Annotated in this window: 105 protein-coding genes and 6 tRNA genes (2 of these 111 only partly in view); 60 read left to right on the plus strand and 51 right to left on the minus strand. The window is 38.6% G+C overall.

Annotated elements, in window-relative coordinates; genetic code table 11:
• The 4 genes from H7R46_RS03100 to H7R46_RS03115 all read left to right on the plus strand — a co-directional run.
• Positions 1–883, plus strand: partial view of a glucose/quinate/shikimate family membrane-bound PQQ-dependent dehydrogenase gene (locus H7R46_RS03100; RefSeq protein ID WP_005064285.1) — the end only. Its footprint begins 1,523 nt before the window's first position; the window shows 883 of its 2,406 coding nt (coding positions 1,524–2,406); its start codon lies beyond the left edge, outside the window; the stop codon is at positions 881–883.
• Positions 884–1,048: 165 nt separating this feature from the next.
• Positions 1,049–2,692 carry a nitrite/sulfite reductase gene (locus tag H7R46_RS03105; protein WP_005064287.1) on the plus strand — a complete coding sequence of 548 codons (1,644 nt, stop codon included), beginning with the start codon at positions 1,049–1,051 and terminating at the stop codon, positions 2,690–2,692.
• On the plus strand, positions 2,685–3,170 hold the full coding sequence (locus H7R46_RS03110; protein ID WP_005064288.1) for a DUF934 domain-containing protein: 486 nt from the start codon (positions 2,685–2,687) through the stop codon (positions 3,168–3,170). The genes H7R46_RS03105 and H7R46_RS03110 overlap by 8 nt, the downstream gene beginning before the upstream one ends.
• A gap of 81 nt (positions 3,171–3,251) precedes the next feature.
• Positions 3,252–3,605 (plus strand): DMT family transporter, encoded by a 354-nt coding sequence (locus H7R46_RS03115; RefSeq protein WP_002116446.1) that lies wholly within the window; start codon positions 3,252–3,254, stop codon positions 3,603–3,605.
• Between the two features lie 51 nt (positions 3,606–3,656).
• Here H7R46_RS03115 and H7R46_RS03120 read toward each other — a convergent pair whose 3' ends face one another.
• The 3 genes from H7R46_RS03120 to H7R46_RS03130 form a co-directional block, all read right to left on the minus strand.
• A complete protein-coding gene (locus H7R46_RS03120) occupies positions 3,657–4,100 on the minus strand; it encodes a VOC family protein (protein ID WP_005064290.1) in 444 nt (147 codons plus the stop codon).
• A 129-nt stretch (positions 4,101–4,229) separates the two neighbouring features.
• The gene (locus H7R46_RS03125) at positions 4,230–5,405 is read right to left on the minus strand and encodes a thiolase family protein (RefSeq protein WP_005064291.1); all 1,176 of its coding nucleotides are present in this window, start codon (positions 5,403–5,405) and stop codon (positions 4,230–4,232) included.
• 108 nt (positions 5,406–5,513) lie between these two features.
• Positions 5,514–6,029, minus strand: a complete 516-nt coding sequence (locus tag H7R46_RS03130; protein WP_005064293.1) for a GspH/FimT family pseudopilin — start codon at positions 6,027–6,029, stop codon at positions 5,514–5,516.
• Between the two features lie 379 nt (positions 6,030–6,408).
• Between H7R46_RS03130 and omp38 the strand changes: the two genes are divergently transcribed.
• Positions 6,409–7,449 (plus strand): outer membrane protein Omp38, encoded by a 1,041-nt coding sequence (gene omp38 / locus H7R46_RS03135; protein ID WP_002116311.1) that lies wholly within the window; start codon positions 6,409–6,411, stop codon positions 7,447–7,449.
• A 124-nt stretch (positions 7,450–7,573) separates the two neighbouring features.
• Here the strand turns inward: omp38 and H7R46_RS03140 are convergent, their stop codons facing one another.
• From H7R46_RS03140 to H7R46_RS03160, 5 genes are all read right to left on the minus strand, one after another.
• A complete protein-coding gene (locus H7R46_RS03140; RefSeq protein WP_002116121.1) occupies positions 7,574–7,732 on the minus strand; it encodes a hypothetical protein in 159 nt (52 codons plus the stop codon).
• A 3-nt stretch (positions 7,733–7,735) separates the two neighbouring features.
• Positions 7,736–8,941 (minus strand): RtcB family protein, encoded by a 1,206-nt coding sequence (locus H7R46_RS03145; RefSeq protein ID WP_005064298.1) that lies wholly within the window; start codon positions 8,939–8,941, stop codon positions 7,736–7,738.
• 266 nt (positions 8,942–9,207) lie between these two features.
• Entirely contained in the window at positions 9,208–10,668 is a 1,461-nt protein-coding gene (locus H7R46_RS03150; RefSeq protein WP_002116519.1) for an amino acid permease, read from the minus strand.
• Positions 10,669–10,689: 21 nt separating this feature from the next.
• Positions 10,690–11,703, minus strand: coding sequence for a methyltransferase (locus H7R46_RS03155; RefSeq protein WP_002116028.1), 1,014 nt, complete (start codon positions 11,701–11,703; stop codon positions 10,690–10,692).
• A gap of 64 nt (positions 11,704–11,767) precedes the next feature.
• On the minus strand, positions 11,768–13,126 hold the full coding sequence (locus H7R46_RS03160) for a uracil-xanthine permease family protein (protein ID WP_002116159.1): 1,359 nt from the start codon (positions 13,124–13,126) through the stop codon (positions 11,768–11,770).
• 178 nt (positions 13,127–13,304) lie between these two features.
• On the opposite strand from H7R46_RS03160, the gene typA reads away from it, so the two are divergent.
• The 3 genes from typA (at position 13,305) to H7R46_RS03175 (ending at position 16,307) form a co-directional block, all read left to right on the plus strand.
• Positions 13,305–15,140: a translational GTPase TypA gene (gene typA / locus H7R46_RS03165; protein ID WP_002116501.1), complete on the plus strand. Its 1,836-nt coding sequence runs from the start codon at positions 13,305–13,307 to the stop codon at positions 15,138–15,140.
• Between the two features lie 255 nt (positions 15,141–15,395).
• Complete coding sequence (gene mscL, locus H7R46_RS03170; RefSeq protein WP_002116334.1) at positions 15,396–15,827, plus strand: large conductance mechanosensitive channel protein MscL; 432 nt, start codon at positions 15,396–15,398, stop codon at positions 15,825–15,827.
• 135 nt (positions 15,828–15,962) lie between these two features.
• Entirely contained in the window at positions 15,963–16,307 is a 345-nt protein-coding gene (locus tag H7R46_RS03175; RefSeq protein WP_002116214.1) for a gamma-glutamylcyclotransferase family protein, read from the plus strand.
• Between the two features lie 14 nt (positions 16,308–16,321).
• On the opposite strand, the gene H7R46_RS03180 is transcribed toward H7R46_RS03175, so the two are convergent.
• Both H7R46_RS03180 and mutM read right to left on the minus strand, forming a co-directional pair.
• On the minus strand, positions 16,322–16,612 hold the full coding sequence (locus tag H7R46_RS03180) for a peptidylprolyl isomerase (RefSeq protein ID WP_002051379.1): 291 nt from the start codon (positions 16,610–16,612) through the stop codon (positions 16,322–16,324).
• Positions 16,613–16,631: 19 nt separating this feature from the next.
• On the minus strand, positions 16,632–17,456 hold the full coding sequence (mutM, locus tag H7R46_RS03185; protein ID WP_005064304.1) for a bifunctional DNA-formamidopyrimidine glycosylase/DNA-(apurinic or apyrimidinic site) lyase: 825 nt from the start codon (positions 17,454–17,456) through the stop codon (positions 16,632–16,634).
• Between the two features lie 75 nt (positions 17,457–17,531).
• Between mutM and H7R46_RS03190 the strand changes: the two genes are divergently transcribed.
• From H7R46_RS03190 to H7R46_RS03205, 4 genes are all read left to right on the plus strand, one after another.
• Positions 17,532–18,098 carry a DNA-3-methyladenine glycosylase gene (locus H7R46_RS03190; protein ID WP_005064306.1) on the plus strand — a complete coding sequence of 189 codons (567 nt, stop codon included), beginning with the start codon at positions 17,532–17,534 and terminating at the stop codon, positions 18,096–18,098.
• Positions 18,099–18,232: 134 nt separating this feature from the next.
• Entirely contained in the window at positions 18,233–20,362 is a 2,130-nt protein-coding gene (locus H7R46_RS03195; protein ID WP_005064307.1) for a TonB-dependent receptor family protein, read from the plus strand.
• A gap of 9 nt (positions 20,363–20,371) precedes the next feature.
• Positions 20,372–21,481, plus strand: a complete 1,110-nt coding sequence (locus tag H7R46_RS03200; RefSeq protein WP_005064310.1) for an NADH:flavin oxidoreductase/NADH oxidase — start codon at positions 20,372–20,374, stop codon at positions 21,479–21,481.
• 56 nt (positions 21,482–21,537) lie between these two features.
• The gene (locus H7R46_RS03205; protein ID WP_005064312.1) at positions 21,538–22,461 is read left to right on the plus strand and encodes an AEC family transporter; all 924 of its coding nucleotides are present in this window, start codon (positions 21,538–21,540) and stop codon (positions 22,459–22,461) included.
• A 31-nt stretch (positions 22,462–22,492) separates the two neighbouring features.
• Here H7R46_RS03205 and H7R46_RS03210 read toward each other — a convergent pair whose 3' ends face one another.
• The 4 genes from H7R46_RS03210 to H7R46_RS03225 form a co-directional block, all read right to left on the minus strand.
• Positions 22,493–23,317 carry a tetratricopeptide repeat protein gene (locus H7R46_RS03210; protein ID WP_005064315.1) on the minus strand — a complete coding sequence of 275 codons (825 nt, stop codon included), beginning with the start codon at positions 23,315–23,317 and terminating at the stop codon, positions 22,493–22,495.
• A 184-nt stretch (positions 23,318–23,501) separates the two neighbouring features.
• Positions 23,502–24,212, minus strand: coding sequence for a DsbC family protein (locus H7R46_RS03215; RefSeq protein WP_005064316.1), 711 nt, complete (start codon positions 24,210–24,212; stop codon positions 23,502–23,504).
• 146 nt (positions 24,213–24,358) lie between these two features.
• On the minus strand, positions 24,359–25,081 hold the full coding sequence (locus tag H7R46_RS03220; RefSeq protein ID WP_005064318.1) for a YgfZ/GcvT domain-containing protein: 723 nt from the start codon (positions 25,079–25,081) through the stop codon (positions 24,359–24,361).
• Between the two features lie 59 nt (positions 25,082–25,140).
• Positions 25,141–25,257: a hypothetical protein gene (locus tag H7R46_RS03225; protein WP_002116161.1), complete on the minus strand. Its 117-nt coding sequence runs from the start codon at positions 25,255–25,257 to the stop codon at positions 25,141–25,143.
• A 38-nt stretch (positions 25,258–25,295) separates the two neighbouring features.
• On the opposite strand from H7R46_RS03225, the gene H7R46_RS03230 reads away from it, so the two are divergent.
• Positions 25,296–25,748 carry an SRPBCC family protein gene (locus H7R46_RS03230; RefSeq protein ID WP_080630964.1) on the plus strand — a complete coding sequence of 151 codons (453 nt, stop codon included), beginning with the start codon at positions 25,296–25,298 and terminating at the stop codon, positions 25,746–25,748.
• Between the two features lie 45 nt (positions 25,749–25,793).
• Here the strand turns inward: H7R46_RS03230 and H7R46_RS03235 are convergent, their stop codons facing one another.
• From H7R46_RS03235 to rutD, 8 genes are all read right to left on the minus strand, one after another.
• A complete protein-coding gene (locus H7R46_RS03235; protein ID WP_005064323.1) occupies positions 25,794–26,666 on the minus strand; it encodes an NAD(P)-dependent oxidoreductase in 873 nt (290 codons plus the stop codon).
• 15 nt (positions 26,667–26,681) lie between these two features.
• Positions 26,682–28,034, minus strand: a complete 1,353-nt coding sequence (rutG, locus tag H7R46_RS03240; RefSeq protein ID WP_005064328.1) for a pyrimidine utilization transport protein G — start codon at positions 28,032–28,034, stop codon at positions 26,682–26,684.
• A gap of 31 nt (positions 28,035–28,065) precedes the next feature.
• Positions 28,066–28,656, minus strand: coding sequence for an NADH-dependent FMN reductase RutF (gene rutF, locus H7R46_RS03245; protein ID WP_080630966.1), 591 nt, complete (start codon positions 28,654–28,656; stop codon positions 28,066–28,068).
• Positions 28,657–28,722: 66 nt separating this feature from the next.
• Positions 28,723–29,106: a pyrimidine utilization protein C gene (rutC, locus tag H7R46_RS03250; RefSeq protein WP_005064333.1), complete on the minus strand. Its 384-nt coding sequence runs from the start codon at positions 29,104–29,106 to the stop codon at positions 28,723–28,725.
• 45 nt (positions 29,107–29,151) lie between these two features.
• The gene (rutB, locus tag H7R46_RS03255) at positions 29,152–29,904 is read right to left on the minus strand and encodes a pyrimidine utilization protein B (protein WP_005064334.1); all 753 of its coding nucleotides are present in this window, start codon (positions 29,902–29,904) and stop codon (positions 29,152–29,154) included.
• Positions 29,901–31,019 carry a pyrimidine utilization protein A gene (rutA, locus tag H7R46_RS03260; protein ID WP_005064337.1) on the minus strand — a complete coding sequence of 373 codons (1,119 nt, stop codon included), beginning with the start codon at positions 31,017–31,019 and terminating at the stop codon, positions 29,901–29,903. The genes rutB and rutA overlap by 4 nt, the downstream gene beginning before the upstream one ends.
• A 359-nt stretch (positions 31,020–31,378) precedes the next feature.
• On the minus strand, positions 31,379–31,966 hold the full coding sequence (locus tag H7R46_RS03265; protein WP_005064340.1) for a malonic semialdehyde reductase: 588 nt from the start codon (positions 31,964–31,966) through the stop codon (positions 31,379–31,381).
• Positions 31,963–32,769, minus strand: a complete 807-nt coding sequence (gene rutD / locus H7R46_RS03270; RefSeq protein ID WP_005064342.1) for a pyrimidine utilization protein D — start codon at positions 32,767–32,769, stop codon at positions 31,963–31,965. The genes H7R46_RS03265 and rutD overlap by 4 nt, the downstream gene beginning before the upstream one ends.
• Positions 32,770–32,943: 174 nt before the next feature.
• On the opposite strand from rutD, the gene H7R46_RS03275 reads away from it, so the two are divergent.
• The 3 genes from H7R46_RS03275 to H7R46_RS03285 all read left to right on the plus strand — a co-directional run bounded on the left by H7R46_RS03275 (position 32,944) and on the right by H7R46_RS03285 (position 34,288).
• The gene (locus tag H7R46_RS03275; RefSeq protein ID WP_005064344.1) at positions 32,944–33,300 is read left to right on the plus strand and encodes a DUF488 domain-containing protein; all 357 of its coding nucleotides are present in this window, start codon (positions 32,944–32,946) and stop codon (positions 33,298–33,300) included.
• Positions 33,301–33,390: 90 nt separating this feature from the next.
• Positions 33,391–33,735: a zinc ribbon domain-containing protein YjdM gene (locus H7R46_RS03280; protein WP_002116259.1), complete on the plus strand. Its 345-nt coding sequence runs from the start codon at positions 33,391–33,393 to the stop codon at positions 33,733–33,735.
• Between the two features lie 211 nt (positions 33,736–33,946).
• Positions 33,947–34,288, plus strand: coding sequence for a YegP family protein (locus H7R46_RS03285; protein WP_005064346.1), 342 nt, complete (start codon positions 33,947–33,949; stop codon positions 34,286–34,288).
• Between the two features lie 54 nt (positions 34,289–34,342).
• Here H7R46_RS03285 and H7R46_RS03290 read toward each other — a convergent pair whose 3' ends face one another.
• The 4 genes from H7R46_RS03290 to H7R46_RS03305 all read right to left on the minus strand — a co-directional run bounded on the left by H7R46_RS03290 (position 34,343) and on the right by H7R46_RS03305 (position 41,047).
• Entirely contained in the window at positions 34,343–36,058 is a 1,716-nt protein-coding gene (locus H7R46_RS03290; RefSeq protein ID WP_005064348.1) for a proline--tRNA ligase, read from the minus strand.
• 58 nt (positions 36,059–36,116) lie between these two features.
• A complete protein-coding gene (locus H7R46_RS03295) occupies positions 36,117–39,215 on the minus strand; it encodes an efflux RND transporter permease subunit (protein WP_005064350.1) in 3,099 nt (1,032 codons plus the stop codon).
• Positions 39,216–39,230: 15 nt separating this feature from the next.
• The gene (locus H7R46_RS03300) at positions 39,231–40,340 is read right to left on the minus strand and encodes an efflux RND transporter periplasmic adaptor subunit (RefSeq protein ID WP_080630975.1); all 1,110 of its coding nucleotides are present in this window, start codon (positions 40,338–40,340) and stop codon (positions 39,231–39,233) included.
• 68 nt (positions 40,341–40,408) lie between these two features.
• Positions 40,409–41,047, minus strand: a complete 639-nt coding sequence (locus H7R46_RS03305; RefSeq protein WP_005064355.1) for a hypothetical protein — start codon at positions 41,045–41,047, stop codon at positions 40,409–40,411.
• 284 nt (positions 41,048–41,331) lie between these two features.
• Here H7R46_RS03305 and pilG point away from each other — a divergent pair, with 284 nt between their 5' ends.
• The 7 genes from pilG to H7R46_RS03340 all read left to right on the plus strand — a co-directional run bounded on the left by pilG (position 41,332) and on the right by H7R46_RS03340 (position 51,123).
• The gene (gene pilG, locus H7R46_RS03310; protein ID WP_000389061.1) at positions 41,332–41,715 is read left to right on the plus strand and encodes a twitching motility response regulator PilG; all 384 of its coding nucleotides are present in this window, start codon (positions 41,332–41,334) and stop codon (positions 41,713–41,715) included.
• A gap of 22 nt (positions 41,716–41,737) precedes the next feature.
• Complete coding sequence (locus H7R46_RS03315) at positions 41,738–42,100, plus strand: response regulator (protein ID WP_002116220.1); 363 nt, start codon at positions 41,738–41,740, stop codon at positions 42,098–42,100.
• A gap of 60 nt (positions 42,101–42,160) precedes the next feature.
• Positions 42,161–42,697 carry a chemotaxis protein CheW gene (locus H7R46_RS03320; RefSeq protein WP_002116439.1) on the plus strand — a complete coding sequence of 179 codons (537 nt, stop codon included), beginning with the start codon at positions 42,161–42,163 and terminating at the stop codon, positions 42,695–42,697.
• A gap of 42 nt (positions 42,698–42,739) precedes the next feature.
• Complete coding sequence (locus H7R46_RS03325) at positions 42,740–44,818, plus strand: methyl-accepting chemotaxis protein (RefSeq protein ID WP_005064361.1); 2,079 nt, start codon at positions 42,740–42,742, stop codon at positions 44,816–44,818.
• Positions 44,819–44,965: 147 nt separating this feature from the next.
• On the plus strand, positions 44,966–49,471 hold the full coding sequence (locus H7R46_RS03330) for a hybrid sensor histidine kinase/response regulator (protein ID WP_005064363.1): 4,506 nt from the start codon (positions 44,966–44,968) through the stop codon (positions 49,469–49,471).
• Positions 49,471–49,938 carry a hypothetical protein gene (locus H7R46_RS03335; RefSeq protein ID WP_005064367.1) on the plus strand — a complete coding sequence of 156 codons (468 nt, stop codon included), beginning with the start codon at positions 49,471–49,473 and terminating at the stop codon, positions 49,936–49,938. Before H7R46_RS03330 ends, H7R46_RS03335 begins: the two co-directional genes overlap by 1 nt.
• Positions 49,939–50,241: 303 nt before the next feature.
• Entirely contained in the window at positions 50,242–51,123 is an 882-nt protein-coding gene (locus H7R46_RS03340) for an alpha/beta fold hydrolase (protein ID WP_005064370.1), read from the plus strand.
• 135 nt (positions 51,124–51,258) lie between these two features.
• Here the strand turns inward: H7R46_RS03340 and dapE are convergent, their stop codons facing one another.
• From dapE to H7R46_RS03355, 3 genes are all read right to left on the minus strand, one after another.
• Positions 51,259–52,395 (minus strand): succinyl-diaminopimelate desuccinylase, encoded by a 1,137-nt coding sequence (dapE, locus tag H7R46_RS03345; RefSeq protein ID WP_005064372.1) that lies wholly within the window; start codon positions 52,393–52,395, stop codon positions 51,259–51,261.
• Positions 52,396–52,521: 126 nt separating this feature from the next.
• Entirely contained in the window at positions 52,522–52,665 is a 144-nt protein-coding gene (locus H7R46_RS03350) for an entericidin A/B family lipoprotein (protein ID WP_014207555.1), read from the minus strand.
• A gap of 123 nt (positions 52,666–52,788) precedes the next feature.
• Positions 52,789–53,670 carry a DUF1853 family protein gene (locus H7R46_RS03355; protein WP_005064374.1) on the minus strand — a complete coding sequence of 294 codons (882 nt, stop codon included), beginning with the start codon at positions 53,668–53,670 and terminating at the stop codon, positions 52,789–52,791.
• Positions 53,671–53,773: 103 nt separating this feature from the next.
• On the opposite strand from H7R46_RS03355, the gene H7R46_RS03360 reads away from it, so the two are divergent.
• From H7R46_RS03360 to H7R46_RS03395, 8 genes are all read left to right on the plus strand, one after another.
• A complete protein-coding gene (locus H7R46_RS03360) occupies positions 53,774–54,142 on the plus strand; it encodes a YbaN family protein (protein ID WP_005064376.1) in 369 nt (122 codons plus the stop codon).
• A 151-nt stretch (positions 54,143–54,293) separates the two neighbouring features.
• Positions 54,294–54,797, plus strand: a complete 504-nt coding sequence (gene elsL, locus H7R46_RS03365; RefSeq protein WP_005064378.1) for a cell wall-recycling L,D-carboxypeptidase ElsL — start codon at positions 54,294–54,296, stop codon at positions 54,795–54,797.
• A 206-nt stretch (positions 54,798–55,003) separates the two neighbouring features.
• Positions 55,004–55,079: transfer RNA gene (locus tag H7R46_RS03370), tRNA-Val, on the plus strand.
• A 24-nt stretch (positions 55,080–55,103) separates the two neighbouring features.
• Positions 55,104–55,180, plus strand: a tRNA-Asp gene (locus H7R46_RS03375).
• Between the two features lie 47 nt (positions 55,181–55,227).
• Positions 55,228–55,304: transfer RNA gene (locus tag H7R46_RS03380), tRNA-Asp, on the plus strand.
• 89 nt (positions 55,305–55,393) lie between these two features.
• Positions 55,394–55,469 (plus strand) — tRNA-Val (locus H7R46_RS03385).
• Between the two features lie 36 nt (positions 55,470–55,505).
• A tRNA-Asp gene (locus tag H7R46_RS03390) sits at positions 55,506–55,582 on the plus strand.
• 66 nt (positions 55,583–55,648) lie between these two features.
• A tRNA-Val gene (locus H7R46_RS03395) sits at positions 55,649–55,724 on the plus strand.
• Between the two features lie 379 nt (positions 55,725–56,103).
• Here H7R46_RS03395 and H7R46_RS03400 read toward each other — a convergent pair.
• The 4 genes from H7R46_RS03400 to yccS all read right to left on the minus strand — a co-directional run bounded on the left by H7R46_RS03400 (position 56,104) and on the right by yccS (position 62,598).
• Complete coding sequence (locus H7R46_RS03400; RefSeq protein WP_005064380.1) at positions 56,104–56,889, minus strand: YdcF family protein; 786 nt, start codon at positions 56,887–56,889, stop codon at positions 56,104–56,106.
• A 114-nt stretch (positions 56,890–57,003) separates the two neighbouring features.
• The gene (locus tag H7R46_RS03405; RefSeq protein ID WP_005064382.1) at positions 57,004–59,592 is read right to left on the minus strand and encodes a PepSY domain-containing protein; all 2,589 of its coding nucleotides are present in this window, start codon (positions 59,590–59,592) and stop codon (positions 57,004–57,006) included.
• 155 nt (positions 59,593–59,747) lie between these two features.
• Positions 59,748–60,323 (minus strand): SdpI family protein, encoded by a 576-nt coding sequence (locus H7R46_RS03410; protein ID WP_002116136.1) that lies wholly within the window; start codon positions 60,321–60,323, stop codon positions 59,748–59,750.
• A gap of 100 nt (positions 60,324–60,423) precedes the next feature.
• On the minus strand, positions 60,424–62,598 hold the full coding sequence (gene yccS, locus H7R46_RS03415; RefSeq protein ID WP_025469744.1) for a YccS family putative transporter: 2,175 nt from the start codon (positions 62,596–62,598) through the stop codon (positions 60,424–60,426).
• A gap of 127 nt (positions 62,599–62,725) precedes the next feature.
• Here yccS and H7R46_RS03420 point away from each other — a divergent pair, with 127 nt between their 5' ends.
• A complete protein-coding gene (locus H7R46_RS03420; protein WP_005064388.1) occupies positions 62,726–63,940 on the plus strand; it encodes a multidrug effflux MFS transporter in 1,215 nt (404 codons plus the stop codon).
• Between the two features lie 25 nt (positions 63,941–63,965).
• Here the strand turns inward: H7R46_RS03420 and H7R46_RS03425 are convergent, their stop codons facing one another.
• The gene (locus H7R46_RS03425; protein WP_005064390.1) at positions 63,966–64,673 is read right to left on the minus strand and encodes a nitroreductase; all 708 of its coding nucleotides are present in this window, start codon (positions 64,671–64,673) and stop codon (positions 63,966–63,968) included.
• A gap of 510 nt (positions 64,674–65,183) precedes the next feature.
• On the opposite strand from H7R46_RS03425, the gene H7R46_RS03430 reads away from it, so the two are divergent.
• The 7 genes from H7R46_RS03430 to H7R46_RS03460 all read left to right on the plus strand — a co-directional run bounded on the left by H7R46_RS03430 (position 65,184) and on the right by H7R46_RS03460 (position 73,621).
• Entirely contained in the window at positions 65,184–65,387 is a 204-nt protein-coding gene (locus tag H7R46_RS03430; protein WP_005064392.1) for a hypothetical protein, read from the plus strand.
• A 183-nt stretch (positions 65,388–65,570) separates the two neighbouring features.
• Positions 65,571–65,711, plus strand: coding sequence for a hypothetical protein (locus H7R46_RS03435; protein ID WP_017385934.1), 141 nt, complete (start codon positions 65,571–65,573; stop codon positions 65,709–65,711).
• A gap of 99 nt (positions 65,712–65,810) precedes the next feature.
• Complete coding sequence (locus H7R46_RS03440; protein WP_005064394.1) at positions 65,811–67,286, plus strand: alanine/glycine:cation symporter family protein; 1,476 nt, start codon at positions 65,811–65,813, stop codon at positions 67,284–67,286.
• A gap of 171 nt (positions 67,287–67,457) precedes the next feature.
• A complete protein-coding gene (locus H7R46_RS03445; RefSeq protein ID WP_025469745.1) occupies positions 67,458–68,432 on the plus strand; it encodes a patatin-like phospholipase family protein in 975 nt (324 codons plus the stop codon).
• A 204-nt stretch (positions 68,433–68,636) separates the two neighbouring features.
• Positions 68,637–69,872, plus strand: a complete 1,236-nt coding sequence (locus H7R46_RS03450) for a threonine ammonia-lyase (RefSeq protein WP_005064397.1) — start codon at positions 68,637–68,639, stop codon at positions 69,870–69,872.
• 238 nt (positions 69,873–70,110) lie between these two features.
• Positions 70,111–71,304, plus strand: a complete 1,194-nt coding sequence (sbmA, locus tag H7R46_RS03455) for a peptide antibiotic transporter SbmA (protein WP_017482132.1) — start codon at positions 70,111–70,113, stop codon at positions 71,302–71,304.
• 268 nt (positions 71,305–71,572) lie between these two features.
• Positions 71,573–73,621, plus strand: coding sequence for a M13 family metallopeptidase (locus H7R46_RS03460; RefSeq protein WP_005064401.1), 2,049 nt, complete (start codon positions 71,573–71,575; stop codon positions 73,619–73,621).
• A gap of 41 nt (positions 73,622–73,662) precedes the next feature.
• Here H7R46_RS03460 and H7R46_RS03465 read toward each other — a convergent pair whose 3' ends face one another.
• On the minus strand, positions 73,663–74,412 hold the full coding sequence (locus H7R46_RS03465; RefSeq protein ID WP_005064402.1) for a DUF4850 domain-containing protein: 750 nt from the start codon (positions 74,410–74,412) through the stop codon (positions 73,663–73,665).
• Positions 74,413–74,536: 124 nt separating this feature from the next.
• On the opposite strand from H7R46_RS03465, the gene H7R46_RS03470 reads away from it, so the two are divergent.
• The gene (locus H7R46_RS03470; protein ID WP_005064403.1) at positions 74,537–75,604 is read left to right on the plus strand and encodes a DUF1176 domain-containing protein; all 1,068 of its coding nucleotides are present in this window, start codon (positions 74,537–74,539) and stop codon (positions 75,602–75,604) included.
• Between the two features lie 83 nt (positions 75,605–75,687).
• A complete protein-coding gene (locus H7R46_RS03475; RefSeq protein WP_005064404.1) occupies positions 75,688–76,206 on the plus strand; it encodes a hypothetical protein in 519 nt (172 codons plus the stop codon).
• Between the two features lie 78 nt (positions 76,207–76,284).
• Here the strand turns inward: H7R46_RS03475 and H7R46_RS03480 are convergent, their stop codons facing one another.
• The 4 genes from H7R46_RS03480 to gatC all read right to left on the minus strand — a co-directional run bounded on the left by H7R46_RS03480 (position 76,285) and on the right by gatC (position 80,348).
• Positions 76,285–76,863: a DJ-1/PfpI family protein gene (locus tag H7R46_RS03480; RefSeq protein ID WP_005064406.1), complete on the minus strand. Its 579-nt coding sequence runs from the start codon at positions 76,861–76,863 to the stop codon at positions 76,285–76,287.
• Positions 76,864–77,032: 169 nt separating this feature from the next.
• Positions 77,033–78,502 (minus strand): Asp-tRNA(Asn)/Glu-tRNA(Gln) amidotransferase subunit GatB, encoded by a 1,470-nt coding sequence (gene gatB / locus H7R46_RS03485; protein WP_005064408.1) that lies wholly within the window; start codon positions 78,500–78,502, stop codon positions 77,033–77,035.
• A complete protein-coding gene (gene gatA, locus H7R46_RS03490) occupies positions 78,502–79,980 on the minus strand; it encodes an Asp-tRNA(Asn)/Glu-tRNA(Gln) amidotransferase subunit GatA (RefSeq protein ID WP_005064409.1) in 1,479 nt (492 codons plus the stop codon). The genes gatB and gatA overlap by 1 nt, the downstream gene beginning before the upstream one ends.
• A gap of 53 nt (positions 79,981–80,033) precedes the next feature.
• Positions 80,034–80,348: an Asp-tRNA(Asn)/Glu-tRNA(Gln) amidotransferase subunit GatC gene (gatC, locus tag H7R46_RS03495; RefSeq protein WP_000107699.1), complete on the minus strand. Its 315-nt coding sequence runs from the start codon at positions 80,346–80,348 to the stop codon at positions 80,034–80,036.
• 133 nt (positions 80,349–80,481) lie between these two features.
• Between gatC and H7R46_RS03500 the strand changes: the two genes are divergently transcribed.
• From H7R46_RS03500 to H7R46_RS03525, 6 genes are all read left to right on the plus strand, one after another.
• On the plus strand, positions 80,482–81,522 hold the full coding sequence (locus H7R46_RS03500) for a rod shape-determining protein (RefSeq protein ID WP_000601379.1): 1,041 nt from the start codon (positions 80,482–80,484) through the stop codon (positions 81,520–81,522).
• 16 nt (positions 81,523–81,538) lie between these two features.
• Positions 81,539–82,396 (plus strand): rod shape-determining protein MreC, encoded by an 858-nt coding sequence (mreC, locus tag H7R46_RS03505; RefSeq protein WP_002116449.1) that lies wholly within the window; start codon positions 81,539–81,541, stop codon positions 82,394–82,396.
• Entirely contained in the window at positions 82,383–82,874 is a 492-nt protein-coding gene (mreD, locus tag H7R46_RS03510) for a rod shape-determining protein MreD (RefSeq protein ID WP_002116279.1), read from the plus strand. Before mreC ends, mreD begins: the two co-directional genes overlap by 14 nt.
• Complete coding sequence (locus tag H7R46_RS03515) at positions 82,862–83,422, plus strand: Maf-like protein (protein WP_005064410.1); 561 nt, start codon at positions 82,862–82,864, stop codon at positions 83,420–83,422. Before mreD ends, H7R46_RS03515 begins: the two co-directional genes overlap by 13 nt.
• Before the next feature lie 113 nt (positions 83,423–83,535).
• Positions 83,536–84,990, plus strand: a complete 1,455-nt coding sequence (rng, locus tag H7R46_RS03520; protein WP_005064412.1) for a ribonuclease G — start codon at positions 83,536–83,538, stop codon at positions 84,988–84,990.
• 139 nt (positions 84,991–85,129) lie between these two features.
• Complete coding sequence (locus tag H7R46_RS03525) at positions 85,130–85,303, plus strand: PA1571 family protein (protein ID WP_002116397.1); 174 nt, start codon at positions 85,130–85,132, stop codon at positions 85,301–85,303.
• A gap of 27 nt (positions 85,304–85,330) precedes the next feature.
• Here the strand turns inward: H7R46_RS03525 and H7R46_RS03530 are convergent, their stop codons facing one another.
• Positions 85,331–86,716 carry a WS/DGAT/MGAT family O-acyltransferase gene (locus H7R46_RS03530; protein ID WP_005064414.1) on the minus strand — a complete coding sequence of 462 codons (1,386 nt, stop codon included), beginning with the start codon at positions 86,714–86,716 and terminating at the stop codon, positions 85,331–85,333.
• A gap of 171 nt (positions 86,717–86,887) precedes the next feature.
• Positions 86,888–87,622: a phosphoadenylyl-sulfate reductase gene (locus H7R46_RS03535; RefSeq protein WP_005064416.1), complete on the minus strand. Its 735-nt coding sequence runs from the start codon at positions 87,620–87,622 to the stop codon at positions 86,888–86,890.
• A 184-nt stretch (positions 87,623–87,806) separates the two neighbouring features.
• Here H7R46_RS03535 and thrH point away from each other — a divergent pair, with 184 nt between their 5' ends.
• Positions 87,807–88,424 (plus strand): bifunctional phosphoserine phosphatase/homoserine phosphotransferase ThrH, encoded by a 618-nt coding sequence (gene thrH / locus H7R46_RS03540; RefSeq protein WP_005064417.1) that lies wholly within the window; start codon positions 87,807–87,809, stop codon positions 88,422–88,424.
• Positions 88,425–88,482: 58 nt separating this feature from the next.
• Here thrH and H7R46_RS03545 read toward each other — a convergent pair whose 3' ends face one another.
• A complete protein-coding gene (locus H7R46_RS03545) occupies positions 88,483–89,994 on the minus strand; it encodes an OmpP1/FadL family transporter (protein ID WP_086260923.1) in 1,512 nt (503 codons plus the stop codon).
• A gap of 598 nt (positions 89,995–90,592) precedes the next feature.
• A complete protein-coding gene (locus H7R46_RS03550) occupies positions 90,593–91,291 on the minus strand; it encodes an NAD(P)H-dependent oxidoreductase (RefSeq protein WP_005064422.1) in 699 nt (232 codons plus the stop codon).
• Between the two features lie 160 nt (positions 91,292–91,451).
• On the opposite strand from H7R46_RS03550, the gene H7R46_RS03555 reads away from it, so the two are divergent.
• The gene (locus tag H7R46_RS03555; RefSeq protein ID WP_005064423.1) at positions 91,452–92,477 is read left to right on the plus strand and encodes an AraC family transcriptional regulator; all 1,026 of its coding nucleotides are present in this window, start codon (positions 91,452–91,454) and stop codon (positions 92,475–92,477) included.
• A 57-nt stretch (positions 92,478–92,534) separates the two neighbouring features.
• Here H7R46_RS03555 and H7R46_RS03560 read toward each other — a convergent pair whose 3' ends face one another.
• Positions 92,535–93,518, minus strand: a complete 984-nt coding sequence (locus H7R46_RS03560; protein WP_005064425.1) for a fatty acid desaturase family protein — start codon at positions 93,516–93,518, stop codon at positions 92,535–92,537.
• Between the two features lie 105 nt (positions 93,519–93,623).
• Positions 93,624–94,424, minus strand: a complete 801-nt coding sequence (locus H7R46_RS03565) for a PaaX family transcriptional regulator C-terminal domain-containing protein (RefSeq protein ID WP_005064428.1) — start codon at positions 94,422–94,424, stop codon at positions 93,624–93,626.
• Between the two features lie 353 nt (positions 94,425–94,777).
• On the opposite strand from H7R46_RS03565, the gene H7R46_RS03570 reads away from it, so the two are divergent.
• The 5 genes from H7R46_RS03570 to H7R46_RS03590 all read left to right on the plus strand — a co-directional run bounded on the left by H7R46_RS03570 (position 94,778) and on the right by H7R46_RS03590 (position 100,468).
• Entirely contained in the window at positions 94,778–95,596 is an 819-nt protein-coding gene (locus H7R46_RS03570) for an undecaprenyl-diphosphate phosphatase (protein WP_032012712.1), read from the plus strand.
• 158 nt (positions 95,597–95,754) lie between these two features.
• The gene (locus tag H7R46_RS03575) at positions 95,755–96,651 is read left to right on the plus strand and encodes an AraC family transcriptional regulator (protein ID WP_005064434.1); all 897 of its coding nucleotides are present in this window, start codon (positions 95,755–95,757) and stop codon (positions 96,649–96,651) included.
• Positions 96,652–96,683: 32 nt separating this feature from the next.
• Positions 96,684–97,694, plus strand: coding sequence for an NAD(P)H-quinone oxidoreductase (locus H7R46_RS03580; protein ID WP_078210291.1), 1,011 nt, complete (start codon positions 96,684–96,686; stop codon positions 97,692–97,694).
• Positions 97,695–97,899: 205 nt separating this feature from the next.
• A complete protein-coding gene (gene hchA / locus H7R46_RS03585) occupies positions 97,900–98,775 on the plus strand; it encodes a glyoxalase III HchA (RefSeq protein ID WP_005064435.1) in 876 nt (291 codons plus the stop codon).
• Between the two features lie 484 nt (positions 98,776–99,259).
• Complete coding sequence (locus H7R46_RS03590) at positions 99,260–100,468, plus strand: IS256-like element ISAba26 family transposase (protein WP_000343018.1); 1,209 nt, start codon at positions 99,260–99,262, stop codon at positions 100,466–100,468.
• Positions 100,469–100,492: 24 nt separating this feature from the next.
• Here the strand turns inward: H7R46_RS03590 and H7R46_RS03595 are convergent, their stop codons facing one another.
• The 4 genes from H7R46_RS03595 to H7R46_RS03610 form a co-directional block, all read right to left on the minus strand.
• On the minus strand, positions 100,493–102,514 hold the full coding sequence (locus H7R46_RS03595) for a S8 family peptidase (protein ID WP_227591714.1): 2,022 nt from the start codon (positions 102,512–102,514) through the stop codon (positions 100,493–100,495).
• Between the two features lie 2 nt (positions 102,515–102,516).
• Positions 102,517–103,617, minus strand: coding sequence for an AAA family ATPase (locus H7R46_RS03600; RefSeq protein ID WP_182924241.1), 1,101 nt, complete (start codon positions 103,615–103,617; stop codon positions 102,517–102,519).
• 103 nt (positions 103,618–103,720) lie between these two features.
• Positions 103,721–104,014, minus strand: coding sequence for a hypothetical protein (locus H7R46_RS03605; protein ID WP_000476192.1), 294 nt, complete (start codon positions 104,012–104,014; stop codon positions 103,721–103,723).
• 8 nt (positions 104,015–104,022) lie between these two features.
• Positions 104,023–104,211 (minus strand): helix-turn-helix transcriptional regulator, encoded by a 189-nt coding sequence (locus tag H7R46_RS03610; protein WP_001017974.1) that lies wholly within the window; start codon positions 104,209–104,211, stop codon positions 104,023–104,025.
• A 775-nt stretch (positions 104,212–104,986) separates the two neighbouring features.
• Between H7R46_RS03610 and H7R46_RS03615 the strand changes: the two genes are divergently transcribed.
• The 6 genes from H7R46_RS03615 (at position 104,987) to H7R46_RS03640 (ending at position 113,693) form a co-directional block, all read left to right on the plus strand.
• Positions 104,987–105,289 (plus strand): hypothetical protein, encoded by a 303-nt coding sequence (locus H7R46_RS03615; RefSeq protein WP_001019822.1) that lies wholly within the window; start codon positions 104,987–104,989, stop codon positions 105,287–105,289.
• An 11-nt stretch (positions 105,290–105,300) separates the two neighbouring features.
• Entirely contained in the window at positions 105,301–105,753 is a 453-nt protein-coding gene (locus H7R46_RS03620; protein ID WP_005064446.1) for a hypothetical protein, read from the plus strand.
• 141 nt (positions 105,754–105,894) lie between these two features.
• Positions 105,895–107,877 carry a hypothetical protein gene (locus tag H7R46_RS03625; protein ID WP_086260922.1) on the plus strand — a complete coding sequence of 661 codons (1,983 nt, stop codon included), beginning with the start codon at positions 105,895–105,897 and terminating at the stop codon, positions 107,875–107,877.
• Between the two features lie 7 nt (positions 107,878–107,884).
• Complete coding sequence (locus H7R46_RS03630; protein ID WP_017393852.1) at positions 107,885–110,515, plus strand: hypothetical protein; 2,631 nt, start codon at positions 107,885–107,887, stop codon at positions 110,513–110,515.
• Positions 110,512–113,037: a hypothetical protein gene (locus H7R46_RS03635; protein ID WP_005064454.1), complete on the plus strand. Its 2,526-nt coding sequence runs from the start codon at positions 110,512–110,514 to the stop codon at positions 113,035–113,037. Before H7R46_RS03630 ends, H7R46_RS03635 begins: the two co-directional genes overlap by 4 nt.
• Positions 113,038–113,093: 56 nt before the next feature.
• The gene (locus tag H7R46_RS03640) at positions 113,094–113,693 is read left to right on the plus strand and encodes a hypothetical protein (protein WP_000661776.1); all 600 of its coding nucleotides are present in this window, start codon (positions 113,094–113,096) and stop codon (positions 113,691–113,693) included.
• A 203-nt stretch (positions 113,694–113,896) separates the two neighbouring features.
• Here the strand turns inward: H7R46_RS03640 and H7R46_RS03645 are convergent, their stop codons facing one another.
• The gene (locus tag H7R46_RS03645; protein ID WP_004739791.1) at positions 113,897–114,271 is read right to left on the minus strand and encodes a hypothetical protein; all 375 of its coding nucleotides are present in this window, start codon (positions 114,269–114,271) and stop codon (positions 113,897–113,899) included.
• Positions 114,268–115,343: the 3' portion of a replicative DNA helicase gene (gene dnaB / locus H7R46_RS03650; RefSeq protein WP_004739789.1), read on the minus strand. The gene runs 292 nt beyond the window's last position; the window shows 1,076 of its 1,368 coding nt (coding positions 293–1,368); the start codon falls outside the window, past its right edge; its stop codon occupies positions 114,268–114,270. Before dnaB ends, H7R46_RS03645 begins: the two co-directional genes overlap by 4 nt.

Genomic DNA, 115,343 nt, shown 5'->3' on the forward strand with positions numbered 1-115,343 from the left:
CCGTAATGGTCAACCGATTGTTCCTGTAACTGAGAAACCGGTTCCACAAACAGTTAAACGTGGACCACAAACTAAAGGTGAGTTCTATTCAAAAACTCAGCCATTCTCTGACTTGAACTTGGCGCCACAAGATAAATTGACTGATAAAGACATGTGGGGTGCCACTATGCTTGATCAGCTCATGTGTCGTGTATCTTTCAAACGTCTAAATTACGATGGTATTTATACGCCACCATCTGAAAACGGTACTTTAGTTTTCCCTGGTAACTTAGGTGTGTTTGAATGGGGTGGTATGTCAGTTAACCCTGATCGTCAGGTTGCTGTAATGAACCCGATTGGTCTGCCATTCGTCAGTCGTTTAATTCCTGCTGATCCAAACCGTGCACAAACTGCAAAAGGTGCGGGAACTGAGCAGGGTGTACAACCGATGTACGGCGTACCGTATGGTGTTGAAATTAGCGCATTCTTATCTCCGCTTGGTTTACCTTGTAAACAACCGGCTTGGGGCTATGTAGCTGGCGTTGATTTGAAAACTCATGAAGTGGTATGGAAAAAACGTATTGGTACAATTCGTGACAGCTTGCCGAACTTGTTCCAGTTACCAGCTGTGAAAATTGGTGTGCCTGGTTTAGGTGGTTCAATTTCTACTGCCGGTAATGTCATGTTTGTTGGTGCAACTCAAGATAACTACTTACGTGCGTTTAACGTTACTAACGGTAAGAAACTTTGGGAAGCGCGTTTACCAGCAGGTGGACAAGCAACACCAATGACTTATGAAATCAATGGTAAGCAATATGTTGTAATCATGGCTGGTGGTCATGGTTCATTTGGTACGAAAATGGGCGACTATTTAGTGGCTTATGCCTTACCAGATAACAAATAAAAAGCTTTTATAGAAAGGGCCTGGATTTATCCGGGCTTTTTTATGTCGATTTATATTAAAGCTTATCAATAAAACCGTTATTAAATATGCAAAAAAAGCATTTTATTGATGAATAAAAGCTCGCTATGCTATCCGCCTTAATAATGAATCTACTAGCCATACGCCATGTATTTATATACCGATTTCGACCAGCAGCTGGTTAATGAACGAGTTGCTCAGTTCCGTGATCAAACAGAACGCTATTTAGCTGGCAAACTTTCTGAAGACGAATATCGTCCATTACGTTTGCAAAATGGTTTATATGTGCAACGTTATGCGCCTATGCTGCGTATAGCTGTGCCGTATGGCTTAATGAATTCTAAACAATTACGTAAAGTTGCTGAAGTTTCAACTGCTTATGACCGTGGTTATGCACATGTATCTACACGTCAGAACATCCAGTTAAACTGGCCTGCACTTGAAGATGTGCCAGACATTTTGGCTGAACTTGCAACTGTACAAATGCATGCCATTCAAACCAGTGGTAACTGTATTCGTAACACGACAACTGACCAATATGCAGGTGTGGTTGCTGGTGAAATTGCAGACCCACGTCCAACATGTGAGTTGATTCGTCAGTGGAGTACATTCCACCCAGAATTTGCATTCTTGCCACGTAAGTTCAAAATTGCTGTTTCTGCACTTGAAGAAAAAGATCGTGCGGCAACTGCATTCCACGATATTGGTGTTTATATCGTGCGTAATGAAGCAGGCGAGATCGGCTATAAAATTATGGCTGGTGGTGGTTTAGGCCGTACCCCAATCATCGGTAGTGTGATTCGTGAGTTTTTACCACGTGAAGATTTAATTGCTTATTTAGAAGCGGTTTTACGTGTTTATAACTTGCATGGTCGTCGTGATAACAAATATAAAGCGCGTATCAAAATTCTAGTTAAGGCATTAACTCCTGAAGTGTTTGCACAAAAAGTTGAAGCTGAATTTGAACATACACGTGAAGCATTAAAGATTCAGCCAGAAATCTTGAAAAAACTGGATGAAGAGTTCACTCCATTTGCTTACCAAGATTTGGCAGATGAAGACTTCACAGCTTTATTTGCTGAACATCCAAAATTCAAACAGTGGTTCAACATCAACACGCATGCGCATAAAGTGAAGGGCTATCGTATTGTTACGATTTCTCTAAAACGCGCAGGTATTGCGCCAGGTGATATGACCACCGAAGAAATGAATTTTATTGCAGACCTTGCTGATAAATATACTTTCGGCGAACTTCGCACGACTCATGAGCAAAACATTGCTTTGGCAGATGTGCCTCAAAAAGATTTGTTTGATGTATGGCAAGCGCTTGAACAACAAAATATGGCGCGTGCACATATCGGCTTTATTACCGATATCATTAGTTGCCCAGGCGGTGATTTCTGTTCACTTGCAAATGCGAAATCAATTCCAATTGCTGAAGCAATTACACGTCGTTTTGATGACTTAGACAAAGTTTATGATCTTGGTCATTTGGATCTAAATATTTCTGGTTGTATGAATGCTTGTGGTCACCACCACGTAGGTAACATCGGTATTTTAGGCGTAGATAAGAAAGGCGCTGAGTTCTATCAAATTACATTAGGTGGTAATTCAGACCATGATGCATCAATCGGTGATATTTTAGGCCCATCATTTGCAGCAGATGCAGTGCCAGATGTCATTGAAGAAGTATTGAATACTTATCTTGATTTGCGTACTGAAGGTGAGCGTTTTGTTGATACATATCGCCGTGTAGGAATTCAACCATTTAAGGAGCGTGCATATGCTTAATACAGCTCTACCAGTGCTTTATAAAGATGGCACGATTGCAGATAATACTTATCAAATCATTGCTGAAGATGGTGTTATTCCCCAAGGTGATGTTGTGGTCACAACAGCTCAACTCGATCAATTAGCTAACGTTCAAGGCAAAAAAGCTTTGTATGTGACTGTAAATGATTCACCTGAAGAGCACACATTTCCAGTAAGTGAACTTGATGCAATCTTCATTGAATTTGCAGGTTTTGGTGATGGTCGTGGTTATTCATTTGCTGCACTATTGCGTCGTCAAGGTTTCCAAGGCGAATTGCGTGCAACTGGTGATGTGTTTAAGGATGTTCTAAATTACTTAAAACGTTCAGGTTTTGATAGTTTTGTGATTAAAGAAGGTAAAGATGTGCAAGAAGCGGCAGCTGGTTTGCAAGACTTTACCAACCCATATCAAGCTTCAACAGCCGTACCTCAAGCAAGTTATCAAACTGGCGCTTAAATAGTTTTTAAATATAAAGGCTGAACTCAGGTTCAGCTTTTTTTATGAATAATTTTTAAATGACTCAACTGAAGAACAACAATGTTAGGTTTAATTTCAAAAATAAATCCTGGTGCTTGGTGGCTACTTTTTGCTATTGCGACAGATGTACTCTCAACATTTTATTCTGCTAAGGGGAATGGCTTAGTCAATAAAACAGCTCAGGGTATTGCTCTGGTTTTATATATTATTTCTTTTGCATGCGCTGCTATTGCTTTGAAATATATGCAAGCTGGAATCTTATATGTGCTTTGGTCTGGGATAGGTGTATTAGCAACAGCTTTTTTGGCAAAGATTTTTCTTGGTCAGAATATTGATGTGGCAGGATGGGTGGGAATTGGTTTTATTACTGTAGGTTTAATGATTATTGCACAATATTCCAATATCGATGTTTAAAGTCCTTATAGAAATAGTAAGTATCTCTATAAGGGCTAAATATTGAAAATATTAGGTATCAAGCTGGCAGTTAACCATCCACTTTATACCGAACTGATCGGTAAATGCGCCGTACAATGCACCCCAGAATGTTTTTTCTAAAGGCATTTCAATTTGACCATTAACAGATAACGCATCAAAAAGTTGTTTTGCTTTTTCTTGCTCATCTTTTTCAAGGTTGATCGAGATGTAGTGATTATTTCCTTGGGTAAAAACGCTGTTAGGGGCACAAAACTGATCATTTGTATCTGAGGCCATAAGCACAGTGTACTCATTAATCGGTAAAGAAACATGTAGAACCAGATTTTTGTCGGCTTCCGATAACGTCACACCTTCAGGCGCTGGCATATCATCATAACGGCTTAACATACCGAATTCACCACCAAATACTGATTTATAAAAGTTAAAGGCTTGTTCTGCTTGACCTTGGAAATTGAGATAGTGATTGAGTTGCATTGTTATTGTCCATTGTTGTTTTCGTTTAAAGGAATAAGTTAAAACTTAAAAGTGATTTTGTGGGTCATTTTTTGTAGTTTTTTCATAAAAAATCCCACCGAAGTGGGATTTTAAAATAATGAATTTGGATTAAATGAGTTCAATTGCAACTGCTGTTGCCTCACCACCACCAATACAGAGTGCAGCAATACCTTTTTTACCGCCAGTACGTTTCAGTGCATGAATAAGTGTAAGAATAATACGAGAGCCCGTAGAACCTACAGGGTGACCTAGTGCACAAGCACCACCATTGATATTTACTTTCTCTGCATCAAGTTTGAAATCATCAATTGGGCACATGGTAACCATAGCAAACGCTTCGTTAATTTCCCACAGGTCAACATCTTGCGCATTCCATCCCGCTTTTTTAAGCACTTTTTCGATAGCACCAACTGGAGCGATCGTAAATTCTGAAGGATGCTGAGAGTTTGACGCTGTTGCGATAATTTTTGCAAGCGGTTGCAAACCGCGCTGTGCTGCAACTTCACTTGAAGTTAATACTAATGCAGATGCACCATCCGAAATAGAACTTGCATTTGCGGCGGTAATCGTACCGTCTTTTGCAAAAGCTGGTTTGAGTGAAGGAATCTTGTCAATCTTGGCATTTAAAGGTTGTTCATCCTGATCAACAACGTCATCACCTTTACGACTAGGTACAGTAACTGGAACGATTTCGTCTTTGAAATAACCTTCAGTAATTGCTGTTTGAGCACGTTTTAAAGAGCGAATCGCAAAGTCATCCATTTGTTCACGTGTATAGCCACGAGTATTGGCCATATCTTGAGCAAATGAACCCATTAAACGCCCAGTTTCAGCATCTTCAAGCCCATCAAAGAACATATGATCTTTAATTTCGCCATGGCCCATGCGATAGCCAGCTCGTGCTTTTGGTAAAACATAAGGTGCATTTGTCATAGACTCCATACCGCCAGCAACAACAACTTCAGCACTACCTGCTTTAATCATATCAGCGGCTTGCATAACAGCTTTCATGCCAGAACCACAAAGCTTGTTAATCGTTACTGCACCTGTAGAGTCTGGTAAGCCAGCTTTACGCATCGCTTGACGTGCTGGACCTTGCTTTAGGCCAGCAGGCAGTACACAACCCATAATGACTTCTTCGACATCAGTAGGCTGTAAACCTGCTCGTGCGATTGCTTCTTTAATCGTTACAGCACCTAATTCAGGCGCTGTAAGTCCTGATAGTGATCCTTGAAAACCACCCATGGCAGTACGAGCACCATTTACAATTACGATGTCAGTCATTGTTGTAATCTCCGATTGTTCTTAATCTCAAAATAAGAAATGTTTAAAACCTAGGCAGTATATTGCAAAAATCAAAGAGAGATATCTTCTGCATTAGACTGTAGAGTTCTAACAATTTTTAAGGTCTTCTAAACGGGTGTGTCCCATTTTGCTGAGAATTAATTTAAAGTTTTTAAGCTGGTTATAAGAACAGTAAGTAAAAGTGCCGTTAGATTCGCGTGGGAGTCCTGTGTCGCCCTGAAATACAATACTATTTAGTTTTTTTCCAAACTTTTGAAATTTTAAAGAACCGTAGCGATGAGCAAATTCAACATTGGTTAATACTTCTTCATTATTTTCTCTTTGTAGATTCTGATTCGTGTCTACAAAGCTTATAAGACTTGTATCCCAGTTATTATTACATGTAGACAAATCAACACTTGGGCAAAGTACGACACTCTTATGTCGTAGAATTGCGTCGTATTTGGCTTTTTGTATATGAATTGTGAGTAGTCGAGACGAATTTTTTAATTCTACAGAAGCCATAAATTGATGATATAAAGGAAGCGCTATAGTGGCCATAATCATAAGAATTGCGAGCGTTATAGCGAGTTCCAACAACGTGAAACCGGGAGATTTAAACATTAAAATTCCTTAATATATAAAGAGGTATTTTGATTTTATGCTTTCTATCAATGATTTATAATGATTTTTATAGTGAGGAAACACAAAATTAAATAAAGGTTATCAGGATGCTAGAATACTGGTAAAATCACCGTAAGCGAAAGAAAGAAGTTGTTCATATTTGCTAGTTGAGTGAAAAATTACCGAATTACAACGGAAATTGTAAGTAATTTTGTCAATAATTTACTTGATTAAAATTATCAAGCACTTGGAAAGTCTATCAAGTGTTTGTATGATTCAAATGTGAATAGCTTAAAAATAATACTGGGGTGAAAATATCTCAGGGGCCAATAAATTTAGGCTGAGCTTGAACAACAATTGTTATCTCTGGAGGATATCCATGAAATTGAGTCGTATTGCACTTGCTATGCTTGTCGCTGCTCCATTAGCTGCTGCTAATGCTGGCGTAACTGTTACTCCATTATTGCTTGGTTACACTTTCCAAGACAGCCAACACAACAATGGTGGTGACAAAGGCGAGTTAACTAACGGACCTGAATTACAAGACGATTTATTCGTTGGTGCAGCTCTTGGTATTGAGTTAACACCATGGTTAGGTTTCGAAGCTGAATATAACCAAGTTAAAGGTGATGTAGATCCTAACTACGGTGAATACAAACAAAAACAAATCAATGGTAATTTCTATGTTACTTCTGATTTAATCACAAAAAACTATGACAGCAAAATTAAGCCATATGTATTGTTAGGTGCTGGTCACTACAAATATGAGTTTGATGATGCTCGTTTAGCATATCATGATGGCGAAGAAGGTACTTTAGGTAACGCAGGTGTAGGTGCTTTCTACCGCTTGAACGATGCTTTATCTCTTCGTACAGAAGCTCGTGGTACTTATAACTTTGACGAAAAATTCTGGAACTATACAGCTCTTGCTGGTTTGAACGTAGTTCTTGGTGGTCACTTGAAGCCTGCTGCTCCTGTAGTGGAAGTTGCTCCAGTTGAACCAACTCCAGTTGCTCCACAACCACAAGAGTTAACTGAAGATCTTAACATGGAACTTCGCGTGTTCTTTGATACTAACAAATCAAATATCAAAGACCAATACAAACCAGAAATCGCTAAAGTTGCTGAGAAGTTAACTGAATACCCTAACGCTACTGCACGTATCGAAGGTCACACAGATAACACTGGTCCACGTAAATTGAACGAACGTTTATCTTTAGCTCGTGCTAACTCTGTTAAATCAGCTCTTGTAAACGAATACAACGTTGATGCATCTCGTTTGTCTACTCAAGGCTTCGCTTGGGATCAACCGATTGCTGACAACAAAACTAAAGAAGGTCGTGCTATGAACCGTCGTGTATTCGCGACAATCACTGGTAGCCGTACTGTAGTTGTTCAACCTGGTCAACAAGCTCAATAATTTGAGTTTTTGAACAGTAAAAAAGCGACTCGTTAGAGTCGCTTTTTTTATTGCGATTTTTAAAATATTTAGTCATTTCTATGTCTCCTTAATAATAATTACTTTCGATCTTGGTTTAAATTATTTACCAAACACCTTTCTTCAATTGCTGTTTAGCGTCTTGTCTATCTCTACGATGTTGAGCACGAGGTTTCTCTGTTTCATGTATTCCACCTTTGTGAAGTAAAGGGGAAAGAGCCACTTGATTACGGACTTTGATTTTTGACATTTCTTTAATTTTCATGTTTTAACCTTTAATACATAAAACTTGTTTAAGTGTGTGAACGACTTCAATGAGGTCTGACTGATTCGCCATGACTTCATCAATGTCTTTATAGGCGCTTGGAATTTCATCGACAACGCCACTGTCTTTACGGCATTCAATACCTTGGGTTTGTTCAATAAGATCTTGCTGATTAAAAAGAACTTTTGCTTTACTTCTGCTCATCTTGCGACCAGCGCCATGAGAACAAGAACAAAATGATTCAGGATTTGCTTTGCCTTTAACGATATAAGATCGTGCTCCCATTGAACCTGGAATAATACCTAACTCATCTAAGCCTGCTCTAATTGCACCTTTTCGGGTAATCAATAGATTTTCGCCAAAATGTGTTTCACGGCTTACATAATTATGATGACAATTAATCGCTTCTTTTGTCATTTGAAAAGAAGGGAGAGGAGGGCGGATCGCTTCTAAAATTAATCGCATCATCTCTTTGCGGTTTTCAAAAGCATATTCTTGTGCCCACTCTACAGCTTCTACATAATCATCAAAACTTTTTGAGCCTTCAGCAAAATAACTTAAGTCTTTATCAGGAACATGGCCAAAGCGATGCTGAGCTTCTTTTTTGGCTAACTCAATAAAGTAAGTACCAATAACATTACCAAGCCCTCTGCTACCTGAATGTAGCATTACCCATACGTCTTGATTCTCATCAATACATAACTCTATAAAGTGATTACCACCACCCAAAGTCCCAAGTTGCTTTTGCCATGTTGCATCAAATTGTCGAAGCATTCGGACAAGACCAGGATGCTTTTTGATAATTGGTTCTAAGCATTTTTCAAGTGGAATAATGCTAGAAGCTTTCGCTTTGACTTGTTTATGCAAAGCAAAGCCAACAGGGACTTTACGTTCAATTGCATCACGCAAACGACTTAAGTTATCAGGTAATTGTGAAGCCTTTAAACTCAAGCGAATTGCATTCATCCCACATCCAATGTCAACTCCTACAGCAGCAGGAATAATGGCGTGTTTGGTTGGAATAACACTACCTACAGTAGCGCCTTTACCCACATGCACATCAGGCATAACTGCAATGTGAGAATAGATGAATTGCAGCTGAGCCATTTTTTTGAGTTGTTCTATACTTTCACTATCTATATCTTGAGTGAAAATTTTAACAGGGACACCATAGAGTGCCTCCTTGTTTAATATTTTTTGTATGCCCATAATTTTTCTCTTATTTTTCCGTCCGAATAGGCATAAAAAAACCTAGCGAATGCTAGGTTCTAAGTTTAAGCATTCGGACAAGTGGTGTGAATTTGTACACTTGTCCGTGAGCTGACATCGTGCCAAATTATTTAATCTGTTTTACCTTGTACTAATGGCATGATGTCCTCCTTATTTAAAAGTGCCGTTGAAAATCTGAACGGCATTTTACGCTTTTTAAATCAAAGATCAAGCTTTTGATCTTTGATTTACTTTAATGACCAGTTTTAATCTTGCTCAGGTTTGACGTTCATTTGATCGTAAGAGATCAATTTGGTTTTATTTTTCCACTTATAACCTAACCAAATGATCAAGAACAGTGGCAAGCTAATATAGGTTGAAAGTAAGCCTAACCAATCAATTTTTCCACCTAAAATGGCTTGGTAGTTCTGCCCTAAGATAATGATTGAGCAGAGAATAAATGCAAACCAGGGTGCAAATGGGAAAAATTTGGCACGATATGCTAAATCTTCTAATTTATAGCCTTGAGCAATATATCCTTTACGGAAACGATAATGTGAAATCGCAATTCCTAACCAAACAATAAAACCGCACATACCCGACATATTGAGTAGCCAGTTAAATACTTGCTTTTCTCCAATAAATGTTGTGAGGAAGCAAAAAGCGGCAATAAATGTGGTGGCATAGAGCGCATTCATCGGAACGCCACGACCATCGAGTTTTCCAAACCACTTTGGTGCACGGCCTTCTTGAGCCATTTTAAACAACATACGAGTTGAGGAATACATGCCTGAATTACCTGCTGATAAAATAGCAGTAAGAATGACAGCATTCATTAAACTCGCAGCAAAAGCAAAACCTACTCTTTCATAAAGCAATGTAAATGGAGAAAGCGCGATATCTTCAGTGGCTGCTGCTTGCAATAAATTCGGGTCATCATAGGCAATCAGGGTGCCGATAATGAAAATACATAGGATATAGAATAATAAGATTCGCCAGAAAATCTGTTTGATTGCAAGTGGAATTGTCTTCTTTGGATCTTTTGATTCGCCAGCAGCAACCCCAACCATTTCAGTTCCTTGGAAAGAGAATCCGGCAATCATTGCTACACCAATCATGGCTTGTAAACCGCCTACAAAAGGTGCCTCTTTGTAAGTCCAGTTCCCGAATGTTGCAACACCTGGAGTTAGCATAATCTTGATGATCATGGCTAAGCCAATAATAATAAATGCAACAATTGCAATCACTTTTACCATTGAGAACCAGAATTCGCTTTCGCCAAATCCCTTTACTGTCATCGCGTTAATCATAAAAATAACGGCAAGGAATAAAGCACTCCAATAGAACCCCGGAATATCAGGGAACCAGAACTTCATAATAAACTGGACTGCAACAAGTTCAAATGCAACCGTAATTGCCCAGTTATACCAATAGTTCCAGCCTAGAGCGAAACCAAAGCCTTCTTCGACATAACGACTGCCGTAAGTAAAAAAGGCACCGGATGTTGGTGTGTGAGTTGCAAGCTCACCTAAGCTGGTCATTAAGAAGTAAATCATAATGCCAATGAGTGAATAGGCGAGTAGCGCTCCACCAGGGCCAGCGTTTGCAATGGTTGATCCAGAAGCAAGGAAGAGGCCTGTACCAATGGAACCACCAATGGCGATCATATTCAGATGACGAGCCCCAAGCTTACGCTGGAGTTTTTCAGGAGCATGTGTTTCGCTCATGGAGATTCCTTACATAGTTTGTTATGCACAGGCATATAACACCTTAAAGCCTTGATGATCAGTTTTAATCTGGCACTGACCAAAGTGCTTCTCAATTAAGATCGGATAGTTTAAAAAACGGTTTGCTACAATCCATAGCTCACCTGATGCCTTTAAATGTTTTTTAGCGTTCTGGCAGAGTCCTTCACTTGCATCATAGTTGGTATGAATACCCTGATGAAAAGGGGGATTACTGACAATGGCATCGAGTTCTGTTGGAGCGTCTGCAATTCCTGTAACAGGCTGCAATCTCAACTGGTCTGAACCTATTCCATTTCGACTAAAAGTCATTTCCGTTGACCGTAAAGCGAAAGCATCAATATCTAGGGCATGAATAATATTACTTGAATTTATTTTTGCCAAATAGCAACTGATAATTCCAGCACCACACCCGAAGTCGGCAATTCTACCTGATTTCACCTGATTAAGATAAGGGAGTAAAACAGCAGTTCCGACATCTAGATGATTTTGACTAAATACACCGGGAAGGGCACAAATCGTAAGCTCTTGTTCATTAACATGAACAGTGTAAGTTTTAAGCCAACTTTCGAGAGGTTTAAGCTGTTCTGTTTTTTCAATCTTTAAGTGCCATAGCTGACAGTGGCGTGCACTATCGAGTTTAAGTACTTTGCCGAAGCTTTGTAGTTGTTTGGCAGCGCGTTCAACACCACCTTTTTTTTCACCTACTAAAAAAACAGACTGAGCAGTTTTAAGATTGCTCATTACGACATGCAGTATGTAATTTAACAGTTCTTTAGATTTGGGAACAAAAATGACGGCTTGATCGAATTCTTGTAATGGAAACTCAACTGAGAAATGTGCATTTGTTCCACTATTTATAAAGCTCTGGTAGTCAGCATGGTTCCATGTCCAGACTGACGCATCAATATCAGCTGGTAGTTGACTAACTAAGGCATCATTCGGTGCATTAATGAACAAGATTCTACCTTTTAAATAGTCTTGCTGTCTTAATATCACTTCACTTCTAGGATCCATGTACATCTCTCATGAAGAATAATGCCCAGTGGAAACTGGGCAATAATCAAAATTAAAAAAATAGTTATTTATGTGTTTCAGGAAGTACAACATTTAAAATTAATGCTGCTATACCACCCGTCGCTACGCCAGAGCTAAAAATATTTTTAAATAATTCTGGTAGGTGTTCCAAAATTTGAGGAACTTGAGCAACACCCAAACCTAATGCAAGTGAAATTGCGATAATTAAAAGTGCTCTGCGATCTAAATGAATAGATGAGAGAATGTTAATGCCTGATGCAGCAACCGCACCAAACATCACCATAACTGCTCCACCTAAGACCGCCTGTGGTACGGCTTGTATTACACCAGCTACTGCTGGAAATAAACCTAATAAAATAAGTAAAGCAGCAATCCAGATACCCACATAACGACTAGCTACACCAGTGAGTTGAATTACACCATTATTTTGAGCAAAAACAGAACTAGGGAAAGTATTAAATAAGCCTGCGAGTAAAGAGTTTGCACCATTCACTAAAACACCGCCTTTAATGCGTTTCATCCATTCCGGACCATTAACGGGTTGGTTTGAAAGTTTACTAGTTGCAGTCACGTCACCAATCGCTTCTAAAGAGGTCACTAAATAAATAAAAGCCATTGGAATGAATAAGCCCCAAGAAAAGCTTAAACCAAAGTGCATTGGTGTTGGAATCTGTACAAGAGGCGCATCTTTAATACCTGAGAAATCTAGGTAACCCATAAATCCTGCAAGAATGTAACCAATTACTAAAGCAATTAAGATTGCTGAACTTTTAATCCAAACCACCCGAATGCGGTTTAGCACAATAATAATAGCAAGTACGGTACATGACATAATAAGGTTGTCTGCACTTGCAAAAGTATGGTCTTGCATGGCTTGGTAGCCACCACCCATACTAATCAAGCCTTCCTTAATAAGCGTTAAGCCAATTAATAGAACAACAATACCAGTCACCAAGGGAGTAATTAATCTTTTTACCCATGGAAGAATTTGCGAAACACCCATTTCAATAAAGGAACCAGCAATGACTACACCAAAAATTGCAGCCATAACTTGGTTTACAGGAGTTCCTGCGGCAACCATTGCACTACCAATACCAATAATTGGTCCAATAAAGTTAAAGCTTGTGCCTTGTACAATCAGAAGACCTGCACCAAACGGGCCGACTTTTTTACATTGAAGAAATGTAGCAATACCCGAAATCACCAAAGACATAGATAAAATCATGTTAGTTTCGGTGCGTGATACGCCTAAAGCTAAACAAATTAAAAGCCCTGGTGTAACAATTGGTACAATAATCGCAAGCAAATGCTGGAAAGCTGCTAAAAAAGCGATCAAAGGTTTTGGTCGATCATCTAAGCCATAAACAAGGTCAAGATGGTCTTGAGAGTGTTGATTGGACATGGGTGTAGGTACGCCGCAATTTCGCAAATTGGCGCTATTCTAATCGAGATACCTATCTTTACAAAACGAAATACAGGCTATTGGAAAATTTTTTTGTCAATGTCAATAAACTGTCACTACTCAAGAGTAGTGTTTTTCTGTATAATTTGCCCTCAAATTTCAGGCGTTTCGAATTTTCATGTCAGATATCAAAAATCTCCGTAATATCGCAATTATTGCGCACGTCGACCACGGGAAAACCACACTTGTCGATAAACTACTTCAGCAATCTGGTGCTCTCGGTGAACGAGCAGGCGAGATTGAGCGTGTCATGGACTCAAATGCGCTTGAAAGTGAACGTGGTATTACCATTCTTGCAAAGAACACTTCTATTACTTGGTTAGATAAACGTACTGATACAACTTACCGTATCAACATCGTGGATACCCCGGGACACGCCGACTTCGGTGGTGAAGTAGAACGTGTTATGTCGATGGTTGACTGCGTATTACTTTTAGTTGACTCTCAAGAAGGCCCAATGCCACAAACTCGCTTTGTGACACAAAAAGCCTTTGCTCGTGGTTTAAAACCAATTGTTATTATTAACAAAGTTGACAAACCAAGTGCACGTCCAGATTGGGTTATTGATCAAGTATTTGATTTATTTGATAACCTTGGTGCAACTGATGAGCAATTAGATTTCCCAATCGTTTATGCATCAGGTTTACGTGGTGTAGCGGGTCCTGCTCCAGAAGAACTTGCAGAAGACATGACTCCGTTGTTTGAAACGATTGTAGATATCGTTGAACCACCAGCAGTTGACGTTGATGGTCCATTCCAAATGCAGATTTCATCACTTGACTATAACAGCTTCGTAGGTGTTATCGGTGTTGGTCGTATTCAACGTGGTTCAGTAAAATTAAATACTCCTGTTACTGTAATTGACAAAGAAGGCAATACACGTAACGGTCGTATCTTAAAAATCATGGGTTACCATGGTTTAGAGCGTATTGATGTTGAGTCAGCATCTGCTGGTGATATCGTATGTATTACTGGTATCGACGCACTTAACATTTCTGACACGATTTGTGATCCGAAAAATGTTGAAGCATTACCAGCCTTATCTGTAGATGAACCTACAGTATCTATGACTTTCCAAGTAAACAACTCTCCGTTTGCTGGTAAAGAAGGTAAGTTCGTAACTTCACGTAATATCCGTGAACGTCTTGATCGCGAATTAATTCATAACGTAGCTTTACGTGTTGAAGACACTGACAGTCCAGACCGTTTCAAAGTATCTGGCCGTGGTGAACTTCATCTTTCAGTTTTAATTGAAAACATGCGTCGTGAAGGTTTCGAAATGGGCGTATCTCGTCCACAAGTAATCATCAAAGAAATTGATGGTGAAAGACAAGAGCCTTATGAAAACGTAACTTTTGACGTTGAAGAACAGCATCAAGGTGCTGTAATGGAACAAATGGGTCACCGTAAAGGCGAGATGACCAATATGGAAGTTGACGGTAAAGGCCGTATCCGTATTGAAGCAACTGTACCTTCACGTGGTTTGATCGGTTTCCGTTCTGAATTCTTGACCATGACTTCTGGTACAGGGATCATGACTTCAAGCTTCTCGCATTATGGTCCTGTTAAACAAGGTACTGTTGCGAAACGTCAAAACGGTGTATTGATCTCTATGGTTCAAGGTACTTGCTTGGGCTATGCATTGTTCAGTTTACAAGACCGTGGTCGTTTATTCGCTAAACCACAGTTAGAAGTTTACGAAGGTATGATCGTGGGTATTAACTCTCGTTCAGACGATATGGTTGTAAACCCGACTAAAGCGAAACAATTAACTAACGTTCGTGCATCTGGTACAGATGATGCTTTAACTTTAGTACCTGCAATTGAATATACGCTTGAACAAGCGCTTGAATTCATTGAAGACGACGAATTAGTTGAAGTAACACCTAAATCAATCCGTATCCGTAAGCGTTATTTAACTGAAAATGAACGTAAACGTAATCGTGATAAATAATTTTTCTTAATTGAAAAAGAAGAAACCGCTAAATTAATTTAGCGGTTTTTTTAATCGTTATATTTGAAGTTAAAGTAAGCTTAAAATCATATTTTTCTTGTAAACGAATATGTTGTTAAAGTGTGAAATAGCTTTCTTTTTTTGATAAAAATATTAAATTATCAATATCATGGCGAGAACTATCTAATTCGATAAGATGCCAATGAAAAAGAAAAATATGACGTGTTTCTGCCCCCGACATCTGGAGATGTTTAGATGAGTATTATTCAAGAATTTAAAGAATTTGCCGTTAAAGGCAATATGATGGATTTAGCCATTGGTGTGATTATTGGTGGTGCTTTTGGCAAAATCGTGGACTCTTTAGTGAAAGATATTATCATGCCACTTATCACTGTAATTACTGGTGGTGGTGTTGATTTTTCACAAAAATTCATTGTATTAGGTGCAAACCCTAATAACTTGCAATCTTTAGATGCTTTGCAAAAAGCAGGTATTAATGTTTTAACTTATGGTAATTTCCTCACCATTTTAATTAACTTTATTATTCTGGCGTGGGTTGTGTTCTTAATGGTGAAATTATTAAATAAACTTCGCCGTAATAAAGAAGAGCCAGAGGCTCCAGCTGCAACTCCAGAAGACATTCAATTGTTGCGTGAAATTCGTGATGAGTTAAAAAAGCAAGCTTAATAAGATTTGAAATAAAAAACGGTGCCTTGAGTACCGTTTTTTATTACTTAGTATTTTATGTTGTACTAAAACTATTGGTAACATTGCCAGTAGAGAGAATTTCAACTCAGCATATTGTAAAAGGTATATAAATTAATGAATCAGCTTTTTGTGTATGGCACTTTATGTCCGAATAAAGCAAATGCTCATATTCTTGAACAAATTGGCGGTAGTTGGACCAAAGCCAGTGTAAGAGGTGTGATTCATATTTTAGATTGGGGGCCAGACAAAGGGTTAAAAGCGCTTGAGTTAGATTCGGAAGCAGATTGGGTAGAGGGCTATTTGTTTAGCACAGAAAAACTTGCTGAAAACTTGCAGATGCTTGATGACTTTGAGGGTTTTCAATACCAACGTGTCATCGCAAATATAAAATTAGAATCAGGCGATTATGTTAAAGCCTGGACATATCAGCTGAATGCACAGGCTTCTGAAAAACGATAGTTAAAATTATGGAATCAACGTAAGCTGCCCATTCTAAATTTAACTTCTAAAAGATGATAGCCAAACTGGCTTTTAATAGGGCCTTGCAACACGCGTTCAGCAGCCGTAAAAACAACTTTGTCGATGACGGGTACTAATTGACCTTTTTTGACTTCACCAAGTTCACCGCCACGTTTTGCTGAATTACAGGTAGAGTATTGCTTGGCAAGTTTGGCAAAGTCAGCGCCACTTTGTAGCTTCTTTTTTAGCTGCTCAGCTAAGTCTTTATCTTTGACTAAAATATGTCGGACAATTGCTGTTTGCATGTTGTCTTCCTCCAAAAAATTAAGGCTTTCTCAGCTTTTTAAGCGGTTGGCACTCTGGGCAAAATACGCTGGCACGCTGACCAAGTTTTAAGTTTTCTAATGTGGTTTCACAGTTAACACACATTTCTCCAGCACGGCCATAAGCGAGTAATGTTTGTTGGAAATAACCATTTTCACCCATGGCATTGCTGTAGTCTCGTAATGTAGAGCCACCTAGATCAATGGCCGACTTTAAAATGCGCTTAATCTCGACAACAAGTTTCTCAATTTGTTGCATGCTTAAGTCACCAACGGGCTGTGCTGGGTGAATACCAACATTAAATAAGCTTTCAGTTGCATAGATATTGCCTACACCAACAACTACATGATTATCCATGAGTGCAATTTTTATGCCGACAGACTTATTTTTGAGTTTTGAAGCTAAATATTCCGCATGAAAGTCGGGACTTAAAGGTTCAGGCCCTAAAGTATCTATGAGTTTGCCTTGAGTCTCGTGGTTAAGCCAAAGAATACAACCAAAACGGCGAGGGTCATGGTAACGTAATTGCTGATCTTCAAATTGAATAATCAGATGATCATGCTTTCTCAGTTCATCATTTGGCTCGGTCAGACGAAAGCTTCCTGACATACCTAAATGCCAAAGCATTTGATCTTGTTCAAACTCTGCCAAAATATATTTTGAACGTCGATTTAACCCGATGAGACGTTGTCCGACAAGTTTCTGAACATCATCTGGTATAGGCCAGCGTAAGCTAGGATTACGTACTTCAACACTAAGAACTTTTTGATTCAATAAGGGAAATAAACTGGTTTTGGTGGTTTCGACTTCGGGTAACTCAGGCATGCCAACTCGCAGAATTAACAGATATACTGGATTAATCAAGTATAACGTGTGGTATGTAATATTTCAGAGAATACTATGTCAGATATTTTACCATTAAGCTGGTTTCAACGAGAAACCTCAGAAGTGGCTTATGATTTAATCGGCTGCGTATTGTGTAAGCGACAACCTGATGGCCAAGTGATCCGCTGTACAATTAGTGAAACTGAAGCTTATTTGGGCGTTCGTGATAAAGCTTGCCATAGTTACAATGACAAACGCACCGCTCGAACAGAGGTAATGTATTGCCCTGGTGGCACAATTTATGTCTATTTAATTTATGGCATGTATGAAATGCTCAATCTTATTACTCAGACAGAAGGTGTGCCTGAAGGAGTAATGATTCGTTCTGCATTTTTAAATGGTGCTTCAACCAAAAAAGACTATAAGCTTTTAGCTGGGCCCGGCAAATTGACACGCTATTTAGGGATTGATCGGACTTTAAAGGGACAAATCTTGGGAGAGGAATCTGGACTATGGGTTGAAGCGGCATCAACGCAACCAGAAGTAGTTCTAACGCCACGGATTGGAATTGATTATGCCGAAGAAGCAAAACATTGGCCTGAACGATATTGCTGGAAAGATCATCCATCTTTGAGTCGATAATTTTAATCTGGAAATCAATTTTTAGATATTGATGAGGAGTGTTCCAGATTTACAACAATGCAGACCGAATTCAATATCCAGACAAGACACTGCTTTTTGTTATCATAACTACAATATAAATAAAGGAAATAAGCATGTCCTTATTACGCTTAGACCGACTTCATTACTGTATTTTGATGAGTATGGGCTGTATTTCTAGCCCACTTGTTTGGGCAGAAGATTTAACACAAGACGTAACTGTATTGCCAACATTACATGTGGAAGCAACCCGTACCGATACAACCTATTTGCAGACACCGGCTTCGGTTTTTCGGATAGATGCACCTCAAGTTGATACTTCTTCACAAGTAAATTTAACCGAAGTTGTGAAAGGTGTACCGAGTTTACAGATTCGTAATCGTGAAAATTATGCTCAAGATTTACAGCTCTCTATGCGTGGTTTTGGTGCACGTTCTACTTTTGGTGTCCGTGGTATTCGCCTTTATGTCGACGGTATTCCTGCAACAATGCCGGATGGACAAGGCCAAACGTCTAATATCGATTTAAGTAGTCTGGACCATGTCGAAGTTCTAACAGGACCTTTTTCTTCACTTTATGGAAACTCATCGGGTGGGACAATTTTAACTTCTACTAAAGAAGGGCAAGGCAAAGATTCAATTGAGCTGAGCTATTCGGGAGGCAGTCACGATAAAAGCCGAGCAGGGCTCGTGCTACAAGGTGGAGCAAAGGGTGCGAATGAACCAAGTTATGTTATTAGTTCATCATACTTCGATACTGATGGTTACCGAGAACATAGCGGTGCAGAAAAAGTACTAAATAATGCAAAGCTCAGTTGGAATCTTGATGATGGTAGTAAAATCAACTGGGTAACCAACTATGTAAAAATTCATGCAGACGATCCGCAGGGACTAACGCATGATCAGTGGAATGCTAACCCAAAGCAGCAGGTTCCATTTTTAAAGCAATTTAATGTCCGTAAAGATATTGAACAAACTCAAACGGGTGTGACGTGGACTAAACCGATTAATGATAAAAATGAACTCTATGCCATGGCATATTTAGGTAATCGCCAAGTTACTCAATATCAATCTATTCCTAAATCCACACAAGATGCCAGCATCAATCATGCAGGCGGGGTGATTGATTTTGAGCGTGATTATTATGGCGCTGATTTCCGTTGGACGGGCAAAGAGTTACTTCCAAATACCACTGTAAGTGTTGGTGTTGCATTAGATGCAATGGATGAAGATCGTAAAGGTTTTGAAAACTTTAATTTGGTAAATGGTCAACCTTCTTATGGTGTCAAAGGTAATTTGCGCCGTGATGAAGATAATACTTTGTGGAATATCGATCCCTATTTACAAGCATCATGGCAGTTTTTACCAACGTGGCGTTTAGATACGGGCGTACGCTATAGCAATGTCCATTACAAATCTAAAGATAACTATTTAAGTAATGGCGACGATAGTGGTAAGACTGATTACAGTAAAGTTTTGCCTTCGGCTGCTTTAAGCTGGCAAATTTTACCTGAACTCATGGGCTATGTGAGTTATGCCAAAGGATTTGAAACGCCAACTTTTACTGAAATGGCATATCGTCCAGATGGAGAAAGTGGTTTTAATTTTGATTTAACCGCATCCACAAGCGATACCTATGAAACAGGCTTAAAATCACAAAACCAATTTGGTGACTTTACTTTGGCAGTTTTTCAAACTAAAACCAAAGATGACATCGTTTCTGCCGGCAATTCAAATGGCCGATCAACGTTTCGTAATGCAGATAAAACCTTACGTGAAGGGGTAGAGTTTGCATGGAATAAAAAGTTGTGGCGAGATTTAACTGCGACTGCAAGTTATACATATTTAGATGCAACTTTTGATGCTGATATTCCAGCATTGGGAAGTATTGCTCAAATTCCATCGGGTAATGCCATTCCTGGAATTGCTGAAAACCAAGCTTATGCCTCTTTAGCTTGGCAGCCATCGCACGGTCTATATGGCGGTGTAGATGTACAGTATATGGATAAAATATACGTGAATGATACCAACAGTGACGCAGCGCCAAGCTACAGTGTAACCTCAGCTAATGTGGGTTATGCATGGGTAATGGGCGACTGGAAAGTGAATAGCTTTGCCCGTGTTGATAACCTATTTGATAAAAACTATGCAGGTTCAGTGATCGTAAATGATGGTAATGGACGTTACTTTGAACCAGCGGATGGACGTAACTGGAGTGCAGGTTTACGTGTAATTAAGCAATTCTAGGAATTAAAAATGGCAAAATTATTTGAAACGGTTAACTTTGGTTCACTACAACTGGTCAATAGAATTGTAATTGCTCCGATGTGCCAATATTCGGCAACAGATGACGGTGAAATTACCTATTGGCATGAACAGCAATGGGCTAATTATGCATTATCTGGCGCTGGGCTTTGTATTGTAGAGGCGACTGCTGTACAACCTGAAGGTCGGATTAGCTATGCTGACCTTGGGCTCTGGAATGATCAGCAACGTGACCAAATCAAAGCGTTGTTAGCTAAGGTTCATACACTTTCACCGATGCCATTTGGAATTCAGTTAGCACATGCAGGACGTAAAGCATCTACTGAAAAGCCATGGTTGGGTAAAGGCCAAATTGCAAAAGATCAGCCTCATGGTTGGCAAACGGTTGCACCAAGTGAAAGTACTTTTTCTGTTCATGATGCAGCACCTCATGCTTTGACGATTGCTGAGATTAAACAAGTTCAACAAGACTTTGCAGCAGCGGCAAAACGTGCTGTAGAAGCTGGATTTGAGTTGATTGAAGTTCATGCTGCACATGGTTATTTACTACATCAATTTTTATCGCCAATTGCCAATCAGCGTACTGACGAATATGGTGGTTCTTTAGAAAACCGTATGCGTATGACCCTTGAAGTTCTTCAGGCAATTAAACTCGCTGTACCAGAAGGTTATCCTGTTGGTGTTAGACTTTCTGCAACCGATTGGTTGGAGAGCATTGAGCATTGGGATGTTGAATCTACGGTTGGTTTATCAAAAGCTTTAGAGCAATTGGGCGCAGCCTACGTGCATGTGTCTAGTGGCGGTTTGCACGAGCATCAATCTATTACGATTGGGGCAGGTTACCAAGTCCCATTTGCTGAACAAGTCAAAAAGCATGTGTCTATTCCAGTCATTGCTGTAGGGTTAATTACTGAGCCAGAACATGCCGAACAAATTTTGGAAAACCAGCAAGCTGATGCTATTGGTCTTGCCCGTGCAATGTTATATGACCCAAGATGGCCTTGGCATGCAGCAGCGGCTTTAGGGGCAGAAGTTAAAATTGCGCCTCAGTATTTACGTTGCCAACCACATGGATTAAAGCAGCTTTTTAACTCTTTTTAATTGTATTGGGCAAAGTCATCTTTGCCCATTTTTCTTTCGCTAAGTGAGGATGGTCAGTGGTTTTTCAGGTTATTTTACCTATCTTGATATTGCTATTGATGGGCTATGTTTGTGTCCTCATCAAATTGGTAACACCTGAACAGATCAGGGCTCTTAGCGCATTCGTAATTAAAATTTCCTTACCAGCTTTTTTAATTCACTCATTGGCAAATAAAAATTTACAAGACATTTGGCACCCAGCTTATTTTCTTGCTTATGGCGGTGGGTCCTTAATTTTATTTTTCTTGGCTTTCATTCTCTATCGAAAATATTTTAAAAATAGCTTAACCCATAGCGCCGTCACATCGATGGGTGCATCTATGTCCAATACTGGATTTATGGGAACAGCTATTCTAACCATGTTGATAGGTAATCACGCTGCGATCTATATTTCTTTAACACTCATTATTGAAAATTTATTGATTGTGGCGCTGATGCTGATTTTGGCCGAAGCTGGTTTACATCAACAGCAAAATCTTTTACCACTTTTAAAACAGACATTTTTAAACTTACTCAAGAATCCTGTCATTATCGCTATTTTGGTTGGGATGGGATGCATTCTTTTAGATGTTAATCTTCCTGCAACGCTTGATCAGTCTTTAGAGTTACTTGGGCGTACAGCTTCGCCTTTGGCCTTGTTTGCAATTGGCGGAAGTTTAGTAGGTATTGGAATAACAACGGTAAATATAGAAAGTGTTTTGTTGGCGACCTTTAAAGTTGTGCTAATGCCATCTGTTATTTTTGCACTTTTTTTAATAACCCCAAATGTAAGCCATGAAATGCTTTACGCAGGAACATTAATCGCTGCTTTACCAATGCCGATTGCTTTCGGAATTTTTGGACAAGCCTATGGCTTAAATGAAAAGGCGTTAACACCGCTTATGATTAGTACAATTGTCGGTTTTATTGGGGTGAGCTGGCTTATTGCTCTGTGGTGGTAAAAGAAAAGCCCCATAAGGGGCTCATCATCCATTATTTTTTGGGTGCTGGCTGTGCAGGAGCATTTGCAGCCTGTTTGCTCTTTTCTGCAATAATCTTATCAACCGAGGCTAAAGACTCTTTAGCGTTAGGCACATTTTGATTGGCGAGTTCAGTAAAGATCTTTTTAGCCTGCGGTAGATTTTGCGGAATGATATTGCCATTCGCCATCATTGTTGCTAAAGCCATAGAAGCAGGGGCATAGCCTTTTTGAGCAATTGATTGTAAAGCTTCGATACCTTGGCGTTTCATTAAAGGATTTTTATTTTCAACGCCTTGGCTAATGTCGTAGAGTGCTTTGACCTGAATAGCAGGATAGTTACCTTTTCGAATTAAAGGCGCCAATTTTTGAAGGGCAATTTGATGTGACTGTGGTTTTTTTTGAGCAAATAAAATCGTTGCAATTTTCACAGTTGCATCATCAGAACCTTGAGCTGATGCCTTTTGAATATATTGACTGAATTTATTGCTATCTTTGGCAACGCCCAATTCACCAGTCTCATAAATTTGTGCAAGGGTGTAACTTGCTTGGGCGTAACCTTTATTTGAAGCATCCTCATAATATTTTAGAGCTTTAGAAGAGTCTTTTGCTGTACCTTGGCCCATTTGAGTCATATAGCCTAAGTTATAAATAGCTTGGGCGTTACCTGATTGGGCAAGGCGTTGCATTTCTTGAAATGCGGCAGAGTAATTTTTTGCTGCGTAGAGTTGCTCAGCTTGTTTAAAAACATCGGTTTTAGCAGCAGTCGCTGTGTTATCAGCTGCAAAAATTGATGCACTTGAAAGGGTGATTAGGCTTGCGATTAGTAATTTCTTCATTTCTTTTTAACCTTTTACTTCGTAGCTACATCAATCCATTGATGCATGAAAGAGTTTCAATTTCTCATCATAAATATTGATTGCTGAAAGTAAACAGCCGATTTGTATATAAAGCACTGCACTTTGGGCAAATTGTGGAGAAAAAATACCCACTCACATTCATATAATGGAGTGGGTAATATTATTATTTTGCTGACTGAAGTAATGCTTCGATTTGCTTGGCATCAGTTGGTACGCCAGAGAGTCTTTGGCCATCTTGCAAGAACAGGGTAGGTGTTCCATCAATATTTAATTTTTGACCTAAAGCGATATTTTTCTGAATTGGGCTTGAGCAACTTTTGCTATTAGTCGGCAATTTGCGATTAAGCATATAGTTTGTCCAAGCTTCTGCCGGATTTTTTGAACACCAGATTTGATTTGAAACTTTTTCAGCATTTGGATGCAAACTAGTAAGAGGATAAAGGAACACATATACGGTTACGTTATCAACCCCAACCATATTTTGTTCTAGGCGCTGGCAATATGGGCAATCTGGGTCACTAAAGACATAGAGCGTACGTTCGCCTGTACCTTTTACATATTTAATCGCCTGATTTAATGGCAAACTTTTAACGTCAATCTTGCCCAATTCGGCAATACGTTCTTCAGTCATGTTTTTTTGTTGTTTGATGTCGACTAAATTACCAACAAAAAAGTACTTCGCATCTTGATTAGTATAAACAATGCGGCCGCTTGTATAGACTTCATAAATACCTTGCACAGGCGATTGATAAACACCTTTTATAGGCAAATCCGGATAATTCGTCTTAAGATTTTGTTCAAGTGTTTTAACATCAGCATGAGCAGAACCGAAAATAGCCAGACTCAACATGAGTGTAGCAAGTTTAGTTTTCATCTTTTTTCTCTTTAATTTCAACAGGGCTAATGATGGCATATAAAGCTTAAAAAATTGACGTTCTAATCTAATGAAATCATTAGTGTTTTGTATCTATAAAAAAGCCCACTAACTTAGCAGTGGGCAGTTTGGACTAATAAAAATTATTATTGTGGTCTTGCAACGTCGCCACTTAAAGCTTCTGGTAACTCAAGAACTTGAAGCCCCAACTCTTGTAGAGCAGCAGGTTTCGCAACAACTAAAGCAAGATAGCCTTCATCATTTGCAATACTATTAACGACTTCAATATCGTTATTTAATTGAGTTGCTGAAGCAGGCGCTTCACCTGTACCCTGAACCAGATGTAACCAGTGTTTTGGTTTTGCTTTAAACCAAAGACGCGCCACAATTTCCTGACCTAGGTAACAACCTTTATCGTAATTGACGCCTTCACGTTGATGTAAACGCAATTCTTGGGGCTGGAATTCATGTTCAGTAGCCTGTGTAATCCAAGCTTGACCAGTCATAATGGCTTGTTTTTGCCATTCGGAAATATCAGTTTCAGCAGTAGTGAATTCAGTTTGGTGATCCACAACTTTTGGGAACACAGTGTCTTGTTCACTTAAAGTCATTTTTGAAAAGGCACCATACTTTTTAATATGCTTGGCAAACTCTTCGGCTTGATCTTGGGTAACTACAATTTCAAAACTTTCAGGATTAATCTTCTTTAGCCATAAGCCAAAGTGAATACGACCTTTAAGATCACAAATGGCTGTATAGCGAGTTGTATTTTCAGCTAAACGTTCAGTATCTACAGTAACTTGGCCTTGTAAAAACTTTTGTGCATCTACACCGTTTAAAGCATATGAGGAGAAAGCGAGCAGACTCATGATTAATCTCAAATTCAATATGTTTCTTTATGATTGCTGACTATTTTGCTCCATTTTTACTAAAAAATCAGCCATAGTTTTCGTAATTTGAGTTTGTCCTGAAGTTGGCTTTTTTGTTTAAAAAAACACCAAAAATATACGTTCGGATAAATCGGAAGGTTTAAGCTAATAGCCATAATTTCAATAATTTTAAGGAAATTAAAATAAGGAGAATATGATGGCAACAGGAACAGTGAAATTTCATCGCGTGTTTAAAGCTCCAGCCGAGCGAGTTTACCGTGCATTTTTAGATCCAGATGCTTTAGTCAAGTGGTTACCGCCCCACGGCTTTACTGCTAAGGTTCATAGTTTTGATGCAAATGTTGGTGGCTCATACAAAATGAGTTTTACCAATTTTTCAACAGGTTCAACACATGCTTTTGGCGGAACATATGTGGAATTAGTTCCAAATGAACTAATTCGATATAACGATCAATTCGATGACCCCAATTTACCTGGGACTATGCAGGTTACTATTACATTAAAAAGCGTATTGGTAGATACAGAAGTGCATATTACGCAAGAAGGCATACCGGAAGTGATTCCTGTAGAGGCATGCTACTTAGGTTGGCAAGAATCCCTATCTTTACTTACTTTATTGATTGAAGCTGAAATTCCAGATCAATAAAGTCACTCTACTTTCTTATAAAAGAGTAGGTCGTATGACCTACTCTTAACATAGCTCTAATTGGTTTTGTTGTTCCAATAGCTTAACTATGGCTGAAAAATCGACTTGTTGTGCATCGGGTTTGGAAACCTGATTAAACTGTTGCTGAATAAGACTAAAAGCTGGGAGTTCCAAATTATTTTGAGTAACGAGATTTAGTGCAATTCCAATATCCTTTTGTAATAAATCTAATGCAAAAGTTTTTTCAAATTTACGGCTTAAAACACGTTGCATCATGATGTGTTCTGAAATATTACTTTTGCCACTAGAGTGGTTAATACAGTTCATTGCGGAGTGTAAATTTACACCTTGAGATTTAAGGATACTTAATCCCTCTGCCAACGCCCAAAGATGTGTCGCCATTAATGTGTTATTGATGGCTTTTACTGCAAAGGCAGCGCCACTTTCGCCGACATATTCAACTAAATTAGCAAATGCTTGAATGATTGGTTTTGCTCTTTTAAAAGCAGACTCGACACCTCCGACCATTACCGTGAGAGTTCCTCGTTCAGCTCCAATCGTTTGTCCTGAAACTGGTGCATCCAAATAATCAACTCCATTTAATTTGAGCTGTTGGCTGAGTTTTCTTGCTGTCTCTGGCACACCGCTAGTGCAATCTACCCAAATACAGCCTTGTTTTAGTTGAGAGTCCGCAATTAAATTTTCTACATCTTGGCTAGTCGGTAGGCATGAAAAGATAATATCTGCTTGTAGAGCTTGTGTCAGGTCTACAGCCTGCGTACCAAAGGTTTGTTCATGTTGCTTTGCTTTAGCAAAAGTACGATTCCAAACATAGACTTGGCTGCATACTTGGGTTAAATGGGAAGCCATGTGCCATCCCATTGCACCTAAACCGATAAATGAAACACTTTGAATCAAGGAGTTTCTCCAGAACTAGAGATGTGGGACAGAATTAAGCGGTTCTACTGATTTTTCAATAGATTGATTTTCGGATTTTTCCGTTCTGTTGAGTAATAGGTTAAGAACAATTGCTGCAAGTGTCGCAGTTCCAATACCTCCTAAGTCAAATGGCCCAATATGTAGACTTAAATTGCCAGCACCCATAATGAGACTGACTGCTGCAATAATTAAAGTACTATTTTTAGTGAAATCAACTTTGTTATCGATCCAAATTTTTGCTCCAGCAACAGTAATTAAGCCAAAGACAACAATGGACGCACCGCCTAATAAAGCAACAGGAATGGTACTAATAATTGCTCCAAATTTAGGGGATAGACCGAGTAGGATTGCAAATAGTCCCGCAACCACAAAAATAGTCGTTGAATAGACTTTAGTTACAGCCATTACCCCAATATTTTCAGCATAAGTCGTCATGCCTGTACCACCAACAGAAGCTGATAAACTTGTACAGATGCCATCTGCAAAAAAAGCACGACCCATATATGGCGATAAATTACGTTCTGTCATGGCAGAAACCGCTTTAAAATGTCCCAAGTTTTCAGCGACTAAAATAAGCGCAACAGGTGCAATCAATAAAATAGCTTTGGCATTAAAAACAGGTGAGTGAAAAGTGGGTAGGCCAAACCATGCAGCTTGACTGATTGTATTAAAATCGATGGGTTTGCCTAACCCTAAGATATTAGTGAGTAGAAAATAAATAAAATAAGCACTGATGAGCCCGATGAGTAATAGAAGGCGGCGAATCATACCTCTTGTAAAAACAGCAACGGCACTAATGCATAAAATGGTAATGACTGCCATCCACGTGTCAAAGCTATTTGTCGAAACGCTTTTGATTGTTACAGGTGCAAGGTTTAAACCAATAATCATGACAATTGCACCAGTGACCACGGGTGGCATGAGTTTTTCAATCCATGCAGTTCCAGTTTTCATGACAATTAAACCGATGCATGCATAAATCAAACCGCAAATGATTGTACCGCCCAGCGCCACAGCTAAATTTGGATTTGATCCAACCCCTGCATAGCCTGTCGCTGCTGCGACTGCACCAATAAAGGCGAAGCTTGATCCGAGATAGCTAGGCATACGCCCACCTGTAATTAAAAAGAACAAGATAGTGCCAATACCAGTAATAAAAATGGTAAGGTTCGGATCAAAGCCCATGAGTAACGGGGCTAAAACAGTTGCTCCGAACATCGCAAAAGCATGTTGTAACCCCAAAACAATACTTTTACCGGGAGGAAGATATTCATCAATTTGTACGGGAGTTTCTAAATTACCGGTGTGCGGCTTAAATTTAGGAAACCAAGATTCTTGTGTTCGCATAACAGATCCTCTTTTTCATTTTTTATCTGCATTAGCATGCTGTTTGTAATTCGCAATAATTGCGGTTGAAGTACATAAGTGCATTAAGCCCACTTTGGTGTTTCATTGCTTTGACCGAACAAAACAAGACATCATGACTACCGATACTCATGCTTTGTACAATTTCACAATCAAATGACACCAAGGCCTCATTCAAAATCGGAGAACCAGTGAGTAGCTTGCTCCATTCCCCATGGGCAAAGCGTTCTGGCATTGGTGTTTTTCCGCCGAATATTGTAGATAGCGTACTTTGATGGGCAGCTAAAGTATTGACACAAAGCACCTCGTTTTGTTTAAAAGTATTAAAAACTGATGCTGAGCGATTGAGACAAACCAATAGTGTCGGTGGTGTATCGGTTACGCTACATACAGCGGAGGCTGTAAAGCCAGCCTGTCCCGCAGGTCCATCTGTCGTGATGACATTCACTGCTGCTCCAAGATTTGCCATGCCTTGTCTAAAAGTATGCTGATCTACTTCTAAGTGTGTTGAGCATGTTTGACCCTGCTGAATAGCAGATGGAGTTAAAACCTGTTTCTCTTCTCTTTTTTGCATGATTGCTCTCCAACCCCAATGCATGATCATTACAATGAATCGAGGCTAAAACATCACATCAGTTATGATGCTGAAGGTTTTTATCAGTGACATCGTTTATCCCACATGGGCAATCGATGCAATTTCAATTAAGGCATCGGGTTTCACCAAGCCGCACTGGATACAAAAGCGAGCAGGTTTGTCACCCGGAAAATATTCTGCATATACCGTATTCACTGCGCTATAGTCCGCCCAATTTTTAATGAAAATGGAATTGAACGTTACGTCATCCATGGTGCCACCCGCAGTTTCAATCACTTTTTTGATTGTTTCTAAAATATGGCGAGTTTGTCCGGCAGCATCACCAATACAAACCACATTATTATTTTCATCAAAAGCCAATGTGCCTGAGACATACACAATATTGTCTGCTTTGGTTGCAGGAACATAGGGTGCAAGTGGTGCCGATGTTCCTTCAGGAATAACAACTTGTTTAGACATAAGATGCTCCAAATCAAAAAATTTAGATAAAATTAAATGTATGAATTAGGCAGATTGCTGTAGCAATGTTGATGCCGAACTAAAGGTTTCAATAAAACTATTGGTGTCAGATACCCAGCCAAAAAAAGTTTTAATGTTATATAGGGCTGCGTCATGAGCCTCTTGAGGTCCGGCTTGATAGCAAGCATCTTTAAGTGCAACACCGAAATATTCCAAAAAGAAACCATCACGTAAGGTCGACTCGACACAGACATTGGTGGCAATGCCTACAAAGACCAAATTACGAATGCCACGAGCACGTAAAATGCTGTCGAGCGCTGTGTTAAAGAAACCGCTATAACGTGGCTTTTCAATAATGATGTCTTGTGGAAGAGGTTGTAACTCATCAATTAAAGCAAAGTCCCAACCGCCTTTAGATAAAAGTTGGCCTTGTAATTCGGGGTGTTTACGCATGGTTTTTAAAGCATTGGATTTATGAAAATTTGGTGAGCCTAAACCACCAGCTTCGACGTAGTTTTTATCCCAACCATTTTGGAAATAGATGACCTGAATCCCTGCAATATGTGCAGCATTGATCGCCTTTTTAATATTTTCGACTACGGGTTTAGTCTTTGAGACATCAAAACCTGCTAAATCTAAATACCCACCTAAAGAGGTGTAGGCATTTTGCATATCAATCACAATAAGCGCAGTTTGTTCTGCTGCTAATTGAATATGTTCAGGTTCGGCTTTCAACACTTTGCCTGTACCAATCTGTGCCGTGAATTCTGCACATACAATATTAGACATTTCATTCATGCGCTTTTCTCCAAAACAGTTGGTTCGGCTTGCTCTGCCAGTTCGGTAACGACGCTTTCACGACATTTCATGAGCGGTTGAATGCGTTGACCAAAATCTTCTACACCTTGTAAAAAGTCATCAAAGGTCAACAAAATTCCCTCTGTCCCTTTAATCTCGGAAATTTGATCGAGCATTTTTGCGACATTTTTAAAAGAGCCAACAATGGTGCCCATATTGATATTGACGGGAGAAACGCTAGAGGCCATGTGGCGAATATTGGTGTCAGTGCCAGACACTTTATCTTTTGCACCTTGGTCTTGTAGCCAACGAATAGCTTCCATGTCCGCACCGTCGTTATAGTGTTGCCACTTCTGCATTGCAGCTTCATCTGTTTCGGCAGCAATTACCATAAACAACACATAGGTCTGTACATTGCGTCCAGTTTTATCGGTTTGAGCTTTTAAGCGATCATTAATTTCGGCATAGGCTGTCGGTGTGTTTAAACCTTTTCCGAAAACAAAGTTGTAGTCAGCATATTTTGCGGAAAAAGCTAAACCAGCATCAGACTGTCCTGCACAGATAATTTTCATATCAGCTTGAGGCTGTGGTTTGACCTGACAATCATTCATCTGGAAGAACTCGCCTTTTAGGTCTGACTTCCCAGTTGCCCAAAGTTCACGCAAAACTTCGACATATTCAGATAAGTAATCATAGCGTTTAGCAAAATATTCATCGCCGGGCCACATACCCATTTGGGAATATTCAGGCATTTGCCATCCGGTCACGACGTTTAGTCCAAAGCGACCGTTGGAAATCGAATCTATGGTCGATGCCATACGTGCCACAATTGCAGGAGGCATGACTAGTGTTGCCGCGGTTGCATAAATTTGGATTTTACTGGTGACAGCAGCGAGACCTGCCATGAGGGTAAATGTTTCAAGGTTATAGTCCCAAAACTCAGTTTTTCCGCCAAAACCACGCAACTTAATCATGGAAAGGGCAAAGTCAAAACCGTAGTGTTCAGCACGTTGTACAATTTGTTTGTTTAACTCAAAGGTAGGTTTATATTGCGGTGCATTTTCTGAAAGCAGCCAGCCATTATTTCCAATTGGACAAAAAACGCCGATCTTCATCTTGATTCCCCATCGTGAGTTTAGGAAGTCGAACTGAAAGCTATAAACGATATAATTTTCAGTATTTGTTTGTATATTTAATAAAGCATAGTGCGTGCCAACTTTAATATTTAAATATTTATCAATATCTTGTATTTATTGTTTGGTATAATTTTTATCAAATGGTAAAAAATAATGCGATTGTGCACTAAGGTGGAACTAACTTGCTTCATTGTGCATCATTTGATCAATTTTACTTTTAGAGTGTGTATGACATCCAATGTTTTAAAACAGCAGAACAAAAAAAGGCGACATTGAAGTCGCCGTGTAGGACTAAGGTATTTCTCTTTTGAGATTGAAGAGGGTGTTATGTACTTAACTCATTCTACCCGACAAGCCTCTTCAAAATTTAAACGGGGAAGGCGAGTATAAACTTTTTGAGGGTCGCCATAGCCGATGTTAATGATGAGATTAATATGATGATTTGTCCCTGCAAAAAATAGCTCATTAACTTGTTTCGCATCAAAACCAGACATTGGGCCCGTATCTAAACCTAAACTACGGCATGCCATAATTAAATACGCAGCTTGCAAAGAACTATTACGAAAGGCAGTTTCATGTGCTGCGGCTTCACTTGATGTAAACCATGATTTTGCATCAGCATACGGAAATAGTTCTGGCAGTTTGTCATAAAATTTTGCATCGGTTGCAACCAAAACAGTGACAGGAGCTGTCATCGTCTTTTCTACATTGCCAGATGACAATGCTGGCTTGAGTTTTTGTTTAGCTTCAGGTGTTGTTAAAAAGACAAAACGAGCAGGACTACAGTTGGCAGAAGTCGGCGCCATTTTGACCAGATCATAAATTTGTTGAATTTGCTCGGGGCTGACGGCTTTATCTAACCACGTGCTGTGGGTTCTAGCTTCTAAAAAGAGTTGATCTAAAATATTTAATGTTTTTGCTTTCATGATAAGGCCTTAATGCTATGGAAAAATTGAATGAAAGTTTGATTTAGTTGTTGAGATTCGATCACTGTGGAAGCATGGGCACCAGAGGGTAAAATGCAGAGTTGACCATGACCAAGTTTGGTAAAAAGATCTTGTGATTTATGTGCTGGAACTAAAAAATCATCTTGATTGGCAACGATATGAATTGCAGTGTCTTGTAGTGCTTGTACGTGCTCTGATTGTAATTGAAAGCGCATCAATGCTTTGAGTCGTGCAAATACATTTGTCTTGGGCGGAAAACCTTGGAGCTGAATATCTTCGGTACTTTTAATGTGGCTATGATTCTGAGAAATCCATGCTGGAGGATACAAAAATAATGCCTGTGCACGTACATAGGCTTCAGCACCCGCAGAGGCTAACAATGCGATACGGGCATCAAAACATTTTTGTGTATGGGCATCTAGCTCATCCCACGCATTAATCAGTGTCAGGCTGAGCATGGTAATTGAGCTGGATTGTAGTTGTTTTGCTAGCTCCATTCCGATGATGCCGCCTAAAGCATGCCCGATCATATGGAATTCATGAATTTGAAGATGTTCTAATAAGTGTAGTACTTGATTTGCCATGTCACACATATGGTAGTGTGCAGGTAATAAAGCACTGTCTTGGTGACAGCCTTCTTGGTCATAAGTCACGATGTTGAAATGCGTACTCAACGATTCAAGTTGTGGGCTCCAAAAACTAGCATGACCACCTAACCCAGATGAGAAAATCAAATAAGGGGCATCTTTTTGAGATGAACACGGATAAATATAATATTTCATTTTTTACCATTTGATAAAATAATGAAAAATTCAAAAGCAATTTATATGCCTGAATTAATCAGTAATGGCAAATTGAGACAATATTTAGCGCAAAAGATTTAGATTGTAGAAGAAGGCAAATCAATGTGATGATTAAGCCAATGATATTTAGATTGAGCTGAGTAGGTGTCAGAAATGAATATCCAAATTAAAAGAATTTATGAAAATGCTGAGCCTAGTGATGGAAAGCGAATTTTGGTTGACCGTTTATGGAGTAGGGGAATTAGTAAGGAAAATGCTCATTTGGATTTGTGGCTAAAAGAAATAGCACCTTCGACAGAACTTAGAAAGTGGTTCCATGCTGCAACACCAGATCATTGGCAAGAATTTAAGCAGCGTTATTTAAAAGAGCTTGAAACCAACTCCGCCGTTGAAGAGCTACAACAAATCGCATCAAGGAATACAGTCACACTTTTATATTCAGCCAAGGATGTTGAAAACAATCACGCAATTATTTTGAAGGAATATTTATTAAGTAAAAACTTAAAATGAATATATAAATTTTTTTTTGGTAAAAGTCTCTTATTTAAAACTTTAAAAAATGAGTCATTTCTCGCATAATATACTTTTTGAGATTTTTTCATGTCTTTGCCAAACTGCCCAAAATGCCAATCAGAATATACTTACCAAGATGGCGACTTATTGATTTGTCCTGAATGTTCACATGAGTGGAAAGAAGGAGAAGCATCAGCAACTGAAGAACAAGAAATTATTAAAGATGCAAATGGAAATGTCTTGGCAGATGGTGATAGCGTCACTGTAATCAAAGACTTAAAAATTAAAGGTTCATCTTCAGTCGTTAAAGTAGGAACAAAGGTAAAAACGATTCGTTTAGTTCCAGATGCAAGTGATGGCCACAATATTGATTGCAAAATTGATGGTATTGGTCAGATGAAACTAAAATCTGAATTTGTAAAAAAAGCTTAAACTGTTAATTATTATTACATTTCAGCAGAGATATATGTCTATATCTCTGCTTTTTAAATTCCTAACATCATTATAATTTTATTACGAAAAAGTATAAAAAATGGACTGTTCAAGGAATATTTACGCCTTTATATTGTCATTAATAACAAATAACTTTCGTCCAGAATAATAACGAAAGTCATACCCACACCAACAAAAAAATGAGGTTTTTATGGCAGGATGGTACGAAATTTCACAAGCGAGTGATGGACAATATCGCTTTATCTTAAAGGCAGGAAATGGTGAGCCTATTTTAAATAGCGAGCTATATAAGGCAAAAGCCTCTGCTGTAAATGGTATTGAGTCAATTCAGAAAAACAGTGGTGATGACGCCCGATATGAGCGTTTAACTGCAAAGAATGGGAAACCTTATTTCAATTTGAAAGCTGCAAATCATCAGATTATTGGTACGAGTCAGTTTTATGCGAGTGAAGCTTCACGAGATAAAGGAATTGAGTCGGTTAAAAACAATGGTTCATCAACGACTGTTAAGGACTTAACGGTTCAGGCATAAAAATTGAGTTAAAAAAAGCAGCTTCGAAAAGCTGCTTTTTTATTTAGGTATTTATTAACGCGCTAACTTAACTAAAAGTTCTTCTTTAGTTAAATTGCTCGCTTCAGCATCGCGACGGCCTTTATATTCAAAAGTACCCGCATCAAGACCTTTTTCACCAATCACAATACGGTGCGGAATACCCATTAACTCAAGGTCAGAGAATTTAACGCCTGGGCGTTCGTTACGATCATCAAGTAACACATCAAAACCTTGAGCTTGAAGTTCTGCATACAGAGACTCTGCTGCTTCAAGAGTACGTGGTGATTTGTGTGCATTCATTGGAACAATTGCAATTTCAAAAGGTGCAATGGCTTGTGGCCAGATAATACCTTTGTCATCATAATTTTGTTCAATTGCAGCTGCAACAACACGTGTTACACCAATACCGTAACATCCCATAGTTACTGTAAATGGTTTGCCATCTTCACCTAGAACTTTACACCCTAAAGCTTCGGAGTATTTAGTACCAAGCTGGAAAATATGACCTACTTCAATACCGCGTTTAATTTGGAGTGTGCCTTTGCCATCTGGAGATGGATCGCCTTCAACCACATTACGTAGGTCAAAAACTTCGCTAATTTGTGCATCACGTTCCCAGTTTACGCCAACCGCATGTTTGTCCGTTTCATTTGCACCAGCAACGAAGTCAGAAAGAACAGATGCAGCACGGTCAACAATTACAGTTAAGCCTTTTTCGACTAAACCTTGTGGACCTGTAAAGCCAGCAGTTAAACCAAATGCTTGAAGTTGTTCTTCAGTTGCAAAAGTAAGAGGCGCAGCAACTAAAGGATGCTTCTCAGCTTTAATCTCATTAAGTTCGTGGTCACCACGTACAAATAGAGCAACGACAGGAACATTACCTTTTTCATCAGCAATGCCTTGAACCAATAATGCTTTAACAGATTGCTTTGGATCAGCATTTAAGAATTGGCAAACATCATCAATCGTTTTTTGGTTTGGTGTTTCAACCAATTTAAATTCTTGTGTCGGTGCTGCGCGTTCACCCACCAAAACAGCCTCAGCCATTTCAACGTTTGCTGCATAATCAGATTCAGTTGAAAATGCGATGTCATCTTCACCACTTGCAGCCAATACGTGGAATTCGTGTGAAGCTGAACCACCAATAGAACCTGTATCTGCTTGTACTGGGCGGAAATCTAAACCTAAGCGAGTGAAAATACGGCTATAAGTGTCGTACATCACATCATAAGTTTCTTGTAATGATTCTTGAGTTGCATGGAAAGAATAAGCATCTTTCATGATGAACTCGCGTGAACGCATTACACCAAAACGTGGACGGATTTCATCACGGAATTTAGTTTGAATTTGATAGAAATTTACAGGAAGCTGCTTATAACTTTTTAATTCGTTACGCGCCATATCTGTAATAACTTCTTCATGCGTTGGCCCAAGTACAAATGGGTTCGTATGACGATCTTTAAAACGTAATAACTCAGGGCCATATTGTTCATATCGACCTGATTCTTCCCAAAGACTTGCAGGTTGAGTCACGGGCATGAATACTTCCATTGCGCCTGAGCGGTTCATTTCTTCACGAACAATCGCATCTACTTTTTTAAGCACACGTGTTCCCATCGGCAGCCATGTATATAAACCAGATGCCAATTTACGAATCATCCCCGCACGTAACATGAGCTGGTGTGAAATCACTTCAGCATCATTTGGGGTTTCTCTCAACGTTGCAAATAAAAAGCGGCTTGCGCGCATGGAAAAAGTCCTAAAAGTTAAGCGTTATAAAAACGCAGATTATACGATAATCGCTGCATTATGACATGAATCGTCGTGTTTGACGCAGCATAAAGTTTTTCAAGTCATCCAGATAAGTGAAAATGACGGGTACAACCACAAGAGTCAACAGAGTAGAGGTTATCACACCACCAATAACCGCATGAGCCATTGGTGCGCTTTGCTCACCGCCTTCGCCGAGACCTAAAGCTAAGGGAACCATCCCCATCACCATAGCACTTGTGGTCATCAAAATTGGACGTAAACGGGTCTTACCAGCTTGTAAAATAGCGTCATAACGGCTCACACCCTGATCCATCGCTTTCTTAATAAAATCGATCAGCAAAATTGCATTTTTAGTGACAAGCCCCATCAGCATAATAATACCAATAATCGAAAACAGATTTAGCGTGCTTTGGAACAGGAATAAGGCAAGAAAAACACCAATCAATGACAAAGGTAAAGACGCCATAATTGCTGCGGGATGAATAAAGCTATTGAACTGAGAACCTAACACGATATAAATAAATACAATCGATAGGGTAATGGCAGTTAAAGCATATCCGGCAGATTCAGCCATGTCTGCATTTGCTCCTTGCGTATCAAATGTATAGCCCGCAGGTAGCTTAAACGCCTTTTGCATTTTGTCGATGTCTTGACCAATATCTCCACTCGGGCGACCTGAGGTATTTGCCTCAATAAGAACCTCACGTTCAAGATCACGTCTGTTAATTTGCGAAGCCCCAAGTTTTTCTTCGGTCGTTGCGACGGCACTCAATGGAACTAATATATTTTGTCCAGCTGCATTGGTTTTATTAGAGTTGATATATAAATTTTGAACATCTTGCGGAAGCATACGTTTATTTTCATTTAAACGTAAATTCACATCATAAGTTTCGCCGTCACGATCTTCCCAAGTGGTGACATTATCGCCCGCAATTAATGGTCGAATGTTATTCGCAATTTGCGAAACAGATAAGCCCAAATCACTTGCCAGCACGCGATTAATATGAACACCCAAAGTAGGTTTGGGTTCTTTCAATGAACTTTCTAAATCAACTACGCCTTTAATTTTTTCCATTTCAGCAATAAAGCGATCTGAAATTTTTTGTAGTTCATTTAGGTCAGATCCTTTAATAGAAATCATGATTGGCTTTTGTCCGCCAGAGACAGAGTCTTGTGCTGCGGCAACAGAGGTCACTCGAATACCCGCTACAGTTTGCAAACGGTCACGGAACTCATTATTCAGTGTATTTAGATCTGAGCTACGTTCTTGTTTTGGCTTTAAGGTCACTCCTAAACCAGCATGGTTTTTACCAGAGTCTACTTCACTGTTCACTACACCGTAAGTGGAAACGACATCAGGGAATTGTCTAATAATTTGATCGACCTGATGTAATTTGGCTTGGGTATATTCTAAAGAAGAATCTACAGGAGTCTCGAACTGGATACGGACTTCACCTTTATCTGGTGTAGGTACAAATTCGGTCCCGATGAGTTTAGACAGGCCTAATGCAGCAAATAATGAAGCGATTGCAACAATGACGGTAATAAAACGAAAGCGTAGAGCAAGCTTTAATAGCTTTTCATAAACATGAGTAAGCCGATCTAACAAATTAGAAATATGGTTAAAAAAACGTTGTAGCCAATTATCTTTTTTCTTTACAGGATCTTTCCAATGAGCTGAAAGCATTGGGTCGAGTGTAAAGCTAATAAACATTGAAATTAAAACAGCCGTACTGACCGTTACACCAAATTGATAAAAGAAGCGTCCAATTAGACCACCCATGAAGGCTACGGGTAGAAAGACTGCCACAATGGTAAGTGTAGTTGCGAGTACAGCTAAACCAATTTCTTTTGTCCCTTCAAGAGCAGCGGTTACATGGTCTTTGCCCAGTTCAGTATGTCGGACGATATTTTCCCGAACTACAATTGCATCATCAATGAGTAAACCAATACTGAGCGATAAAGCTAACAGCGTCATCATGTTAATGCTAAACCCGAAAGCCCAAATAAAAGTTAAGGTTCCGAGCAAAGTAATCGGTAAGGTTAAACCGGTAATAACTGTAGAGCGGAAAGAGCCTAAAAAGAGTAAAACAATGAGAACTGCTAAAGCAGCACCTTCAATAATGGTTCGAACAACATCTTTGATTGAAGCGCGAATACCTTTAGAGCTATCAGCTACGACTTTGTAATCTAAACCCGCAGGCATTTGATCTTTTAATTTCTCTAACGTTTGATAAGTCTGATCGACGACTTTAATGACATTGGCATCGGAACTTTTTAAGATATCGACTGAGACCGCAGTTCTTCCATTATAAAAGGCACTCGATTGTAGTTCGGCTTGTGTGTCCTCAACAGTTGCCACTTGCTTTAAAAAAATGGGTGAACCATTTTTATTGGCAATGACCAAATCACCAAATGCAAGGGGATGAATAACTTTTGATTGAATCTGTACAACCAGTTCAGTATTTTTATGTTGTAAGGTTCCTGCAGGAACTTCAATATTTTCATTTTTTAGCGTGTTAATGACCTGATCAATACCAATCCCGTAGCTTTGTAATTGTGCAGGAATAACCTTTATTCGTATTTGCCGCTTTGCATCACCTAGTAAATTGACATTACCGACACCTGAAACCGTTTTAAGCTGAGGTACAATTTTTTTATCTACATACGAACTTAATTGAGCCAAACTCATGCTGTTTGATTCAAATACGACTGACATGATTGGGCTAGAGGAGGGGTCATAGCGTTGCACAATCGGTGTATCAATTTCATCACGGAACTGCGCTGTGACGGGTGCAATTTTGTCACGAACATCCTGAGCAGCAATCGCCGAAGAAGTATCAAGGTTAAACTCGGCAATCACCATTGAAAGGCCTTCACTTGAGCGTGAGGTAATCTGCTTAATTCCTGAAATTGTATTAATTTGATCTTCAAGTTTTTTTGTTATATCTGACTCAACAGCCTCAGGCGACGCACCCGCATATTGCGTCGTGACCACTACGAAAGGGAAATCTATATTTGGAAACTCTTCGACAGTCATGCGTTTCCAAGATGCCAACCCGAGTACCATTAAGCTGAGCATCATCATAATGGTAAAAACGGGGTATTTCACACTGATTCGAGTAAACCACATACGCTATTTGCTACCTTATTTATTTTTTTCGGTTGTAACCGTCACTTTTTTATTAATGTCGGAATCTTCAAATTGAATACGGCTGACCAGATCTGAGCTTTGTAAACCTTCGACTAAAGCAATATTATCGTTATAGCGTTGTTCAACCACCCGAATTTTAACTTTTTGAATAGTGTGATTGCGTATCACCCATACAAACGGGTCATGTTGCATATTTTGAATACTATCTAAAGGAATAGTTTGGCCTTGATGAGTGTCATTGCGCAAAATGTTTCCATTAATGAAAGCTCCAATACTTAACGAGTCAATTTTTTCTTTAGGAGCAGCAAAAAACTCAATTTGTCGACTATCTTGATCTGCAACAGGTGAAATGCGAGTTAGCGTTGCATTTAACTGTTTTGAATTGCCCTGAATTTGATATTGAATGTTACTACCGATCTTAAGCGCAGATTGCTGTTCAATTGGCAACTTGGCTTGTATTTCAAGTTGATCTGGATTTACTATTTCAAATAGTGTTTGTCCAACTGAAACAGTTTGGCCTGGTTCAACTTGGCGTTTAGTAATCACACCTGAAATTGGACTAGTAATAATTCCGTCTTGATCCGCTTTTTTAGCAATATCAACATTGGCCTGTTGTGCTTTTACACTTTCAAGCTGACCTTTATAGTCAACCTGACTCTGTTCAAACTCGACACGAGCAATAAAACCTTGATTAAATAATCTCTGTTTTCGGTTCATCAAATTACGAGCAAGTTCAGCTTGTGACTGAGCCGATGCGAGGTTGGCGCGTGCTTGCGCTAATCGTGCAACATTGTCCTGATTATTCAATCTGACCAGAACTTGACCTTTTTGTACCTGTTGACCCACATTTGCAGTGACATTCGTCGCTGTTGCGCTTACTTGTGCCTGAATGGAACTTTGCTGAACCGCTCGAATAGTTCCTGTAAATGCAGTTTGAGAGTCAAGAGCTCCTTCTTTAACTGCAATAAGATCTTGAGGAATAAGCTCAATTTTTACAGGAGCTGAGGCTGAGGTTTGGGTTGTTTCTTGCTGATTACATGCAGCTAAAATTAAACATAAACTAATAATACTCAGTTTAAAAAAAGTAGAAGGGGTGAGATGCATTGTGTGCATACAGCATCATCCTATAATTCAAATTTTATTTTGCCCCTATTCTTGATAAACCTTTGCAGTTATTCAAGCTTTTTTAAACGATCGATAATATTTTCATACTCATTGTTGGTTCGATTATAGGTCTTGGAAAGTGTTTCAAGTGTTTGTTTAACCCGATTAATATTAATTAGATTGTTTTCAATCAACGCCTTATGACGCTCAGGAATCGGTTCTCCTTTTCTGAAATACTCCATTTCCTGACGCTTAAATAAAATTTTGTCTTGTTGTAATTGATTAAGTTGTTCCTGTTGATAATTAATTTGCTTTTTTATAGACACTAATGCCTGATCTCTTTTAATCGAAGCTGTCTTACTATTGCTATAAGCTTTTTTTAATTTGATATCTTGTTCTTTATGTCGCGCCAATAATGCCCGTTGACTTGATTGATTTAAATCAGCTTCAGCATTATAAGAATGGTTTCTTTTTATCACTTGCATATTACGATCTAGAGCTTCATAACCATAACGAATATGAGCAGGTGTGACCGATGTACTAATATTGGCAATACCATGTTGATCATAATAACGATACCAAACTGCTTTAGGTGTATCGGCAATAGCAACACTAAAAGGTAAGAAAAAGAGTGATCCGAAGGAAATAATGCCTATAGATACAGACAAACAGTTCCTGTAAAAGGCATATTTCATCCTGTCATTCATTGAAAATCCCCAAAAAAGATAGCTAAGTCGCTTATTTTTAAATATTTAATCTTCATTATATTAATTATTATTTAGCTGAATAAAAATATAGTCATTATAAAAAAAATGATAATTTTAATTAAAGTGTGATGAGGTTAAAAGTTATTGTTTATAAATGAGAAAGTAGACAAAAATGCCTCATTGAAAATAGAAGGTGAGATATGTTAAAAATGCGTATAAATGTGTAAAAACAAATTTAAGTTAAATTGCATTTATATTTTATTTTTATGGGGATGGAAGATTAAATGGAAGATGCATTCCAAAATCTGAAAGTAATGGTGATTGATGACTCAAAAACCATTCGCCGTACAGCAGAAACCTTATTACAGCGTGAAGGCTGTGAAGTCATTACTGCTGTGGATGGATTTGAAGCTTTGTCCAAAATTGCAGAAGCAAATCCGGATATTGTTTTTGTCGATATCATGATGCCTCGTTTAGATGGTTATCAAACTTGTGCTTTGATAAAAAACTCTCAAAATTATCAGAATATTCCCGTTATCATGCTCTCTAGTAAAGATGGTTTATTTGATCAGGCAAAAGGGCGTGTGGTAGGTTCAGATGAATACTTGACGAAACCTTTTAGCAAAGATGAATTGTTAAACGCGATTCGTAATCATGTAAGTTCATAAACAATAATTTGAGGGCAAAAAAATGGCACGTATTCTCATTGTAGATGATTCACCAACAGAAACTTTCCGTTTTAAAGAGATCCTAACCAAACATGGTTATGACGTGCTTGAAGCATCAAATGGTGCAGATGGTGTAACTCTTGCAAAAGCAGAGCAACCAGATCTTGTATTGATGGATGTTGTAATGCCGGGTGTAAATGGTTTTCAGGCAACACGTCAGATTACTCGTGATGAAGACACTAAGCATATCCCTGTTGTTATTGTGAGTACTAAAGATCAGGCAACTGACCGTGTATGGGGCAAGCGTCAAGGTGCGATCGATTATTTGATTAAGCCAATCGAAGAAAATCAATTGATCGATGTAATTAAACAATTTCTAAATTAACTCATCCATCCATAAAAACATAAATAACGGGCATTTTGTACCCGTTTTATAGGATCGAGTATGGCAGCGAATGGATTTATCGAGTTACTTCGTTTGTCTAAACGGGGTAATAAGAATTACGCTTCAGTTCAAAATGAAGCACAGCGATGGTCAGGAATTGCTTTTGAAATGAGAGGGCAATACTTTGTCGCACCACTTGGGGAAGTGTCAGAAGTAATCTATCCACCAAAATATACACCTGTTCCAAATACCCAAAGTTGGGTAAAGGGATTGGCAAATATTCGAGGAAGATTACTTTCAGTGTCTGATTTGGCGCATTTTATTTTAGGGCAACGAAGTTCATTTTCGTCAACTCAAAAAGTATTGTGTATTAGCCATCGCGACCAGTATGTGGGGTTGGTCGTGGATCAGGTTTTGGGGATTCAGCACTTTAATAAAAAAAGCTTTTTTTCTCAAAGCTTAGACTTAGAGGAAAATCTAAAAGAATATTGCCAAGGTTATTTTCATCAACATAACCAGCATTGGCATGTCTTTTTATTTAGTCGTTTATTGCAAAACCCACATTACATGAATGCATCGACAAAATTTATAAACTAATTTTTACGCTGTGAAAACAGAGTATTTTTCTGGGGAAAAGCTATGGGCTTTAAGCTTAAAAAGAAAGGCAGTAGTCGGGTTGCGTCCGAAAAATCGGGTGTCAATTTTATTGCAACAATCCAGTCAAAAATTGAGCAGTTTGCCAGTTTATTTGGGGAAAGTGAAAAGTCTAAGCCAATCCTATATGCAGCACTTTTATGTTTTGTGCTTGCATTAGTTTCTCTAGCCTATCTGTTCTATAACGTTCCACGTCATAACCAGTTAATTCGAAGTCTCGGTGAGTTACGTTTGTTATCTCAAACGATTTCTAAACAAGCAACTGAAGCAACTGAGTCTGGCTCTCAAGAGGCAATCACCAAGCTACAGCAGTCTCAAAAAGACTTTAATGAAAACTTACTTGAGATTGAAAATATTCACGGTAAGTCGACTGATGAATATCAAAAAGTTCAAGTTATGTGGACTGAACTTTCAAAAAACATCGATTTGATTTCAGCACATCAAAAAGTCCTTAACCAGCTATATGACACCAACATCTCTATTAGCGAAACCGTTCCAGAGATTCAGGCAGAATATAACTTGATGGTTGACCAAATGGCACGTCAAGGTTTGCCAAGTAGTCAGGTAATTATTGCCAAAAACCAAGTATTTATTGCAGAACGTATTTTACGTTCTATTAACTCGGTATTAAGTGGTACCGATGGCAATGTATCGACTAGCGATTTTGGTGTAGACATTGATACGTTTGGTACGTATTTAAATGCTGAACTTAATGGTAATGCTGAATTGGGTGTTGAGCGTATTGCAGATCCAGCTTTACGTGAATCTTTAGAAAGTATTAAATCTGAATATGACAAAGTCTTAAAATCTGCTGCTGCCACGGTATTAAAAAATGGTAACCAGATTGTCAATGTTCGTCAGGCATCTTCTCAGATCTTCTCTAAATCAGATGTGATGTTAGATAACTTGGGGCATTTATCTGATGTAGCAAGAAAGAACTGGCTTACTTTATTGTTAGGCGCGGTGCTAATCAGTTCTTTAGCAGGCTTAATCTTCTCAGTATTTAAATTGATCACATTACGTAGTGTGATGGATAAGCAACGCGTTACTCGATTACAAGACGAATATGACCGTAACCAAAACGCGATTTTACGTTTACTTGATGAAATTGCCGATCTTGCAGATGGTGACTTACGTTCATATGCAACTGTATCTGAGGATTTTACGGGAGCGATTGCCGACTCGATTAACTTTGCGATTGACCAACTACGTGACCTTGTATCCCGTATTCATGAAACCTCTCAAGAGGTTGCTCGCTATACGCAAGATACGCAGAGTATTACGAACCAATTAGCAGAGGCATCTGAGCATCAGGCTCAAGAAATTGCTGGTGCATCAACAGCAATGAATGAAATGGCGCAATCGATTGACCAAGTATCTTCAAATGCATCTGAGTCTGCTGAGGTAGCAGAGCGTTCGGTACAAATTGCCTCTAATGGTGCGCAAGTGGTAAACCGTTCAATTGAAGGTATGGACACAATCCGTGAACAGATTCAAGAAACGTCTAAACGTATTAAGCGATTGGGTGAGTCGTCACAAGAAATTGGTAACATCGTATCGCTCATTAACGATATTGCCGACCAAACTAACATTCTTGCATTAAACGCAGCAATTCAAGCATCTATGGCTGGTGAAGCAGGTCGTGGTTTCGCCGTAGTTGCTGACGAAGTACAGCGTCTTGCAGAGCGTTCTGCATCGGCAACTAAACAGATCGAAACTCTGGTTAAAACAATTCAGACCGATACAAATGAAGCTGTTATTTCGATGGAACAAACCACTACTGAAGTTGTGCGTGGTGCAAACTTGGCAAAAGACGCGGGTATTGCCTTGGATGAAATTCAAAAAGTATCGGGTGACTTGGCAAACTTAATTGCCAGCATTTCTGATGCAGCAAAACTTCAATCTGCATCTGCCAGCCACATTGCTACTACCATGACAGTCGTACAAGAAATTACTTCACAAACGACAACTGCAACCTTTGATACAGCACGGTCTGTTTCTGAACTAGCAAACATGGCAGAGTCATTACGTGAATCGGTAACGGACTTTAAATTACCTGATTAAATTGGGGATGAGAATAGCTGTTTCTGTACCGCTATTCTTCTAAAAAGTATTAACAACACCAGATAAATATTGGGGAAACAGCTATTTTTCTGGTGTTGACTCTGTCGTTTTTCTCCATTTTGGAGACAAGCAAAAGAAGCCTTTGCTATGAAAGAAATATTAAAAACTTTAACTGAAGCAATGATGCTACCGGAAGATAGCTACTCTCAACAAGACGATGAATTTATTGAAATATTTGTCGAAGAAATTGAAGAAATTTTTGTTGAATTACAATCTTTGATTCACGAATGGATGCAATCTAAAAATATTGCTACGCTTACTGAAATCCGCCGTCATTTTCATACATTGAAAGGTTCTGGGCGAATGATTGGTGCAAAATCTTCTGCTGAGCTTGCTTGGACTGTAGAAGATACGCTTAATCGGGTAATCAATCAGAGTCTCGGATTAACTCCTGACATCCAACAATATGTTCAGTTGGTATTTAAGTTCTATTTCTTTAAGTTAGTAGATGACTTCAAATTTAAAAAAGATCATACCTTAGACTTTAGGCCCCTAATTTTATTGGGACAACAATTACAACAACAGCAAAGTGTAGAACCCGCGTTAGACGAACTTTTATTATTATCAGATATTCTTACTGCTGAAACTCAAACCGGTTTAGAAGCGAATGACTTAGAACCAGAATCTACAGAAGTTTTAACTATTTCGACTCCAGAAGTTGCTATAGAAACTGAACAGACTCTTGCTGAAACCTTAATTTTATTTATGGAAGAAGCAGAAGAGCACTTAGCGACAATTGATCAGTTTTTGGAAAAAGAAATACATCAGCATGAAAGTTATAATGCTTTAATACGTGCGTTACATACATTACGTGGCAGCTCTGCCATGGCTCATGTAGAACCAATCTTTGAAGCTAGTACCAAAGTTGAGCATTTATTTAAAATACTATTACAAGAAGAGCTTTCTTCTCATTCAGAAGAAGTTTCATTACTCCGTGATTATCGTCAGTTTATTCGAAATAGTTTAGATCTATTGGCTGCACATTGCTCTACTGAGCAATTGGAATCTGATCTACAAAAATTTAATCAGGTTTGGGATGCTTACATGGAGCAGCATGGTGAGCATTCGAGCCCACTCATGCCTCCACATGGTTTAGTGTCTCAGCTATTACAGCTAGATGTTGCTGAATTACTTGATGCGGAATTAGACTTTGAGAAGGGAATACGTACAGAGTTTCCTCATTATCTTGAACGTTTAAGTGAACAAGCAGATGTTTTGCTGCAACATACTCAGTCGCAGGCAATGATTGGTTTATATGAATATACTAACCAGTTGAAAGAAAGCTACGACATATTGCTTGATCGACCTGATTTATTGCAATCAGATTATATTTTTGAAATTTATCAAAAAGCGCACCAACAATTAATTCAGTTATTTGATGCATTAGCTGCGGGACAAAGAGTAAGTATCATCGAGCAACACCAAAATGTCTTGGATGAGCTAAAACTATATACTCAATATATTCCAAATCTTAATTCCGAATCATTAGAAACTCATCAAGACGTTTTTGAACCATTGTTTAATGCTGAAGTTGAACAAACGGCGAATGAACCTCTGATAGAAAATGTATTCACTGATCAGGTCACCATAGGACAGAGTGTACAACTAGATCGACAGTTTATTTCGTCTGAGCATGTAAACCGTCATTTTGATCCAGATCTTTTAGATATTTTTCTTGAAGAAGCCGATGAGTTGCTTGAGGGAATGGATACAGATCTTAATCTTTGGGTTAATGATCAAGAAAACTTTGCCGCTCTCAATAATCTGATGCGTTATTTGCATACCTTAAAAGGTGGGGCAAATATGATTCAGGCAACTTATATTGGTTTAATTGCACATGAGTTAGAAAGTATTTATGAGCGTTTAATTCAAAAACAGTTGATAGTTTCGTCTGCTCTCATTGATTTTATTCGACTAGTTCAAGATGACTTGGCTGACCGTCTTCAAATAGTGCGTGAACAGCACCTAGATTATGCTGCTTCTCATACTATTCAAGCACTTAAAAATGCAGGTCAGGTATTTGATTCTCATATTAAAGAGAGCAAAACAGAACCTGAAACGTATGTTATACCTGAATTAAATTTTGAAGTATTACAACAAGAAGCGATAAATAATACGGCGTTAAACCTCAGTGAGTTAACTTCTGCTTCTGAGCAGATTGCTAAGTCTAATAATCAACTTGTTGAGCAAACCGAATTACAAGTTCTTTATGCTGATCACGATCATACAGAGAGTATCCCAGATCAAGATATTAATACTGTTGTCGAGCAGACATTCATGGAGGAAGCGGCCGAACTATTAGAAATGGCCGATCACTTATTAAAACAATGGTTCGAGCAACGTACTAACCGTAGTATCTTGCTTCAACTACAAAGAGCAGTGCACAGCTTGAAAGGCGGTTCCCGTATGCTGGGACTTGAAACCGTGCAAGCGATTGCTTATCAACTTGAGAATGCTTTTGAACAATTTGCGCTTCATCATTTCAGCTCAAATATTTATGACAACTTATTAGAGAGTGCAATTGTCTGGTTAAAAGAGGCAATTTTTAAACAAAATTATCAACACTTCGATGGTTTACAACAAAGTCTGGAAAATATCCAGTTCATTGAAAGAGCAATTCAAATTCCTAGTAAGTTAACTAGAACTGATCTATTCAGCACGGAACCTGTAATGAGTTTAGTGCAAGGTGACGGTACAGAACCACCGCCAATGATGGGTGAGTGGGAACAAGCACAACGCCTTGATCAAAATAATGAGATGATTCGAGTCTCGGCAGATTTAATTGAAAAAATGATTGATCTGTCTGGTGAAAATTCGATTAACCGTTCGCGAATTGAAATGGATTTAAGCCAATTTGGTCATACCTTAGCGGAAATGGAATTGGCTATTCAGCGACTTGCAGATCAGTTGCGTCGAATGGAAGGTGAATTGGAAACCCAAATTATTGCAAAGCACGGTATTGAGAACTCACGTTATACGGAATTTGATCCTTTAGAGATGGACCAATATTCTTCATTAAATCAGTTATCAAAGTCTCTTGCCGAGTCTGCATCGGATTTAGTAGATTTTAAAAATACATTATCTGAAAAGATCAGAGACACTGAAGGTTTATTGGTACAGCAATCGCGTATTCAGGCTGAAATTCAAGAAGGTCTTATGCGAACACGCTTAGTACCATTTTCTCGATTATTGCCTCGTCTGCAAAGAATTGTGAGGCAGACTTCTACCACGTTAAATCGACCAGCGGAGCTTTTTGTTAATAATACAGAAGGCGAGCTGGACCGGACAATGTTAGAACGTTTGGTTACGCCACTTGAGCACATGCTTAGAAATGCAATTGACCATGGATTAGAAGACCGTGCGCAACGTGAACAAGCTAAAAAACCAGAAACTGGACGCATTGAACTCAATATTCATCGTCAAGGTACAGATGTTGTAGTTACATTTAAGGATGATGGGCAAGGTATTGATATCGAGAAGGTTCGTCAAAAGGCGTTAATGTCTGGTTTGATTAATCCAGAGCAAGTATTAGAACATCAAGATATTTTACAGCTGATTTTCCATCCTGGTTTAAGTACAGCCGATCAAGTCACTCAGATTTCAGGCCGTGGCGTCGGACTGGATGTCGTGCAAAGTGATATTAAGGCCTTAGGTGGCCATGTGAGTGTCGACTCTGTATACGGGCAGGGAACTGTCTTTACCATACGTGTTCCAACGACAGTAGCTGTTAGTGATGCTTTAATGGTTAAAGTTGCTGATCAGCAATTTGCAATCCCACTGGCGCAGATTGATCGAATTGTACGAGTTTCACCAGCATCATTAGAACAATATTTCGGAAGTGAACAAGAGCTCTTTGAATTTGAAAATAAGCGCTATCCATTACGTTATTTATCTGAGTTTGTTGGTAATCAACCAATTCCGCGCTTAAGTGGAATGATGTATTCATTACCAGTATTAATGATTAAGGCAAATAATGGACAAACCGTCGCCTTATTAGTTGACCAACTGATTGGCTCACGCGCACAGATTGTAGTTAAGCCAATAGGACAACAATTCTCTAGCATTGGTGCGATTGCAGGAGCAACTATTTTAGGTGATGGTCAAGTTTGTCTAATTTTAGATGGACAAAATATTGCTCGTCAAATTCAATCTACTCGCCGACATAAATCGCTTAATGAAACTATCTATAGACAACGCGAGTCTGATGAGCGACGTCTTATCATGATTGTAGATGACTCGGTAACTGTACGTAAGGTGACGTCTCGCTTACTTGAACGTCAGGGCTATGATGTAGTCACAGCTAAAGATGGGGTTGATGCCATTGAGCAATTGGAAAATATTAAACCAGATCTCATGTTACTTGATATTGAAATGCCACGAATGGATGGTTTTGAAGTTCTTAATCTTGTACGACATCATGATATGCATCAATACATGCCAATTATTATGATTACATCCCGAACAGGTGAAAAACATCGTGAACGAGCATTTACTTTAGGTGTTAACCAATACATGGGTAAACCTTTCCAAGAAGAAGACTTACTTCACAATATTGATGCGTTATTCATGACATTTAAAGAGGAACTTGCCTAATGAAAAGTAATATAAGTACATCCTTAATTAATGAAATGAACCAGCAAGAGCTTCAGCATTTAATTACTGTCTCAACTGGTTTTATTGATGCATATATTATTGAATGTCATCAGCAAGTGCCGATGCTATTGCCGCAAAATATAGTGTTATCTGCTATGGATGTTAAAAACGGTATCAAGCATATTGAATGGCATGATGTAAAACTCCCTGTTTATTCGGTTCACAACGAAATAGATTCTCGAGCAGTAGCTTTAGTCATTGAAAGCGAAGACATTAGTCAACGTTTTGCACTTGTGTGTAAATCGATGCCAGTTTCAGTTCGTCTGCGTATTTCTGAAGTCGTAGATGAAAATGAAAATATACAAGAGTCTTTACAGCACCCAACTGTATTTAAATATATTCGTATGGACAATCAACGCTACCATGTTCCTAATTTGCAATATATTCAAGATTCTCTTCACCTATAGAATCTATAAAAAAGGAACTCATTTTGAGTTCTTTTTTTATAAAAAATAGGTAAAATTCTTTTAGAGAATATAAATTTATTTTAAAAATCATTGAAGCGCTTGCTTTATTTATATCGCAAATTTATATTTTATATGTATTCCAAATGCTAAAATATAAGAAATCACTAATATTTACTTTTAATAAAGCCTCATACTGAATTTTAAAAGGAGATAAATTAAAAATATAGTTAAAGGAGGAACTTACTTTGTCATATTAATCATAGCAAAATAACCTAGAATAAAATCTTCTATAGCAGAAAATAAATGTCAATTCATAAAGAGCTACATATTTTAGAAACAGATGATCAGGGTGAATTTGCTTTATGGGAAATTTCTAAAAGAAATAATTCTCTAATAAAAAAAGAAGCAATTTTCTTATCTCATGGTGCATTTTCGGATAAAACTGTTTGTATAGGCATTGCAGATTATTTGGCAAATCATGGTTATATTTGTTTTATTTTAGAGTGGCGAGGGCATGGTACTAGCCCAAAAACAGATATACCATTTAATTTTGAAACTGTTGCATTATATGAATATAAAACTGCATTTCATTATATTTACCATAATTTTAATATAACTTCCTTGCACTGTGTAACACACAGTGGTGGAGGGCTATGCTTAACCATGTTCTTAATTAATTATCCTGAATATTTAAAAAATATTCAAAGTATTACTTTTATTGCTTGCCAAGCATTTGGAGCAGTAAATAATTCCTTTGATTTTATTAAATTGTTTTCTGCAAAATTAGTTGTAAAAGGTCTAGGTCAGATTCCTGCTAATAAATTTAAGTTGGGGCGAATAAATGAAACCTATTACACGATGCGTCCATGGTTTAATTGGAACTTAAAGGAAAATTTTATAAGTGAATTTAAAGATATAGATTATAAAAAATTTATGAGCTCTATTAGAGTTCCAATATATTCTATTTGCGGGACTGGCGATAAATTTATTGCCCCTGCTAAAGGATGCTATAAGTATTTGCAAGCTTTTGAAAATGAAAATAATATATTTCGAGAATTTGGCTATTCCAATAGTAACTTAGAAAGTTATTCTCATAGTCGAATTGTACTTAGCCAAAATGCTGCTAAAGAAGTCTGGCCAACTATATTGCAATGGATAGATAAGAATTCAAAAGCAGCTTTTTAAGCTATTTCTATTAAAACTAATTTTCTAGTTTATTGAATATAAATAATCTTTAAAATTTTAAAAGAATGTATTGATACTTTAAATACAAAAAACGCCCCCAAAAGGGCGCTTTTTCAATTCGTTAGATCTTAACTTTTACTTAGCTAACAAATTTTCCAAAATTTGTTCATAAATATCAGTTAGTGGATCAAGGTCTTGTACATCAACATGTTCGTTAATCTGATGAATTGTTGCGTTAAGAACACCTAATTCCAATACCTGTGCGCCTGTTGGAGCAATAAAACGGCCATCAGAAGTACCACCACTCGTTGAAAGCTCAGTTTCAGTACCCGTTACGTTCAAAATAGCAGTTTGCGCTGCATTAACGAGTTCACCCACAGGTGTTAGGAATGGTAAACCAGAAAGATTCCAAACGATTTCGTACTGTAAACCGTGTTTATCTAAAATCTCATGCACACGTTGTTTAAGTTGTTCTGCTGTTACTTCTGTTGAATAACGGAAGTTAAAAGTAACTTCTAGTGCACCAGGAATGACATTTGTTGCGCCAGTGCCAGCATGAATATTTGAAATCTGAAATGATGTTGCTGGGAAATATTCATTTCCATTATCCCAAACAGTTTGGCACAGTTCTGCTAAAGCTGGTGATGCTTCATGAATTGGATTACGCGCCAAATGTGGGTAAGCCACATGACCTTGCTTACCTTGAACTTTTAATACGGCATTAAGTGAACCACGACGACCATTTTTAACAATATCACCCAATTTATGAGTACTAGAAGGTTCGCCTACCAAACACCATGTCATCTTTTCGTTACGTTTTTCAAGAGTCTCAATCACTTTAACCGTACCGTTAATAGCAGGTCCTTCTTCATCAGAAGTAATTAGAAAAGCAATTGAACCTTTATGATCAGGATGTTTTGCGACAAAACGCTCAGATGCAACGACCATCGCTGCAAGTGCTGTTTTCATATCGGCCGAACCACGACCATATAATTTTCCATCGCGAATTTCAGGTGCAAACGGATCTGAATTCCATGCTTCTAACTTACCTGTCGGAACTACGTCAGTATGGCCGGCAAAACAAAATACAGGTTCTTCAGTTCCGCGACGCGCCCAAAGATTGTCAACTTCACCAAAACGCATTGGTTCAATATGAAAACCAATTTTGGCTAAACGGTCTGCCATGATGGTTTGGCATGTATGATCAATAGGAGTAACAGAAGGTTGTTGTAACAGTTCTAAGCTAAGCGAGAGAGTGTCTGAATGGTTCATACCGAAAATTGCGTGCTGATCAGGTGAAATATAGTCCGATATAATAGGCGAATCTCTAGGGGATGGGTACGTAAAAATAAAAAAACCTTATCGGAACGATAAGGTTTTTGAAGTAACAACTCTAACTTACATTTTATCTTGTGTTTTTTCAGCAGTATTTGTTACAGCATCACCTGCTTTAGAAACATCTTGCCCAAAACCTTTAAACGTATTACACCCTGTTAAAATAACAGCAACCATTACAGACGCAGCTAAAACTTTTTTCATCATTTTCTCCGTTTAAATTTAATAATGAAGTAAATTTAGATTAAAAAACAAACGGAAAAAGAAACATGACTGTTTAATAGTAAAAACGTTATAAAATGTTTCTAGAAGCTTAAAACTTATTGTTAATTAGCTTAATTTTTGCAGGTGAGGCTTAATGTTTAAGTACGAAGGATGTCTAAACATATAAAACAAAACCTCTTCACTATTTTTACAATATAGACCGTCTGTCCACCAATGTGCTGGATTTGAAGTCTGCTCTTTATTTGGACACAACCATTCGTGTCTTTCCAATCGATAAAAAGAAGAATGTGGAATGGTAGTACCCCAATATCCCAAACGACGCTTTAAATTTATCCAATCTGGTAGCGACTTTTGAAAATTTAGTTGAAGTGGTAGGTAGAGTTGTCCTTTTAAAACCGCAAAACGTTGTTGAATCTTAAAATTTAATGCCTCAGAAAATTGAAATTGCTTATTCGTAAAATGATAAAGTTTCTTGCTTAAAGTATCTTCACGGTTTAATCCAATCCATTGTTCTAAATGTAAGTCTGCCTCGCCCAAATAATATTTTAACGCGACCTCCCAATGTTCAATTTGTTGAGTTTTTTTATTTAAAATTAAAAAATCCAGTTCACCTAAAGTTTTTGTTCCATCAATCTTTTGAATGCTATGACCTAACAGTTGGTAAGGATGATAATTATCCTCTTGTAGCCAGAACCAAAGTAAATTCTCAAAGCGTAAACCTAAGCGTGTACTTTTAAGTTGAGATAAAAACTGGATTAAAGGCTCTGGTGACTGATCGAGCTCTTTTAACCGTGGTAAATAATTTTGGAAATGCTCTTCCCATACTTCGGTTGGGTGCAGCTTAAAGTCATGTTGTATAGAAAAACTTTTTGGTAATTGGCAAAGTAAATTTGGACTAGCGATACAAAAAGCTAGCTGTCGCACTATAGGATGTTGGAATTGAAGCCATGGTTCGAAATAGGAAGTTTTCACTGAGGCAATATTCATATATTTAATACTCGAAGTAATTCATCCTAATTTCATAAGGGATCAACAAACAATATTAGAAAAACACTTTATACTAACGCTAACAGCAGGTTAAGGTTTATATATGCAAACATTGTTCTGGCGCTCTTTGGTCGTGATTTTTATCACGCTAGGCATTATTGGAGCAATTTTACCAGGTATGCCCACAACAGTGTTTTTGATACTAGCTGCATGGGCAGCTTCAAAGGGATGGCCACAAATGGATGATTGGTTATTAAACCATCCCAAATATGGCCCAACATTACGTGATTGGCGAGCCAATGGTACAGTACCACGTAAAGCCAAATGGATTGCAAGCATAATGATGGCAATCAGTGGCGTTATAATGCTATTTACTTCAGCACCGCTTTGGGTCAAGGTTTTTACTGATACTACCATGTTCATCGTTGCAGTTTGGTTATGGCTACGCCCTGAGCCAAAATTAAAAGATTGATAATCTTTTAATTTTGGCGCAAGACAAGCAGTGAAACTGCGCGTAGATAAGAGAGGATTGATAATCTTTTAATTTTGGCGCAAGACAAGTTTTTCCTATAAATTTTTACTTAAACTCAAAGTATTTGAGTCGATATAAGAGAATAAGTTCAATGTCTCAATTTAAGCTCGAAGAAGCAGATGTCCTCATCGATTTAGCAAATCAAACATTAACTTTGCCTAAACATAATAAGTTTTATGTCATTTCTACCGGAAAGAACGGAATCGGTGAGCAAGAGAATACTGGTAGGACTCCACGTGGATGGCATAGGGTTGCAAAAAAAATTGGTGCACAATCTCCTCAAAATGCGGTTTTTATTGCACGTAAGCCAACAGGGGAGGTCTATAGTAGTCAACTAGCAGCACAATTCCCTGAAAGAGATTGGATATTGTCTCGTATTCTTTGGTTAGATGGCTTAGAAGAAGGCTTTAATAAAGGCGAAGGTCATGACACCATGCAGCGTTATATCTATATTCATGGCACACCTGATAAAGAACCGATGGGCGTTCCCATGTCACATGGCTGTATTCGAATGCGTAATGAAGAAATCATTGAACTGTTTGATTTAGTCGCTGAAGATGCATTGGTTTATTTGTCTGAGCAATCTTTAACCTAAAATAAGATTTTAAAAATTCTTATTTAATTAGCTGAATGATCAAAATATTAAAATAAGTGCTTAAATAAAATACAAAAAATTGTTTTTTACATAATAATGACTTATTTTTAATCATTCATTCGCATTTTTTTGAAAAGTTGTCGAAAAGCGTTTGACACCTGTTAAAGATTCTCTATAATGCACCTCACAAACGATGAAGACGTTAAGGGCGCTTAGCTCAGTTGGTAGAGCGTCTGCCTTACAAGCAGAATGTCGGCGGTTCGATCCCGTCAGCGCCCACCAAGCCTTTACGTTAAGCTCTCAAGTGCAGCGGTAGTTCAGTTGGTTAGAATACCGGCCTGTCACGCCGGGGGTCGCGGGTTCGAGCCCCGTCCGCTGCGCCACTTAAGACTTAACATCGTTTACCCCACAATTGCGATATTGTGAAAGTGCAGCGGTAGTTCAGTTGGTTAGAATACCGGCCTGTCACGCCGGGGGTCGCGGGTTCGAGCCCCGTCCGCTGCGCCACTTTTCAGTTCGGGTTGTGTTTGGAAGATGATTTAAGATGTAAAAATTTTAAATCGAAAAATTAATAATTTATTAGTTTTTTCTTCTTGGGGCGCTTAGCTCAGTTGGTAGAGCGTCTGCCTTACAAGCAGAATGTCGGCGGTTCGATCCCGTCAGCGCCCACCATATATGTGACCATACTTTATTTTAAAGTATTGTAGTGCAGCGGTAGTTCAGTTGGTTAGAATACCGGCCTGTCACGCCGGGGGTCGCGGGTTCGAGCCCCGTCCGCTGCGCCATTCTCTTGATTCCCTTGTCTAGAGAATGTAGAGTATAAAGATACATTCGCTATCTTTTCTCATTAAGGGCGCTTAGCTCAGTTGGTAGAGCGTCTGCCTTACAAGCAGAATGTCGGCGGTTCGATCCCGTCAGCGCCCACCATAATTTCTATCAGAAATTTAAATTCCCTAAATTCATATTCATCTATAAATATCTTATACTTACATGTAAATTTATTTACTACGTGACTCAGTGTAGATACAACGTTTCTATTCTAAAATTAAAGTCCTTATACCTTTAAGTTATTCTTTTTATTGATCTCTAGTTTTTTAATTTTTTAGCATTAGTGTTTTTTTACTCTTGCTGTTGATGGGCTTCCTCCTCCTTATTAAATTTCTTTATTAGTGGCTAAAGATAAGAATCTAACTTGCAATTTATGATCTTCAGCTTAGATCAACTCTGTATTTGTACCGATCACTAATATTTTCACAAATAAAAAAACTGCTATTTTTTAAATAGCAGTTTTTTTATTAAATTATTTTTAATATTCGTTTAAAAGCCATCCACTTGCATATGCGAAATATTCACGTAACCATGCATTGTAGCGAGTAGCTAATGGTGTCTCGGCTGCTACCCCATAAATTTGGGTATAGCCCTGTTTTTTTGCAATTGCTATTGCTCGAGGAATATGAAAATCACTTGTCACAATAGCAATTGGCTGGTCTAAGGTAATGTGGTGCTGTTCTAATAAGGGTTTACTATTTTTTAAGTTAAGCTCTGTGCTGGTGCTTTTATCTTCAAGGATCATTTGATCTCTTGCGATATGATACTTTTGTTCAAGATAACGAGACATAACCAATGCTTCGCTTTCTTTTTCTGAAAAATCAAGACCACCTGTTAGAACAATCTGTGCTTGCTGCTGTTTTAGGGCTAGAGGGGCGGCCGTATCTAAACGTTTTGCAAGAATTGTGGATGGCTGACCATTCTCAACACCGCTTCCTAAGACAATAATTGCTTTTACTGGAGGAATATTATTTGAAGTATCTTTATTTTCTTTAATAAAGCTAAAAAAATAGCCTAAGCCAATTAACCATATCCAGAAGCATAACCATCCAAAACGCCAAAGTGTGTGTAAGCGATAGTGATAGAAGAAAAAGCGTTCTAAATGATAATAAAATAAGGAATATAGGCAGAGGAAAGCACCTAAAATTAAAGGAATAACGGTGCCTACATTAATTTTATTGAGACAAATTAGAACTAATCCATCTAGAAATAAAATCGAACCAATGATTGCTAGGAAAATACGGATCCACTTACTGATTTGCATTGTGCTTAGAGTTGCAATTTAAATTGCAGACAGTGTATGCAAAATCATTCTGAATGCAATAAAAAACCGAGTAAAGCATTTAAGCTATTACTCGGTTTTAGTTTTTATTGATCTTTAATAAACATCACGGCGGTAACGGCCTTGTTGTCTTAAATCATCTACCTGTTCTTCACCCAGAATTTCGATAAGTGCTTGATCGACTCCACTTGCCATACCATCAATACTACCGCATACATACAGAACAGCACCCCGTTCTACCCAGCTTACTAATTCTGCTGCATTCTGACGGATTACATCTTGAACATACATGCGTTGTTCTTGATCTCTCGAAAAAGCTAAATCGAGGCGTTTTAACATTCCTGTGGTTTTCCATGCCTCAATAGTTGATTCATAGAAGAAATCACATGCTCTTTGACGTTCACCAAAGATTAACCAGTTTTCAGTGTAATCATGACGTGTACGGGTGTGTAATAGGCTCATTAAGCCAGCAATACCAGTTCCGTTACCAATACAAATAATAGGGCGGTTGTCATCAATAAGATGGAATGATTCATTGGTACGAATACGCAAAGCAATTTCATTATTAACTTGCGTATATTGAGTAAGCCAACCCGAACCTAAACCTAAGTTGCCAGACGCATCATATTGTTGGCGTACAACCAAACGAAGGACTTGCTGAGAAGGAATACTCGCAATCGAATACTCTCGCGTTGGTAGAGTAGGGAGCTGCTCTAATAAATGATCCAGATTGGCAAATGGTTCAATTTCACCAGTTAAATCTTTATTCCAAAGCGCTTTTTCGATTGAAATCTGCAATGAATCAACTTTTGAATTTTTAAGAATATGATGCTTTTGCAAAAAAGCATGAATACGTTCAGGACTATTACCAGGCTGGATTTCAGCAATATCACCCGCTTGCCATATCGCCTCATGATTTGCTTTAAGTTCAATATTATAAGCAGGCTGACCTAAGCTATTTGGGTTGAGTAAATCACGTTGCTGCAATGTCCAACTATCAAATACTTTTTCCAGATTTACAGCATGTAAATCTAATTTGGTTGCTTTAGCGAGAGATTGATTCCAATTTTGAATATCCGATGGGTTTGCATTATCAACTTCAATTGTATTGAAGAGAGCATGGGCACCATTTGCTTTAAGCCAAGCATCTACTGCATGGCCGAAACTACAATAAGTGTCTGCATATTCTTTAGAGCCCAGCGCTAGAACAGCATAGTTGATGTGCTTAAGATCCACATTCAATTTTAAAAGTTTTTTAGCAAAGCTTGTAGCAAGATCAGGAGCATCACCAGTACCATAAGTACTGATCACGAATAAAACCTGTTGATGTTGCTCTAAATCAGTTTGTGTTAGCTGCTGTACAGGTTTTACCTGAACGGGTTGATGAGCCTCTTGTAAACTTGTTGCCGTACTCCAAGCGAGTTGTTCAGCTACGCCTGTTTGAGTTGCATAAGTAATAAGCCAAGGCTTTGCATTTGGATCAATGTATTGTCCTGCTAAAGACTGACGAGCCGCCTGTGTTAATTTTTTCTGTTTACGGCGTTTAAGATACAGCATCCACCCAGTAACCAAGAACAAAGGCATTGCTAAAGAAGCAAGCATTGCAACGAATTGATAAATTGGTCCAAAGAAGCTACCGCGGTGTACGGGTAACATGCTGCTCATAATCTTTTGATTAAGCTTTTTGTCTTCGTAAAGCTCCATCTTTTCGATGTTGCCAGTTTGATAATTATAGATGGCTTGGTTACGTGCCCGTTCGTGTTGTGGGGTAGCATCGACAAAGCTTAACTCAATTTTTCCATCATCTTTTTTCGGTAAGCTTAATGTTAGAGTCGAATAATCACGTCCAACCTGACTATTGAAGCCACTCCATGTTTGATTAAGTGCTGTAATGAGTTGAGTATTATCTAATTGAGGCTCTGATTTTTTATCATTATTACGGTCAGATTGTTTACCTTGCTGCATTCCACGATTTTGATTTTGAGGAGCAGCGCCATGATCTTGTCGTTTAGGTTGTTCAACTCCCATCACTTTGAACATGCCACTACGCCACCAATCATAAGACCAATATAGTCCTGTACATGCGAAAAGAAGATAAAAAACAATGACCCATGTGCCGACAACAGCATGTAGATCCCAAATAAAATTCCGGCCTTTGAGTTTCGGTTTAACAGCAAGCCATTGACGAACAGAGTGCTTTTTAGGCCAACGTAAATATAACCCACTGAGTACGAAGTAAATTAGCATGAGTGCGCAGGCACCAGTAATTTGTTTACCAACTTCACCTGCTGTTAAATTACGATGAATTTGTTGTATGAGTAACAACAACTTTCGGCCTTTAACATCTGGAAGAATCTCAGCGTTATAAGGATTCACCATCATATTATAGCCACGGCGTTCACCTTCTTTTTCAATATTTACAATAGAAGAAGAGGTTGGGTCCTTGGCGATCGTAATGCTATTAATTTTGATTTCAGGTTGTGTTGTATTGAAATGTTGATATAGCTGAGCAGGAGTTAATTTTGGAGTGTTTTCAGCTTGTACAACATAACTATCAGAATTCACCCATTTTAAAATTTGTTGGTCATAAGAATAAATTGCACCTGTAACACCCATAATGGATAAGATTAGGCCAGCAGTAATACCCAGAAACCAATGAATTTGAAATAAAATTTTTTTAAACATGGTCGAAAATGTAAATATGATGGAGATCTTGTAACGAAGTATAGCCGAAGATTGGGGAGATAATATGGATTTTGGAGATAATATTAATTTTCATTATCATTTATTTTTAGCTTAATAAAAAACCTCCATGAGGAGGCTTTTTATAAAATCTAGAATTACAAGGTTTTTGGTTCGCCTACAGATTCTTTTAAGTGTGTGCGAATTGTGTTGAACGAGAAGTTTTTAGAATCCATGCGCTTAGGTAGGATATAAGCACCTTGTTGTTCTTGGCCTTTTGGATCTTTTACTTTGAAATTGACCAAAATAAAATCAGGTGTATTGTACCATTCGTAGATATTTTTCCATCCAATAGTACCTACGCCTTCTTGTAAGCCCATTTGTTGACGCATCACAATACCATGAGGCTGCACACCTAAACGAATACCTTTGATTTCCTGTACCGGAAATTCATTCATTTTGCGTTTAACGTACCACTCTAATCCGTATTTACGACCTAGGTAGTAAAGTACTACAGCAACAATAGCAACCCAGCAAAAAACAGTAGAGTAGTTCTTAATAAAAATAAGACCTAATATAGCTAGGGCTAAAACCACACCCATAATTGCCCAAATTTTTGTGCTGATTTTATTGGTGCTGCGCCAGATAAGAAGCTGTGCATTACGTTGTTCAGCTTCTGACACATCATAGGGAACAGGCTGAAGCGTATAAGCGTATAAAGTTTTCGCGGTCATAGTGCAAATAACAAATTGTAAACTGTTTTAAGTTTAGCATTAATTGGCATAAGTCAGGAAAGGATATTATGCCAATTTCATACTAATTTCCGACTCAAATTTATAACGATGCAAGCTCGCTGGCATCGTTATCAAGATCATGACTTAGACGTTGTTTTAGCATACTAAAACGGTTCAATACACCAAGCATGAGTGATAGCTGCTGTAAAATGATGAGTGATTTTTGATCCTCTTCATTATTTTGGCTCAAACGTTGACGTATCGTCTGGAGCATATTTTGTGCTGTAAGATCAGGCATCTCATCTCTCAATAAAGCCCCCTGAATATCATCCAGTGCTTGATCTAAGAGTTTAAGAACAGCTTGATCTTGAATGTTTTCTCGATGTGCTCCAAGTGCTGCGATATAACTTAAAAATGTATGGTTTAAACATAAAAATTCAAAGATATCCGACTTACGGGTAGGGTCAAAGTCTGGCTCTGTCGCTAAAGTTGAGATAAGTGAAGCAACCTCGGCATCAGTATTATGAGCAGCCCGTCTTACAATACGGTAATTCAGCGCATGATTGCGACCTTCATGATATTGTTTAACAACTTCAGCTAAATAATTGCATTGAGCTTGTAATGAACGTCTGATGTTGCGAGGTAAGCGTCGGAATTTCCAGTCAGGCCAAATAAATGTCACCCCAAACCAAGCTAGCGCACATCCAATTAAAGTATCTACAAATCGCGGAATAGCAGCAGCCATTGCCGAGCCATCTAGATTAAAGTTAATTAATGCCAAAATTGTAATAAATGCGGTTGCTTGAGCATATTGCTTACTGCGTAACTCAAAAAACAGTACCCCGCTCAAGATCAACATTAATAGTTGTCCTTCGACGGAAGGCACGAGAAATACAATGGTAAGACCAACAATAATTCCGACTAATGTTCCGACAATTCGTAAGCGTAAGCGACGTTTGGTTGCGTTGAAGTTAGGTTGGCTTACAAATAGGGCTGTAAGCATAATCCAATAGCCGTACTCGATATTGGTCATTTGAATCAGCACATACCCAATAAAAAGAACAATTGAGACGCGAATTGCATGGCGGAAAAGTACAGATTCAGGAGTTAGATTTTGCTTTATTCGGATGACAATATCGTTCCATCCTTGTAAATCATCATCTTTAAGCTGGTTCTCTGCTTGTTTAACTTTATCAGACTGAATGTGTTGTTCCGTTTCTAAGTTGAGTAACTGAGAGTCGATAGATTTTAAATTTTGGTATAAAGCGAAGAGAGCATTTACCCATAACAGATCATAATGCTGATCACGTCTTAGTTTCTCTAAAGATAGTCTTAAGTTCTCAAAACTCTGCTTGAAGCGTTTGTTATGATTATAAGGTTTGCGTTGTAAAATACATTCGTTTAACTCTTGGCAAGCTTTGCCTTGAACCGCCAAAATTCGTTGAAATCTAAATAAAATATCACTGTGCTGAAAAATTTTGGCTAACTTTTGATAGTCGATATGGGCTGAGTCAGCACGCTCATGAATGTCTTGAGCGACAAAATAATAATGTAAGCTTCGGCGTGTATCTTTTTGCCCACGGTCACCTTTTAAACGAGTCAATAAAGCTGTTTTTAAGTCGTTAAAAATCGTAATTAACTTACCATTTTCTAATGACAGCTCAATCATACTTTGCTGATAGCTGGCAGGAGTCATATCTACATCAAATAAATTTGATTTTGCAAATAGAAAATCACCTAGAGATGCATAAGACGCTGCGAGTTTATCTTGAAGTTGGCGAACCGGAAATAGTAAAAAGCTAATAGTAGCAATGACGCCATACCAAGCAGCACCTGCAACTAAAAGAGCAGGTTGAATATACCAGTGATCAAAAAGGTGAACACCCAACATGGTATAGACCGAAACAACCAAACAGCCATAAGAAATAGTGGCGTAACGACGTCCTAATGAACCTAGTAAAATCCAGCCAATACATGAAGCAATCAACCCTAAAGCAAAAGCCATTGGGTAGGGGAAAAGTAGTTGTACAGAAGCTGCGGTAACGAAGAACCCAATATAAGTATAAATTAGGTTCATGATTCGCACGGAAAAGCGATCATCAATATCACTCAAACCTGCTGCGACTACACCTAAAGTGAGTGGAATAGTTGCTAATTGATAGCCTAAAAAATAAGGCACGAAAGCAGTTCCTGAAAAGGCTATCAGCATTCGCACGTTATACATAAATGTTGTGTTATAAGTCGCTCTTTTTAGGCGTTTAAACCAAGATTTCAAATGAAGTCCTTGCTGATCAACCTGAGTGATAAAGGATTTGTGTATTTCTACACCAATGTTGCACAAATCATACGATAGACAGTGTAAGCTTGTCTGTATGCAAATGAGTGAAAAATGAAATATCGTTATGTCTGAACAAACAGCCCAGCGTCAATACTCTATTGGCTGGATTATGTTGCTCGCTTTACTTACGGCTTTAGGGCCGTTATCCATTGATATGTACTTACCTGCGTTACCACAAATGGCCCATGATTTTGGGGTAAGTACGCAAATGGTGGCAAATACACTACCAGCTTATTTTTTTGGTTTAGCCATTGGGCAGTTGGTTTATGGTCCTTTAAGCGATCGTATCGGTAGAAAGAAACCACTTTACTTTGGCCTCGCGCTTTATGCAGTCGCAAGCTTATTTTGTGTAATGGCTACTAATGAATGGAGCTTGATTGCGGCCCGTATTTTACAAGCTTTAGGTGGTTGTGTTGGCGTAGTCATGGCTCGTGCAGCAATACGCGATAAATTGGACGTTCAAGGCTCTGCACAAGCTTTCTCAAGCATGATGATTGTCATGGGACTTGCACCAATTTTGGCTCCTATGATCGGAGCATGGATTTTAATTTGGTTTCCGTGGCAGGCTATTTTTATTGCGCTTTCAATTGTGGGTGCGCTGTGTTGGCTGTGCGTACATTTCTTTTTTAAAGAAACTTTGGCAAATGATAAAAGGCTTAAGCTATCACTCTATCAAGTGGTGACTTTATATGGAGCTATTTTCAAAGATGCGAGTTTCCGCTTACCTATGTTTGCAGGCTGTTTAACGGGGGCTGCATTATTTTGCTATATCAGTTCAGCACCTGCAGTGTTTATGGACCAGTACGGACTTAATCAGCAAGAGTTTGCTTACGTATTTGGACTAAATGCTTTTGGCATCATGTTAATGTCCTCTTTAAACAAGCATTTAACAACACGTGTTGAAATTACCAAACGCTTAAAATCGGGTTCACTTGTGCAAGTGACTGGAGCCATGATTGTATTTATTGCTGGTTTAATTCCTGCGGCGCCTTTATGGCTGGTTATGGTAGGGTTATTTTTAGCTATTTCAGGCATTGGTTTAACAGGCCCAAATGCTATGGCGTTAGCAATGTCCAAACAAGGTGCTCGCGCTGGGACAGCAAGTGCAATTATGGGAAGTATGCAATTCGCTTGTGGCCTTTTAGGTGGCGTGCTTCTTAACTTCTTGATTTGGTCCGCATCGCTCAATATGGGCGTAATGATGGTGTTATTTACACTAAGTGGTTTTATTGTCGTATTGAAAGCGACACAACAGGTCAAAACCAAGCCATTCTCATAGCTTTTAGAGAATGGCCACTTATAGCTTATTCGTCTAGAAAAACTGTGAAATTTTCAACAGGTTCTCTAGGCGTAATAAAGGTATTTACAATGTGGTTAGGATCGGCATGACCTAATGCAATTGCACATACCAGTTCTTCGTCATCTGATGCACCTACTATATCTAAAACAATAGGGTGAAAATGATTCCAAGCTGCTTGTGGGCATGTATCTAAACCACGTGCCTTGGCAGCGACCATCACGTTTTGGATCATCATTGCGATATCCATTTTGGAACCGATTCCCATAGTTTTATTTACGGTAAAGAAAAGGCCGACTGGTGCATCAAACAATTTAAAATTACGTAGCTGCTGTTCAGCCATTTTTTCTTTTTCGCCCTTTTTGATTTCGAGTAAACCGTAGAGTCCCCAACCATTCTCGCGGCGGCGGTCAATAAAAGGGGATATCCATTTTTCAGGGTAATAGGCAAAAGTTTCTTTATATTGTTCTGCTAGTTCAGGATTTTTTGAAACTTCAATTTGTGCAGTACATACACGTTCAACCATTTCATCACGCTTTTTGCCTGTGACCACATAGACTTTCCATGGTTGAGTGTTTGTTCCAGAAGGTGCTCGACTTGCGACTCGTAATATATCTTTAATGACTTCTGGCTCAATTGGAGTATTTAAAAAAGCGCGGACAGAATGTCGAGAAGTGATAGCTTCATCAACGAGACGAACTTGTTCCAGATTCATGCGTACTCCTATATCTTTTCTTAAATACTTCATACTTTTTTGAAGTTTAATTTCATGTTTTGAAAGTAATTCATTTATAAGCAAAAAATATTAGAAAAGGGATATCCTTAAAGATATGATGATGTGTTTAGTTTGGATATAATGTCTAATTAACTCTAATGTGAATATGCCACTTTAGATCTAAATAGACAAAAAAGTATGATGTTTTTGACTATAAAAATAAATTTATAGCATCAGTTGGATTAAAAATCACTCAATTGAAAAAAAGGTATAATATGTTTAAAAACAGTACAAAACAGATGATTTTGGATAAAAAATAATCGGAAATAACATAAATTTTTAATGAAAAACATACACAAAATTTTAAATTTCTGCATAATACCGACTTTTTTACGCAGGTATGATTTCTCCATACTCATGTTAGGAAAGAAATGGCTGCATACAAAATCCCTTTACAAAAAGGATTTGGATGTAGAAATGGAGAAATACACGAGGAATAAGGAGCTTTACATGAGTTTACCGCTCATCAACAAGCAGTTCATGAAACAAGGATTGGCGATTACCATTGCAACCATGAAAATGAACGTAACTCACGCAACTACTGAGCCACAAGAAATACAACAGCTTGGTACAGATCTAAATGCACTCTTCTCCAATCAGAGGGAAAAGGGCGCAGATAGCCGCGTTATGGCGATGGCTCGTTACAGTCTTTGAAATTCATATCCATTTTAGACATTCGCTCTCAAGTATATGTAAATATGCTTATTGGCTTAAATCCAGATTTTTATAACTCGATTAATTGATGGGAATCATTAAGCGAGCTGATTTAGCGGTGGTCATTTGTTAGTTTCCAAGTTTGTAGCCGAGTCGATGCATTCTGTTCACCCAAATGGGAATATGTTCAGTGGTGCGATGAATTCATTTTATCTGAAGGATGCTTTCTCTCATGCGACCTTCAAAGGCTTAGTGCTGGGCATTATGTTGCTTAAACTTGTGACGTTAATTGCTATTCAAGTGACATTAAAAGTTTTTCCTTAAATGTACTGAAGAAGTCCCTATTTTGAGGGGCTTTTTTGTTTATTGCAGTATTTTGGCTTGTGCTATTAGCACATTAGCAAGAACGTAAGCGGACCGAGTATGAATGAACAACTCAATGCCACACTGATGTCGTGGGTACAATTTTTTAATGATCCTTTATGGGATTTTCTGGTTATTTTCTTGCTGGCTGTCGGTATTTTTTATACGGTCTTAACAGGGGCAGTGCAGATCCGCATGTTCTTGCAAAGTATCCGTGTCATGAAAAGCAGCCGTACAGAAGGCGAAGATGAGCATGGACTTACACCTTTCCAAGCTTTTGTAACGGGTCTTGCGAGCCGTGTTGGGGTGGGTAACATTGCAGGTGTGGCAATTGCGATCGCAATTGGTGGTCCTGGTGCTGTGTTCTGGATGTGGGTAACTGCTGTACTTGGTATGAGCTCTGCTTTTATTGAGTCAACACTTGCTCAGCTTTTTAAAGTTAGAGATAGCAAGTCTAAACAATTCCGCGGTGGACCAGCTTACTACATTACCCAAGGTTTACGCAGTAAAACCTTTGGTGTGGTTTTCGCACTAGCTCTCATCTTTACCTATGGTTTCGTATTCAACTCAGTCCAAATTAATGCGATTGCTAATGCTTCTTCACATGCTTGGGGTTGGGACAAGGCTAATCTTATTGCTCATTTAGGTGGTGTTGATCTAGAAATTTCATGGGTTGGTCTTGCGCTTGTCGTTATGGTTGCATTGGCAATTTTTGGTGGTATTAAACGTATCGCTAAATTTGCGGAGATGTTTGTACCTTTAAAAGCGGGACTTTATCTAGCCGTTGCTCTCTATATTGCAATTAGTAACTATGCAATTTTGCCTGATATTTTAAAGCTGATTGTGACTGAAGCTTTCCAATTCAATGCTGCGGCAGGTGGTTTCTTCGGTGCGGCAGTGTCAATGGCAATGATGCAAGGGATTAAGCGTGGTTTGTTCTCAAACGAAGCAGGTATGGGCTCTGCGCCAAACGCTGCTGCTGCATCTGATGTAAAACACCCTGTAAACCAAGGTTTAGTACAAATGCTTGGTGTATTCGTAGATACGTTCATTGTATGTACAAGTACCGCAATCATCATCTTAGTTTCTGGCGTTTACCAAGACGCAGGCTTTGTTGGTGTTGAATTAACACAACGTGCCTTAGAAACTCAAGTTGGACATTGGGGATCTGATTTCCTAGCGGTTCTATTATTCTTATTCTGCTATTCAGCTGTATTAGGTAACTATGCTTATGCAGAAGGTAATGTACAGTTTATTAATAACAACCCGAAAGTCATGTTCATCTTCCGTATTTTCGTATTGGTGATGGTGTACTTCGGTGCAATCGGTAGTGTTCCGCTCGTTTGGTCTATGGCTGACTTGTTTATGGGTATCATGGCAACCATTAACTTGATTGCAATTTTACTATTAACGCCAATGGCACGTACTTTGTTAAAAGATTACCGCGAGCAATTAAAACGAGGCATTAAAGAGCCTGAGTTTAAAATTGACAAGTATCCGGAATTGAAGAAAAAAGTTGATTCAGATATCTGGTAAGTTTCAAAAAGGCCTCTTATACATAAGGGGCCTTTTTCATATAGGCGATAAATAAAATACTTGAGTCTAAATTTTAAACATGACAAATTAAATAAATTCACTACAGCTTTTCACGAAAGTAGCAACTAAAATTGCAATCCGAACTTAAACCTCATAGTACGAAGATGGGCCATGAAACAGCTTAAATTGTGGGTTCTCGGACTCTCTATGGTGTTGGCGGGATGCCAGACCACCACACACTTGTCTGCTGCTCTAAAACCACAAACGACAGAAGCTTATGCTCGTTCTGTCGATCAGCCATTTGCAAGAATTAAAAAAATGCAAAAACGTCCTGTTGTCGCGCTTGTATTGGGTAGCGGTGGAGCACGAGGTTATGCTCATATTGGGGTGATTGAAGTTTTAGAACAACATGGTATTCGCCCGGATTTTATTGTAGGTACGAGTGCGGGTAGTATTGTTGGGGCAATTTATGCGAGTGGTAAAACACCTGCTGAACTGCGTGATACTGCTTTAAAAATGAAAGCTGGCGATGTCCGTGATATTAGTATCGGTTTAAAAGGCTTTTTTGATGGCAAAAAAGTAGAGAACTACGTTAACCAGCAAGTAAATAACATGCCACTCGAAAAAATGAAGATTCCAATGTATGTGGTGGCAACTGAACTAAAGCATGGCACTAAGACCGTATTTAACTACGGCAATACTGGGCAAGCCGTGAGAGCCTCTGCTTCGATTCCTAGTATGTTTGTGCCGACTAAAATTGGGAAATCTGAATATGTTGATGGCGGCTTGGTGAGCCCCGTGCCAGTTGAAGTGGCTCGTGATTTAGGTGCTGATGTCATTATTGCAGTTGATATTCTAGCTCAACCTATTTACACAGAAACTTCGAATGTCTGGGGACTGTTTAATCAGAATATTAATATCATGCAAGGGCGTTTGGCAGCAGAAGAATTGCAATATGCAGATGTTGTTATTCAGCCAGATTTAAGAGAAAAAGCACATATTTTTGATGTCAAAGGCCGTGAAGCTACTATGAAATCTGGTATAGATGCAGCTAATGCCAAGCTTTCTGATATTCAGTTTGCTATTGATGAAAAAATAGCTGAACAAAATATGTCTACGGAAGGCTTGAGTGCTCAAAGCCAATAAATAAACGTTAATATTCTGAAAATTATAAAAAAAGCCCACAAAGGGCTTTTTTTATGGAAGTTTAAATCTTTAATTTTTGGAATAAAATTTTTTGTATATTAGAGACATGTTGGATATGCTGAAAACTCTAATGGGTAATATGAAATATTGTTGCCGTTTTTTAAAAAATAATTGATTTGTAGTGTATTGAGGCTGACTGGATAAATGATACAGCAACAGGTTAAAAATGGCTTTCCAACATTAGATGATGTTCATGCTGCCGCAGAGCGTTTGGAAGGTTTAGTTGTAAAAACTCCCTTTGTTTTCTCAGAGACCATTTCTAAAACCTTAGGGGCTGAGATGTGGTTGAAATTTGAAAACTTACAATTTACAGCTTCATTTAAAGAGCGGGGTGCTCTGAATAAACTGTTGTGTTTATCTGAGCAAGAAAAACAACATGGTGTTATTGCAGCTTCGGCAGGCAATCACGCACAAGGTGTAGCCTACCATGCTCAGCGGACAGGTGTGACTGCGACTATTGTAATGCCGAAATCTACGCCAAACGTTAAGGTGCAACGAGTACGTGAGTACGGTGCGCGCGTTATTTTGCATGGGCAGGACTTTTCAGAAGCTGCTGCTGAAATGCATCGTGTTGCACAAGAAGAATCTTTGACGATTATTCACCCATTTGATGATGCTGAAATTATTGCGGGTCAAGGCACCATTGCACTTGAAATGCTTGCAGCTGTGCCTGATCTGGATATTTTGGTTGTGCCAATTGGTGGTGGTGGTTTAATTTCTGGTATTGCAATTGCTGCTAAAGCGATCAATCCAAAAATCAAAATTATTGGGGTGCAATCAGTTGTATACCCAAGTATGGCAAAACTACTGTGCAATTATCAGCACGCGGTTTCAATGGGCTCTACTGTTGCTGAGGGTATTGCGGTAAAAACTCCAGGTGAGCTTACGACCCAAGTTGCTAAAGAATATGTTGATGACATTGTCGTTGTCACTGAGGACATGATTGAAGAAGCGATTGCACTATTACTTAATATTGAAAAAACAGTATGTGAAGGAGCAGGGGCGACAGGTATTGCTGCAATTATGTCGCGTCCCGATCTGTTTTTAGGTCATAAATTAGGTGTGGTGCTGTCGGGTGGCAATATTGATACACGTGTTATGGTCTCTGTATTACAACGCCATTTAACCCGTACAGGTCGTATGGTTCGTATTCGTGTTGAATTACCAGACAATCCAGGTGCTTTAGCTCGTTTAACGGCCATTATTGCTGAGCAAGGTGGTAATATTTATGAGTTACGTCATGAACGCTTTGCGGCAACAAGCCGTGCCAAAGAAAGCGCTGTGAGCGTTGATGTAGAGTTAAAAAGTGCCTCGGACCTAGATTTACTCATTCAAGCAATGCAATTGGAAGGCTATATTGTTCGTAAAGAAGAGATTTAATCTCTGATATCACTGTGTTATAAAAGCTGTATATGGCTCTATCGAGAGTCATATACAAGGTAATTTAAATGGATTAAATTGCCAAAAAAGGGATTTATTTACAAAAAAACGATCAAATCCTTTAATGGAACAGGAAAAACTGACAATTCTCTAAACTTTACCCTTCACAATTTTAAGGTTTAGGTTTTAGTATTCCTTTCATTGTAAATTTGAAGAAATATAGGGATATCCACGCTCAATGTTCAAATCATTTTTTCCATCACCAAGGTATTTCTTTATATCTGCGGTCATTTGGATCGCGCTCAATATGGTGCTCTGGTACTCAGGTGGAAACACATGGGGAACTTTTATCGGCTTTGCTAAGGGCTACCATGATACTCAACTACCATTAGATGTGAGCCGTTTTTGGTCTCCCACTTTCTTATGGTTTTATGTTTGGTTTTTAGTCTCTACTGCGCTTTTTGCTGGTTTCTGGAGGGCTATATCGAATAATCCTTGGCAACGTTGGTCTGTGTGGGGTTCGGCGTTTATTTTATTTAATATCTGGTTTAGCGTTCAGGTTAGTGTAGCTGTTAATGCATGGTATGGGCCTTTTTATAATCTCATTCAAAGTATGTTAGATCACGGTGGTGGTGATATTAATAAACTTTATATGGGAACAGTTACATTTCTTTTAATTGCGATGGTCGGTGTGACTTTAGCTGTTATTAATGCTTTTTTTGCTAGTCATTATGTATTCCGCTGGCGTACAGCAATGAATGAATATTACACAGAGCATTGGGAAAAGCTTCGTCATATCGAGGGGGCTTCACAGCGTGTTCAAGAAGATACCATGCGTTTCGCCTCTGTTTTAGAAGACCTGGGAGTAAATTTTGTTAAGGCTATAATGGTTTTAATTGCCTTTTTACCTATTCTTTTTGAACTTTCTAAACAAGTTAAAGTACTACCTATTGTAGGTGAAATTGATCATTCATTGGTCTGGGCTGCAATTGTATGGGCTGTTTTTGGTACTGTTCTATTAATGGTTGTTGGTATTAAATTACCTGGTTTACAGTTTAATAATCAAAAAGTAGAAGCAGCCTATCGTAAAGAACTTGTCTATGGTGAGGATCATGAGGAGCGTGCACAGCCAAAAACATTAAGAGAATTGTTCTCAAGTGTTAGGCTGAATTATTTCCGTTTATATCTGCATTACTCTTATTTTAATTTAGTTAGTATTTGGTATATCCAATTAGATATTTTATATAGTCTAGTTGTTTTATTCCCTTCTATTGCCGCAGGTAAAATGACATTGGGTTTAATTACGCAAATAGGTAATGTTTTTGATAAAGTCCGTGAATCATTCCAATATTTAATTAGTTCATGGAAAACGATTATTGAACTGCTTTCAATTTATAAGCGTTTAAGAATATTTGAGAAAATTTTAGATTAAAAAGTAATCATATCTCTGAAAGATGCCTTGGTTCAAGCCATGGCATCTTTAGAATTATTAAGTATTTAGTAGAATAAAAGATTTAGTAAGTTTCTTCGTTTATTATTTTGATTTATATAAAAATATATTTTTGAAAATATTATATTTTCGCGGTATAAAACTTGCTTCTATATTGGTTTTAATTTTGCCATTCGCTTAATTAATAAAAGTCAATCGCTATTAAGTTGTTGTTTTTAATTATTAAATATTTAAATGTGAGGTTGAGTCTTTGAAATCTATTTTACTTAAAAGTGCTCTTACGATTGCACTTATGACTTCTGCTAATTTGGTACGTGCGGAATTAGTAACAAATTCTCAAATCAAAAAAATATCAGGTATAGATCAACAATATATTGATTCCTCTATTAATGAAAAGAACGATTTTTATTCACATGTAAATGGTATTTGGTTAAAAAATACTGAAATCCCAGCTGATAAAGCAAGTTGGGGAGCTTTTAATCAGCTCCGTGAGTTATCAATCAGCCAAGTACATGGAATTGTAGAAGAGCTCTCTGGTCAAAAGTGGGTGGATGGTAGTTTAGAGCAAAAAGTAGCTACTCTATATGCTAGCTTTATGGATGAAAAAAGTATTGAGAAGCAAGGTATTAGTCCTCTAAAAAATGAGATAAATCAAATTGATAAATTGAAAAATAAGAATCAAATTGCAATTTTAATGGCACATTTTGCTCGTATTGATGTCAATAGCCCAATCCGTCTAAGCATTGAACAGGATATGAAACAATCTACTGAAATGGTGGCTGGTTTGGAGCAAAGTGGTTTGGGTCTACCTGACCGTGATTATTATTTGAAAGATGATAAAAAATTTATTGAAACTCGTGCACAGTATTTAAAGTATATTGAAAAAACTTTAACACTTGCTGGAGACTCGCAAGCAGCACAACATGCTCAGGAAATTTTAAAACTTGAAACTCAGTTGGCAAAAATACAATGGAGTAATGTACAAAATCGTAATCTTGCAAAACGCTACAATAAATACAAAATCAAAGATTTATATAAACTAACACCTGTATTTGATTGGCAAGGTTATCTAACAGCAACTGAATTAAAAGGAAAAATTGATACTATTCAGGTAAATCAGCCAGACTACTTTCAGGGCTTAAATACAATTATTCAAGATACACCCTTAGATATATGGAAAGCTTATTTTAAATTGCATTTGATAAATAATTTTTCTCCATTACTAAATAGCGCTTTTGTAAATAATAAATTTGATTTTTATAACAAGACACTTCGAGATATTACTGAACAAGAAGCGCGTTGGAAGCGTGGTGTACAGCTTGTTGATAAGGTTCTGGGAGATGGTATTGGCAAACTTTATGTTGAAAAATACTTTCCTGCTGAGAAAAAACAACAGATAGAATTATTGGTGCAAAATCTGATTCGTGCTTATGACCAAAGCATTACAGAGTTGGACTGGATGAGTCCTGCAACGAAAATACAAGCTCGTAAAAAGCTTTCTCACATGTCAATAAAAATCGGGTATCCAAAAAAGTGGCGTGATTATTCTGACCTGCACATCGCTAAAAATGATTTAGTTGGGAATATAATTCGCGCAAGTGAGTTTAGATACCAATATGAACTTAATAAATTAGGTAAGCCGGTTGATCGTGATGAATGGTATATGAAACCACAAACGGTGAATGCTTATTACAATCCATCATTGAATGAAATTGTATTTCCAGCAGCGATATTACAACCACCTTTTTTTAATATAAAGGCAGATGATGCAGTGAACTATGGTGGTATAGGTGCTGTGATTGGCCATGAAATTAGTCATAGCTTTGATGATCAGGGTAGTCAGTTTGATGAATTGGGCAATATGAGAAACTGGTGGAATGCTGAAGATCACCAGCATTTTAAAGCTAAAACACAAGCGTTGATTGAACAATATAACCGTTATGAACCGATTGCTGGTTATCATGTTAATGGTGAATTAACATTAGGTGAAAATATTGCAGATAACTCTGGTTTAGCAATTGCCTATAAGGCTTATCAAATTGCATTAGGCGGTAAGCCCGCCCCTGTAATTGATGGACGGACTGGGGAGCAACGTTTTTATATGGGGTGGGCTCAAGTTTGGCGTGCGAAAACCCGCGAAGCTCAAGCGATTATCTATTTAAAAACTGATCCTCACTCTCCTGATAAAGTACGTGGTAATGGAGCTTTAATGAATCAAAAACCATTTTATGAGGCTTTTAAAATAAACGAAGATGATCAGATGTATTTACCACCAGAGAAACGGGTAACTATTTGGTAATTAAGAAAGCCCGCGAAAGCGGGTTTTTTATAAGTATTGGATTAGTGCGTTGCATTATAAAAATTAAGGATAGGGCCAACTAAAGATTGTTGGGATTTATCTAACGTGACTTGAATTTCTTTATAGTTAAACGTGTCTTCATCATAATATTTAGCAATACCATGGGTTTTATTGTTCACTTGTGGAATTTGATAACTAAAAAAAGCCACTTTTTTAGAAGGCTGAACAATATTGATGAGTTTTTTAGGGTCTTTAAATCCACCAAATTCATTTTCCAGACTTTCTTTTAATAGTTCAGGAAAATAAAGCGTTGCATTTGGTAATCCACACCCAACGCAAAAAGAAGAGTCATAAAGCTTAATCGCTTGCTTTTGATCTGGACTCATTATTAGAGCAAAACCAGTTCCATTTGCCCCTGCATTTGCTTGAACATCTTGCCAGTTACGTGGAACAAGTACTAAACCTGTTTCAGGTAATGCAAGAAGCTTGAGTTGTTTGGCGTGTTGAGCATCGAGTTTGAAATTAAAACGGCAGCTTTTGTGGGTACACGTTTCAAAGTCTTTAAGTAAACTATTCTCTGTAGGACTTTGTGCTGTAACATCATAAAACGGAACTGTAACACCGTTTAAAAATTTTGCCTCTCCTAGAGGGTAGAACTGATTGTCTGCTTTGCGGGTTGCAGCAGAGCTATAAAATTTGGGGAAATGGGGAGTAAAGCTTTTTACTTCTGCATAAGCAGATGAGGTTAGACAGGTAAATGCAGTAAATAATAAAAAATTCAGTTTTTTCATTTTTAGTAAGTAATCAATTTAAATCTTATATAAATCTAGCATATTCTTTTAAACTAGACGGTAACTCAAAATTTAACACTATTGTTAACTTCATAATAAAACAGACTTATAGAGATATGAAATAATGAAAAATATGCTTTCAATTTGCTGTTTGGCAGTAATGAGTTCTTATAGTTTTGCTCAAGAAATCAAAGGTATTTCATTTTCACACCAAGAGTGGGAAATCTCGTGTAGCAATACGGGTACATGTAAAGCCGCAGGCTATCAAAGTGAAGAAAATGGTGATAATCCAGCATCACTTTTATTGGTGCGTAAAGCAGGGCCAAAACAAGCTGTGCAAGCTGAATTTGCTTTATCAGACTATGAACAAAGCATGCCAGCCAACCGGCTTAAAAATATTCATTTTTATATAAATGGCAAAGATTTAGGCGCTGTGACTGTAGATGGTACTGAGTTACCACTTATGGGTAAACTCAACAGCTCGCAAGTCAATGCTGTACTACAGCAATCCAAACAGAAGACTGAAATTGTATTTAAAAATGCACAGCATAAATGGAAAATTTCCGATGCTGGAATGACTGCTGTGTTACTAAAAATGGATGATTTTCAGAAGCGTATTGGGACTGTTGGTGCTTTGGTTAAAAAGGGCAGCGCCAATGAAACCAAAGTGCTTATGCCTGAGCCAAAACTACTTGTTAAACGTATTAAGACTTCAAACAAACCTTATTTAACTTTACAGCCTAAAAATAAACAGTACCAAGCAATACACCGTAGTTTGATGGCTGTTAAACCGAATCCGAAAGAAGACGGTTTTTGTGAAGGCGTTTATGGCGGTAACAGTGATGGGGCCGAACCACAGAAAATTGAGCTATATAAACTAACCAATAAGAAAGTTCTGGCGACTACGTTGTGCTGGAGAGGCGCCTATAACGAAGGGTATGGCGCTTGGGTGCTAGATGAGTCATTAAATGGTAAGGCCGTGTTTGTGACTGAATCCGCTTCAGATTTTGATAGCGGTATTATTAGTAGTGCTCAAAAAGGAAGAGGCATAGGCGATTGCTGGGCAAGTGAAGAGTGGGTATGGGATGGCAAGAGTTTTGTACAGACTAAGGATATGTGGACAGGGATGTGCAAAGGCTTGGCAGCAGGTGGAGTGTGGGAGCTTGATCGAATAGAGTCTGTGGTGAAATAAGTATTTTGCAGTTACAGAGTCATAACAGGTAACTTTGGTGACTCTGTGATAAAAAGAACAGATTGTTTATTGGAGCCAGAGCTATGTCACATCATCTTTACGCTATTGTTCGCCGTAAGTTTTCACACCTGAGCCGTTCAATATGTGTGGCTGCTGCTGTGTTGGGAACTACCCAAATTGCGATGGCTGGCCCAACAGTTGATCAGTTAAGTGACTGTTTAGTTAAGGCTACAACGGCTTCAGACAAAACTACTGTACTTCAATGGACATTTACGGCTTTAGCTGCTCATCCAGATTTAAAAGCATTTAGTAATGTAACACCTGAGCAAAAGGATCAGTTAGATCAAAAACTGGCGCAGGTTTTACAACGTGTGATTGTGGAGCAATGTTCTACCCAAACTAAAGCTGTAATTCAGGCTGAAGGTGTGAAGGCAGTTGGAGAGGCCTTTCAACAGTTAGGTCAAAGTGCGGGTGAAGATATTGTTAAAGACCCAGCCGTTAAACAGCAGTTGCAGGGCACATTACGCTATATTGACTTAAATAAATTGGTGACGACGTTTTTAACACCAGAAATTTGGAATAAATTAGGGATTACAAGATAAAAGTCTAGTTTTCTATTTTAGTAATAAAGCCTGCTATCTAAGAGTAGGCTTTATTGTATTTGGGATAAAGAGATCTTTTTAGATCGTAATTGTAGCCCCTAAAACTTTCACAAATTGAGCTAACCAAGCTGGATGTGCAGGCCAAGCTGGAGCAGTCACCAAATGACCATCTGTAACTGCTTCAGTCACAGCAATATCTGCGTATTGTCCACCTGCCAATTTTACTTCGACAGCACATGCTGGATAAGCAGAACAGAGGCGGCCTTGTAATACATCTGCCGCTGCTAGTAACTGAGCGCCATGGCATACGGCTGCTATTGGTTTTTTCACTCGATCAAACTCACGCACAATTTCGATAATACGTTCATTCATGCGTAAATACTCTGGTGCACGACCACCCGGAATCACTAGACCTACATAGTCTTCGGTATTAACGGCATCAAAATCATAGTTAATCGCAAAGTTGTGGCCACGTTTTTCGCTATAAGTTTGCTCACCTTCAAAATCATGAATAGCCGTTGCAATATGGTCGCCGTTCTTTTTATTCGGGCAAACAGCATGCACGGTATAACCTAAACCAGTTAAGAACTGAAATGGAACCATAGTTTCATAGTCTTCGGCATAGTCACCGACCAACATTAAAATCTTTTTAGACATAATTTATCTCTCTTTTTAAAATATAAGTTATCTAAATTATTAATTTAAATTAGCACAGTCACTGAGTAATTTTTTAGGAAAAAAGTGCATTCTTTAGTCGAAGAATGCTTTAGACGGATATAAAAAAGCCCCGATAAATCGAGGCTTTTTCTTGAGTTGGCTAGTCAAATTAACCAATCAATTTTTTCATTAATTCATTGACTTGAGCAGGGTTGGCTTTACCCTTAGATGCTTTCATGACTTGACCAACAAGACCGTTAAAGGCTTTTTCTTTACCAGACTTGTACTCTTCAACCATTTTTTCATTGGCTGCAAGTACTTCTTTAATGATCGCTTCAATTGCACCTGTGTCAGTTTCTTGCTTTAAGCCTTTTTCCGCAATAATGTCATCGGCAGATTTACCTTCCGATTCCCACATAAAGCCAAAAACTTGTTTAGCAATCTTACCGCTAATGGTGTTGTCAACAATACGAGCAATCATGCCGCCAAGCTGTTCAGCAGAAACAGGTGAGTCAGCCAGATCTAGGCCTGCTTTGTTTAAAGCACCTGAGAATTCGCCCATTACCCAGTTTGCAGACACTTTACCTTGCTTCGCACCGCCAGCAGCAGCCACAACAGCTTCATAGAAGTCTGCCATTTCGCGTGAGAGCGTAAGTACGTGAGCATCGTACTCAGTTATACCAAAGTCTGCGATAAAGCGTGCACGGCGAGCAGCAGGGAGCTCTGGAAGTGCAGCGCGAGCAGCTTCGATTTGCTCATCTGCAATAATCACCGGTAACAAGTCTGGATCTGGGAAGTAGCGGTAATCGTTTGCTTCTTCTTTAGAACGCATTGAGCGTGTTTCCATTTTGTTCGGATCGAACAAACGAGTTTCTTGGTCGATACTTCCGCCGTATTCCAAAATTTCCATTTGGCGTTCAATTTCAACATTGATCGCTTGCTCAATGAAACGGAATGAATTGAGGTTTTTAAGTTCACAGCGCGTACCAAAAGGTTGGCCCGGACGACGTAAAGATACGTTACAGTCCGCACGGAATGAACCTTCTGCCATGTTACCGTCAGAAATACCTAACCAACGTACTAATGTGTGAATCGCTTTGATATAAGCAACCGCTTCTTCAACCGAACGCATGTCAGGTTCAGAAACGATTTCAAGCAAAGGTGTACCAGCACGGTTTAAATCAATGCCAGACATACCTTCAAATTGATCATGTACAGATTTACCGGCATCTTCTTCAAGGTGAGCACGAGTTACGCCAATACGTTTAGTCGTACCATCTTCAAGTTGGATGTCGATGTGCCCCAAGCCCACAATTGGGTTATCCATTTGGCTAATTTGGTAGCCTTTTGGCGAGTCAGGGTAGAAGTAGTTTTTACGTGCAAATACTGATGCTTGGTCGATGTAAGCATCAATTCCAAGACCGAAGCGAATTGCAAGATCAACCACTTTTTCATTCAAAACTGGAAGTACACCCGGCATTGCCAAGTCCACAAGGCTCGCTTGCGTGTTTGGGTCTTGACCAAATTCAGTCGATGAACCAGAGAAAATTTTAGAATTGGTTGCAAGCTGAGTGTGAATCTCGATACCAATAACGACTTCCCAACCGTCAATCAATTTCAACTTTTGAGCTTCAGCCATTATGCATTCTCCTCAGCAATTGCCGCACGTTGAGTATGGAAATCGGTGTTTTGTTGGTATTGATGAACAATCGACAATAATTGCGATTCTGACCAATAGTTACCAATCAACTGTAAGCCAACAGGCAAGCTATCTTTATCAAAACCAACAGGAGCGTTAATCGCTGGTAAGCCTGCTAAGTTCACTGCAAGTGTATAGATATCGCCTAAATACATTTCAGTTGGGCTTAAGTTCGCACCAATTTTATATGCAGTTGTTGGTGCAGCAGGAGCCGCAATCACATCCACATTTTCAAATGCTTTTAAGAAGTCTTGTTGAATTAAGCGACGTACTTTTTGTGCTTTCACATAATAAGCATCGTAATAACCCGCAGAAAGCGCGTAAGTACCAATGAGAATACGACGTTGAACTTCTGGACCAAAACCTTCTGAACGTGAGCGCTTATAAAGATCCATCAAGTCAGCTGGGTTTTCACAGCGGTAACCGTAGCGAACACCGTCATAACGTGACAAGTTAGAAGATGCTTCTGCTGGCGCGATGAGGTAATACGTTGGTACATAGGCTTCAGTCATGTTGAGATCGATCTCAACAAGCGTTGCACCCATTTCTTCAAGCTTTTTCAAAGACTCTTCAACACGCGCTTTAACGTCTGCATCTAAACCTGCAACGTTAAAGTACTGTTTAGGAATACCAATGCGTAAGCCTTTTACAGATGTGCCATTTAAATTTGCAACGTAGTCATCAACTTCTTTTTTAACCGAAGTCGAGTCTTTTGCATCGTGACCTGCAATTACATTCATTAAGTAAGCACAGTCTTCAGCAGAGCGTGCCATTGGCCCCGCTTGGTCTAAAGATGATGCATAAGCAATGATCCCGAAACGAGATACACGACCATAGGTTGGTTTTAAGCCCGTTAAGCCACAGAATGACGCAGGTTGACGGATTGAGCCACCTGTATCAGTACCTGTAGCAAAAGGTGCTAAATCAGCCGCTACAGCCGCAGCAGAACCACCTGATGAGCCACCAGGAACGTGGTCAAGCGCCCATGGGTTGCTTGTTGCGCCAACATATGAGCTTTCAGAAGTTGAACCCATTGCAAACTCGTCCATGTTCACTTTACCTAAAGTGACCAGACCAGCTGCTTTAGTTTTTTCAACAACAGTTGCGTCGTATGGAGAGATGAAGTTGTCTAGTATTTTTGAACCGGCAGTTGTTTTAATGCCTTTGGTACAAAAGATATCTTTATGCGCAAGAGGAATACCTGTTAAAGCGGTTGCATTACCTGCTTTTAATGCAGCATCGGCAGCGTCGGCTTCAGCAAGAGCTTGTTCAGGCGTAACCGTCACGTAGCTTTTTACCAGTGGGTCAATTTTAGCAATACGTTTTAAATAGTGTTCAGTCAGTTCGCGAGATGAAAACTTCGCTTGGCTTAAGCCCTCAGCAAGTTCACGAATTGATAAGCGATGTAAATCAGTCATGAGTAAAATTTCTTTACATTCAAAATAGGGAAGATGGGTTAATTGAGTAAAAGTTATTCAATCACGCGAGGAACAAGATACAAACCATCTTGAGTTGCAGGTGCAACTGCTTGGTATTCATCTCGATGATTGCTTTCCGTTACCACATCAGCACGTAAAGGTTGAGGATTGTCAAAAGGACTTTTCAAAGGTTCTACGCCTTCCGTATCAATGCCTTTTAAGGTTTCCATCATGCCTAAAATTTTATTTAGACTTTGAGCATATTCAGCAGATTGCGTATCATTGAGCGACAATCGAGCAAGATTGGCGATTGCTGAAACTGTTTGTGCATTTAAATCTGCTGAATGCTGTGCATCCGATGTAGACATAACATCACCTAATCAGTATTAAAAATTTTCAAAATATCGTGCGTTATAATAAGCGATTGACTTGTTCAAATCATCACATTTAGTTTAAAGTTGCCACCTTGCATCCACATGAAAGTTTAACTGAGAACGAACCGTGATTCTAAAACGACTAATTGGCTTGTTTTCGCCGGATCTAGCCATTGATTTAGGTACAGCAAATACACTTATTTATGCACCAGGCCGCGGCATTATATTAAATGAACCAACAGTTGTGGCAATTCGTCACAGTGGTTCACAAAAAATTGTTGCTGCTGTAGGTCTAGATGCTAAGCAAATGCTGGGCCGTACGCCTGCGAATATTTCTGCAATTCGTCCAATGAAAGACGGTGTAATTGCGGATTTTGAAGTGACTGAAACCATGTTGAATCAGTTTATTGGTAAAGTTCACGAAAAACGTTTGTTCCCACCTGCACCTCGTGTAGTTGTATGTGTACCATGTAAATCAACTTTGGTCGAGCGTCGTGCGATTCGCGAAGCAGTATTTAATGCTGGTGCCCGTGATGTTCGTTTGATTGAAGAACCTATGGCAGCAGCAATTGGCGCAGGTATGCCAGTTGAACAAGCATGTGGTTCTATGGTTGTGGATGTTGGTGGCGGTACAACAGAAATTGCAATTATTTCATTGCAAGGTTGTGTCTACGCTGACTCTTTACGCATCGGCGGCGATGTTTTTGATGAGCAAATCATCAATTATGTTCGTAAAGCTCACGGTTGTGTAATTGGTGAAACCACTGCTGAAATTATTAAAAAAGAAGTAGGTATGGCTGTTTCTGATGGTACAACATTAGAAATCGAAGTACGTGGCCGTAACCTTGCAGAAGGTGTGCCTCGTGCAATTACCGTAACTTCTGACGAAATTACTCAAGCCATTTCTGATCCGTTACAAAGCATTGTAAGCGCTGTGAAATCTGCTCTTGAGCAAACTCCTCCTGAACTTTCTTCTGATATTGCTGAGCGCGGTATTGTGTTGACAGGTGGTGGTGCGCTACTTCGTAACCTTGACAAGTTATTGGCTCAAGAAACTGGTTTACCAGTTGTTGTTGCTGAAGATCCTCTTACTTGCGTAACCCGTGGTGGTGGTAAAGTATTAGAATTCTTCGACAACCCGAACCATGACATGCTTTTCGTCGGTTAAGTTTAAGGATTAGGCGGTGCAACCGAATATTTTTTCAAGACAGCCGCCATCTTTCCGCTCGTTCATTATTGCGGTCATTACATGTTTGGTTGTGCTGTTCTTTGATTGGCGCATGCCTTATGTAATTCAGCCAGCAAGGGATGTCTTGTACGCTGCATATAACCCAATTTATGCATTGGCTAGTTATCCGGTACTGTCGAGAGAATGGCTGAATCAACAAACAAAATCTGAAGCACAACTGCGTCGTGAAAATACCGCGATGCAGGCTGAGCTTTTACAAGCTCAAGTCCGCTTACAGAAGCTTTCTGAACTGTCAGCTGAAAATACCCGTTTACGAGGCCTTCTTGATACACCGTTAATTATTGATGGTCGTATGGAAATTGCCGAAGTGATTGGGACAGATGCAGACCCATTACGCCATATCATCATTATTAACCGAGGCTCTACGGACCATCTAAAGGTCGGTCAAACGGTTCTGGATGATAAGGGGATTATGGGGCAGATTATTAATGTATACCCTCATAGCTCACGTGTGATGTTGTTATCAGATAAAGAACATTCACTGTCGGTACGTCTTGAGCGTACTGGAATGCGGGCGATTGTTTCTGGTACAGGTGATTTGGGCCGTTTAAAAATGGAATATGTACCGACAAGTGCGAATATTCAGGTGGGGGATAAAGTGTTTAGCTCAGGCTTGGGTGAACATTTCCCAGCAGGTTACGCAGTGGGTACAGTGGCCAAAATAAAACGCCATAATTCAGGTGAGTTTGCTGAAATTGATGTAACACCATCAGCACAATTGGCAACAGGCCATCATGTAGTTGTACTTTTCTCTGAATCATTAGCGAAGGAGCAGCCGTATGCCGATCGCTAAACTAAAACGAGAAAAGCGTAAAGATCCATTATGGGGAATTATTCTCTCCGTTATTGTGGGTTCTGTACTTATGGTTTATCCGCTATCTTATGATATTTCAGGATGGCGGCCACTATTCATGTTGATGATCATGCTATTTTGGGTAGTATGTCAGCCAACATGGTGTGGGGTCTGGTTTGCATTTGGGATGGGGATTTTTACAGACTTACTGCTTGATGCGCCTTTAGGGCTCAATGCCTTAAGTTTTGTAATTGTGACTTTTCTTACCCGTTTTTTAATTCGGGAACGCCGTATTTTAACTTTTGTTAATTTATGGACGATAGCAACGCTGGTCATTATTGCCCATTTAGCATTTATGTGGGTAACACAGACGATGGGTGGAATTCATTTTTCGATTGCTAGACATTGGCAACCTTTGATGACAAGTATTATCACGTGGCCAGTCGTCTATTATTGTTTGGCAAAATGGCGCATATAGTTTTAGCATCTAGCTCTCCTCGTCGGAAGGAGCTGTTGCAACAGCTAGGCTTAGATTTTGAAATCTATAGTCCTGACATTGATGAGTCTGTTCATGAAAATGAGCTGGTTCATCATTATGTTGAACGGTTGGCTAGAGAAAAAGCTCAAACTGTATTGAAGCTTTTTCCAGAAGCAATTGTTATTGCTGCCGATACAAGTCTGGGACTTGATGGCCAAATTATTGGTAAGCCTGAATCGAAAAATCATGCTTTTGAAATCTGGAAACAATTATCTGGACGTTGGCATGATGTGTTTTCTGGACTGTGCGTTGCGACTCAACAACAAATGTTAAGTCAGGTAGTGCAAACACAAGTTGAGTTTCAGCACCTGACTACACAGGATATGGAAGATTATTGGACCACGGGTGAGCCTGTTGGAAAAGCGGGTGGATATGCAATTCAAGGAATTGCCTCGCAATATATTCCCCAAATTCAAGGAAGTTATAGTAATGTGGTAGGACTTCCTTTATACGAATTTGCACAGTTATTCAAAAGAGTAAAGACATAAGGGGTTGTTATCATTCTTCATTGAATAGCATTGTCGATGAACACTAGACAACGTTAAAGTTAACAGCTTCTCTGACTCTTTAATAAAAATTTTATAATGCTTTGAGTTTATGTATGTCAGAAGAACTACTTATTAATGTCACGCCTATGGAGTGTCGGGTGGCATTAATCGAAAATGGAACTGTTAATGAACTGTATGTCGAGCGTACAGTTAAACGCGGTCTAGTCGGCAATATCTATAAGGGTAAAGTTGTACGAGTGCTTCCGGGCATGCAAGCTGCCTTTGTTGATATTGGTTTGTCTCGAACAGCCTTTTTACATATCAATGATATGGTTTGGCCTCGTTCGCAGCCTACCCCAAATGTCTTTGAGCTATTACATCCTGGGCAAACCCTTACTGTCCAAGTAATGAAAGATATGTTGGGCACAAAAGGTGCACGGCTAAGTACAGATCTTTCAATCCCTTCTCGCTATTTGGTTTTAATGCCGTATGGTAACCATATTGGTGTTTCGCAGCGTATTGAGTCTGAAGAAGAGCGAGATCGACTGCGTAATATTATTGAAGGTATTCAATCTGAGCATAATTTACCCGGTAGCGTGATTGTCCGTACGGCTGCAGAAGGTGTGGATGAGGCAGAAATTGCACAGGACATGTGCTATCTGAGCAAATTGTGGGAGTACATTCAGCGTAAACAGACCGACGTTGCTGTTCCTTCTTTAATTTTTGAAGAACTTCCATTACCTCAACGTATTATTCGCGACTTAGCAAGCGAAGAAACTGCAAAGATTTATGTAGATTCGCGAGAGATTCATGCAAAACTGCTTGAGTTTGTAGATGAATTTGTCCCGAATATGAAGAGTCGTCTCATTCATTATCCAGGCGAGCGACCACTATTTGATCTTTATAATGTTGAAGAAGATATTCAAAAAGCCTTACAAACTCGCGTAGCTTTGAAGTCGGGCGGTTATCTGATGATCGACCAAACTGAAGCTATGACAACGATTGACGTTAATACAGGTTCATATGTAGGTGGTCGTAGTCTTGAAGACACGGTTTTTAAAACCAATATGGAGGCGACTCAAGTTATCGCGCGTCAACTTAGACTGCGTAATTTGGGGGGGATTCTCATTATTGATTTTATTGACATGCAAGAAGCAACTCACCGTGAAGAGGTGATGCGTCAGTTCGAGAAAATGCTTGAGCGAGATCACGCGAAGACCAAAATTACTCAAGTGTCAGAACTTGGTCTGGTCGAAATGACGCGTAAACGAACTCGTGAATCATTAGAACACTTGTTATGTGAATCATGTCCAACATGCCAAGGGCGTGGTTTTGTCAAAACAGCGGAGACAGTGTGTTACGAAATATTTCGTGAGATATTACGATATACCCGCGCATTTGAGTCAACGAGTGGCTTTACTGTTGTTGCCCATCCTTCTGTGATTGACCGATTATTAACAGCAGAAGCACCAGCAGTAGCCGATTTAGAGCATTTTATTAACCGTGTTATTAAATTTCAGGTCGAAAATTTATATACGCAAGAGCAATACGATATCATTTTAAGTTAAAGTTGTAACAAGATATCGCTTAATCCTTGTTACAACTGAAATTTTACTTTCATTCATGAATTTTAAATACTACTTACATACAGTAGCCCTAGACGTTCTCCCTATTAAACGTCTTAGCAAACAATAAGAGGTATAACCCATGAATGTAAGTGAAAACTTAATTAGCAACGGTCTTAAACATGTTTTAGAAAGCACGCCAGTAAATAGCTGCTATATGTTGAATGACCAAGGTAAAGAAGTACCGATTACAACTGCAATGATTCGTTCAGTATGTCATCAGTTGCTTAACCAGTGCCGCACAATCAAAAAATAAGGGGCCAATTCAAAGCCCCTTAATTTTCTAACTTGCTGAATGATGTTTCAGCTGTTTCTCTGCAATAATTTCTTCAAAACGTTGAATCTCATCTTCTAAATGAGTCAAAAGGTTTTGCATTTTCGGCAAAGCATTTCGACAAGCTGTTAATCCAACTTCAAGCTTATCTAAATAACTAGTCATGGTAATATTTAGAGCTTGTCCATCCATGACAATCGAAGCAGGGTAGAGTGCATCTAATTTCGCGCCATTCCAATAAAGCGGCTCACGTGGTCCTGGTACATTGGAAATCACTAAATTGAACGCCTGACGCTTAGGAAGCATTCCTGACATGATGTTTAATCCTGCCGGACCATAAACAACTGCACTATAGTTTAAAATTTCATTCGCAGTCATGCGGCTAAAGCGTTGCTTTGAATTTTGCATGCTACGGCGAATGATTTCTAGACGTTCTAACGGTTGATCTTTGTGCGTCCCTAAATTTGCCAAAATCATGGTAATCCGGTTACTCATGTCAGAATCATCTGTACGTAATGAAGCTGGAACCATGGCAATCAGTGGCTTTTTTGGTAAGCTGTTTTGGCTAATCAAATATTCACGTAAAGCACCTGAACATACAGCCAGCACAACATCATTAATCGTTACGCCTAATGCTTTTGAAATTTTTCTAAGGCGGCTTAATTCAAATGATTGGGCCGCAAAACGACGTGAAGCACTCACTCTTTGGTTCAAAATCGACACTGGCGCCTGAAAAGTAGAAACATAATCAGGATTTTTGCCCATTTCTTTAAATATAGTCTGAGATAGCTCGTGCATAACTTTGGGAGCTATATCGAGTTGAGACTTAATGCCGCCTAAAATACTCTTAATTTTACTAGTACTTGGAGTTGGTACTTTTAGACGCTTAGCTCTTTTACTCTCAACACACCATAAGGGAACAACATGTTTCTCTTCCGGCGTTTTTGACAGAGATTTCTCGATCAAACGCATACCAGCAACACCATCTACCATTGCATGATGGATTTTAAAATACATGGCAAAACGATTGCCCTCGATTCCTTCAATAATGTCACAAGTCCAAAGTGGCTTTGCGCGATCAATTAGTGAGCTATGCTGCTGTGAAATATACACCAGAAGTTCACGAATACGGCCAGGATGAGGCAAAGCAATGTGGCGAAAGTGATGATCGATATCGAACTCTTCATCTTCATCCCAAAATAGACCACTTAAACGATTATTGAAGGGTGGAATAGGAATGCTCTTTGAGCGTTTAATATCTTCTACTAAATCATGTACAAAGGTTTCTGGTGCATTTTCAGGAATTTCAAATAAAAATAATCCACCGACATGCATGGGTTGCTGTCTTTTTTCAAGTGACAAAAAAATGAAATCAATTGGGTGTAATGGACGCATAAATCATTGTGCCTCATGCATTTTTCTAAGAAGCCCTTATATGAGCTCTTATTAGAATTATAGAACCGTAGAATTAAGTATATAGCGTTTAGAGTAGAGAAAATATGACTTTGTGTACGGAACATGACATAAAAAAAACCACTGATTTGCCAGTGGTTTTTTGATATCCAATTACTTTTTCATATTACCAGCATGTAAGCCACACTCTTTTTGAGTGGCTTCTTCCCACCACCAACGTCCTTCACGCTCATGTTGATTTGGTAATACAGGTCGCGTACATGGTTCACATCCAATAGAAACAAAACCACGCTCATGAAGAGGGTTATATGGAATTTCCATCATACGGATGTAGCTCCATACCTCAGCACTTGTCCAGTTCGCTAGAGGGTTATATTTAATGAGTTGCTTACCTGGGCCAGAGAAACCTGCATCAGCTTGTACTACAGGAATTTCTGTACGCGTACCTGGGCTTTGATCTTTACGTTGACCCGTAATCCAGCCATCTAAAGTCGCAAGTTTTTTACGTAAAGGCTGAACTTTTCGAATACCGCAACATTCTTGATGCCCATCTGTAAAAAAGCTGAATAAACCTTTTTCGTTTACCATGTTTTGAACAGCTTCAGATTCAGGGAAACAAATTTCGATATTGATATTGTAATGTTTACGAACAGTTTCAATAAATTGATAAGTTTCGGCATGCAGGCGGCCCGTGTCGAGACTAAATACACGGAAAGGTTTACCTAAGCGTGAAGCAATATCGATTAACACAACATCTTCTGCTCCCGAAAATGAAATTGCAATTTCACCTTGTTGGCTTAAGGCAAGTTCTAAAATTTCTCGAGGGCTTTTGGTTGCATATTCAGCAGCAAGAGCATCTACGATATCAATAGTCGGAATAACGGTCATGTGTGTTCCTGGCAAAAGGCTTGGGCGCATTGAGTTATGAAAAATATTCTAAAGGATAGTTGATAAAGTGCTTAGCACTTTAATTTCGATCCTTATGAATAAAATTGATTTGATCAATAACAACGCAAAACTGAAAATCTTAATGGTATGATACAGCAATTTTTAACCAACGTTGGAAGCATTCATGGAAATCGTATGCCTAGATCTTGAAGGGGTTTTAGTTCCTGAAATCTGGATCAATTTCGCTAAAAAAACAGGGATTAAAGAACTCGAAGCAACAACTCGTGATATTCCGGATTATGATGTTTTAATGACTCAGCGTCTTAATATTTTAAGACAACACGGTTTAGGCTTAAATGACATTCAAGAAGTCATTGCCGAGATGGGGCCATTACCTGGGGCAAAAGAGTTTGTTGAATGGGTGAGTACGCATTTCCAACTCGTGATCTTGTCAGATACCTTCTATGAATTTGCACATCCTTTAATGAACCAATTAGGGTGGCCAACGATTTTCTGTCATAAGTTAGAGACAGATGAAGAAGGCATGATTACCGCTTATAAACTACGTCAACCAGATCAAAAACGTGAGTCTGTTAAAGCATTACATGGCTTGAATTTCCGTGTAATCGCTGCAGGTGATTCGTATAACGATACAACCATGCTTGGTGAAGCGGACCACGGTTTCTTGTTTGATGCACCTGCAAATGTGATTGCTGAGTTTCCTCAGTTTCCAGCTATCCACGGTTACGATGCATTAAAAGAAGCAATTCGTTCAGTTTCACAGCGTACAATCCCAGCTTGAGAATAAATAATAAAAAAGGCGCTTTAAGCGCCTTTTTTATATGCATAATTTTTTAAACTTAGAATTTATAACCAAGTTTTAAACCATAAGCGATGGCATTGTTGTCAGAGAAGTCTGCAACATATTCATCACTACCAGCTTGTGCACCTGTTTGAGCTTTAGCATCACCCAACCAGAAATATTTTACACCGCCAGCAATAAACGTTTGTGGAGTAGGGCTATATTGAAGACCTAAACCTACGTTCCAGTAACCTTCTGTTGGTCCTAGTGTTGTTACAGGGTTACCTGCACCAGAGTCCCAGCCTACAGACATATTACCAGCCCATTTATCGTTTAGTTTACGACCTACACCAGCGTTCACAGACCATTGGTCATCAGAGTATTCAACTAGGTTAAAGCCATTTGGACGTCCAACAAGACCACCTACAGCTTCCGATACTTTGCCGAATTTATATGGTTGAATTGAGAAATCTTTCCAGTTCACCCAACGTACATTCGCAAACGCAACAGTATCAGCCATGATTCCTGTTTGGAAATCAAGGTTTACAGACTGTGGTGTAGTAATTGTAGTTTTGCCTTCTGAATTAATAGCTTGAAGTTTAGACGCAGGAACATCTAAGCCCGCAAGTACTGAAGTAAGACCAGGGAAATTTAATATAGATAAGTCTTCATTAATATTCACTTTATGATCAATTTCAGATCGATAGGTTAAAGATGCTCTGAGTGCAATTTCAGGAATTTGATAAGCTGCACCTGCTAACCAACCTACACCAGTAGTTTCTTTAATATTCGCGTCATAACCATTATAAAGGCTATAAGCTTGACCTCGTAAACTTACATTACCTTTAACTGTTTGTAATACAGGACCCGCATAGAAGTTAAAGTTTTGAGTTGGTTGGAAACCAAGAACAAAAGATAAATTTTGTGTATCAACTTTAACTTTAGTTCCACCTGTACCTAAATAATTATTTGCAGCATTAATAGCAGCTTGGGTGTTTTGTAATGCTGTCAGTCCTGCACCTACAGTTGTATTTCCACCTTTAGCAACTTGTTGTAACGCGCCTAAGATATCTGTTTGAGTTGGTTTTGTAGGATCACCGCCAGTAGCATTCGTCACAGCTATAAGAGCTGGTGTAAATGCTGCCCCAGATGCTTGAACTAATTTGTTAATTGAACTGGTTGCTAACTCACCTAATGCCTTTTGACTTAAAATAGTATCAGTGCCTGGATTCGAAACGAATACATTGTTGCCTGAATATTCTGAATCTGAACCAAATGGCTGATCATAGAGTAGACCGAAAGAGAATTTATCGTTGAGTTGTAATTTTAACGCCGCACTTGGAAAGTAATAATCATTAGCCATATCGCCAATATCGCGGCGTGTTGCGCTTGATCCTGCTTCTTTACCCGCTACATCTGGGTCTAAAACAGAAATACCTGCTTCAAAATAATTACCCGGTTGGAAGAATGCAGACATTGACTGTCCAGAGCGATCCAATGCTGCTGCAAAAACCCCAGTTGCAGGCAGCGTTGCTAAAATCATTGCAGTGCTCAGATGTTTTAATTTCATTTTAATCTTTCCTTGAACTTCAAGACATTTTTTTAAAAGTAACAGAGTTAAACCGTTTAAACTGTGTTGCCTTCAAAGCTCCTAATTACAAGTAATAGAAGCTTTGATAACTCCATGTAACAAAAATAGCATAATTACAATAAGAGTAAATCTGTTATATGAACTGAGGAGTACTCACTTTTTATACAAATAATGCCAATAATGGGTGAAATATGAAGGAATATTTGCATTGTTAAATTAATTTAATTATTTGATATTTATATTTTTTATATATTAGTGGGGGCCTTTGTTTTTATGACATTTTTGTCACAAATCCAAGAAAAATGGTCAAAGATTTTTTTGTAAAAATATGAATTAAGTGATTATGAAATGAGTATTGGTAGTCATTTTTAGTTGATAAGTCCAGTTTGTCTACATCTGTATATTATTGATTAAGTTTTATATTATTCATTTTATGAAAAAGTTTACCGTAATTTTTTTACCATTTGATCTATTTTTTGAGCGAATTTGGATTCTATATTTGAAAGTTATGTGTAATAAAAAACCGAAAATAATGATCTAAATTCGGTTATTTAATTTTAAGAGCTAAAACAGAGCATTAGAGTGGATAGAGTTTTTCATCAAATTGCTCAAGTTTGGGAAATTTTAATGACTCTAGCTGGTCCAGATGAGTAATGTAGATTACATAGTCTTCAAGAAGGGTTTCTCGTGCTTCTTGGCTAATATATGGCACATGATAAGCAATGAATGGAGGTAAGACTTCAAAACCAGCATATGCCAAAGTACCACGTTGAATCGGGGATAAATAATTTTCGATTGGGCCATGAATTGAGTTTTCTCCAAACATGTGTGTTCTACCACCGAGTGTTAAACACAACATCGCTTTTTTACCTACCATGCCGCCGTGATCGTAAAAGCGTTTGCCTCCATAAAAAAGCCCTGAGACAAATACGCGATCAATCCAGCCCTTTAAAATTGCTGGCACAGATGTCCAATAAAGTGGGAAATTTAAAATGACGAGATCTGCTTTTTTAACTTTTTCAATTTCTGCTTGAATATCTGGAGCTAGAAGTTGATTTTTGCTGGCATTTCTTTGTTCTAGTGCATAGTTAAAATAATCAGGCTGATTAAGCTCTAAGAAATCCGCTTTGGATGCAACTGGGTTAAATTGCATTGCATATAAATCTGAAATTTCTACGCTGTGCCCCAATTTTTCTAAGGTTTGCTTAGCTGTACTTTTTAGAGCAGTGGTGAAAGACTGTGGTTCTGGATGAGCATGGACAATTAGAAAGTTCATAGGGGAGGACCTGTATTCTTTTTTAGAAATTGTGCTGTCTCGTGCAATTCAGCGGATTTTGTTTTGAATAACTATGCATCAATTTAAAAGCATGGCATAGTTCATGAACTGACAGTTTTTACCATTTCGCGCCATTTTATTTTGCTCATATGGGTTGCTTATGAATCCAGAATTACCCGGAACTTATATTAATTTAATCGTCGAGACTGTTAAGCGGTGGGGTGTCTCTGGTGAGCAGCTTTTAAATGGAAGTGGAATACCTTTAGACCAATTAGAAAAGCCTTACTGGTATGTTGAATTCAACATCTTAAATCAGCTTATTGAACGGGCCATCGAGTTATGCAAAGAGCCAGCACTAGCAGGATATTTAGCTTTAAGCATGACGGCTTCATGTTATGGTTCAGTCGGAATGGCTGCCATAGTTTCTCCAAATTTAGGAGAAGCGCTAAAAATACTTGAACAATTCATTGGTTCACGTTGTAAGGTTTTTAAACCAGAATTAAAACAAGAAAATAATGATGCATATTGGTCAATTTATCAGCCCATCAATGCATTTCAGCTGAGCCCAAATGCCAACATTTTTTTGCTACTCGGTTTTGTTCAAATTGCAAAAAAATTAACAGGACTTTCTCATTTGGGAAAAGTTGAATTACAAATGCCAGAGCCGATCGGTTTTGACCAAATCAGTCATCAACTGGCTGTGACTTGTTTATTTAACCAAAAGCGTAATCGTTGGATATTTCCAAAAGAGTATTTAGCACAGCCAGTATTAACGGCAGACCCAATGCTAGCGCCGTTATTAAATGCGCAGTGCAAGCGGGATATAGAGAAATTAAACTTAAAAAGTGGCTGGAAAGGGCGAGTCAAACAAGTTGCCGAAAAATTGCTTATGAATGGGAATATTGAGGCGTTAAAAGTTGGGCAAGTGGCTCATATCATGAATATGTCGGAGCGAACTTTGCAACGCTATTTAGCTCTTGATGATACTAGTTTTACGCTCTTGGTAGACTCCCTGAAAAAGGAGCATGCCCAGAAACTTTTAACTCAAAATAACATGTCGATCGAAAAAGTTGCTTTAATACTAGGTTATGCCGAGACTTCTCACTTCACTCGTGCGTTTAAGCGCTGGATGGGAATGACGCCTAAATATTTCCAAACCAAACATAAGATGGATGATTTAAGTTAAAAGGCCATAAATTTAATTTCATGGCCTTTCATTTATGATTTGAGTCAATTAAGTAGATTATTCTGGCTTAGATGAGAGTGAATCAATCACTTCAAAATAGCTAGGTGGTGCTGGAACATGGCCGCGCTCTCTCAATAGACGATGCATACGCGGCAGTTTGAAGTAGGGCACCGAAGCCATTAAATGGTGTTCCATATGGTAATTGACATGAATAGGCGCTACAAAACTTCTAGCAATCCAACCTGCACGTGTAGTACGGGTATTGGTTAAAGCTGTATTACTCGTTTGCATACCTGCATGTTCGGCCATTGAGCGAATTCTTAAAAATAAAGGAAACGGTGTCAAATACGCTAAAGGCCATAACCAATAAAACCGTTGCTGACCAAAAGCTTTTAAAACACCATAAAGAGCAACATTGGTAGCAACGGCACCACTACTGTTTTTTATAAGACTTTTTGCATAATCAACGAAATCTTTATTGCTTCGATCTAACCAAACCTGATCATTTGCAACGGTCCATTTCATTAGATCTAGATCCATTAACACTCGACCAAAGCTAAACTTTAATCCCGTCATACCCGTTAAGTCGCGTAAGAATTTACGAGTAAGCGATTTCTTGCTTACAGGAAAACCAGAAACTAACGAAAGATCTGGATCATCTGGAGTAGAGGTTTTTGCATGATGACGGACATGATGTACGCGATATTTTTTTAGATCATTCCAGATTGGACGGGCACATAGCCATTCACCTACAAAGTCATTTATTTTTTTATTTTTAAATAAGCTCTTATGCGATGCATCATGCATCAAAATTGCTAGGCATAACTGGCGACCTGCCAATATAGCTAAAGCTAGCATACAAGCAAGTAATTTGCCCCAGCTAGGTAAGTAATCCCACATCATGATTAAGCTTGCAAATGTTCCGCCAATAACGGCCCATGTGCTTGCAACAGCCCAAGCACCGTATATATCTGAGGATTGTGTGAGTTCTTGTATTTCTTCTCTGCTAAATAGATCGGTCACACTCACTTGTGCATTCATTTTTATTCTCCCAAATCAGATTTTGGTATCCATATCTTATATTACAAATATAATCATAAAATTTTAAAATGTGAAATATTTGTTTGTAAAAAAATAAATCGCCCTTTAGTGGGCTAATTCATTTTCATAAAGTTTCTGCCATAGCTTTTGTCCAATCGAATCGAGCTGTTGTACATTTTGAGCAAACTGATTACGGGCATACTCGTTAACAAATGGAGAGGGTAGTAGAGGATCATTCATGAGTAAGGTAATTGTTTCGCGTCCTAATAACAAAGCTTGGGTAGCGGCCTCATTTAAGGATAAATTTTTATAATTCAAAAGCCATTCTTGAATATCTTGACTATACATCTCATAGTTTTTTTCAAGTTGTTGGGTATCCCACAAAGAAGGAATTAACGAAACTGTTTTTGAGTCAAATTTTTGAATAATAGAAATTTTAGCTTCATTTTCAAGCCCCGCTAATACGAGCTCTTCACATGTTTTTTCAAAGCTATACGCTAAATTATCTGGCCGTATATAAATGCCAGTTTCGAGTTCTCTAAAACCAAATTGACTTAAAGCGCGTTCTCTTTTTTTTAAAGCGGTCCGATCAATACGACCTAAAGTTCCAGTGAAGACTGCCAGATATTGATGTTGCCATTCTTTAGTCTGCTTAATGCCATTTTTACGATTCAAAATGACTTTTGCCCATTCTTTGGTTGATGGTGAAAGTTGATAAATGCCGCGTTCTACACTTTCTATCATGCCTTCATTTAATAGCCGCGTTGTAGCCACACGAATACCGTTGTCACTCATATTAAAAAGTTTAGCGGCAATCAATATTTGTTTAATGGTTAGCTGAGGATAAGCAGAGGAAAGAAATAAATCGATAATGAGATGGCGTGCATTAATTTTGGTATTTTTCATTCAGATAGAATTTTTGAGATGACCTGCATTTGATCAGAATAATATCATGTTTTTTTAAGGACTTTTTAAGATCATTTTGTAGAGTAAGTAAAGGTAAAAAGCTTTGTCTATAACAAGAAAAACTTTGGCAGTTCTTAACCAAGTTTTATCTTTTTACGATAGTTAACCCAAGTTTGTCATCATGATGTGATACATTATCGCACTTTAAATAAACTGCCTTTAACTAGGGGCAATAACCACAAACGTTAGAAATGATCTGATATTGAACTTGTGTTAGGTCTAATTTGGGACTTACCAATTTCGATAAAACAAATTTTAGGTCGTTCTAATGATTAACTTTCTTTGAGCAAGTTATGGAAAATTTTGAAGTTATAAAAGCACTGTTTTTAGGCTTTGTCGAAGGCTTAACTGAATTTTTACCCATCTCGAGTACAGGCCATTTAATTTTATTTGGTCATATTATCGATTTCCACTCAGACGGCGGTCGTGTATTTGAGGTCGTAATCCAGTTAGGTGCTATTTTGGCAGTGTGCTGGTTATACCGACAAAAAATTATTAACTTGATTAAGGGATTCTTTAGTGGTGATGTGGAATCACGTCATTTTGCGATTAGTGTGCTTATTGCATTCTTTCCAGCAGTCATTATTGGTGTTCTAGCTGTCGACTTTATTAAAAGTGTTCTATTCAGCCCAATTGTGGTTGCGATTGCCTTAATTGTCGGTGCCCTTATCATTTTCTGGGTGGAATCTAGACAGTTTGAACATAAAACACTTGATGCAACCAAAATCACCTTTAAACAAGCGCTTTTAGTAGGTCTTGCTCAGTGTGTGGCGATGATTCCGGGAACTTCGCGTTCAGGCGCAACAATTGTAGGCGGAATGTTTGCAGGTTTATCACGCAAAGCTGCTACAGAATTTTCTTTTTTCCTTGCTATGCCGACCATGTTGGGCGCTGCGACTTTTGACTTGATTAAAAATGCTGACGTACTCACCTCAGACAATATGGTTAATATTGGGGTAGGTTTCGTTGCTGCTTTTATTGCCGCGCTGTTTGTTGTAAAAGCATTGGTACTGTTTGTTGAGCGTCACACGTTACGTGTATTTGCTTGGTACCGAATTGTACTTGGCGTAATTATTTTAATTGCCGCAATGTTCTTTAATTTATCGACTTAAATAGCCTGATAAAATGAAAAAACCTAGAATGCTCTAGGTTTTTTTATGCCTAAAAATTGATTTGAATTGCCTATTTATACAAAGTAAACGTAAGACAGATGTTTTCATTTTAGGTTCATTGTTATATTGATTATTAGATTACCTCTCACAATAAAACTATGCCGCAAAATCATCTTACAGAACATTTGGTCGATGCATTTTTGCACTTGGCTCCAGCAGAAGGCCTCTATCCTACTTTTATTTCTAACATCACCTTAATGCGGGTAGATCATTCCACACCACCTGTTGCCGTGCTGCAAGAACCCTCAATTGTTTTAGTGATACAGGGGTTAAAGCGTGGATATATTGGTAAAGAAATCTTTCAGTTTCAACAAGGTCAGTGTTTATTTATCTCAATTGCAATACCGTTTGATTGCGATACTGTAGTTGAAAATAATGAACCGATGTTGGCAATCGCAATAAAGTTTGAACCACAAATGATAGCTGATCTCATTACTAAAATGGATAAACAGCAACAAGTGGTTACTGAAGATGCTCATTCAGAAGATTTAAAATTAAGCTGTGGGCTTAGAGTGATTGACATGAATGCCACCATTTCAGATGTTGCTCTCAGATTGCTCAATTTACTTCGTTCTAAACAAGATACTTTTATATTGGGTGAGCAAGTTAAAAGAGAATTGGTTTATCGTGTGGTGCAGGCTTCAGGCGGCAATCTAGTCGAGAGCTTATCGGCTATGGCAAGTCGAAATGGCGTGATTTACACCATTTGTGAAATTATTCAACGTGATTATTATCATAACTTAACGGTTCAAGAGTTGGCGAAACAAGCGGGCATGAGCATATCGCTTTTTCATCAAACTTTTAAAAAGGTGACGAATTATTCGCCCTTACAGTACATCAAAATTACTCGGTTACATAAGGCACGCGAGTTAATCACGAACAATAAAATGGGAGTCGCAGAAGCCGCCTATGAAGTTGGATATGTTAGTGCTTCTCAATTTAGCCGAGAATTTAAGCGACTGTTTGGAGTTCCACCCAAGTCTTCAATTATTTAACGTAGATTAGTATTTTGAAATATAAATCAAACATGGAGCATTATATGACCCTTCCAACAACCATGAAAATTATTGAAATTACGGCTCCTGGTGGACCTGAGGTTCTAAAAGTTCAAGATGCAAATATTCCAGCACCTCAAGCAGATGAAGTCTTAATTGAGGTAAAGGCTGCTGGAATTAACCGCCCTGATGTATTGCAGCGTATGGGTTTATATCCAATGCCTAAAGGTGTTACTCAAATACCCGGACTTGAAGTCGCTGGTGTCGTGGTTGCTGTAGGTGAACAAGTCGATCAATTCAAGGTTGGAGATAAAGTTTGCGCCCTAACAAATGGCGGTGGTTATGCTGAGTACTGTGCGGTAACAGCAACTCAAGTATTACCAATTCCTGAAAATTTATCTTTTACACAAGCTGCTGCGATTCCGGAAACATTTTTTACGGTTTGGGCAAACCTATTTGATATTGGCCGTTTAAAGAAACATGAAACTGCATTGATTCACGGTGGGGCAAGTGGTATTGGAACCACAGCTTTAGCGATTTGCCAAGCTTTAGGGATTAAAACTTTTGCTACGGTTGGTAGTGAAGATAAAATTAAAGCACTCTCTAGTTTCACCACAGCAATTAACTATAAAACCCAAGATTTTGAGCAGGAAGTTTTGAAGCACACTCAAGATCAAGGTGTTGATGTCATTTTAGATATTGTAGGTGGTTCTTATTTCACGAAAAACCTAAATCTATTAAAACGTGATGGCCGATTGGTCATTATTGGTTTTATGGGGGGACGAATCGCAAAAGAATTTGATTTACAAAAACTGATTTTAAAACGTGCCACAATTACGGGTTCAACGATGCGAGCACGTAATAGCCAAGAAAAAGCACAAATTGCCCAATCTTTGAATGAGCATGTGTGGCCATTATTGGCTCAAGGTAAATGTTTACCGCAAATCTATAAATCGTATGCTTTTTCAGATGTACAAAGTGCTCACGCATGTATGGAACAAGGTGATCATATTGGAAAGATCGTTTTAGAAATGAATGCGTAACGCTGTAATCATTGAAGTTTGGGCGAACGACAGGTTCGCCTAAACTGAATTTTATAATTCTAGATTCTGCCTATTTCTCTATAAAAATTGCCAAATTCTATTGGCAGATTGCACCACTTCTATAACTTCACCTATAAATTGAGTAAGAAATAACAATTGGTTTTTACCTTATTTCTTTCCATACTGATGAAAAAGGATAGTAACAATGAATACTGCAAATATTGATGATAAAAATCCTACTCCAGATTTGGCTGAAGATAATGCCTTTTTCCCATCACCTTATTCACTGAGTCAATATACTGCTCCTAAAACCGATTACGATGGTACGACTTATTCAACGCCGTATACAGGCAATAAAAAGGTCTTAATGATTGCAACTGATGAACGTTACATCCAGATGCAAAACGGTAAGTTCTTTTCAACAGGTAACCATCCTGTAGAAATGCTTTTACCGATGTTTCATTTAGATAATGCAGGCTTCGAAATTGATATTGCGACACTTTCAGGAAATCCAGCCAAACTTGAAATGTGGGCAATGCCAAAGCAAGAACAAGTGGTGTTAGATACCTTTCAGAAATATGCAGATAAATTAAAAAATCCGCTAAAACTAGCTGACATTTTAGAAAATGCAGTTGGTGAAAACTCACCCTATGCGGCTGTATTTATTCCGGGTGGGCATGGCGTATTAGCTAAAATTCCACATAGTCTTGAGGTAAAGAAAGTTCTTAAATGGGCGGTTGAACAAGATAAATTTATTATTACGTTATGCCATGGTCCAGCCTCATTACTGGCTGCGGCAGTTAATGAACAGCCAGAAAACTATATTTTTAAAGGCTATCAAATTTGTGTATTCCCTGATTCATTAGATAAAGGAGCAAATATTGATATTGGTTATATGCCTGGAGCTTTACCTTGGTTAGTGGGTGAAAATCTTGAAAAACTCGGTGTAGAAATTTTAAATAAGGGCATTACAGGTCAATGTCATAGAGACCGTAAATTGCTAACTGGTGATAGTCCGCTTGCTTCTAATAATTTAGGGAAACTTGCAGCTGAAACATTGTTGGCTGAAGTGAAGGATTAAGTGATGAAATATGTACGCCCTGCGGGACTCGAACTATACTTTATAATCCTTTTATATAAATGATTATGAGTTTAGAGTTTTTAAATTGTATCCCTATATGTATCCTTATTTTTTAAAGTACTATTAATTGAATGAAATCTAGTTAATAGTATTAGTTCGAATCCTTATTGGGGATTCGAACTAGTAAAATAATTTAATCTGATTTATTAAATTATTTGCTTTAAAGCTGAATTCGGTTTGAAACTTTGACGGGTAGGAGGGTCTGATTTTTTTGTAGAATACTATTGTATACGTTCACATCACCTACAGTTTGAATTGATAAAACTAAAGAATACTTAATAGGAGGTAGTTCTGATATTTCCGTTGAAGCACCTTGTTCTCTAGCATGGTATTTAACATCAAATAAGGGGGGACTGTTCTAAATTTTGTGTAAGTACTTAATTTTCATTTATCCTTCAGAGGATAATTACAAAAGGTACTTCACATGGATGAAGCAACAATCAAAAGTATGGCTGCCGAATTGGCTAAAGGTCTAAAAACACCAGAAGACTTAAACCAAATGACAGCAGTCTTTAAAAAATTCATGATTGAAACTGCACTCAATACTGAACTTTCAGACCATCTCGGTTATGAAAAGCATCAGCCCAAGAAAGGCTCAAATAGCCGTAATGGGTTTAGTTCTAAAACCATTACAACTCAAGATGGACAACTGGCTTTAGATATTCCCCGTGATCGAGAAGGTTCATTTGAGCCACAAATTATAAAAAAGCACCAAACACGCATCACCAGTATGGATGACCAAATCCTCTCACTGTATGCAAAAGGAATGACTAATAGGGAAATTGTAGCCTTCTTCAAAGAAATGTACGATGCCGATGTGTCAGCATCTCTCATCAGCAAAGTTACCGATGCTGTGATTGAGCAAGTGACTGAGTGGCAAAATAGAGCCTTAGATAGCCTTTATCCTGTTGTCTATCTTGACTGTATTGTTGTCAAAGTCCGTCAGCACTCCAATGTGATTAACAAGTCCGTATACCTTGCTTTAGGCATCAATATGGATGGGCAAAAAGAATTACTGGGTATGTGGATTGCTCAGACAGAAGGTGCCAAATTCTGGCTGTCAGTCATGACAGAGCTAAAAAATCGAGGAGTACAGGACATTCTTGTTGCCTGTGTAGATGGATTAAAAGGCTTTCCTGACGCGATAGCCTCTGTTTACCCTCATACTGATATTCAACTGTGTATCGTGCATGTTGTACGCAATAGCCTGAGATTTGTAAGCTGGAAAGACTACAAAGCTGTTACGTCGGGTCTGAAAGCGATTTATCAGGCAAGTACAGAGGAAAATGCTTTAAAATCCCTAGACATCTTCTGTGATCAATGGAATCACCAGTATCCCAAAATTGGAGAATCCTGGCGGGCCAATTGGGAAAATATCCGAACGATCTTTAGCTATCCAGCCGAAATACGTCATGCAATTTATACAACAAATGCGATTGAGTCGTTGAATAGCGTAATACGCCATTCAACGAAGAAAAGGAAAATCTTTTCATCTGATGACTCAGTAAAGAAGGTCATTTACTTAGCAACATCAAATGCTGCGAAGAAATGGACGATGCCAATTCAAAATTGGCGTTTAGCAATGAATTGGTTTACGATTCAGTTCGATGATCGATTAAAAGATCATTTATAAAAAATGGAACTTACACAAAATAATTTACAGGCTCAATAAGGGATCTTCAAGAGTTGATAATTTAAATCTTTGGCTTCTAGATATTGTTGTTTCCCATTTATGAGCATCTTCTCTTAATTCCTCTTCTGTAAGATATAAGCCTTTACTTGAGAAAAACGTTTTTGCATCAGGATGCTGTTGGTCATCATTTTTCTTATTTTGATTAGCTCTAAAGGTAATATCCAAACCTGATCGAGTGTAGTGTAATGGATGTTCAGGATCTGTAATAGCATTGATACAGAATGTCGCTTTTAAAACAACCCATGTACAATCTGCGTCTTTGGGAACTGGAATAGGTATACGCAGGTGTTGGTCTGGTTTAAGTTCCCCCTGAAAAAGAATTGTAGCTTCATCATCTAAGCATTCTAATACTTCTTCTGGTTGATGTGGTAATTTACCCCAACCTACATTATTTTGTGAATGTTTTTCAGGTTTAGCCTTATGAATCATTAAGGCTTTAATTGAGTTTGTTGTTAATTCAAAATCCGTTAATGCATCAATACCAGCTGCTACACGCATGGCAAGTGGGGAAGCAAAGCTAGTACCCATGGTCGCGATTATTGAATGAGTTAATGGTGAATAAACATGGAACATCTCCTTTTCACTTCCACCAAATAAAACTCCATCAGGTTTAATTAGTCCAGGACTTCTTCCTGGGCCCGTACAACTATAAGGGGCGCGTTCCCAATCTTTGCTTTGGCAATCAATTGCCCCAATAGCAAGGCTGTTAACCATATCACTTGGAGGTTGGATACGCCCTAATTCTCCAGGTAAGTCTCCATCATTTCCAATAGCGATTGTCGCTAAACAATGCCCATCTTGTAGATATTGGTCGAGAACAGAGGTCCATACATGCACATCATCATCATCAACAGCTATTTGAGGACCTAGACTCAAATTAATATATTTATACTTTTTTTCTTTAAGTACAGCTTCAATTCTTGTTAAAACGTTAAATAAATCAGGATCGTGTTCATCTTCTGGTGAAAGAACTCTGACTACATCAACACTTGTGTAAGGAGAGCCTAGTAATCCAGAACCTGGCTGATATGGCCCAAATAGGTAAGTGGAACATACTTCACTGCCATGTGCTAAAAAATGGGGATGAGACGCGGAAACATCAGCAGGTATAATTTCTTTAGCTAAATCTCCTAGGAGATGAGTGCTTCCAAGACCACCATCGAAAATACATACTTTAAACTTATCAGACAGTTGATAATTCTGAGGAAAGGCAAATGTTTCCTTTAATAGTGTCCTTGTTAAATTGGGCTTATTGAAACGTAACTTAGGAATACTTCTTAATGCTCGCAAATGAGAAAATTCTGCGAGTTCTTCCTCAAGACCATGTTCAATAGTGACAGGTAAGAATGTTAAGCCCCCAACAAATTTACTTTTATTTTTTTCCGCATTTCCTCCTAGTTTATCAACATACTTTAAAAAAGCTTCTAGAATACTTTCCTCTTCTTGAGATGCGTGAATTACCACTTCAAGTTTGTTGATTTGTCTAGTTGGATCTAAATTTTTAATCTTTTCTTCTGAAGTAAAAATATCTACTCGTTCAATTGTTCGAATAAAGTCTAAAGTAGTTTGATCTAGATTATTTTCTTCAACATCTTTAAGCATTTTTTGATAGTCAGTTTTTTTCCCAGATACATATATGCAAGAAGTTACAGCAATATCTGGATGTTTGCGGGTAGCCCAACTATCAGGGGAAATTTTTACAGATTTTGAACCTATGTCTTTCATCCCAAATTTTTTGAATAGCTTACGAGGATAATAGGTTTTAGCTAAATATGAAGGGTGTTGAATAAATTTGACCACAACCTCATCATTAGCACATGCATCGGTAGGTTTATTTTCGATTTCCCACATAATTTCCTCTAAATTATGTTGAAATCTTAATCTCCCTTCTTCTATTGAATAGGGATGTTTCTTATCTCCACCTCCAGTTTTTATATAGACTGGATTTGTAATGGTTTCACCATAACCTATGAGGAAGTTCTTCATATTTAATTACTCTCAATTGTTTGTAAAGTGGTAATAATTTTTTTAATTGTTGGCCTACTTAAGCCTGTTTCTTCAGCGATTTTTCTCTGAGAAAGACCTTTTCGGTATAAGTTAAGCACAATTTCATTTCTTTCGGTTTTAGAAGTTTGCTTTTGAGAAGCATTAGAAACTGATTTTAAATTTTCATTTCTTTCTAAAAGAATATTAATGAGTGCTTGGTCTTTTATAAAGGCTTCTTTTCTAGATAAGTTAAATGTTCGTTCAATATCGCTGAAAGATTTTCCTGAAAAAAGTTCACATAAAAGTTTTTTATGCTTTTTTAAATCGGAATGTTGCTGCTCTATATAAGCTTCGATCATTTGTGGGGTTGGATTACTGAACTTAAGTTGTAAGTCAAATCTACGCCAAATTGCTGGATCAAGTAATTCACTATGATTTGTAGCTGCTATTAATATAGATGATTCTGGCCAATCATCTAATGTCTGTAAAAGTACTGTGACTAGACGCTTCAATTCTCCTAGTTCTCGCTCATCATCTCTACGTTTTGCAATTGCATCAAATTCATCTAATAGCATTACACAAGGGAACGAGGATGCGTAATCAAGAACTGCTCGAATGTTACTGCCTGTTTTACCAAGATAACTACTTATAACTGTAGCTAAATCTAAAACAATTAATGGCAGTTCTAATTTATTCGCCAGCCATCTAGCTGACATTGTTTTACCAACGCCTGGAGGACCTTCAAATAAAATAGTTTTAGTAGGGGCTAATCCGAGTTCTAACAATTTTTCAATTAAAGAGCGCTCCTTAACTACTTGAAATAATTTACTTTCAATACTTTCTGACAGAATAGGAATTGAAGACATAATAACTGGATTTTCGACACGAACTAGTTGTAATCGTGAATCAGTGTCAACAGGAAGTATTTTTGAATTATCTTTCGAACGTAAAAGGTTCGATTGCAATCTACTGTTAATAAAATGGTACAACTCTGGATCATCACTCTTAATTTTAGGAGCAATTTTTTTTAATGCCATTTCAACTGATCTGACATTACCAGTTAGAGCAGAATCGATAAGGAGTTGGCTAAGTTTTAGTTCCATTTTTGGTAAACTTTTTTAATTTAACAAGTGTATTTTATCCTAAGATTTACCGTTTTAAAATTTTTTTTACCAATTTTAATGTTTTTTTACCATTGGCTGATGTTTAGTTTTTCCTTGGTCTGCCTATTCGATGTGTTAAATCTGTTTTTAGAAATGGAACAACAATATTTGGATCATAGAGTTTCTTGCTATTCCCACCAACATTAAATAGTTCTAATTTTTGTGAGAGCATCTCTCTTGATAGAGGAAAGCGTTTAGTGAGCCATGCTAAATCTACAAGATCGGGATATTGCTCTACTTCTAATGAAATAACTGTGGCGCCGTGAATTTTATCTCCTAAGCATATCTGAGGTGGAGATTCGCTTTCTACAGTGATGATATATTTTTGCTTAAACATATTAGAGGCTAATCCAGTTTATCTTTAAACTTTTCAACTTCTTTTTTTACAACTGACTCATACCAGAAAACATCTTTTTTGTTAATGCGGATTGGTTGAGGAATTTCACCACTATTTACCCGGTCATAGAAGGCATCCTTTTTTATAGAAAGAAGGGCCATAAACTCTTTTGCACGCACACGTCTGTCAATATTCATCGTAATTTAGAGGTTAGTTTTTATCCTAAGTAGATTTATCTTTTAATAAGGTAAAATCAATAAAAATTATTTTGATAAAGTTACGAAAAGTAAGGTTGATAGAAGATATCAGGTATTCATGATTTTGATTGTTTTATATACGCTGATCATGTTACTACATCAAAAAAATGCTGTTACTACATCAAAAGCTAAAAGCAGAAATTTTAAATCAAAATTGGCTACTTTGATTTCTAGCCCATAATTAGCCCAATAATGGGATTATTCCCAAAACGGTAATATTCCCATTATTGGTATTTTGAATGCTCCCAATAATGGGATGTAGAATCAACCCAATTTTGGGATGCAGAACCTATCAATGAATCAATCATAGAATCGATCATTCACTCTAAAAGAGATACTGGCTCAATAAATCACAGCATTTGAGATAGTCAAAATAATATAAATAAATAGATTTGAATTACTTCTTCTCAAAAACCAATTAAGAAAATAGCTCAATTTCTCACTGGTTTGAGCACTGTCAGCTTTTTTAAAGAAAAATGAATCAAGATACATGAAAAATTATTAAGAGCCTAGGAGAGCAAATAAAGCGTTTATTAATGGGGTGATTTAGTTTGTGATTTGTTGGCCAGAGTTGGGGTTTTTATGGATGGGAAAAGTAAGAGAAAATAGGATGTTTTGCAGTCTCCCTCGCGCGCGCGCGCGTTTTATTGAAAATATACCCATTTTTTGTGGACCTAATCCAAGTCCTAATTAGATAAATTGATAGGGCTGAACTATGAATATATTTGCTGAGTTATGCTGCTTCTCCACACCTAAAAATCTTTTTTTTAATAAGAGATTGCTAAACTATTTAGCTCCAGACCTCAACAGAATGATTGTAGATTTGAAAAATCTGGGGTGGACACTTGAGAAAATAGCCTTTGTATTACCAATATCAGGGGCTTCCTCAGTCAGAGAATGGATCTGTGGAAGTGTCATGAAATATGACAACGGCGCTGCCTTTGTTGAACTTTGGATGCATTTGACTAATAAAACAGAAAAAGAAATACCTCGAATTAATCGTTACCTTATAGCTTAGGAGGATTACACATGGGATCTAAAAAGAAGTTTTTTGAACCGATTACAGGAACCAATATTAACCGGGCTATTGATCTATGTAAAAGCACTCCAGAAAAATTGAAAAAATTTCAGGAAGATATTCGTTATCTAGATTCTAATCAGCTTTTTCAGAAGCAATTTATTCATCAGTTATTAGTTATAGTAAATGACCTTGAAGAATTAAATCAGTTGCTATTAATTATGGCGAAGCCAAAAGATATATATTATTCCTCTTTAAGGACAGCATTAGCTTGGATCAACAATATATCGAATGCTTTAATTATTACGGGGTATTATCTCGATCCTGAGAATAAATATAAGCGTCTATTGAACAAGCATTCGTTTGGTTTTGAAATAAATTTAATTTTAAAGAAAGTGGACTCTGTAAAACAAATTTTAGAACGTATAAGTAAGGGAGATCCCGTTAATAGGAGAATTCATTGAATACATGAATTTTTGATTTTATATAAATGAGTAAAAAGGAGGCTTTAAAACCTCCTTTTTTTTAGTGCTGTATATACCCATTTTTTAGGGAGTTATAACCCATTAATTTTGAAGTATTGAGTAAACTACTTTGAGAATAAAATGGTATTAATTCCACGTTCATCAGGCCGAAACATGCCGCGACCTACATTGCAACAACATACGCCTATAACCGGACTCGGAAGCATTGGTAAAGCTGTTGATGATGTGCTTGAAGCGCGTAAAGAGGAAAAAGATAAAAAAGAGAAAGCTGACTTCGCTTTACAGTCCTCTAAAATTGGTGCTGATATCAATGTTGTAGACAGTGACCTTACTCTTAAAATCCAGACTGGTGAGCTTCCTTATGAAGAAGCAGTAAAGCAGCGGCAGCAAAGCCTGGAATCAATCAAGACGCAGTATAAAAATGTGGTGCCTAAGCAGTTTGAGCAAAACTTTAATAATTACTTTGAACAGCATTCTTACCAGAGCGCATCCAAGTATTTGCCGATCGCACAGAAGTCAGAACAGCAACAGGCCATTGTCCAGCTCAAGGACATGCGAGAAAACTACCTTAAGAATCCCAATGCTTCTGAAAAAGAGGTCTGGAATGGATTAGCTTTGTATGCGCAATCTAAAGGCTTACCTCTGGCTCATGTTCAGGATACTTTTAATGAGTACAAAAATAATCGCTCCAGCAATGATGTAGCTGCATTCTATTTAGGAAATAAGTCGGACAATGCAAAGCTTACTGAACTAACGACTCCTGAAGCTGTAATAGCAAAACATCCCAATTTAACCCAAGAGCAGGCTGTTTACTGGAGTGGTCGTGCACTCACTCAAATGGATCAGAATAACCGTGCGGCTGCATTGCAGCAAAAACAGTTGGATGATGATGCCAAAGATGCTGTTAATGAGATGAAAGCAGACATCGAAACAGGCTTAATCCCAAGTGAAGACGTCATCAAATCTCGTTTGGCACGTGTTAAGGGTACGGAAAAAGAGTCTGAGTTTGTCCAATACAGTGGAGCTTTGGTTGAAGTCCAGCAGTTCATGAGATTAGGGCCAGATGAACGTGAAGCCTATCTGAGCAAGAGACGGGTAGAAGCTCAAAATACGGCGCAGGACAATCCAAAAGATGTCAGTTGGAAATTGAATCTTCTGTCGAAGACTCATGAGAACATGCTCAATTATGAGAAAAATAACTCCACTTTGGCCTACTCGATTAAGACAGGTCAGGATCTAACAGTAGTACCTACCAATGCAATTTTAAGTGGTAACCCTGAAGCCATTGCAGCTTTGTCTAAGAATATTAAATCTATTCACGCAAATAACGTATTGAATGGCACGGTAGGATCCTTAAATCCATTCTCGACACAGCAACAATCTGAATTAAAGCAGTTCTGGGAAAAAGCCAAACCAGGTGACAAATTAAGTTTGCTTACCAGTCTTTATAAATCCAGCGCAGGCAATGCCAATGCATCCAGAGACATGATTAAAGGAATTGCTGGTGATAGTGGTGCATATCGTTTATCTGCTTCGCTCAATAACAGAGGTCTGCAAGATATTGCTGGCCAGATCGTTACTGGGCAGGATCTGATTGAAAAGGGGTTGGTCAAGGTCGATGAAAGTGACTTAACAAAGCATACAGAAGCGTATTTAGCCGGTATCACCTCACCAGGTAAACCAGACTTTCAAATCTATCTGGATTCAATAAAAGCCAACTATGCTTATTTGGTTCAGAAATCCGAAAAGGTCACCGATTCAAAGGGAAATATTCTAAACAAGACCATTGATGAAGAGCTTTTTAATAAAGCAGCTAAGAATGTCACAGGGGGCAAGTTCACTTCAGGGGGATTCTTCGGAAGTAAATCGGTAGTGTTGCGACCTCATACTGTAGGCGAAAAATCTTTCCGTGAGCAGCTGGAGAGCTTTAACTCTCGTAATGCCCGTAACTATGGTGGATCTGACAAAGACTTCTTTTTGGATCTGCCTTTAGAGCAAGACCCTAAGAATCCATACGTCTATTACTTCAAGAATGGCACCAAATACATCATGGATGCCACTGACAAAAAAAGACAAAAACGTTTAGCTTTTACGGTTCGATGAGGTAGATATGGATTTTTTAGCAGATGACGAATTAACGTTAAATCAGGATGATCCTCGCTTCAAACCTAAGAGTGAGCGTGGTGGATTTAGTGATGGAGCTTTAGGTATTGTTTCTGGTGTTGCCATGGGTACTGTTGAGGCAGCTACTGCACCAGATGCCTTGATACGTGGTGATAAGAAAGCAGCGGCACTAAGAGCGCAAAACCTTGAGATCTTTAAACCTGATGACTTAGGGGGAGTAGGTGAGTTTACCTATGGCCTGACTAAAGACTTCACTCGTATTGGTTGGAACGCCGTCACAACATTAGGTACAGGCGGTGTACCCGGTTTAGCATTAAATTCTGGGCTATTTGGATACCAGACCTTTGAAGCAGAGAAATCAGATTTATTGAATAAAGGAGCAGATGTAAAAACTGCTCGCACTGGTGGCGCCATTAAAGGGCTTGCAGATGCAGCAAGTTTTGCGATTCCTACCCACGGCGTTGCTAAATCAGTGGTCGCTGATGCTGTGGCCACTACTGCGCTGGCTACTGGGGCAGGGGTCGCTGGTGATTATTTAGAAGGTTCGTTTCTTAAAACCAATGAAAATAAAAAGGTCGCTCAATACGGTGAGGCATTAAAGGAAAATGCTTTAAGTCCATCCACATTAGCAGCAAACGGCGGGATGGCCTTATTACTCAACTTGTGGGCGAACAAAGGGCGTTTACGACCAGAGCAGATTAAAGACCATAGTAATGTAGATACTATGAATGATGCGGCTCATATTCAGGCCAACATCGAGCATGCAGAGGGTACGAATCCATTTAGCCCAACTAATGCAAAAGAGGCCAATTCACACTTTGATGCATTGGATAGTGCAATGGAGAGTGCATTGAATGATGAGCTGGTCAGCTTAAAAGCACCAGTGACAGGCACACCTAAAGCAGTAGTAACCAGTACACCAGTGGTACCAATAACAGGTACACCGAAGGCTATTGTAAGACCAAGCGCTATCAATACTGATGAACATAAAGCGCCAGTAATAGCCGATGTCTTGACTAACCCTGTATTTGATAAAAAACCGTGGACAAAAACGATTGTCCAGGAAGCCTCTAAACGGGGTATCAATCCAGTGGATGCCTTAATCATTTCCCATTTGGAAACTGGTGGCACCTTCAGCACTTCAATCCAGCCAAAGGACAGAAACGGTAAGTTACTATCTTCCGCTACCGGCTTATTCCAGACTTTGGATAGCACCTTTGCCCGTATGGGAGGTAAGAACAAGTTTGATGGCAATGATCAAATTAAAGCGGGCCTGAACTACTACGAACATAACTCCAAGGTTTTTCGTACTCACTTTAATCGAGATCCGAATGGCCTAGAGCTTTACTACCTGCATTTCTTTGGTGAGGGTGGTGGACCAGCATTTTTAAAGGCTAAGGATAATGAGCTTTTTGTTGATGTGGCCACACGCTGGAGTAAAGGCAATCAGAAAAAGACTGCAAGACAGATTGCAGAAGGTATCACTTCAAGTCATCAATTCAATGGTATGACCGTAGGACAAGTAAAGGCCAAATACGAAAAGCGCTGGAACGAAATCGCAAGTCTTTATAGTGATGTTAGTCCAGATGCTTCAGTAAGATCTACTGAAGTCCGAGGGAGCGAATCAGAGTTCCCACAGTTTGAGTCTGATATAACTGCGCCACCTGCTTACAAGTCCCAATCTGATGCTGAAATTGAAGCAATGCCTTTTGTACTCAGTGCAGATGAGCATAGTGTGAAGTCACTCCAGGAAGAGTTTGAAGCCCTATCTTCTCCATTGACCAAGGAGGATCTGGAATACCTCAAGGCTACGGCGCATTATCAGTATTCTGAAGGTGGTGCTTACCGAACGCCGTATGTTGAACCTCAAGTCGATTTATCTGGTCCCGGTAATAGCGCTAACCGTAATTTGGATACATTGGACTCTGATCTTTACCAGCTTGAGCCAGAACAACAACGCGTTATTCTTCCAGGTCCAGAATCGAACACTTTAGATATCAATACCAGAACATCAGATTCAAATATTCAGCAAAACTCAATTATCGCAGGGGTAGATAATTGGACTCCAACCAGATCGCAAAACTACCTTAAACGAGAGCGGTCAATGGATGATGGGGGAGTTATTCAAGAGCTACACAATAGTACTTCTAATACGACATTCCAGCGCCAAGTTAATCAAGATGGCACCATTAGCCCGGTAAAGGCTACACGTAATGGAAATGACCTATTTGCCCATCCTGCTAATGGTAAAGCCGATAGTCCTGAATTAACTGCGGTACAGCATAAAGCTACTCAGGCATTGGAACGGGAGTTTTGGAAGCCAGGTAAATCTAAGGTTGATGGTGCACCGGACTTAACCAAGTCTAGTAAAGGGGAATACGGTGCATTCACTGACACGGCAGACGGCAGGGAAGCAGTTTCAATTCTGGAAGCAGATCCCGATATGGAAGTGACCTTTACGCGTCTGGATGAAAACGGGGATGAGGAAATTGTGACGATGTCATCCCGAGATCTATTGGACTATGTCAAAGAGCAAGAAGAAATCGCAAAAGATGAAATTCAGGCAGTGAAAGCATTGGCAAGCTGCGCATTAAGATTTGGGAGTGAAGCAGCATGAGAGCTGAATGTAGAGAACAAGTTGCAAAGGCATTAGGTAAAAGAAAATTAAGTGCAGCTGATAGTAATCGTATTTCATCACTGTATATCCGGGCACAAAATACTCTGGCCAGAACAGATCCTGATTGGATGTTTAAAAGTCCTGCTGAACGTGCTGAAGCGATTGCGCAGAAAACTGCTACGGATCTCGCCGTCCAGATCGCTAAGAACAATCAGAACATTGCCCGGGATGCCATCATCAAGGCTCAGCTACAGAACGAAATCTATAACCATCCTAAATTAAACCCGGTCCAAGCTTTAATGCGGAAGATTGCATACTTCTCGGATCAGAGTGGTATCCAGTCTATAGAGAAACAATCTCAAGCATTGCATAGCCGCTGGATGTCATTGGTTGCCGATGTGTTTACCAAGACACAAGAGCGCTTTGGTATGTCAGTGAACAAGGCAATGACTGACGACATTATCCGGGTCATGTTTGGTGGCAAATCTGATAATCCAGAAATTACGGCGATTGCCAAGGAAGTAAGTGCAGCCCTGGAGGAAATGCGTTTAGCCTTCAACCGGGCTGGTGGGAATATTAAGAAGCTCGATAACTTTGGCTTTATGACATCACATGATCAGAAGAAAGTAGCCCTAACAGATCAATCAGAATGGGTGAACGATGCATTGGCTGGAGTAGATCGTAATCAGTATGTCAAAGAGACTGGTGAGTTGATGGATGAGCTGGAGCTTAAATCCATGCTTGAGGAGATTTATAAAACCATCTCAACCAACGGCGCTAACAAAGACTTACTGATACTGAATAAACAGGCCAAAGCAGGGGCATCGCCTGTAGGTGGTCGCTCCAAGATGGCGAATCGTCACCAAGAGTCCAGGGCTTTGCATTTCAAGGATGGTGACGCATGGCTGGCGTATCAGAAGAAATATGGAACTTATGATGAAGCAGGGTTTCATGAGATTCTGAAAAACCATACTCACCGCATGAGTACAGAAGTGGCCATGATGCAGAACCTTGGATCCAATCCTCGTAATACATTTGAGTCGTTATTGGATGAAGCCAAGATCAAACTGAAAGCAGATCCACAGAATGGCATGAAACATGGTGAGATTGATAAGCAGGCTCATCGGGCCATGTCCATGTATAACACTCTGGATGCCAATACCCGGGCGATTGATTCAACCTTAGGTAACGTTATGGGTGGATTACGTGCCTTAATGGTTGCATCTAAATTAGGTGGCACCACGCTGACGACCTTTGGCGACCATGCCAGTATGAAGAAGGTCGCTAATATGCTGGGCCTGTCCTATACCAAATCGATCCTCCCTGAATACATGAAGCAATTGAAACAGGGTGCCACACGTGATGAAGCATTGCGGTTTGGCCTTGGGATTAACGAAATGGCCGGTTCAATGACCCGTTTCGGTGATGCTGATATTGTCAGTAGTGCTACCAAGTCAGGCCGCTTTAATGCACGTATGCAGGCTTTTGCTGCAACAACTATGAAACTATCAGGACTGAACGCCGTCACCGCAGGAGCGAAACGAGCGCTTAATCTGGTGCATATGAATAAGCTTGCTGAAATGACCCGTAAAACGGATTGGAAGGATCTTGGTGCAGATGATCTTAAGATCCTGCAGGGGAACGGTATTACCGAACGTGACTGGCAGTTGTGGCAGCAGCTGGAGCCAAGTAAGCGTGAAGATGGGACGGCGGTACTTTCGCAGAATGATTTTTTTAATGCACCAGATGATGTGATTAAGCAGTTTTTGCCATTGGACAAGCAGGATAGTGCGAACGCCATTGCTGACTTCCGCTATAAGGCTGCAATGAAGTATCAGACTCATATCTTCAATGAGGAATCCGTAGCTATCATTGAGGCCGGTGTACGTGAGCGCAGCATCATTAACTTAGGTGAAGCCGGAACTATCCAAGGGGAATTGGGCCGAACCTTATTCCAGTTCAAAGGCTTCCCATTGGCTTATATGTTCCGTATTGGTCATCGTGCCTTTGCCCAGGGAGACATTAAGAGCAGAGTGACGTTCCTAGCTTCGCTACTGGCTTATCAAACTTTAGCAGGTGCATTGATCGTCCAGACTCAGAACTTGGCCAATGGTAAGAATCCGGAGCCTGTATTCACGATAGATTTCTTTGGTAAGTCACTTCTTAAAGGTGGAGGACTTTCATTCCTAGGTGACATCATGTCTGCGCTTTCAGATCCAACTGGTCGAAGTGCCTCAGACTTTATCAGCGGTCCATTATTAGGCCAGAGTATGAAGCTGGGTATGTTGCTCACAGGTATGGGGAACAACATAATTGAGGGCAAAGAGTCTACTCGGATGATGGAAGTGGCAAATACATTGAAGAGTAATATTCCATTGCAGAACCTTTGGTACAGTAAGTTGGTAGTTGATCGTATGCTGTTTTCTAAAATGCAGAATATGATTGATCCTGATTATTTACCAAGAACACAGCAACGGCTTGAGAACTTGGGTAATAGTTACTGGTGGGATTTATCAGAATAAAATTAGGAGCTTCAGCTCCTTTTTTATAATATGGTATTAACTATCACACTTTAAAAATGAAAGAAATGAATAAATTTTTACTTAAGGTATTAATGTCTTTAGCATGCTTTAGTGCATTTAATTGTATCGCTGTGGCAGCTTCAGAATTTGATATAGCTGATATCTTTAACTCTGATGGGACACCTAAAGAAGGATCTATCAATGGAGTTAAATTTATTTCAGCTAAAGAGAATGGATTACTAACTTTAGCCCTATTTGATAGTGAGTCGATTCCAAACAAGAGCGGTGATAATTACTGGTTTTTAAGCTGTAACTCTTACAAAGATAATTATAATATGAATGCAGTTATATGCGGAGCACAGAGAGGGGAATTCAAAATTTTGTTGGGCTCGTTAGGATATATTATTGAAATGGAAAATAAGCCAAGAGGTGGGGGACGCTATATAGTGGCATTTGATAAGGAGCCTAGTTTTGAGGCAACTTACCGTATTGTTGATAAGGTCGAAGTTAAGAAATTCTTAGCCAAAATGATCGATTCAAAAAAGATGCAGTACTCTTATAAAAATGAGAAAAATAAATATATTTCTAATGAAAGAAAAATTCAGAATACAGGCCTAACAATTTCTCTCCTCAAAGATATGAGAGATTATTATTAAATTGGTCAAAAAATATAAAAATCTACTGTTACACGATAAAAAATGGACAATTTAAGGGTGTTACATGATAATTGTTTGAGGTGTTACACGATAAAAAAAGGTGTGTTACATGATAGTCTACTGTCTGTTACACGATAAAAATACTGAATAATGACTACTTACTAACATTTTTAAAAGCCCTATTTAGGGCTTTTAAATGATATTTAAAGTAACCCTAATTGACCAATATCGTATTTATATGTTTGCCATTCACCTTCGCGTGGGAATCTATCAATCCCGGTTTCATTCTTCCAAAGTTCAATAAATGCTTCACCATTTTCATAGTTAGGTACTCCACCACGTGCCCATTCGCTAACAGTAGATGCACCTGATATTGGTAATACAAAGGCTATTTTCTCATGTGACCATCCAAGGTTACGCAAATCTACAATCATTCTGTTGAAGTCTGGGCGCTTATATCCTCGGCGCTTAATGAAGAACTCTTTTACTTTTTTTTGGGTTTTCAGATTTTTAAATCTTTCAGCAGGTGAATTCTTAAATACAGTCGAGTCTATACAACTGTTATCCACAAACATCATATTGTTGCTCCTTGGATTTGATTAAGTGCTTCATGATCTAAATTAGTAAATTGGCAGTACTTCAATTGAGCATGCATGTACGCGGTACCAGCTTCGCCGTGGCGGTTCTTTCCTACAATAGCCTCAGCAATACCCCGGTATTGAGATTCCTTGTTATAAACTTCGTCTCTGTACAAGAAAATAATTTGGTCGGCATCTTGTTCAATTGCACCTGATTCGCGTAGATCCGACATCATTGGTCTTTTGTTTGGTCGCTTCTCTAGTTCACGGTTGAGCTGAGATAACAGGACTATGACGCAATTAAATTCTTTGGCCATGGCTTTAAGTTCACCAGTGAAGTAGGCGATTTTTAAATCTTCTCGGGCAAACTGTTTTGTAGTCTTCATGATCTGAAGGTAATCCACCAGTACCACACCAACGGTACCGTACTGATGTTTTACTTTACGGATAGATTCCCTGATATTCGCTATCGAGGGACGAGACATATCATTGATATACATCGGTACTTTTTGAAGCATCGCAACGGCGTTTGTATATGCTGTAAATTCCTCTTTAGGTAGTAGATGAGGGGAATTGCGTACTACTCCAATATCTGCCGGTGCAATCGCGCAACAGAGACGCATGGCAATCTGCTCTTTAGGCATTTCGCCAGACATGATGAGGGTAGGCTTTTTCTGTACGACTGCTACATTGTTTGCGATGAGCTGGAGCATCGTAGTTTTACCCATCGCGGGCCGTGCAGCCACCACCATTAGACATCCAGGTTCGACATCGCCTAACTTTTTGTCTAAGTCATATATACCGGTCTGGATTCCTTTAATCATCGAATTGCCAGCAAGTGCAGCTTCAATCTTACGGTGCATCTCAAGAAATGTATTGGATGCAGCATCATGAATATGAAAGAGTGATTCACTTCCAGTTTCAGTATTCAGATCTGCAAAAGCAGTTTGTGCATTCTGGACCAGCTCACCACGGCTCACAGTTAAGTTCCGAGCATGATTAATCACCTTCATGGCTTCAGCTTCAACTTGCCTGCATGTCGTAAGATCCTTCAATTTCTCAGCATAAGACA

The organism is Acinetobacter sp. BEC1-S18-ESBL-01 (genome assembly GCF_014169935.1).
Lineage (GTDB): Bacteria > Pseudomonadota > Gammaproteobacteria > Pseudomonadales > Moraxellaceae > Acinetobacter > Acinetobacter pittii.

Coding starts and splice junctions, on each gene's coding strand:
- H7R46_RS03105 (WP_005064287.1), top strand. CDS start 1,049: ATGTATTTATATACCGATTTCGACCAGCAGCTGGTTAATGAACGAGTT.
- H7R46_RS03110 (WP_005064288.1), top strand. CDS start 2,685: ATGCTTAATACAGCTCTACCAGTGCTTTATAAAGATGGCACGATTGCA.
- H7R46_RS03115 (WP_002116446.1), top strand. CDS start 3,252: ATGTTAGGTTTAATTTCAAAAATAAATCCTGGTGCTTGGTGGCTACTT.
- H7R46_RS03120 (WP_005064290.1), bottom strand. CDS start 4,100: ATGCAACTCAATCACTATCTCAATTTCCAAGGTCAAGCAGAACAAGCC.
- H7R46_RS03125 (WP_005064291.1), bottom strand. CDS start 5,405: ATGACTGACATCGTAATTGTAAATGGTGCTCGTACTGCCATGGGTGGT.
- H7R46_RS03130 (WP_005064293.1), bottom strand. CDS start 6,029: ATGTTTAAATCTCCCGGTTTCACGTTGTTGGAACTCGCTATAACGCTC.
- omp38 (WP_002116311.1), top strand. CDS start 6,409: ATGAAATTGAGTCGTATTGCACTTGCTATGCTTGTCGCTGCTCCATTA.
- H7R46_RS03140 (WP_002116121.1), bottom strand. CDS start 7,732: ATGAAAATTAAAGAAATGTCAAAAATCAAAGTCCGTAATCAAGTGGCT.
- H7R46_RS03145 (WP_005064298.1), bottom strand. CDS start 8,941: ATGGGCATACAAAAAATATTAAACAAGGAGGCACTCTATGGTGTCCCT.
- H7R46_RS03150 (WP_002116519.1), bottom strand. CDS start 10,668: ATGAGCGAAACACATGCTCCTGAAAAACTCCAGCGTAAGCTTGGGGCT.
- H7R46_RS03155 (WP_002116028.1), bottom strand. CDS start 11,703: ATGGATCCTAGAAGTGAAGTGATATTAAGACAGCAAGACTATTTAAAA.
- H7R46_RS03160 (WP_002116159.1), bottom strand. CDS start 13,126: ATGTCCAATCAACACTCTCAAGACCATCTTGACCTTGTTTATGGCTTA.
- typA (WP_002116501.1), top strand. CDS start 13,305: ATGTCAGATATCAAAAATCTCCGTAATATCGCAATTATTGCGCACGTC.
- mscL (WP_002116334.1), top strand. CDS start 15,396: ATGAGTATTATTCAAGAATTTAAAGAATTTGCCGTTAAAGGCAATATG.
- H7R46_RS03175 (WP_002116214.1), top strand. CDS start 15,963: ATGAATCAGCTTTTTGTGTATGGCACTTTATGTCCGAATAAAGCAAAT.
- H7R46_RS03180 (WP_002051379.1), bottom strand. CDS start 16,612: ATGCAAACAGCAATTGTCCGACATATTTTAGTCAAAGATAAAGACTTA.
- mutM (WP_005064304.1), bottom strand. CDS start 17,456: ATGCCTGAGTTACCCGAAGTCGAAACCACCAAAACCAGTTTATTTCCC.
- H7R46_RS03190 (WP_005064306.1), top strand. CDS start 17,532: ATGTCAGATATTTTACCATTAAGCTGGTTTCAACGAGAAACCTCAGAA.
- H7R46_RS03195 (WP_005064307.1), top strand. CDS start 18,233: ATGTCCTTATTACGCTTAGACCGACTTCATTACTGTATTTTGATGAGT.
- H7R46_RS03200 (WP_005064310.1), top strand. CDS start 20,372: ATGGCAAAATTATTTGAAACGGTTAACTTTGGTTCACTACAACTGGTC.
- H7R46_RS03210 (WP_005064315.1), bottom strand. CDS start 23,317: ATGAAGAAATTACTAATCGCAAGCCTAATCACCCTTTCAAGTGCATCA.
- H7R46_RS03215 (WP_005064316.1), bottom strand. CDS start 24,212: ATGAAAACTAAACTTGCTACACTCATGTTGAGTCTGGCTATTTTCGGT.
- H7R46_RS03220 (WP_005064318.1), bottom strand. CDS start 25,081: ATGAGTCTGCTCGCTTTCTCCTCATATGCTTTAAACGGTGTAGATGCA.
- H7R46_RS03225 (WP_002116161.1), bottom strand. CDS start 25,257: ATGGCTATTAGCTTAAACCTTCCGATTTATCCGAACGTATATTTTTGG.
- H7R46_RS03230 (WP_080630964.1), top strand. CDS start 25,296: ATGATGGCAACAGGAACAGTGAAATTTCATCGCGTGTTTAAAGCTCCA.
- rutG (WP_005064328.1), bottom strand. CDS start 28,034: ATGCGAACACAAGAATCTTGGTTTCCTAAATTTAAGCCGCACACCGGT.
- rutF (WP_080630966.1), bottom strand. CDS start 28,656: ATGATCATGCATTGGGGTTGGAGAGCAATCATGCAAAAAAGAGAAGAG.
- rutC (WP_005064333.1), bottom strand. CDS start 29,106: ATGTCTAAACAAGTTGTTATTCCTGAAGGAACATCGGCACCACTTGCA.
- rutB (WP_005064334.1), bottom strand. CDS start 29,904: ATGAATGAAATGTCTAATATTGTATGTGCAGAATTCACGGCACAGATT.
- rutA (WP_005064337.1), bottom strand. CDS start 31,019: ATGAAGATCGGCGTTTTTTGTCCAATTGGAAATAATGGCTGGCTGCTT.
- H7R46_RS03265 (WP_005064340.1), bottom strand. CDS start 31,966: ATGAAAGCAAAAACATTAAATATTTTAGATCAACTCTTTTTAGAAGCT.
- rutD (WP_005064342.1), bottom strand. CDS start 32,769: ATGAAATATTATATTTATCCGTGTTCATCTCAAAAAGATGCCCCTTAT.
- H7R46_RS03275 (WP_005064344.1), top strand. CDS start 32,944: ATGAATATCCAAATTAAAAGAATTTATGAAAATGCTGAGCCTAGTGAT.
- H7R46_RS03280 (WP_002116259.1), top strand. CDS start 33,391: ATGTCTTTGCCAAACTGCCCAAAATGCCAATCAGAATATACTTACCAA.
- H7R46_RS03285 (WP_005064346.1), top strand. CDS start 33,947: ATGGCAGGATGGTACGAAATTTCACAAGCGAGTGATGGACAATATCGC.
- H7R46_RS03290 (WP_005064348.1), bottom strand. CDS start 36,058: ATGCGCGCAAGCCGCTTTTTATTTGCAACGTTGAGAGAAACCCCAAAT.
- H7R46_RS03295 (WP_005064350.1), bottom strand. CDS start 39,215: ATGTGGTTTACTCGAATCAGTGTGAAATACCCCGTTTTTACCATTATG.
- H7R46_RS03300 (WP_080630975.1), bottom strand. CDS start 40,340: ATGCATCTCACCCCTTCTACTTTTTTTAAACTGAGTATTATTAGTTTA.
- H7R46_RS03305 (WP_005064355.1), bottom strand. CDS start 41,047: ATGAATGACAGGATGAAATATGCCTTTTACAGGAACTGTTTGTCTGTA.
- pilG (WP_000389061.1), top strand. CDS start 41,332: ATGGAAGATGCATTCCAAAATCTGAAAGTAATGGTGATTGATGACTCA.
- H7R46_RS03315 (WP_002116220.1), top strand. CDS start 41,738: ATGGCACGTATTCTCATTGTAGATGATTCACCAACAGAAACTTTCCGT.
- H7R46_RS03320 (WP_002116439.1), top strand. CDS start 42,161: ATGGCAGCGAATGGATTTATCGAGTTACTTCGTTTGTCTAAACGGGGT.
- H7R46_RS03325 (WP_005064361.1), top strand. CDS start 42,740: ATGGGCTTTAAGCTTAAAAAGAAAGGCAGTAGTCGGGTTGCGTCCGAA.
- H7R46_RS03330 (WP_005064363.1), top strand. CDS start 44,966: ATGAAAGAAATATTAAAAACTTTAACTGAAGCAATGATGCTACCGGAA.
- H7R46_RS03335 (WP_005064367.1), top strand. CDS start 49,471: ATGAAAAGTAATATAAGTACATCCTTAATTAATGAAATGAACCAGCAA.
- H7R46_RS03340 (WP_005064370.1), top strand. CDS start 50,242: ATGTCAATTCATAAAGAGCTACATATTTTAGAAACAGATGATCAGGGT.
- dapE (WP_005064372.1), bottom strand. CDS start 52,395: ATGAACCATTCAGACACTCTCTCGCTTAGCTTAGAACTGTTACAACAA.
- H7R46_RS03350 (WP_014207555.1), bottom strand. CDS start 52,665: ATGATGAAAAAAGTTTTAGCTGCGTCTGTAATGGTTGCTGTTATTTTA.
- H7R46_RS03355 (WP_005064374.1), bottom strand. CDS start 53,670: ATGAATATTGCCTCAGTGAAAACTTCCTATTTCGAACCATGGCTTCAA.
- H7R46_RS03360 (WP_005064376.1), top strand. CDS start 53,774: ATGCAAACATTGTTCTGGCGCTCTTTGGTCGTGATTTTTATCACGCTA.
- elsL (WP_005064378.1), top strand. CDS start 54,294: ATGTCTCAATTTAAGCTCGAAGAAGCAGATGTCCTCATCGATTTAGCA.
- H7R46_RS03400 (WP_005064380.1), bottom strand. CDS start 56,889: ATGCAAATCAGTAAGTGGATCCGTATTTTCCTAGCAATCATTGGTTCG.
- H7R46_RS03405 (WP_005064382.1), bottom strand. CDS start 59,592: ATGTTTAAAAAAATTTTATTTCAAATTCATTGGTTTCTGGGTATTACT.
- H7R46_RS03410 (WP_002116136.1), bottom strand. CDS start 60,323: ATGACCGCGAAAACTTTATACGCTTATACGCTTCAGCCTGTTCCCTAT.
- H7R46_RS03420 (WP_005064388.1), top strand. CDS start 62,726: ATGTCTGAACAAACAGCCCAGCGTCAATACTCTATTGGCTGGATTATG.
- H7R46_RS03425 (WP_005064390.1), bottom strand. CDS start 64,673: ATGAATCTGGAACAAGTTCGTCTCGTTGATGAAGCTATCACTTCTCGA.
- H7R46_RS03430 (WP_005064392.1), top strand. CDS start 65,184: ATGAGTTTACCGCTCATCAACAAGCAGTTCATGAAACAAGGATTGGCG.
- H7R46_RS03435 (WP_017385934.1), top strand. CDS start 65,571: ATGTTCAGTGGTGCGATGAATTCATTTTATCTGAAGGATGCTTTCTCT.
- H7R46_RS03440 (WP_005064394.1), top strand. CDS start 65,811: ATGAATGAACAACTCAATGCCACACTGATGTCGTGGGTACAATTTTTT.
- H7R46_RS03445 (WP_025469745.1), top strand. CDS start 67,458: ATGAAACAGCTTAAATTGTGGGTTCTCGGACTCTCTATGGTGTTGGCG.
- H7R46_RS03450 (WP_005064397.1), top strand. CDS start 68,637: ATGATACAGCAACAGGTTAAAAATGGCTTTCCAACATTAGATGATGTT.
- sbmA (WP_017482132.1), top strand. CDS start 70,111: ATGTTCAAATCATTTTTTCCATCACCAAGGTATTTCTTTATATCTGCG.
- H7R46_RS03465 (WP_005064402.1), bottom strand. CDS start 74,412: ATGAAAAAACTGAATTTTTTATTATTTACTGCATTTACCTGTCTAACC.
- H7R46_RS03470 (WP_005064403.1), top strand. CDS start 74,537: ATGAAAAATATGCTTTCAATTTGCTGTTTGGCAGTAATGAGTTCTTAT.
- H7R46_RS03475 (WP_005064404.1), top strand. CDS start 75,688: ATGTCACATCATCTTTACGCTATTGTTCGCCGTAAGTTTTCACACCTG.
- H7R46_RS03480 (WP_005064406.1), bottom strand. CDS start 76,863: ATGTCTAAAAAGATTTTAATGTTGGTCGGTGACTATGCCGAAGACTAT.
- gatB (WP_005064408.1), bottom strand. CDS start 78,502: ATGGCTGAAGCTCAAAAGTTGAAATTGATTGACGGTTGGGAAGTCGTT.
- gatA (WP_005064409.1), bottom strand. CDS start 79,980: ATGACTGATTTACATCGCTTATCAATTCGTGAACTTGCTGAGGGCTTA.
- gatC (WP_000107699.1), bottom strand. CDS start 80,348: ATGTCTACATCGGATGCACAGCATTCAGCAGATTTAAATGCACAAACA.
- mreD (WP_002116279.1), top strand. CDS start 82,383: ATGCCGATCGCTAAACTAAAACGAGAAAAGCGTAAAGATCCATTATGG.
- H7R46_RS03515 (WP_005064410.1), top strand. CDS start 82,862: ATGGCGCATATAGTTTTAGCATCTAGCTCTCCTCGTCGGAAGGAGCTG.
- rng (WP_005064412.1), top strand. CDS start 83,536: ATGTCAGAAGAACTACTTATTAATGTCACGCCTATGGAGTGTCGGGTG.
- H7R46_RS03525 (WP_002116397.1), top strand. CDS start 85,130: ATGAATGTAAGTGAAAACTTAATTAGCAACGGTCTTAAACATGTTTTA.
- H7R46_RS03530 (WP_005064414.1), bottom strand. CDS start 86,716: ATGCGTCCATTACACCCAATTGATTTCATTTTTTTGTCACTTGAAAAA.
- H7R46_RS03535 (WP_005064416.1), bottom strand. CDS start 87,622: ATGACCGTTATTCCGACTATTGATATCGTAGATGCTCTTGCTGCTGAA.
- thrH (WP_005064417.1), top strand. CDS start 87,807: ATGGAAATCGTATGCCTAGATCTTGAAGGGGTTTTAGTTCCTGAAATC.
- H7R46_RS03545 (WP_086260923.1), bottom strand. CDS start 89,994: ATGAAATTAAAACATCTGAGCACTGCAATGATTTTAGCAACGCTGCCT.
- H7R46_RS03550 (WP_005064422.1), bottom strand. CDS start 91,291: ATGAACTTTCTAATTGTCCATGCTCATCCAGAACCACAGTCTTTCACC.
- H7R46_RS03555 (WP_005064423.1), top strand. CDS start 91,452: ATGAATCCAGAATTACCCGGAACTTATATTAATTTAATCGTCGAGACT.
- H7R46_RS03560 (WP_005064425.1), bottom strand. CDS start 93,518: ATGAATGCACAAGTGAGTGTGACCGATCTATTTAGCAGAGAAGAAATA.
- H7R46_RS03565 (WP_005064428.1), bottom strand. CDS start 94,424: ATGAAAAATACCAAAATTAATGCACGCCATCTCATTATCGATTTATTT.
- H7R46_RS03570 (WP_032012712.1), top strand. CDS start 94,778: ATGGAAAATTTTGAAGTTATAAAAGCACTGTTTTTAGGCTTTGTCGAA.
- H7R46_RS03575 (WP_005064434.1), top strand. CDS start 95,755: ATGCCGCAAAATCATCTTACAGAACATTTGGTCGATGCATTTTTGCAC.
- H7R46_RS03580 (WP_078210291.1), top strand. CDS start 96,684: ATGGAGCATTATATGACCCTTCCAACAACCATGAAAATTATTGAAATT.
- hchA (WP_005064435.1), top strand. CDS start 97,900: ATGAATACTGCAAATATTGATGATAAAAATCCTACTCCAGATTTGGCT.
- H7R46_RS03590 (WP_000343018.1), top strand. CDS start 99,260: ATGGATGAAGCAACAATCAAAAGTATGGCTGCCGAATTGGCTAAAGGT.
- H7R46_RS03595 (WP_227591714.1), bottom strand. CDS start 102,514: ATGAAGAACTTCCTCATAGGTTATGGTGAAACCATTACAAATCCAGTC.
- H7R46_RS03600 (WP_182924241.1), bottom strand. CDS start 103,617: ATGGAACTAAAACTTAGCCAACTCCTTATCGATTCTGCTCTAACTGGT.
- H7R46_RS03605 (WP_000476192.1), bottom strand. CDS start 104,014: ATGTTTAAGCAAAAATATATCATCACTGTAGAAAGCGAATCTCCACCT.
- H7R46_RS03610 (WP_001017974.1), bottom strand. CDS start 104,211: ATGAATATTGACAGACGTGTGCGTGCAAAAGAGTTTATGGCCCTTCTT.
- H7R46_RS03615 (WP_001019822.1), top strand. CDS start 104,987: ATGAATATATTTGCTGAGTTATGCTGCTTCTCCACACCTAAAAATCTT.
- H7R46_RS03620 (WP_005064446.1), top strand. CDS start 105,301: ATGGGATCTAAAAAGAAGTTTTTTGAACCGATTACAGGAACCAATATT.
- H7R46_RS03625 (WP_086260922.1), top strand. CDS start 105,895: ATGGTATTAATTCCACGTTCATCAGGCCGAAACATGCCGCGACCTACA.
- H7R46_RS03630 (WP_017393852.1), top strand. CDS start 107,885: ATGGATTTTTTAGCAGATGACGAATTAACGTTAAATCAGGATGATCCT.
- H7R46_RS03635 (WP_005064454.1), top strand. CDS start 110,512: ATGAGAGCTGAATGTAGAGAACAAGTTGCAAAGGCATTAGGTAAAAGA.
- H7R46_RS03640 (WP_000661776.1), top strand. CDS start 113,094: ATGAAAGAAATGAATAAATTTTTACTTAAGGTATTAATGTCTTTAGCA.
- H7R46_RS03645 (WP_004739791.1), bottom strand. CDS start 114,271: ATGATGTTTGTGGATAACAGTTGTATAGACTCGACTGTATTTAAGAAT.